This is a genomic window from Ruegeria sp. HKCCD4884, from assembly GCF_013110855.1.
Taxonomy (GTDB): Bacteria; Pseudomonadota; Alphaproteobacteria; order Rhodobacterales; family Rhodobacteraceae; genus Ruegeria.
Window position 1 is genome coordinate 341,134 of sequence record NZ_WVRJ01000002.1, and the last position, 114,225, is coordinate 455,358.

General features: G+C 57.4%; 112 protein-coding genes, 1 tRNA gene and 1 riboswitch (2 of these 114 cut by a window edge). Of the genes, 69 read left to right on the forward strand and 44 right to left on the reverse strand.

All coding sequences use genetic code 11. The features are described 5' to 3' along the window. From bchY to GS636_RS04110, 5 genes are all read right to left on the reverse strand, one after another. Positions 1-234: the 5' end (the start) of a chlorophyllide a reductase subunit Y gene (gene bchY, locus GS636_RS04090; protein ID WP_171668536.1), read on the reverse strand. Its footprint begins 1,323 nt before the window's first position; the window shows 234 of its 1,557 coding nt (coding positions 1-234); the start codon lies at positions 232-234; its stop codon lies beyond the left edge, outside the window. Beyond that, entirely contained in the window at positions 231-1,232 is a 1,002-nt protein-coding gene (locus GS636_RS04095) for a chlorophyllide a reductase iron protein subunit X (RefSeq protein ID WP_171668537.1), read from the reverse strand. The genes bchY and GS636_RS04095 overlap by 4 nt, the downstream gene beginning before the upstream one ends. After that, positions 1,229-2,167 (reverse strand): chlorophyll synthesis pathway protein BchC, encoded by a 939-nt coding sequence (bchC, locus tag GS636_RS04100; protein WP_171668538.1) that lies wholly within the window; start codon positions 2,165-2,167, stop codon positions 1,229-1,231. Before bchC ends, GS636_RS04095 begins: the two co-directional genes overlap by 4 nt. 121 nt (positions 2,168-2,288) lie before the next feature. Then, on the reverse strand, positions 2,289-3,410 hold the full coding sequence (locus GS636_RS04105) for a methyltransferase (protein WP_171668539.1): 1,122 nt from the start codon (positions 3,408-3,410) through the stop codon (positions 2,289-2,291). Positions 3,411-3,412: 2 nt separating this feature from the next. Next, positions 3,413-4,282, reverse strand: a complete 870-nt coding sequence (locus GS636_RS04110) for a polyprenyl synthetase family protein (RefSeq protein ID WP_171668540.1) — start codon at positions 4,280-4,282, stop codon at positions 3,413-3,415. Between the two features lie 99 nt (positions 4,283-4,381). On the opposite strand from GS636_RS04110, the gene crtD reads away from it, so the two are divergent. Together crtD and crtC are read left to right on the forward strand one after the other, a co-directional pair. Beyond that, positions 4,382-5,959, forward strand: a complete 1,578-nt coding sequence (gene crtD, locus GS636_RS04115) for a 1-hydroxycarotenoid 3,4-desaturase CrtD (protein ID WP_171668541.1) — start codon at positions 4,382-4,384, stop codon at positions 5,957-5,959. Beyond that, positions 5,926-6,795 carry a carotenoid 1,2-hydratase gene (crtC, locus tag GS636_RS04120; protein ID WP_371808692.1) on the forward strand — a complete coding sequence of 290 codons (870 nt, stop codon included), beginning with the start codon at positions 5,926-5,928 and terminating at the stop codon, positions 6,793-6,795. Before crtD ends, crtC begins: the two co-directional genes overlap by 34 nt. Here the strand turns inward: crtC and GS636_RS04125 are convergent. The 3 genes from GS636_RS04125 to GS636_RS04135 are packed head-to-tail and all read right to left on the reverse strand — an operon-like array spanning position 6,792 to position 9,864. Continuing rightward, positions 6,792-7,274 (reverse strand): TspO/MBR family protein, encoded by a 483-nt coding sequence (locus GS636_RS04125; RefSeq protein ID WP_171668542.1) that lies wholly within the window; start codon positions 7,272-7,274, stop codon positions 6,792-6,794. The two genes, crtC and GS636_RS04125, sit on opposite strands and share 4 nt — an antisense overlap. Further along, on the reverse strand, positions 7,274-8,317 hold the full coding sequence (gene crtB, locus GS636_RS04130) for a 15-cis-phytoene synthase (RefSeq protein WP_171668543.1): 1,044 nt from the start codon (positions 8,315-8,317) through the stop codon (positions 7,274-7,276). The genes GS636_RS04125 and crtB overlap by 1 nt, the downstream gene beginning before the upstream one ends. Further along, complete coding sequence (locus tag GS636_RS04135) at positions 8,314-9,864, reverse strand: phytoene desaturase (RefSeq protein ID WP_171668544.1); 1,551 nt, start codon at positions 9,862-9,864, stop codon at positions 8,314-8,316. Before GS636_RS04135 ends, crtB begins: the two co-directional genes overlap by 4 nt. 120 nt (positions 9,865-9,984) lie before the next feature. On the opposite strand from GS636_RS04135, the gene crtA reads away from it, so the two are divergent. Genes crtA through bchO form a run of 4 tightly spaced genes read left to right on the forward strand, consistent with a single transcriptional unit; the run spans position 9,985 to position 14,215 of the window. Beyond that, a complete protein-coding gene (gene crtA / locus GS636_RS04140) occupies positions 9,985-10,686 on the forward strand; it encodes a spheroidene monooxygenase (protein WP_216602826.1) in 702 nt (233 codons plus the stop codon). Then, complete coding sequence (gene bchI / locus GS636_RS04145) at positions 10,683-11,690, forward strand: magnesium chelatase ATPase subunit I (RefSeq protein WP_171668545.1); 1,008 nt, start codon at positions 10,683-10,685, stop codon at positions 11,688-11,690. The genes crtA and bchI overlap by 4 nt, the downstream gene beginning before the upstream one ends. Continuing rightward, positions 11,687-13,321: a magnesium chelatase subunit D gene (locus tag GS636_RS04150; protein ID WP_171668546.1), complete on the forward strand. Its 1,635-nt coding sequence runs from the start codon at positions 11,687-11,689 to the stop codon at positions 13,319-13,321. Before bchI ends, GS636_RS04150 begins: the two co-directional genes overlap by 4 nt. A gap of 3 nt (positions 13,322-13,324) precedes the next feature. Continuing rightward, the gene (bchO, locus tag GS636_RS04155) at positions 13,325-14,215 is read left to right on the forward strand and encodes an alpha/beta fold hydrolase BchO (protein ID WP_171668547.1); all 891 of its coding nucleotides are present in this window, start codon (positions 13,325-13,327) and stop codon (positions 14,213-14,215) included. Here the strand turns inward: bchO and GS636_RS04160 are convergent. Next, positions 14,194-15,549 (reverse strand): PAS domain-containing protein, encoded by a 1,356-nt coding sequence (locus GS636_RS04160; protein WP_171668548.1) that lies wholly within the window; start codon positions 15,547-15,549, stop codon positions 14,194-14,196. The two genes, bchO and GS636_RS04160, sit on opposite strands and share 22 nt — an antisense overlap. Positions 15,550-15,796: 247 nt before the next feature. On the opposite strand from GS636_RS04160, the gene GS636_RS04165 reads away from it, so the two are divergent. The 3 genes from GS636_RS04165 to GS636_RS04175 are packed head-to-tail and all read left to right on the forward strand — an operon-like array spanning position 15,797 to position 19,321. Continuing rightward, positions 15,797-16,438, forward strand: coding sequence for a biliverdin-producing heme oxygenase (locus GS636_RS04165; protein ID WP_171668549.1), 642 nt, complete (start codon positions 15,797-15,799; stop codon positions 16,436-16,438). Further along, positions 16,438-18,735, forward strand: a complete 2,298-nt coding sequence (locus GS636_RS04170; RefSeq protein ID WP_171668550.1) for an ATP-binding protein — start codon at positions 16,438-16,440, stop codon at positions 18,733-18,735. The genes GS636_RS04165 and GS636_RS04170 overlap by 1 nt, the downstream gene beginning before the upstream one ends. A gap of 1 nt (position 18,736) precedes the next feature. Continuing rightward, complete coding sequence (locus GS636_RS04175) at positions 18,737-19,321, forward strand: response regulator transcription factor (RefSeq protein ID WP_253762634.1); 585 nt, start codon at positions 18,737-18,739, stop codon at positions 19,319-19,321. A gap of 512 nt (positions 19,322-19,833) precedes the next feature. Here GS636_RS04175 and GS636_RS04180 read toward each other — a convergent pair. The 3 genes from GS636_RS04180 to GS636_RS04190 form a co-directional block, all read right to left on the reverse strand. Beyond that, positions 19,834-20,229, reverse strand: coding sequence for a phosphate-starvation-inducible PsiE family protein (locus GS636_RS04180; protein WP_216602815.1), 396 nt, complete (start codon positions 20,227-20,229; stop codon positions 19,834-19,836). A gap of 980 nt (positions 20,230-21,209) precedes the next feature. After that, positions 21,210-21,965 carry a sulfotransferase family protein gene (locus GS636_RS04185; RefSeq protein WP_171668553.1) on the reverse strand — a complete coding sequence of 252 codons (756 nt, stop codon included), beginning with the start codon at positions 21,963-21,965 and terminating at the stop codon, positions 21,210-21,212. Positions 21,966-21,970: 5 nt separating this feature from the next. Continuing rightward, entirely contained in the window at positions 21,971-22,807 is an 837-nt protein-coding gene (locus tag GS636_RS04190; RefSeq protein ID WP_171090845.1) for a hypothetical protein, read from the reverse strand. 111 nt (positions 22,808-22,918) lie between these two features. Here GS636_RS04190 and GS636_RS04195 point away from each other — a divergent pair, with 111 nt between their 5' ends. Beyond that, positions 22,919-23,797 (forward strand): LysR family transcriptional regulator, encoded by an 879-nt coding sequence (locus GS636_RS04195; protein ID WP_171668554.1) that lies wholly within the window; start codon positions 22,919-22,921, stop codon positions 23,795-23,797. Between the two features lie 144 nt (positions 23,798-23,941). Here GS636_RS04195 and GS636_RS04200 read toward each other — a convergent pair whose 3' ends face one another. Beyond that, entirely contained in the window at positions 23,942-24,565 is a 624-nt protein-coding gene (locus GS636_RS04200; RefSeq protein ID WP_171668555.1) for a TetR/AcrR family transcriptional regulator, read from the reverse strand. Positions 24,566-24,702: 137 nt separating this feature from the next. Between GS636_RS04200 and GS636_RS04205 the strand changes: the two genes are divergently transcribed. The 7 genes from GS636_RS04205 to GS636_RS04235 all read left to right on the forward strand — a co-directional run bounded on the left by GS636_RS04205 (position 24,703) and on the right by GS636_RS04235 (position 33,550). Then, a complete protein-coding gene (locus GS636_RS04205) occupies positions 24,703-25,167 on the forward strand; it encodes a (2Fe-2S)-binding protein (protein ID WP_171668556.1) in 465 nt (154 codons plus the stop codon). A 3-nt stretch (positions 25,168-25,170) separates the two neighbouring features. After that, complete coding sequence (locus tag GS636_RS04210) at positions 25,171-27,357, forward strand: xanthine dehydrogenase family protein molybdopterin-binding subunit (protein WP_171668557.1); 2,187 nt, start codon at positions 25,171-25,173, stop codon at positions 27,355-27,357. A 135-nt stretch (positions 27,358-27,492) separates the two neighbouring features. After that, positions 27,493-28,812: a glutamine synthetase family protein gene (locus GS636_RS04215; RefSeq protein ID WP_171668558.1), complete on the forward strand. Its 1,320-nt coding sequence runs from the start codon at positions 27,493-27,495 to the stop codon at positions 28,810-28,812. A gap of 58 nt (positions 28,813-28,870) precedes the next feature. Next, the gene (locus tag GS636_RS04220) at positions 28,871-29,551 is read left to right on the forward strand and encodes a type 1 glutamine amidotransferase (RefSeq protein ID WP_171090856.1); all 681 of its coding nucleotides are present in this window, start codon (positions 28,871-28,873) and stop codon (positions 29,549-29,551) included. Beyond that, positions 29,551-30,909: a glutamine synthetase family protein gene (locus GS636_RS04225; RefSeq protein WP_171090858.1), complete on the forward strand. Its 1,359-nt coding sequence runs from the start codon at positions 29,551-29,553 to the stop codon at positions 30,907-30,909. Before GS636_RS04220 ends, GS636_RS04225 begins: the two co-directional genes overlap by 1 nt. Positions 30,910-30,917: 8 nt before the next feature. Beyond that, positions 30,918-32,222: an FAD-dependent oxidoreductase gene (locus tag GS636_RS04230; RefSeq protein ID WP_171668559.1), complete on the forward strand. Its 1,305-nt coding sequence runs from the start codon at positions 30,918-30,920 to the stop codon at positions 32,220-32,222. A gap of 113 nt (positions 32,223-32,335) precedes the next feature. Continuing rightward, complete coding sequence (locus tag GS636_RS04235) at positions 32,336-33,550, forward strand: DegT/DnrJ/EryC1/StrS aminotransferase family protein (RefSeq protein WP_171668560.1); 1,215 nt, start codon at positions 32,336-32,338, stop codon at positions 33,548-33,550. Between the two features lie 41 nt (positions 33,551-33,591). Here the strand turns inward: GS636_RS04235 and phaR are convergent, their stop codons facing one another. The 3 genes from phaR to GS636_RS04250 form a co-directional block, all read right to left on the reverse strand. After that, positions 33,592-34,143, reverse strand: coding sequence for a polyhydroxyalkanoate synthesis repressor PhaR (gene phaR, locus GS636_RS04240; RefSeq protein WP_171185965.1), 552 nt, complete (start codon positions 34,141-34,143; stop codon positions 33,592-33,594). Between the two features lie 134 nt (positions 34,144-34,277). Then, the gene (locus tag GS636_RS04245; protein ID WP_171090867.1) at positions 34,278-34,724 is read right to left on the reverse strand and encodes a phasin family protein; all 447 of its coding nucleotides are present in this window, start codon (positions 34,722-34,724) and stop codon (positions 34,278-34,280) included. A 131-nt stretch (positions 34,725-34,855) separates the two neighbouring features. Next, on the reverse strand, positions 34,856-36,658 hold the full coding sequence (locus GS636_RS04250; RefSeq protein WP_171668561.1) for an alpha/beta hydrolase: 1,803 nt from the start codon (positions 36,656-36,658) through the stop codon (positions 34,856-34,858). 111 nt (positions 36,659-36,769) lie between these two features. Between GS636_RS04250 and phaZ the strand changes: the two genes are divergently transcribed. Together phaZ and GS636_RS04260 are read left to right on the forward strand one after the other, a co-directional pair. Further along, positions 36,770-38,041 carry a polyhydroxyalkanoate depolymerase gene (gene phaZ / locus GS636_RS04255; RefSeq protein ID WP_171668562.1) on the forward strand — a complete coding sequence of 424 codons (1,272 nt, stop codon included), beginning with the start codon at positions 36,770-36,772 and terminating at the stop codon, positions 38,039-38,041. A 6-nt stretch (positions 38,042-38,047) separates the two neighbouring features. Then, positions 38,048-38,635, forward strand: coding sequence for a DUF6151 family protein (locus tag GS636_RS04260; RefSeq protein WP_171668563.1), 588 nt, complete (start codon positions 38,048-38,050; stop codon positions 38,633-38,635). On the opposite strand, the gene GS636_RS04265 is transcribed toward GS636_RS04260, so the two are convergent. From GS636_RS04265 to GS636_RS04280, 4 genes are all read right to left on the reverse strand, one after another. Next, positions 38,626-39,342 carry an alpha/beta fold hydrolase gene (locus tag GS636_RS04265; RefSeq protein ID WP_171668564.1) on the reverse strand — a complete coding sequence of 239 codons (717 nt, stop codon included), beginning with the start codon at positions 39,340-39,342 and terminating at the stop codon, positions 38,626-38,628. The two genes, GS636_RS04260 and GS636_RS04265, sit on opposite strands and share 10 nt — an antisense overlap. Before the next feature lie 84 nt (positions 39,343-39,426). Continuing rightward, positions 39,427-40,041 (reverse strand): hypothetical protein, encoded by a 615-nt coding sequence (locus GS636_RS04270; RefSeq protein ID WP_171668642.1) that lies wholly within the window; start codon positions 40,039-40,041, stop codon positions 39,427-39,429. A gap of 44 nt (positions 40,042-40,085) precedes the next feature. Then, on the reverse strand, positions 40,086-41,078 hold the full coding sequence (locus tag GS636_RS04275; protein ID WP_171668565.1) for a carboxylesterase: 993 nt from the start codon (positions 41,076-41,078) through the stop codon (positions 40,086-40,088). Continuing rightward, complete coding sequence (locus tag GS636_RS04280) at positions 41,078-41,827, reverse strand: alpha/beta fold hydrolase (RefSeq protein ID WP_171668566.1); 750 nt, start codon at positions 41,825-41,827, stop codon at positions 41,078-41,080. Before GS636_RS04280 ends, GS636_RS04275 begins: the two co-directional genes overlap by 1 nt. A gap of 215 nt (positions 41,828-42,042) precedes the next feature. Here GS636_RS04280 and thrS point away from each other — a divergent pair, with 215 nt between their 5' ends. The 5 genes from thrS (at position 42,043) to GS636_RS04305 (ending at position 46,738) form a co-directional block, all read left to right on the forward strand. Further along, the gene (thrS, locus tag GS636_RS04285) at positions 42,043-44,001 is read left to right on the forward strand and encodes a threonine--tRNA ligase (protein ID WP_171668567.1); all 1,959 of its coding nucleotides are present in this window, start codon (positions 42,043-42,045) and stop codon (positions 43,999-44,001) included. A gap of 221 nt (positions 44,002-44,222) precedes the next feature. Beyond that, entirely contained in the window at positions 44,223-44,525 is a 303-nt protein-coding gene (locus GS636_RS04290; RefSeq protein WP_171090883.1) for a DUF2282 domain-containing protein, read from the forward strand. A 73-nt stretch (positions 44,526-44,598) separates the two neighbouring features. Further along, positions 44,599-45,456 (forward strand): DUF692 family multinuclear iron-containing protein, encoded by an 858-nt coding sequence (locus GS636_RS04295; protein WP_171185982.1) that lies wholly within the window; start codon positions 44,599-44,601, stop codon positions 45,454-45,456. Next, on the forward strand, positions 45,453-46,214 hold the full coding sequence (locus GS636_RS04300; RefSeq protein ID WP_171185984.1) for a DNA-binding domain-containing protein: 762 nt from the start codon (positions 45,453-45,455) through the stop codon (positions 46,212-46,214). The genes GS636_RS04295 and GS636_RS04300 overlap by 4 nt, the downstream gene beginning before the upstream one ends. Further along, positions 46,211-46,738, forward strand: a complete 528-nt coding sequence (locus GS636_RS04305) for a DoxX family protein (RefSeq protein WP_171185986.1) — start codon at positions 46,211-46,213, stop codon at positions 46,736-46,738. Before GS636_RS04300 ends, GS636_RS04305 begins: the two co-directional genes overlap by 4 nt. 1 nt (position 46,739) lies before the next feature. On the opposite strand, the gene GS636_RS04310 is transcribed toward GS636_RS04305, so the two are convergent. Together GS636_RS04310 and GS636_RS04315 are read right to left on the reverse strand one after the other, a co-directional pair. Continuing rightward, the gene (locus tag GS636_RS04310; protein ID WP_171090895.1) at positions 46,740-47,108 is read right to left on the reverse strand and encodes a hypothetical protein; all 369 of its coding nucleotides are present in this window, start codon (positions 47,106-47,108) and stop codon (positions 46,740-46,742) included. A gap of 41 nt (positions 47,109-47,149) precedes the next feature. Further along, positions 47,150-47,467, reverse strand: a complete 318-nt coding sequence (locus tag GS636_RS04315; protein ID WP_171668568.1) for an ArsC/Spx/MgsR family protein — start codon at positions 47,465-47,467, stop codon at positions 47,150-47,152. A 214-nt stretch (positions 47,468-47,681) separates the two neighbouring features. Between GS636_RS04315 and GS636_RS04320 the strand changes: the two genes are divergently transcribed. Then, complete coding sequence (locus GS636_RS04320) at positions 47,682-47,888, forward strand: cold-shock protein (protein ID WP_008758035.1); 207 nt, start codon at positions 47,682-47,684, stop codon at positions 47,886-47,888. Positions 47,889-47,975: 87 nt separating this feature from the next. On the opposite strand, the gene GS636_RS04325 is transcribed toward GS636_RS04320, so the two are convergent. Together GS636_RS04325 and thyX are read right to left on the reverse strand one after the other, a co-directional pair. Beyond that, positions 47,976-48,272 carry a hypothetical protein gene (locus GS636_RS04325; protein WP_371732034.1) on the reverse strand — a complete coding sequence of 99 codons (297 nt, stop codon included), beginning with the start codon at positions 48,270-48,272 and terminating at the stop codon, positions 47,976-47,978. A 72-nt stretch (positions 48,273-48,344) separates the two neighbouring features. Further along, the gene (gene thyX / locus GS636_RS04330; protein WP_171090900.1) at positions 48,345-49,253 is read right to left on the reverse strand and encodes an FAD-dependent thymidylate synthase; all 909 of its coding nucleotides are present in this window, start codon (positions 49,251-49,253) and stop codon (positions 48,345-48,347) included. Between the two features lie 176 nt (positions 49,254-49,429). On the opposite strand from thyX, the gene GS636_RS04335 reads away from it, so the two are divergent. Genes GS636_RS04335 through GS636_RS04345 form a run of 3 tightly spaced genes read left to right on the forward strand, consistent with a single transcriptional unit; the run spans position 49,430 to position 51,266 of the window. Further along, positions 49,430-49,858 carry a VOC family protein gene (locus GS636_RS04335; protein ID WP_171090902.1) on the forward strand — a complete coding sequence of 143 codons (429 nt, stop codon included), beginning with the start codon at positions 49,430-49,432 and terminating at the stop codon, positions 49,856-49,858. Further along, entirely contained in the window at positions 49,855-50,556 is a 702-nt protein-coding gene (locus GS636_RS04340) for a DUF1194 domain-containing protein (protein WP_171668569.1), read from the forward strand. The genes GS636_RS04335 and GS636_RS04340 overlap by 4 nt, the downstream gene beginning before the upstream one ends. After that, positions 50,553-51,266: a DUF1194 domain-containing protein gene (locus GS636_RS04345; protein ID WP_171668570.1), complete on the forward strand. Its 714-nt coding sequence runs from the start codon at positions 50,553-50,555 to the stop codon at positions 51,264-51,266. The genes GS636_RS04340 and GS636_RS04345 overlap by 4 nt, the downstream gene beginning before the upstream one ends. Here the strand turns inward: GS636_RS04345 and GS636_RS04350 are convergent, their stop codons facing one another. From GS636_RS04350 to GS636_RS04360, 3 genes are all read right to left on the reverse strand, one after another. Beyond that, on the reverse strand, positions 51,267-51,764 hold the full coding sequence (locus tag GS636_RS04350) for a MarR family winged helix-turn-helix transcriptional regulator (RefSeq protein WP_371732477.1): 498 nt from the start codon (positions 51,762-51,764) through the stop codon (positions 51,267-51,269). 78 nt (positions 51,765-51,842) lie between these two features. Then, positions 51,843-52,067: a succinate dehydrogenase assembly factor 2 gene (locus tag GS636_RS04355; RefSeq protein ID WP_171668643.1), complete on the reverse strand. Its 225-nt coding sequence runs from the start codon at positions 52,065-52,067 to the stop codon at positions 51,843-51,845. 29 nt (positions 52,068-52,096) lie between these two features. Then, positions 52,097-52,489, reverse strand: coding sequence for a helix-turn-helix domain-containing protein (locus GS636_RS04360; protein ID WP_171090907.1), 393 nt, complete (start codon positions 52,487-52,489; stop codon positions 52,097-52,099). A gap of 92 nt (positions 52,490-52,581) precedes the next feature. On the opposite strand from GS636_RS04360, the gene GS636_RS04365 reads away from it, so the two are divergent. Further along, a complete protein-coding gene (locus tag GS636_RS04365; protein ID WP_171668571.1) occupies positions 52,582-53,784 on the forward strand; it encodes a pyridoxal phosphate-dependent aminotransferase in 1,203 nt (400 codons plus the stop codon). 2 nt (positions 53,785-53,786) lie between these two features. Next, on the forward strand, positions 53,787-54,188 hold the full coding sequence (locus GS636_RS04370) for a hypothetical protein (protein ID WP_171668572.1): 402 nt from the start codon (positions 53,787-53,789) through the stop codon (positions 54,186-54,188). Here the strand turns inward: GS636_RS04370 and GS636_RS04375 are convergent. Both GS636_RS04375 and ppk2 read right to left on the reverse strand, forming a co-directional pair. Then, positions 54,185-55,543 carry an MATE family efflux transporter gene (locus GS636_RS04375; protein WP_253762638.1) on the reverse strand — a complete coding sequence of 453 codons (1,359 nt, stop codon included), beginning with the start codon at positions 55,541-55,543 and terminating at the stop codon, positions 54,185-54,187. The genes GS636_RS04370 and GS636_RS04375 overlap by 4 nt on opposite strands. A gap of 119 nt (positions 55,544-55,662) precedes the next feature. Continuing rightward, complete coding sequence (gene ppk2 / locus GS636_RS04380) at positions 55,663-56,586, reverse strand: polyphosphate kinase 2 (RefSeq protein WP_171090914.1); 924 nt, start codon at positions 56,584-56,586, stop codon at positions 55,663-55,665. Positions 56,587-56,708: 122 nt separating this feature from the next. Between ppk2 and GS636_RS04385 the strand changes: the two genes are divergently transcribed. Continuing rightward, positions 56,709-57,587 (forward strand): alpha/beta fold hydrolase, encoded by an 879-nt coding sequence (locus GS636_RS04385; RefSeq protein ID WP_171668574.1) that lies wholly within the window; start codon positions 56,709-56,711, stop codon positions 57,585-57,587. A gap of 13 nt (positions 57,588-57,600) precedes the next feature. Here GS636_RS04385 and GS636_RS04390 read toward each other — a convergent pair whose 3' ends face one another. Next, a complete protein-coding gene (locus GS636_RS04390) occupies positions 57,601-58,209 on the reverse strand; it encodes a carboxymuconolactone decarboxylase family protein (protein WP_171668575.1) in 609 nt (202 codons plus the stop codon). 197 nt (positions 58,210-58,406) lie between these two features. On the opposite strand from GS636_RS04390, the gene GS636_RS04395 reads away from it, so the two are divergent. The 5 genes from GS636_RS04395 (at position 58,407) to GS636_RS04415 (ending at position 64,074) form a co-directional block, all read left to right on the forward strand. Beyond that, entirely contained in the window at positions 58,407-59,177 is a 771-nt protein-coding gene (locus tag GS636_RS04395; RefSeq protein ID WP_171186003.1) for an SH3 domain-containing protein, read from the forward strand. 433 nt (positions 59,178-59,610) lie between these two features. Next, positions 59,611-61,569 (forward strand): DNA topoisomerase IV subunit B, encoded by a 1,959-nt coding sequence (parE, locus tag GS636_RS04400; protein ID WP_171668576.1) that lies wholly within the window; start codon positions 59,611-59,613, stop codon positions 61,567-61,569. After that, positions 61,562-62,317: a hypothetical protein gene (locus GS636_RS04405; RefSeq protein WP_171668577.1), complete on the forward strand. Its 756-nt coding sequence runs from the start codon at positions 61,562-61,564 to the stop codon at positions 62,315-62,317. Before parE ends, GS636_RS04405 begins: the two co-directional genes overlap by 8 nt. Positions 62,318-62,618: 301 nt before the next feature. After that, positions 62,619-63,590 carry a UDP-glucuronic acid decarboxylase family protein gene (locus tag GS636_RS04410; protein WP_171668578.1) on the forward strand — a complete coding sequence of 324 codons (972 nt, stop codon included), beginning with the start codon at positions 62,619-62,621 and terminating at the stop codon, positions 63,588-63,590. Positions 63,591-63,792: 202 nt separating this feature from the next. Beyond that, on the forward strand, positions 63,793-64,074 hold the full coding sequence (locus tag GS636_RS04415; RefSeq protein ID WP_171668579.1) for a hypothetical protein: 282 nt from the start codon (positions 63,793-63,795) through the stop codon (positions 64,072-64,074). A gap of 15 nt (positions 64,075-64,089) precedes the next feature. Here GS636_RS04415 and GS636_RS04420 read toward each other — a convergent pair whose 3' ends face one another. The 3 genes from GS636_RS04420 to GS636_RS04435 all read right to left on the reverse strand — a co-directional run bounded on the left by GS636_RS04420 (position 64,090) and on the right by GS636_RS04435 (position 67,341). Beyond that, on the reverse strand, positions 64,090-64,929 hold the full coding sequence (locus GS636_RS04420; protein ID WP_171668580.1) for a DMT family transporter: 840 nt from the start codon (positions 64,927-64,929) through the stop codon (positions 64,090-64,092). Positions 64,930-65,028: 99 nt separating this feature from the next. After that, positions 65,029-65,799, reverse strand: coding sequence for an alpha/beta hydrolase (locus GS636_RS04425; RefSeq protein WP_171668581.1), 771 nt, complete (start codon positions 65,797-65,799; stop codon positions 65,029-65,031). A gap of 867 nt (positions 65,800-66,666) precedes the next feature. After that, positions 66,667-67,341 (reverse strand): TIGR04283 family arsenosugar biosynthesis glycosyltransferase, encoded by a 675-nt coding sequence (locus tag GS636_RS04435; protein WP_171668582.1) that lies wholly within the window; start codon positions 67,339-67,341, stop codon positions 66,667-66,669. 73 nt (positions 67,342-67,414) lie between these two features. Here GS636_RS04435 and GS636_RS04440 point away from each other — a divergent pair, with 73 nt between their 5' ends. Beyond that, a complete protein-coding gene (locus GS636_RS04440) occupies positions 67,415-68,152 on the forward strand; it encodes a folate-binding protein YgfZ (protein ID WP_171668583.1) in 738 nt (245 codons plus the stop codon). A gap of 112 nt (positions 68,153-68,264) precedes the next feature. Then, complete coding sequence (locus tag GS636_RS04445; protein ID WP_171668584.1) at positions 68,265-69,206, forward strand: ABC transporter transmembrane domain-containing protein; 942 nt, start codon at positions 68,265-68,267, stop codon at positions 69,204-69,206. A gap of 52 nt (positions 69,207-69,258) precedes the next feature. Here the strand turns inward: GS636_RS04445 and efp are convergent, their stop codons facing one another. Next, positions 69,259-69,822, reverse strand: a complete 564-nt coding sequence (gene efp / locus GS636_RS04450; protein WP_170459112.1) for an elongation factor P — start codon at positions 69,820-69,822, stop codon at positions 69,259-69,261. A 218-nt stretch (positions 69,823-70,040) separates the two neighbouring features. Here efp and GS636_RS04455 point away from each other — a divergent pair, with 218 nt between their 5' ends. After that, positions 70,041-70,361: a DUF6280 family protein gene (locus GS636_RS04455; RefSeq protein WP_171090939.1), complete on the forward strand. Its 321-nt coding sequence runs from the start codon at positions 70,041-70,043 to the stop codon at positions 70,359-70,361. 81 nt (positions 70,362-70,442) lie between these two features. Here GS636_RS04455 and GS636_RS04460 read toward each other — a convergent pair whose 3' ends face one another. Continuing rightward, positions 70,443-71,012 carry a cobalamin biosynthesis protein CobQ gene (locus tag GS636_RS04460; protein WP_171668585.1) on the reverse strand — a complete coding sequence of 190 codons (570 nt, stop codon included), beginning with the start codon at positions 71,010-71,012 and terminating at the stop codon, positions 70,443-70,445. Positions 71,013-71,074: 62 nt separating this feature from the next. Here GS636_RS04460 and GS636_RS04465 point away from each other — a divergent pair, with 62 nt between their 5' ends. Continuing rightward, the gene (locus GS636_RS04465; RefSeq protein WP_171668586.1) at positions 71,075-72,532 is read left to right on the forward strand and encodes a cobyric acid synthase; all 1,458 of its coding nucleotides are present in this window, start codon (positions 71,075-71,077) and stop codon (positions 72,530-72,532) included. Between the two features lie 3 nt (positions 72,533-72,535). Here GS636_RS04465 and GS636_RS04470 read toward each other — a convergent pair whose 3' ends face one another. The 3 genes from GS636_RS04470 to GS636_RS04480 form a co-directional block, all read right to left on the reverse strand. Next, the gene (locus tag GS636_RS04470) at positions 72,536-73,306 is read right to left on the reverse strand and encodes a hypothetical protein (protein WP_171668587.1); all 771 of its coding nucleotides are present in this window, start codon (positions 73,304-73,306) and stop codon (positions 72,536-72,538) included. Between the two features lie 73 nt (positions 73,307-73,379). Further along, positions 73,380-74,798, reverse strand: a complete 1,419-nt coding sequence (locus GS636_RS04475) for a TolC family outer membrane protein (protein WP_171668588.1) — start codon at positions 74,796-74,798, stop codon at positions 73,380-73,382. Positions 74,799-74,893: 95 nt separating this feature from the next. Continuing rightward, on the reverse strand, positions 74,894-75,547 hold the full coding sequence (locus GS636_RS04480; RefSeq protein ID WP_171668589.1) for a protein-L-isoaspartate O-methyltransferase: 654 nt from the start codon (positions 75,545-75,547) through the stop codon (positions 74,894-74,896). A gap of 226 nt (positions 75,548-75,773) precedes the next feature. Between GS636_RS04480 and GS636_RS04485 the strand changes: the two genes are divergently transcribed. Both GS636_RS04485 and GS636_RS04490 read left to right on the forward strand, forming a co-directional pair. Continuing rightward, a tRNA-Cys gene (locus GS636_RS04485) sits at positions 75,774-75,847 on the forward strand. Positions 75,848-76,181: 334 nt separating this feature from the next. Then, a complete protein-coding gene (locus GS636_RS04490; RefSeq protein WP_171186249.1) occupies positions 76,182-78,038 on the forward strand; it encodes an SLC13 family permease in 1,857 nt (618 codons plus the stop codon). An 80-nt stretch (positions 78,039-78,118) separates the two neighbouring features. Here GS636_RS04490 and GS636_RS04495 read toward each other — a convergent pair whose 3' ends face one another. Continuing rightward, positions 78,119-79,075, reverse strand: a complete 957-nt coding sequence (locus GS636_RS04495; protein ID WP_171668590.1) for an NAD(P)-dependent oxidoreductase — start codon at positions 79,073-79,075, stop codon at positions 78,119-78,121. 146 nt (positions 79,076-79,221) lie between these two features. Continuing rightward, a riboswitch (cobalamin riboswitch) is annotated at positions 79,222-79,439 on the forward strand. Positions 79,440-79,532: 93 nt separating this feature from the next. Here GS636_RS04495 and GS636_RS04500 point away from each other — a divergent pair. Genes GS636_RS04500 through cobJ form a run of 7 tightly spaced genes read left to right on the forward strand, consistent with a single transcriptional unit; the run spans position 79,533 to position 87,494 of the window. After that, a complete protein-coding gene (locus tag GS636_RS04500) occupies positions 79,533-79,907 on the forward strand; it encodes a DUF1636 domain-containing protein (RefSeq protein WP_171090997.1) in 375 nt (124 codons plus the stop codon). A 1-nt stretch (position 79,908) separates the two neighbouring features. Then, positions 79,909-80,964, forward strand: coding sequence for a cobalamin biosynthesis protein CobW (cobW, locus tag GS636_RS04505; protein ID WP_171668591.1), 1,056 nt, complete (start codon positions 79,909-79,911; stop codon positions 80,962-80,964). 3 nt (positions 80,965-80,967) lie between these two features. Further along, positions 80,968-84,261, forward strand: coding sequence for a cobaltochelatase subunit CobN (gene cobN, locus GS636_RS04510; protein ID WP_171668592.1), 3,294 nt, complete (start codon positions 80,968-80,970; stop codon positions 84,259-84,261). After that, a complete protein-coding gene (locus tag GS636_RS04515) occupies positions 84,258-85,379 on the forward strand; it encodes a cobalamin biosynthesis protein CobG (RefSeq protein ID WP_171668593.1) in 1,122 nt (373 codons plus the stop codon). Before cobN ends, GS636_RS04515 begins: the two co-directional genes overlap by 4 nt. Then, complete coding sequence (locus GS636_RS04520; protein ID WP_171186135.1) at positions 85,379-86,008, forward strand: precorrin-8X methylmutase; 630 nt, start codon at positions 85,379-85,381, stop codon at positions 86,006-86,008. The genes GS636_RS04515 and GS636_RS04520 overlap by 1 nt, the downstream gene beginning before the upstream one ends. After that, positions 86,005-86,733: a precorrin-2 C(20)-methyltransferase gene (locus GS636_RS04525; protein ID WP_171091007.1), complete on the forward strand. Its 729-nt coding sequence runs from the start codon at positions 86,005-86,007 to the stop codon at positions 86,731-86,733. The genes GS636_RS04520 and GS636_RS04525 overlap by 4 nt, the downstream gene beginning before the upstream one ends. Beyond that, positions 86,730-87,494, forward strand: a complete 765-nt coding sequence (gene cobJ / locus GS636_RS04530; protein WP_171668594.1) for a precorrin-3B C(17)-methyltransferase — start codon at positions 86,730-86,732, stop codon at positions 87,492-87,494. Before GS636_RS04525 ends, cobJ begins: the two co-directional genes overlap by 4 nt. On the opposite strand, the gene GS636_RS04535 is transcribed toward cobJ, so the two are convergent. Beyond that, positions 87,485-88,231: a cobalt-precorrin-6A reductase gene (locus tag GS636_RS04535; RefSeq protein WP_171668595.1), complete on the reverse strand. Its 747-nt coding sequence runs from the start codon at positions 88,229-88,231 to the stop codon at positions 87,485-87,487. The genes cobJ and GS636_RS04535 overlap by 10 nt on opposite strands. Here GS636_RS04535 and cbiE point away from each other — a divergent pair. The 13 genes from cbiE (at position 88,230) to mdoH (ending at position 102,941) form a co-directional block, all read left to right on the forward strand. Continuing rightward, positions 88,230-89,429: a precorrin-6y C5,15-methyltransferase (decarboxylating) subunit CbiE gene (gene cbiE / locus GS636_RS04540; protein WP_171668596.1), complete on the forward strand. Its 1,200-nt coding sequence runs from the start codon at positions 88,230-88,232 to the stop codon at positions 89,427-89,429. The genes GS636_RS04535 and cbiE overlap by 2 nt on opposite strands. Then, the gene (locus GS636_RS04545; RefSeq protein WP_171668597.1) at positions 89,426-89,806 is read left to right on the forward strand and encodes a cobalamin biosynthesis protein; all 381 of its coding nucleotides are present in this window, start codon (positions 89,426-89,428) and stop codon (positions 89,804-89,806) included. Before cbiE ends, GS636_RS04545 begins: the two co-directional genes overlap by 4 nt. Continuing rightward, positions 89,803-90,597, forward strand: a complete 795-nt coding sequence (cobM, locus tag GS636_RS04550) for a precorrin-4 C(11)-methyltransferase (RefSeq protein ID WP_171668598.1) — start codon at positions 89,803-89,805, stop codon at positions 90,595-90,597. The genes GS636_RS04545 and cobM overlap by 4 nt, the downstream gene beginning before the upstream one ends. Beyond that, positions 90,584-91,906: a cobyrinate a,c-diamide synthase gene (locus GS636_RS04555; RefSeq protein WP_171668599.1), complete on the forward strand. Its 1,323-nt coding sequence runs from the start codon at positions 90,584-90,586 to the stop codon at positions 91,904-91,906. Before cobM ends, GS636_RS04555 begins: the two co-directional genes overlap by 14 nt. Continuing rightward, entirely contained in the window at positions 91,903-92,631 is a 729-nt protein-coding gene (gene cobA, locus GS636_RS04560; protein ID WP_171668600.1) for a uroporphyrinogen-III C-methyltransferase, read from the forward strand. The genes GS636_RS04555 and cobA overlap by 4 nt, the downstream gene beginning before the upstream one ends. After that, positions 92,624-93,361 carry a precorrin-6A synthase (deacetylating) gene (gene cobF / locus GS636_RS04565; protein ID WP_171668601.1) on the forward strand — a complete coding sequence of 246 codons (738 nt, stop codon included), beginning with the start codon at positions 92,624-92,626 and terminating at the stop codon, positions 93,359-93,361. Before cobA ends, cobF begins: the two co-directional genes overlap by 8 nt. Positions 93,362-93,452: 91 nt before the next feature. Further along, entirely contained in the window at positions 93,453-93,911 is a 459-nt protein-coding gene (locus GS636_RS04570) for a DUF302 domain-containing protein (protein WP_171668602.1), read from the forward strand. A gap of 79 nt (positions 93,912-93,990) precedes the next feature. Further along, positions 93,991-95,610, forward strand: a complete 1,620-nt coding sequence (locus tag GS636_RS04575; RefSeq protein WP_171668603.1) for a thiamine pyrophosphate-binding protein — start codon at positions 93,991-93,993, stop codon at positions 95,608-95,610. Beyond that, a complete protein-coding gene (locus tag GS636_RS04580; RefSeq protein ID WP_171668604.1) occupies positions 95,597-96,781 on the forward strand; it encodes a CaiB/BaiF CoA-transferase family protein in 1,185 nt (394 codons plus the stop codon). Before GS636_RS04575 ends, GS636_RS04580 begins: the two co-directional genes overlap by 14 nt. 179 nt (positions 96,782-96,960) lie before the next feature. Continuing rightward, positions 96,961-98,331 (forward strand): tetratricopeptide repeat protein, encoded by a 1,371-nt coding sequence (locus tag GS636_RS04585; protein ID WP_171668605.1) that lies wholly within the window; start codon positions 96,961-96,963, stop codon positions 98,329-98,331. 28 nt (positions 98,332-98,359) lie between these two features. Further along, a complete protein-coding gene (locus GS636_RS04590) occupies positions 98,360-99,577 on the forward strand; it encodes an OpgC family protein (RefSeq protein WP_171668606.1) in 1,218 nt (405 codons plus the stop codon). Next, positions 99,574-101,073: a glucan biosynthesis protein gene (locus tag GS636_RS04595; protein WP_171668607.1), complete on the forward strand. Its 1,500-nt coding sequence runs from the start codon at positions 99,574-99,576 to the stop codon at positions 101,071-101,073. The genes GS636_RS04590 and GS636_RS04595 overlap by 4 nt, the downstream gene beginning before the upstream one ends. Continuing rightward, a complete protein-coding gene (gene mdoH / locus GS636_RS04600; RefSeq protein WP_171668608.1) occupies positions 101,070-102,941 on the forward strand; it encodes a glucans biosynthesis glucosyltransferase MdoH in 1,872 nt (623 codons plus the stop codon). Before GS636_RS04595 ends, mdoH begins: the two co-directional genes overlap by 4 nt. Here mdoH and GS636_RS04605 read toward each other — a convergent pair whose 3' ends face one another. Both GS636_RS04605 and GS636_RS04610 read right to left on the reverse strand, forming a co-directional pair. Further along, positions 102,942-103,766 carry a PHB depolymerase family esterase gene (locus GS636_RS04605; RefSeq protein ID WP_171668609.1) on the reverse strand — a complete coding sequence of 275 codons (825 nt, stop codon included), beginning with the start codon at positions 103,764-103,766 and terminating at the stop codon, positions 102,942-102,944. Beyond that, positions 103,763-104,236, reverse strand: coding sequence for a rhodanese-like domain-containing protein (locus GS636_RS04610; RefSeq protein ID WP_171668610.1), 474 nt, complete (start codon positions 104,234-104,236; stop codon positions 103,763-103,765). The genes GS636_RS04605 and GS636_RS04610 overlap by 4 nt, the downstream gene beginning before the upstream one ends. Before the next feature lie 222 nt (positions 104,237-104,458). On the opposite strand from GS636_RS04610, the gene GS636_RS04615 reads away from it, so the two are divergent. Genes GS636_RS04615 through selD form a run of 7 tightly spaced genes read left to right on the forward strand, consistent with a single transcriptional unit; the run spans position 104,459 to position 112,553 of the window. Further along, positions 104,459-107,329: a monovalent cation/H+ antiporter subunit A gene (locus tag GS636_RS04615; protein ID WP_171668611.1), complete on the forward strand. Its 2,871-nt coding sequence runs from the start codon at positions 104,459-104,461 to the stop codon at positions 107,327-107,329. Continuing rightward, positions 107,329-107,688 (forward strand): Na+/H+ antiporter subunit C, encoded by a 360-nt coding sequence (locus tag GS636_RS04620; protein ID WP_170751150.1) that lies wholly within the window; start codon positions 107,329-107,331, stop codon positions 107,686-107,688. The genes GS636_RS04615 and GS636_RS04620 overlap by 1 nt, the downstream gene beginning before the upstream one ends. Next, a complete protein-coding gene (locus tag GS636_RS04625; protein ID WP_171668612.1) occupies positions 107,685-109,229 on the forward strand; it encodes a monovalent cation/H+ antiporter subunit D in 1,545 nt (514 codons plus the stop codon). Before GS636_RS04620 ends, GS636_RS04625 begins: the two co-directional genes overlap by 4 nt. Continuing rightward, a complete protein-coding gene (locus GS636_RS04630; RefSeq protein WP_171091225.1) occupies positions 109,229-109,726 on the forward strand; it encodes a Na+/H+ antiporter subunit E in 498 nt (165 codons plus the stop codon). Before GS636_RS04625 ends, GS636_RS04630 begins: the two co-directional genes overlap by 1 nt. Further along, on the forward strand, positions 109,723-109,995 hold the full coding sequence (locus tag GS636_RS04635) for a K+/H+ antiporter subunit F (protein WP_174825372.1): 273 nt from the start codon (positions 109,723-109,725) through the stop codon (positions 109,993-109,995). The genes GS636_RS04630 and GS636_RS04635 overlap by 4 nt, the downstream gene beginning before the upstream one ends. A gap of 7 nt (positions 109,996-110,002) precedes the next feature. Continuing rightward, positions 110,003-110,389: a Na+/H+ antiporter subunit G gene (locus GS636_RS04640; RefSeq protein WP_171091048.1), complete on the forward strand. Its 387-nt coding sequence runs from the start codon at positions 110,003-110,005 to the stop codon at positions 110,387-110,389. Positions 110,390-110,393: 4 nt separating this feature from the next. Further along, complete coding sequence (selD, locus tag GS636_RS04645; protein ID WP_171668613.1) at positions 110,394-112,553, forward strand: selenide, water dikinase SelD; 2,160 nt, start codon at positions 110,394-110,396, stop codon at positions 112,551-112,553. On the opposite strand, the gene mnmH is transcribed toward selD, so the two are convergent. Further along, positions 112,544-113,596 carry a tRNA 2-selenouridine(34) synthase MnmH gene (gene mnmH, locus GS636_RS04650; protein ID WP_171668614.1) on the reverse strand — a complete coding sequence of 351 codons (1,053 nt, stop codon included), beginning with the start codon at positions 113,594-113,596 and terminating at the stop codon, positions 112,544-112,546. The two genes, selD and mnmH, sit on opposite strands and share 10 nt — an antisense overlap. A 47-nt stretch (positions 113,597-113,643) precedes the next feature. After that, a protein-coding gene (locus GS636_RS04655; protein ID WP_171668644.1) for an SOS response-associated peptidase crosses the window boundary here: on the reverse strand, positions 113,644-114,225 show its 3' portion. It continues 84 nt past the right edge of the window; the window shows 582 of its 666 coding nt (coding positions 85-666); its start codon lies off the right edge, out of view; its stop codon occupies positions 113,644-113,646.

The window sequence follows — 114,225 nt, forward strand, 5'->3', positions numbered from 1 at the left end:
ACGCAGCGAGCCAAAAGCGGGACACATGCTTTGCGGCTTGTCATGGGGGCCCTGCGGGTAATCGCGCGCATATTGGTCCAGCAACTCGGACTGGCCTGCGATGCGCGCGGCGTCTTCCATCTCGGACCCAGAATGACAGCCCAAGGCAGGCGGCTCACCGACGGTTTCCACGCGAGGTTCGCCCTTGATCACCTGCGCCTCGGCGGACGCGTCATATGTGACTTCTTTGTTCATGCGTCGTCGTAGATCACTTCCAGAGACTTCTTAGGCGCTGCGTTCTTTCCGCGCATGTCTTCGTCGGTGGCTGGAACCAACTCGATGCCCGCCCCGGTTTCCTTACCGTCGAACAGCGCCAGCAGACCGTCCTGATCCAAAGGCGCAGGCCGGACCGGCGGCGCGTCGGCCACGTTCACACCGAGGGCGGCGAAAAGAGGGCCCCACTGGCCGGATTCCGTGCCAACAATCTGATAGTTCGCTGATTTCTTACGCAGATCATCATCCTGTGGGATCGACGCGAGAACCGGGATATTTACCGCCTCGGCAAAAGCTTGCGCCTCGCCCGTTCCGTCATCCTTGTTCACGACCAGGCCGGCGACGCCAACGTTACCGCCGAGCTTGCGGAAGTACTCCACCGCCGAGCAGACATTGTTCGCCACATACAGCGATTGCAGGTCGTTCGAGCCAACCAGAATGACCTTCTGTGCCATGTCTCGCGCAATCGGCAAGCCAAAGCCGCCGCAAACCACGTCGCCCAGGAAATCCAGCAGAACGAAGTCAAAATCCCAATCGTGGAAGCCCAGCTTCTCGAGCAGTTCGAACCCATGGATAATACCGCGACCACCGCAGCCGCGCCCGACCTCGGGGCCGCCCAGCTCCATCGCGTAAACACCGCCACGCTTGAAGCAAACATCGCCGATCTTCACCTCTTCACCCGCCAGTTTCTTTTGGGTCGAGGTCTCGATGATCGTCGGGCATGCCTTGCCGCCAAATAGCAGCGAGGTGGTGTCGGATTTTGGGTCGCAGCCGATCAGCAGCACGCGTTTGCCTTGCTCGGCCATCATGTGGCTGAGATTGGCCAGCGTGAAGCTTTTGCCGATCCCGCCTTTGCCATAGATCGCGATGATCTGGGTTTTCTTGACCGCCTCGGTCGGCAACACGTCGGCCAAATCCTCATGGGCCTCGGCCTTGAGCCGGGCGTCGAACTCTTTCAGGTTGGGGGCGTCGTCTTTCATGTGATCTCCCAATCAAGAACAAGTTTCAGGCAGTCGGGATCTTCAAAGGCTGTGGCATAGGCCGTTGCGGCATCCGACGCGGGCGCGATATGGCTGATCAGATTGTCCAGCGACAAAGCCCCGCTTTCGACCAGCGAGCGGGTGGCGCGCATATCCTCGGGCGTCCATTCCGCCGCGATGCGCATCCGGGCTTCTTTCATGAAGGCGGGCGGGAAAGCAAAGCTGAGCGGTTGGGTGTAGAACCCGGCCAGCACGATCTCGCCCGTGCGTCTCAGGCGCGAGACCAGAGAGTTCAGGATCGCGCTGTCGCCCGAGGCATCGTAGATACAGCCATAGTCGCGGCGCGGGTCTTCCTCGGGGGCGATAACCTGATAGCCTTCGGCCCCATCGCGTCGGGCGGGGTTGGTCTCCCACACCAGCGGCGCTGGTGCTCCGGCAGCGATGGTGAGGCGCGCGAGCAGGCGGCCAACCACACCGTGGCCGACGATCAGTTCAGGGACCTGATGGCCCAAACCGGCCATCGAATGACGCGCTGTGGCGGCCAGCGCCAGCAGTGTCATCTCACGTTGACAGCCCGAGTCGAGTGGCGTGACACGATCCGCATCCGTCACGATCAGGCGCGAGGAACCTCCGAACAACCCATGCGCATCCTCGTAACAGGTGGCTCCGGGTACAAACACCGCATCGCCCACACCGTACCGCGTATCGGACCCGGCCTCGACCACTTCGCCTACGGCCTCATAGCCGGGAACCAGTGGGTAACCCATGCCGGGAAAGGGCGGCATCTCCCCGGACCAAAACAGTTTTTCTGTTCCAGTCGAGACCCCGGAATGACGGATTTCAACCACCAGATCCGATGCGGATGGCGGGGATAATGTCACAGACTCAACAGACAGATGCCCGGGTCCATGCAGTACTACGGCTGAAGATCTCACGGTCTTCCCTCCCCTCGCCGACTTGGGACACCCGATGGGTGAGTCCCTGGCGAGCTATTATGTCAGTTTAACTTTACGTATGTATCTGTCAATTAAAACTGACACTTTGAGAGATTTCCCGCTATTGCGGCTTCACAGCTGTGATAACCCCTGTGATGTAACTTCGAAGCGGCTTTGGATGACTGACATCCACAAACCCTGCCTCAGCCAGCAATTCAGTTATATGTGCTGCCGAACGGGTTTTCCCGGTGCCCATCGCAAGAGTGTATATTGCAAAATAGACATCTGTGATCCGGTCCGGCCTTTCTCCACCGGACATCGGTTCAGAAATGACCAGACGTCCACCGGGCGGCAGTGCCTCGAACACCTTATTCAAAAGATCACGAACCGTCGCATCGTCGTGGTCATAAAGCACTCGGATCAGGCTGATTGCATCCGCTCCGGTTGGTAATGGGTCCGATCTAAAGCTGCCTGCAATGCAGTTGATGCGATCCGTCAGCGCGACGGACGCAAGATAAGCATTTGCGGCTGTGCGTGTTTCCGGCAGATCAAACAGTGTAAACTGCATCTGCGAATAGCGCCGCGCGACTTCGGCGAGAAAGGCACCGCTGCCACCTCCGATGTCCATAAGATGGTCTACACCGTGAAGTCGAATTTTGCGCAGGGTATCCTCGGCCACCAACCGCTGGCTGCGCGCCATCAAATGGGAATAGCGGTCTGCCTCTTCCCGGCCAACTTTGGATGCGTCGTGAACATAGGGCCAAAACTCGGCAAGCTCGGTGCTCGTGCTGTCGCGCAGGAATGCGCTTGGATCTTTAAGGTCGCGATACAAAGCGCGGTGATGAAGGATCATATCGGCAAGGCCGGGAACACCACGCAATGCCGCGCCCTTGCGTGCAAGGCCAAACTGACCCTTTCGCTGGCGTAGAAAACCCAAAGCCGCGCCAGCCTGCAAAAAAACCTGCAGACGTTCCGCATTCACCCCGATTTCATGGGCCAGTTGCCGTACCGATTTCGGGCCATCCGCCAAGCGGTCGAAAAGCTCAAACTCAACCAGTGCCATAAGCACCTGGCTTGAAACAAAGCCTTGAATAACCTCGAATATCTCGGCCCCGTCCCGCTTGGCATACCGGCGTGCAATCGGAAGGCGCATCGCAAAGGATTGCACATCACTCCGTCCCAAAAGACGTTCAAGCTTAGTGCTGATCGAAAAAGGGCCCGCAACAAGAGGCGACCGTTCCATTGTCAGGCCTTCGCAACTGCCGGCGTAACTGGTGTCAACGCTTCTGCCTGTTTGCGCACCAGTTGGGCCAAGATGGCTTCTCCCGGACAGGACGGAATCGAGGCGATTGCGCCGCTTAAGATATCATTCAACCGCTGTATTGCGCCCTTGATGCCAAACTGCTCGACCGCACTTGGACGACCGTGAAGATCATCCTGCCCGGCAGGCTTGCCAAGTGTCTTTTCATCGTAAAGCGCATCCCGAAGATCATCTGCGACCTGATAGGCTTCGCCAATCCGTGCACCCAATTCATACCAAGGTTCAGCATCGTGCCCGGCGGCAACGGCTCCCATTTGAGTCGCTGCAACAAACAACGCACCGGTCTTGGATCGGTGATAGGCGCTCAGATCAATGCTCTGTTCGCTCTCCCACCCTTGCCCAGCGCAGATGCCATTCGGCATACCCGTCTGCTGCGCTAACAAGGACAGCAGCCCCAGTGCGCGTTGCGGTTCATGCGTGGCGGCGCGTGTCAGAATGTCAAAGGCCAAGATGATCAAGCTGTCACCGGTCAAAACCGCCAAAGGTTCTGAAAACGCACGGTGAACAGATGGCTTGCCGCGCCGGATGTCCGCGTTGTCGAAACAGGGCAAATCATCGTGAACAAGACTTGCACAATGGATAATCTCAAGCGCAGCCGCGGCAGCATCTGCTACGGCGGGTCTATCGTCACCACAGGCCAGCGCGACGGACATCAAGATCGTCGGACGCACCCGCGCGCCGCCAGGAAAGCAAGCATAGTCCAAGGCCCTTGCAAGCTGATCCGGTGCTGGGGCAACCCTTGCGCGAGCAATGTTCTGCTGTATGGCACTATCGATCCTTGTCTTCAGTTCCATGCGCATCCCTTTGCTCTGACAACCCAGTGTGAAAGTTTAAATTGACACAATAGTGTAAATTACACTGGACAGTTATCCGTTCGGAGTCAACAATTCCTTATGAGCGCGAAACAAACGCATATGCGCCACGCGGTGGTCATCGGCGCGGGCATTGGCGGCCTGTGCAGCGCCGCGCGGATGTGCGCGTCCGGGTTCAGTGTGACTGTTCTCGAACGACAGGCCGATCCGGGCGGAAAGGTCAGGACTCTCCCCTCTGAAAGTGGTGCTGTTGATGCGGGCCCAACTGTTTTGACCCTCAGGCATATATTCGACGACGTCTTCGCCAATTTGGATGAGCGGCTGGACGATCACATTGAGCTCCACAAGCTGCCCATTATCGCTCGGCATTTCTGGCCCGATGGAACTAAGCTTGATCTGCACGACCGACTGGATGCAAACCGCAAAGCGATCAAAGAATTTGCCGGACCCGAGGCAGAGGCGGAATTCATGCGCTTTAACGCTGAAACCAAAGCCCTGTTTGTCGCTCTGAGCCCGACGATGATGGAGAAACCGCAGCCATCGCCAGTAGATCTTGCGACGACGTTTCTTCGGCACCCCGCATTGCTTGGGGCAATGGCGCCAATGCAAAGCCTTCGCGGGAAGCTGGCTCACAGGTTCAGTGACCCGCGTCTTGCTCAATTGTTCAACCGTTATGCAACCTACGTTGGTGGTCTGCCGCACCAGTCTCCTGCATTGCTCAGCCTCATTTGGCAAGCCGAAGCAGCAGGCGTTTGGTCGGTTAAGGGCGGTATGCAGTCCCTGCCAAAGGCGCTGGAGGCGTTGTGCAAGAGGCACGGTGCACGTTTTCAGTATGACACCGAGGTGACTTCGGTGTCTTGCGAAGACGGCCACGTTAAAGGTGTCGAATACAACGGCGGGACTACAATCGAGACAGATCTCGTGATCTTCAACGGGGATCCCCGAGCGCTGGCTAAAGGGGCGCTGGGGCCGGATGTGACTGGTGTCGCTCAGCAGACACTGAACACCCCACGCAGCCTGTCAGCGGTGGTGTGGAGTTTCGATGCAGTCCCGCGTGGTCTGGATCTGGAGCATCACAACGTTTTCTTCACCGATCCGAGCAGTCCGGAGTTTGAAGAATTGCAAGCCGGTCTCTTTCCCCGCCAGCAGTCGATTTATGTTTGCGCGCAAGACCGAGGACCGGTTATGCAAAAGTCCCCCGGGGTGCGCGAACGGTTCGAAATCATTCAGAACGCCCCGCCCCTTGGCACCGGCCCTGCACCCGATATGGAGTTCCAGATATGCCAAACGCGTACTTTCGACGTGCTTCGCCGCTTCGACCTGACCTTCGATCCGCTACCGGGGCAAGCCAACCTGACTCGCCCGGCGGATTTCGAGGCTCTGTTCCCCGAGAGCAGCGGATCACTCTACGGGCAGAGCCCGCATGGGCTGACGGCAGCGCTGAAGCGCCCGCGGGCGCGGACATCGATCAAGGGCTTATATCTGGTAGGCGGCGGCACACATCCGGGAGCGGGGCTGCCGATGGCTGCGCTCTCCGCCCGGCACGCGGTCGAGACGATCATGCAAGACCAAACTTCGCCCTCAACGTCCCGCCCAACGGCTATGCCTGGTGGTATGTCGACGGGATCAGCGACGATCAGAGCCGGGCAATCTCGATAATAGCCTTTATCGGTTCGGTTTTTTCGCCTTGGTATCGATGGTCGGGTCGCAAAGACCCGGAAAACCATGTCTGCATCAACGTGGCCACGTATGGACCCGGCGGACGGTTCACGATGACGGACAGGGGGCGTTCGGCCCTACGACTGACGCGCGATAGTATGACCGTTGGCCCCTCGTCGATGCGGTGGGACGGCGACAAGCTGATCATCGACATCAATGAGATGGGGGCTCCACCAATGATCTCGCCCGTTCGGGGACAGGTGGTTCTGGAACCGACAGCCCTGACCGATGTGGAACTGCCGCTGACTGCAGACAACACCCATGTCTGGCGACCGTTTGCCCCAACCGCGCGGATCGATGTCGATCTGACAGCCATGGGCTGGCAGTGGACTGGGCATGGGTATTTCGACGCGAATTTCGGAACCCGCGCACTGGAAGAGGACTTCTCGTATTGGTCATGGGGTCGCTTCCCGACCGCCGAGGGCGGCACCTGTTTTTATGACGCTCAACGACTGGACGGCTCAGCCTTGAGTCTGGCCGTGTCTTTCGATTCAAATGGCAGAGCCAAACCTGCCCCCCTGCCCCCCAAGGCACGGCTGAACCGTAGCCTTTGGGCCGTCCGGCGTGAGACGCGGGCAGACGAAGAGTATCGCCCCCGACAGGTGATGAACATGCTGGATGCACCATTCTACTCGCGTGCTATGGTCAGAACTCAACTGGGCGGAGTGGAAACAACCGGCGTGTATGAAGCGCTGGACTTACGCAGATTTCGGTCTCCGTTGTTGAAACCAATGTTGGCCTTGCGAGTCCCACGCCGCGCAAGCTGGACCTTTTAGGTTTCGATCGGAGGCGGGCTATTGGCAGTTTCGGGGTTTAGTTGGAGCACCGACCAATTCAACGCCGCCGCGACACTGACCCAAGCCAGATAGGGAACGAAGAGTACACCCGCCCAAGTATCGACGGACCAAAGCGCAAGCATGGTCGCCGCCACCGCAACCCAAAGCGCAGACAGCACCACCATTCCAGCCCGCAAACGCCGCAAGCCAAAGAAGACCGGCGTCCAAAGCGTGTTGATCGCGATCTGCAACCCCCAAAGTGCCAGCGCGAGGCTTGCATCACCAGCCACCGCAGCACGGGCCCCTGCCCAGCTCATACAAACGTAAAGTGTCGTCCAGGCCACCGGGAATAACCAGTTCGGCGGTGTCCACGATGGCTTTCGCAGGTCACGATACCACTGGCCCGGCGGAAACATACCGCCAGTCGCACCGGCTGCAGCACAAGCTGCAAAGAAGATCAGAAAATACAGAATAAACATTATCTTGCATGCGTCCGTACTGAGGCCATAGTGTGCCGTCGCCGGGCGTTTTCCGACGTCTGCAACTGCGCAAAGGCTGTGTACAACGTATCGCTCCAATCCGTTTGAGCGGGCCGGTTATGCGCCGCAGCGTCCACCAGAAATGCGGTTTCAGTCAAGGGCCGAGCGTATAGGCGAGGTGACCGAGGCGCAACCGCGCTCAACGCAGTACGGCACAGGGACCACATCAGCCAGCCGAGTTTTTGCCCCTGCCCCGTCCGCGCACGCTGCGACACGCTGTCAAAACCGGACTTGCGAATTTGCCCGCCGATACCGGCATAAACAAAACGCGCGGCATAAATTCCCGGGCGACATTGCAATGGCAGTTCCGCAATTCCCGTCTCTGACCGCACATACAGGTCTTGCGCGTGTTTCAATAACCGAGAGACACAGATGCGTATGCCCGGCTCGGTGCGTGGATCTGCCATGAAAGCATTCGCGTCGACGCCTTCCTGCTTAAGCCATTTCAACGGCAGGTAAAGACGGTTTTCACGCGCATCCTCGCCAACATCACGGGCGATGTTGGTTAATTGCATGGCGACACCGAGATCACAGGCCCGCGCCAGAGCGTCCGCGTCGCGCTCGCCCATAAGCACAGACATCATCACACCCACGGCACTCGCAACCCGTGCGGAATACGCGATCAGATCTGAGATATCATCGTAACGCCGCTCCATCGCGTCCCAAGCAAGACCTTCCAGCAAGGCTTCGGGCAAAGCGCGGGGCATCTCATACCCCTGCACCAGCGCTGCGAACGCCCGGTCTGGTGCCGCATTACGCGGACGTCCGGCATAGACCAGCTCCAATCGTTCTTTCAGCATCAGAACGGCGGCGGCCTTTTCGGTTTTCAGATCAACCTCGTCATCCGCCAGCCTACAGAACGCATAGAGCGCCAGCGCCGGATCGCGCACTGACTGTGGCAGCAGCTTGGAGGCCGCATGGAAAGACAAGGACCCGTGCCGGATCGCATCCCGGCAGAATTGCATATCCTGGGGGTCGATCATCGCACACCCACCGGATCAGGGACGAGTTTCGCCAACACTTCGGCACTGCTGACCACGCCCGGCAAGCCCGCGCCTGGATGTGTACCTGCACCAACCAGATACAGCCCTTTTGCTTCTTCGCTGATGTTGTGCGGCCGGAACCATGCGCTTTGAAGGATGCGGGGCTCAATTGAAAACCCGCAGCCCAAAGGTGACAAGTAGCGGTCGCGGAACGTGTCCGGCGTGAATACCTCGGACGCTGTCAGGTGCTGGCCCAATCCGGGCAAAAGCTGATCCTCCAGCACCGCTTGCACGCGCTGGCGGTAGGTCTCGGCATGCGTGACCCAATCAACGGAACTGTCATGCCCCAGATGCGGCACGGGGCTGAGGGCATAAAAGGTGTCATCCCCCTCAGGCGCTGCGGTCGGATCGGTCAGCGACGGGCGATGGACATAGAGGCTCATGTCCTCGGCCAGACGCCCCTTTTTGAAGATATCGTTGATCAGCCCGCGATAGCGCGGCCCGTTCAGGATCGTGTGGTGCCCAACATCGGGCCACAGATTGCGGGTGCGTTTGGTTCCAAAATACCAAACGAACAGACCCATGGACCAACGGGTGCGCTTTAGCCGGGCATCGGTCCAGCGTTTGCGCCCGGTTTTACGCAGAAGCTTGGTGTAGGTATGGCCCGGGTCGGCGTTGGAGACGATGATGTCTGCGTTGATCACCTCTCCAGAGGTTAGCTTCACACCTTGCGCCGCGCCACCAGAGATCAGAATCTCATCCACCTCGGCATTCTGACGCACAAGCCCGCCCTGATCGCGAACGACATTGCGCATGGCTTCGGCAATAGCCGCGACACCGCCAATGGCGTAATGCACGCCAAACGCCTTTTCCAGATGGCTGACCAGAATATACATCGAGGTCACCTGCGTTGGGTCTCCGCCAATGAACAAAGGATGAAAGCTGAACGCCATCCTCAGGCGCGGGTCCTTGAACCGTCGCGCTGCGTGGGCATAGACCGAGCGATCCGCGCGCATCCGGGCGAAGGTCGGCAGGACCTTGATCAGGTCCCAAAGACGGTTCATCGGACGACGTCCGAGATCTTCGAAGCCAAATAGATAGCGCGCTTCGCTGTCCTTCAGGAACTTGCGCAAGCCCTTCACGTCGCCGGGCGACAGGCGTGCGACTTCGGTCTCCATTTCATCAGCGCCCTGCCGCGCTGCAAACTTCGAGCCATCCGGCCAGCGGATTTCGTAGAACGGGTCCAGCGAGACCAGCTTCACGTCCTCGTCAAAGTCGCGCTCGCAATCGGCCCAAAGGTCGCGAAAAACCTCGGGCACAGTTACAATCGTAGGACCCAGATCAAACCGATGTCCCTCGCGCCAGATAGCCGAACCGCGTCCACCGGGCATATCCAGCCGGTCCAGAACGCTGACACGGTAGCCTTTCGCCCCCAGCCGCATCGCAGCGGCCAAACCACCCAGTCCCGCACCGATCACCACGGCATGAGACCGGTCATCCCCAACAGGGATCGCGTCTTGGGTCAGTTGCGCGTCAAGGCGAGTCATACGTTAGCGGCCCAATCTGTTCACTTAAATTGACACACTCCATCAAAAGTCTTCCGGTTTTGACGTTAATATGTCAATCTAAATTGACACTATGGAGGTTCGATCATTCAAGTCGCAACCCTGAGCCTGTTTCGTTTCGACGGCGTTTTCAGCCGTCTCGGTGCCTTTGCTATGATGGGCTTGGCACGCTGGCCGTTGTCGCGACTCAACGGGCTGGAATTCTGGAAACTCTGCGGCTCTGGCACCGGCGAAGGGTTTACGCCGCGCCCCAATACCGCCGTTTGGGCTGTCTTATGTGTCTGGTCAGATGAAAAAACGGCGCAGAGCCTCCTGAAATCCGCCAGCCCGTTCAGATGGTATCGAAACCATGCTTGCGAACATTGGACTGTGTTCCTACGCCCGATCTCATCCCGCGGCGCTTGGTCGGGGCAGAACCCGTTCCATATCGACAGTCCGACGCCCACTGGGTCGCTTACGGCAGCACTCACCCGCGCGACGCTGAAGCCGAAGATCCTGATGCGGTTCTGGCGCAGGGTACCGGATATCAGTCAGATGATCGGCTCGAACTCGGATGTGCTGATGAAGGTCGGGTTGGGAGAGGTACCGTTCCTTAATCAAATTACGTTCTCGATCTGGCCAGATACCGGATCGATGGCCGCCTTCGCCCGTCACCCCGGCCCGCATTCCGAGGCCGTGAAAGCGGTGCGTGAAGGCAATTGGTTCCGCGAAGAGCTTTACGCAAGGTTCGACGTCATAAACGAAGCCGGCCACTGGGAAGGGAAGCACCCGGTGGTTTTGAAGGAGGGTCAGGACAACACATGACGCACGCGTTTCCATTCTCCGCAATTGTAGGTCAGGACCAGATGAAGCTCGCCATGATCCTGACAGCGATTGATCCGAAACTTGGTGGGGTCCTTGTCTTTGGCGACAGGGGCACCGGCAAATCCACCGCCGTCCGCGCGTTGGCCGCTTTGCTGCCACCGATCTCGGCGGTTGAGGGCTGCCCGGTGCAATCCGCAACACAGTCCGCTTGCCCGGATTGGGCCGAGGTGGCTGAAGATGCGCAGGTTCTCGACTACCCCACCCCTGTCGTCGATTTGCCTTTGGGCGCGACCGAAGATCGGGTGACCGGCGCTTTGGACATCGAGCGCGCCTTGGTGAATGGCGAGAAGGCCTTTCAACCTGGGCTGCTGGCACAAGCGAACCGGGGATACCTTTACATTGATGAGGTCAACCTGCTGGAAGATCACCTCGTCGATCTACTCTTGGATGTGGCCCAAACCGGAGAAAATGTGGTCGAGCGCGAGGGGCTTTCGATCCGTCATCCGGCTCGGTTCGTGTTGGTCGGGTCTGGCAACCCCGAAGAAGGCGAACTGCGTCCGCAATTGCTGGACCGGTTTGGCCTGTCGGTCGAAGTACGGTCACCTGATGATATCGATCAAAGGGTCGAAGTGGTACAACGCAGGGATGCGTTTGAGTTGCAACCCGACAAGTTCCTGAAGAAATGGCACCGCGAGGACACCCGTGTACGCAAAGCCATACTAACTGCGCGTGAAACCCTGCCAGACATCAAAATCCGCAAGCGCGAACTACGCGACTGCGCGGAACTGTGCATTGCGCTCGGCTCGGACGGGTTGCGTGGAGAACTGACCCTTGTTCGCGCCTGCCGTGCATTGGCGGCTTACGAAGGCGCGGCCTCGGTCACGCGTCGGCACATCCGTCGTATTGCGCCGATCGCGCTGGCCCACCGCCTGCGCCGCGACCCGATGGACGAGGCCGGATCTGTTGCCCGCGTCCGCCGAGCATTGGATGAGGTCTTGGGATGACACCCTCGCCCGATCCATGGGCGCATGTGTGGCGCAGCCTGCGCCTGTTCGCCGTCGACCCGGTTGGATTGGGCGGCATTGGGTTGCGTGCCCGCGCTGGACCCGCCCGCGATGTTTGTGTGGCGACACTGCCTGATCTGGGCTTACCACACCAGCGGCTGCATCCTTCTCTGACGGATGCCGAGCTATTTGCCTCGATGGATTTCGCGGCAACCCTTGCAAAAGGACAGCAAATCTATCGCCAAGGTCTTTTGCACCGACCAGCGGCTTATCACCTGTGCATGGCGGAACGCTGTCATTATCAACTGGCCGCCAAACTGGCGCGCAGGTTGGATGAAGGTCATTCCTGCCTGATTGCCTTCGATGAAGGCGCCGAGCCTGAGGAAACACTGGCCCCAGCCTTGGCCGACCGCCTTGCCTTGCGCATTGATCTGACTGATTTGCGCGCGTGCGATCCGCCTGCCATAGACACCGAAGATTTGAATTACGCGCGTGCTCTGCTACCAGCCGTTCAGACAAAGGCAACGGATATTTCCACCCTTGTGCATCTTTCTGCACGGCTGGGCATCCCCAGCCTGCGCGCGCCATCTTTTGCATTGAAAGCCGCTCGATGTAATGCAGCGCTGAGTGGGCGAATGCTTGTGGAAACCGAAGACCTCGAAATCGCAGCCACGTTGGTTCTGGCGCATCGTGCGACCTGCCTGCCTGCCCCAGAACCCGAGGCCGAAGCGCTCACCCCCGAACAGCCAGCGCCCTCCTCGCCATCAGATAGTAACCCCGATCAGGACGTGCTGGTTGAAGCCGTGCGGATAGCCTTACCCGAAGGGCTTCTGCCACACGCATGCTCCCGCCGCGCCGGAGCCACAGGAACTGGCGCCGGAGACGCGCGCATTGCTAAACAACGCGGACGGCCCATCGCGTCGCGTCGCCGCAGGCCGGACGGACGCAGCCGGGTTGATCTGATCGCCACGCTGCGCATGGCCGCGCCCTGGCAGAAACTGCGGCGCGCCGCCGAGGGCCATGTCAGCGTGCTACCCAGCGATATCTGCCTGAAACGGTTTGAGACCCAGACCGAACGGTTGCTGATCTTCCTTGTCGATGCCTCAGGATCAGCCGCACGTGCCCGCTTGAACGAAGCCAAGGGCGCGGTCGAACACCTGCTGGCCCGCGCCTATTCCCATCGAGATCAAGTGGCCCTGATCGGGTTCCGCAATGACTCGGCTGATGTCCTTCTGCCCCCGAATCGGTCTTTGGTCTTGGCAAAGAGACGACTGGCCGCCCTGCCAGGAGGTGGCGCGACGCCATTGGCTGACGGGCTGCAATGCGCAGGGATAATGGCGGGTAGCGCTCATAAGCGGGGCATGACCCCAACCGTGATCCTGCTAACAGATGGCCGTGCGAACGTGGCGCTGGATGGCCAGAGAAACCGACAAAAGGCCACCGAAGATGCAGAACACACCGCCGATTGGCTGCGCGCCTCTAAAATCCGCAGCGTTGTTCTGGATACCGCCATCCGCCCCCAGAAGGCGCTTCAAAGTCTCGCACATCGAATGGGCGCCGACCATGTCGCCCTGCCCCGCGCGACCACTGCGGGGCTGACGCAGGCGATTGAAACCGCAGTTCACACCTGAGCGATGGACTGGCAGCGCGACTTACCAACCTGGCCGCACAATGCATGGTCTCGACGCGTAGTCTGCGCACCACATCGCTGGCATGTACAAGAACATGGCAAAGGACCAACGTTGCTTTTCCTGCATGGTGCGGGCGCTTCAACTCATAGCTGGAACGCAATGATGACAGAGCTTTCGCGGGATCATCATGTCGTTGCAATCGATCTGCCCGGACATGGTTTCACGACTCTGGGTGCCTCGAACCGCAGCGGATTGACCCAGATGACCGAAGATGTCGCCGCTCTTTGCAAACAGGAAGGGTGGCAGCCGCAGAAGGTTATTGCCCATTCCGCCGGGGCCGCAATCGCTCTGCAACTCTGTGAACATCACCTGACGCTGGACACTCGGCCTCAATCCGTTTTGGCGATAAACCCGGCCTTCACTGACTTTGATGGTTTAGCGGGAGTGCTCTTCCCGCTCATAGCCAAGTCTTTGGCCGTGAACCCGCTGACACCGTGGCTCTTCACACTTGGTCCTGACGCCATGTCTCGTGCAAAACGGTTGATCGCTTCAACCGGGTCAACGATCCCTGCCGAGCAACTGTCGCTGTATGCAAGGCTGTTGAAGGACCGCAAACATGTTCAGGGGGCTTTGTTCATGATGGCGCAATGGTCGTTGAGGGGCTTCAAAACAACCCTTTCCCAATCGCAGACCCCGATGGAAATCGTCGTTGGCCTGAATGATCAGGCAGTGCCGCCGGACCGTACTGCTGAGGTGCAAAAATCGCTTCCAAACTCGACGCTGACCGAACTGCCCAATCTTGGGCATCTTGCGCATGAAGAAGCGCCAGAGCTGTTCGTTTCGCTTGTCCGCTCAGCGATTGAAGACTCCCGTCAATCGGACCCAAGACCGTAACGGTCCAACTTGCTGTAGAGACCTTGCCTGCTGAGGCCCAACACCTTGGCCGTCGCGGCTCGGTTATTGCCAGTCAGTTTCAGCGCAGCAAGTATCAGGTTTTTCTCCAGACCCGACGTTTCTTCCTGAACCAATTCGCGTAGCGGAGCCTTTCCGATCCGACTGAGCATCGCCTCAATCGACGCGTCAGCGACGAAATTTGCGCTATCGTTGGTCAACCGGGTTGAAAGGTTCCGAAAAACGAACCCGATCCTGCGAGGATCAGAGTCAGGGATTACAGTCCCGGAAAGCTCGACTTCAAGGGTTTGACCGTTGGGCCGTCTAACGCTGGCAGGTAGGGAGCGAATGCGGGGGTTATCCCTTAGAATTTTCAGTACGGAAGCGAAATCCAAGTCCGCAGGATCAAAGAACTCACCTAAACCCCGCTCGGAAGTCGACGGGGCGAGATGGACCAGTTCCTCAAACGCCGTGTTGTGCCAAATGACTTTACCCGCATCGTCAGTGACGACAATGGCTTCAACTGCCGCTCGAACCCATTCGACGAGAACGTCTTCGGTCACCATCTGCCCACCCTCAGACCCTGCCGGGCGCAACCGCACAACGGCCGTTTCGGTACCGCCGAAACTCGGCGAAACGTCCAAAATAAGCGGCTGCCCGTTTGAAAAGCGCGCTTGCATCGATGCCGGAGCCTGCGTACGCGCGACGGCATCAAGGAGCGCTTTCAGCTCTTTGTGATCCGATTTTCGAAACAGGGAAACAACTGGCCGGTTCGATAGCGATTCCAGTTCTTCCCCCAGAGTTTTGGCAACCGCCGGATTGGCGTCAATAATCTGCCCGGAGGCCACGTTCACAATCAAAAACGGCTCTGACCCAATGCTGAACAGGGTTCTGTATTCAGCCTCGATCCGTTTCTGAGCATCGAGCTTTTCTCCCATCATCCGATGCAATTCGACGACACGGTTTTGCAATTCCGAAAACGCGCTGATGTCCCTACCCAATACGATACCCGGGTGCGCCTCTTCCATAGGCGCGATCGAGTAGGCGATCGTTTTCGTACGGTCGTCGCCCGTCTCGTGCTGAACCACACATTCCCGCCGGAGTTGGTCATTTGCAGCGTCTGACAGGAACTCCCGGAACTGGGCACAAGCGTCGCCGGGTAGAGCATCACTGATGTATTGTCCTCCCCAACTGGAGGCCCCAAGGCTGTCGAGCAACTTTGAATCTCCGATGATATCGTTGATCAGGCCATCCTCACTAACGAAAAGAAGGACATCCGCCGCGTGTGTCAGCAAAGACTTCAGTGTCCCAGCATCAAGTTCGGAAAATTGGGTCAACAAACCCGTGTCTTGACTACTCACAACGCCGTCTCACCTTTTCCAGTGTAAAAAAGCAATACCGCAGAACTACCAGATTTTCAAATCGCTCACCCAGTGTCTCATTGATTTTGCACCAGATTTTTTTCACGATAGACCTAAGTTATGAGCGCACGGTCGTTTCGAAATGATCCTGCCAAGCTTGTGGAGGTCTCGTTCATCGCCTTGGTCCGTAGACTTGCCAATTGCGCAGATCGGAGGAAAACATTTGAAAGCTCTGTCAAAAATGGACGGCCAGTCCTTGCGGGCGGTATTGCGGAACGAAACGGACGTCTTGCACAACAAACTGCACGCGCAATTCAGTTTCGCGGCGCTGCTCGACGGTACGCTACAACGGTCTGAATATCAGGCGTTAATTAAACGCTTGCATGGGTTTTATGCGCCATTGGATGATGCGGTCTTAGCGGCGCTGGCCGACGATGACGTTTCGACACCACCTTTCTGGTACGAGAAAAGATCGCGCCTGATTGCGCAGGATATCCGCGATCTGGAAGTTGACCACGACAACGTTTCGACCGGTCCAACCTGCAGAGAAATTGCCGAGGTTGTGACACCGAAAACGGTAGGTGGTGTGCTTTACGTCGTTGAGGGTGCAACAATGGGCGGGGCGCTCATCAACAAGGCCGCGGAAAGGCTTCTGAGCACAGACAATACACTTGGCAGAAAATATTGGGACTGGTGCCGAGTCGAAGGCCGAAACCGGTGGCGCTTGACCCTGCAATATCTGGACCACCTGCAGTTTTCCGCAAGTTCGCTTGATGATCTTGTGTCTGGCGCAAAGGACACGTTTCGTTTGCTGGACGACTGGCTTGCGCCACTGGATCCGAGACCCAAACAGGGAGCGGTTTGATGTCCAATGGCGTCGATCTCAGCACGTGCGACCGCGAACCGATCCATCTGATCGGGGCTGTTCAGCCTCATGGCGCGCTGGTTGCCCTATCGGAAAAAACCCTCGAAATCGAATACGCCAGCCAGAACACGTACATGTTCGTCGGTGCTGCGGCTGAAGCCATTCTGGGCAGGCACATCTCCGAACTGATTGGCGATGAAAATACTTGGCGATTGCTTGAATTGCCTTTGGAGCCGTCCAACCCGGAACTCCTGAAACCCTGGTTCTTCAGCATTAAAAGCAGATCCGGCGATGTGCTTCGCGTCGAGTGCTTTCCGCACAAATATGGCGGCCATATTATTCTGGAATTCGTCGAACCCGAACCCAACCCCACTGCCGTTTGGGAAGACGAAATTCTGCGGCAGGGCATCATTTCCGAGCTCGTCAAACCCGGTGTTCTGGTCGAGATTGCCGAAGCCAGTGCCAAGATGATCCGGGACGTGACCGGTTTTGACCGCGTCATGATCTACAAATTCGCCGAAGACAAACACGGTGAAGTCATCGCCGAGAGTACAAACCGACCGGACAGCTTTCTGGGTCTGCACTACCCTGCGTCTGACATACCCGATCCAGCGCGCCGCCATTTTACGTTGAATGTCATCCGCACCATCCCCGACATAAACGGGACACGAATCCCGATCGTCTCCCGGTCAGGCGAGGTGGCCAGCGAAACGTCCTCTCGTCCACTTGATCTGACGTACTCGAAACTGCGCGCGGTGGCTCAGGTTCATGTCGAGTACCTGAACAATATGGGTGTTAGTGCAAGCCTTTCGATCTCGCTGGTGACAAACAATGAACTTTGGGGGCTGGTCGCCTGCCATCATTACAGCAAACGCCTCGTGTCCTCCAGCAGGCTGCGATTTGCAGAGCTTCTGGCCAGCACGACCTCAGCCCTGCTTCAAAGCATCGAAAACACAAACCAACTGAAAAAATGCATTACCGCGGAAAAGACCGCATTCCAAATCGAACAGCGCGCGCGAAGCGGAGCTGCTTTGAGTGATCTGGTCAGAGATCAGGCCGAAGCCTTGATGGAGATGATAGACGCCCAAGGCTTGGTTCTGGTTCTGGGTCGCACAGTCACCACAGTCGGTTCGGTACCATCGCATCCAATCGAATTTCAGCCTTTACGCGCACATTCCAATGACGGTGTCGCAACGTCCTCGCATCTGTCCTCAATGACGCAACTGAATGATGAGCAAATCGAACTGGCAGCCGGCGCAGCGTTTCTGGAACTTTCGGATGATGGGAAAGACTATTTGGTTCTCCTGCGTTCGGAATATGTCCAGACGATCAGCTGGGCCGGGAAACCCGAGAAGATTGAAACGCAAACAGATAAAGGTGCAACCCGCCTTTCGCCACGCGGCTCATTCGCGCTTTGGAGCGAGGAGCGACGCGGACAAAGCAAACCTTTTGACGCCATGGACCGGGATGCCTTGCGCATCCTACGGCGTGCGCTTTTTGCATTGAACAGTCTGGAACATGAACAGGCCGCGTTAGAGGCGCAGAAGAAAGCAGAAGCTGAGAAAATCAAGTTGCGCCATGCTCTGCTTGACGCAGCTCGGGCAAGTTCGATGGGGGAATTGGCCTCGGCCATCGCACATGAACTCAATCAACCCCTTACGGCGGTATCGAACTATGTAAACGCGTGCCGTCAAGAGTTGGTTCGGTCCGGCGTCGAAATTCCAGAGCCCGCCCAAAACCATATTGATATGGCCGTCAACGAGACAGCGCGCGCAGGCGAATTGGTTCAACGCATCAGAAATTTCATTTCCAGCGGTGATCTTAACACTGACCTCATTGACATCAACAAAGTGATACAACAGGGGCTGGATCTGGCATTGGTCGCAAGCGAGCTTCCTGACCTGCAAGTGACCACCCATCTTGATCACGGTTTGCCTAAGGTCGTGGGAGACCCGGTTCAACTATCGCAGGTAGTCCTCAATCTGGTGCGCAACAGTCTTCAGGCCATGGAAAACCGTGAAGACCACCGGCTGACCATAGAAAGCAAGAGGCTGGGAAACCATGTTCAGGTCGTGGTTCGGGATTCCGGGCCCGGGATTCCTGATGAGATACAGGACTTTCTTTTCGAGCCACTACGCGCAACGACAACAATGGGCATGGGTATTGGCTTATCTTTGTGCCGTTCTATCCTTGAAGCACATGGCGGAAAAATCTGGGTTGAACCCGCGCCCACCGGTGCGACTATGGTCTTCAACCTACCGCTGAATGAGGAAGCAAATGTCTACCAAGCTCAATGACATGCTGATCTACGTTGTAGAAGACGATACGGCAGTCTTGAACTCACTCTGCGCTGTCCTCGAAGCCTATGGATATCAAACAGAGCCTTTGACATCAGCTGAAGCTTTTCTTGATCAGTTCGACAGGCATGCAAATTCCTGTCTCATTATGGATCTTCGACTGCCGGGCATGAGCGGGATGGAACTACTTAAGCATCTGAGCGAAACGGATGCGCGCTGCCCAGTTATCGTAATCACAGCGCATGGCGACGTACCTGCCGCTGTTCAGGCCATGCGGCTGGGCGCCGTTGACTTTATCGAAAAGCCACCGCCCGTTGAACAAATTCTTGAGGCAATCAAATCGGCTGAAACCAGTATTGCCAACAAGCCGATTTCAACTGTGCCAAAGAAAATCGTAGAAGAGCGCCTGTCGAAACTGACGGATCGCGAACATCAGGTTTTGCAGTTGCTTCTTGAAGGCAAGCTCAACAAAGAGATTGCCGGTGAACTCGGGCTTAGCCGTCGCACGGTTGAAGTTCACCGATCCCGCATCCGCGAAAAAATGCAGGCACGCGGAATCGCAGACCTCATCAGGATGACGGAATAGAGCGACGGCTACACTTATACGTATTACTACGTAGTGGATCACCACAACTACCGGGCGACCCGAAACCTACCTACCCTAATGCTCACCGCAACTTAGGGGAAAGAACGTGCCAACTGACGCAAGTCAGCCTTTTGACGGCAGCACGCAGCATGGTCCTGCACCCAACGGAGCATCAGGTGCTACGACTTACCTGATTGAGTTGGATGCTGAGCTCGCCGCCGCGGCCGAAGGATGGCGAAAAGCAAACAGGATTAAATCAACGAATGAAGCTCTGTCCGAGCTCGTTCGCCTTGGGTTGCTCAGCGAAATTTCTCAGTTGCACGATCTGGTCGCCTCAATCAGAAACTCGATAAAGAAATGACCTTTCTTCCAATGCTTGGAAGCAGTTCCCAAGTTATTGTCAGTCGTTGATAGTACGACGCCTTTGCAGTGATTTTTGCCCACTCCCGGATTTCATTCTGAGTTGAACCTCATTTTGTAGATTTCGGATGGTTGCTGTGAAACAGACCAGCTTAGGTTTTCTCTTTCAAGGCCGTTGTCCGATCGACCCAGAGCAGCAACGCAAAAGCACCACCCAATGCCAACACAGCCGCGGCCAAACCAAAAATCAGAATGCCCGAAACCTGATCCATTTCCATGACGATCAGTTTTCTGACTACGGCCAAAATACCGATCATCAACACGATCCTGACCTGCTCATAGCCCTTGCTGCCCATTACCATAAGATGCACCGAATGCGCCAACTCCAGCGCAATAATAGCCCCGAGAAGTAGTGCAAAAAGCTGTTGTAGGTCCTCATATGACACCTCCGCACCTGATGAGGTCACAGCATTTGCGATCTCCCTCAGGAAACTGCCGGTCGCAAGCAGGATAACAACCATGGTGCCAAGTAGCAGGACAACGGCCACTGCTGACGAAAAAATTCCATACGCTTGGTTAACAATATTGCGCATACCGAAGAAGTAATTCGGAATGCTTAAAAGTCATCCAAGGGCCGGAATTCCCCTGACCTATTCCCGTGCCAAGAGAGACGGGAGTCCGATGAGGTCAAAAAGTCGACGGAAGACCCAGATTCTGCTCGCGAACTCCTATTGAAAATCATAAGAATTGAAATCGGGCGCGACTTGCGGTCTCAAGTATTTCTCCGGGAGTTTGTCATGATCCCCGAAGAAAAACCCGACCCCGCCGTGACGCGAAAGGCAACGGCCTTCGGCTGAACAGCCAGAGCGTTTCAGCAAGGTACTACATTCACAGAGTTCCCGACAAAGGTCAGGCTCGGCGTTCCTCTGCACGTTCGCTTGCTGCAAAGCCGAGAATGCTGCATCATCAAACAAGTGAAGCATGGCTTCACCATCAGGTAGAGACGATTGCTACATATGTGCTACGCGCCAATATCACCCTTAAAAAACAAATATAAAACAACACTCTACGATCAGTCGCACAAATCCATCATAGGTGCCACGCTTAAACGCGCTGCTTTTTGTGCGTTATTTTTCAAAGCGCTAGCTCCACACAGCTTTGAACTTCTTTGTGTACAAGCTCCTTGGGTATTGCTGTGTTTCCGCAAATTGTCCAAGGATCTCGATTCGAGTGTCCTTGGGGTGTAGCACATCCAGAAGGCGCGAACAGCAGACGGATAGCTGCTAAGCACCGGGCCCAAGGATTGACCCTGTTTCTGACACGGTTTTTGCAACTCTCGCCAATGCCGTCCGGACATCGGTGGGCCCCGGACATCCTAGACCGTGATAATGCAGCGCCGTTACATGATACCGGTCAATCCCTTTGTCACACAAGTACCTAAAGCTCAGGGATCGGACCACAGGGCAGGATTCTTGCCGTGTGCGGAACCGCCTCAGTTTTCACTTGCTTGATTCTTTTCCAAAGACTTTCAGACGGTTTCCGACACGCGGATGCGGTGCTTGTACAGGTGATCGTAGTGAGGCTTCATCCGACGATGGACGCGACGCACACGTTCCGGAGCATCAGCCACTTCGATATATTTACGCTTTTGTGGTGTCAGGCCGGTGGATTGCGCCAGATTGGCATGGAAAGAGCCGCCATCCCACCAACTGTGCTCGGACGGGTCGCCGCCCGCTTCCCAGGTCAGCGCCTCTGGGATGAAGGGGATGCCAACGGAGTCGCAGAACGCCTTGGTCATGTCATGGGGATTTTCCAGCAAGTCGTCACTGTCAACGACCGGAGGTGTCTTGCCACCGTTCAGCGCCGTCAGCAGGTCGAACAGCGCGTGCTGCTCGGGGAAGCCAACCTCCAGCTCATCGAAATCCGGCCATTTGTTGTACATGGACGAGATCGTCTTGGCCGGGTCGCGGATCAGGAACGCATGGGTGAAATGCGACAGAAACTCAGGATCCCACATGTGGTTGATATAATGCGGGAAGTCTTTGATGAAGACCGGGCCTTTTTCGGCACGGGCTTTGATATCGTCCCACACGCTTTCCAGGGTGAGGCCGGGGGTCGTGACCTCACCCTCTTTGTAGCGCGGCCACATTGGGTCTTCACCTTGGTACCAGGCTTCGCCGAAAGGTTCGTGCAGGCAATCCAGATCGCCACGCTGGCGCATCATCCATTCAAACGCGGTCGAGGTAGAGCGGGGTATCGCCCAAAGAGCTACAATCTTGTGCATTCGCTTCAGTCTTTCAGTGAGGAGAGCAGGCTGCCCTGCTGGGTTTCCGGGGCCAGGCCCAGGGTTTTGAAGATGCGCCAGTAGAGCGCAGTGTCATGGCCGATGACCGGCTTGCCGAGGCGTTCTTCCAACTCGACCTCATAGTGAACCGGACGTTGCGCAATTCCGTCAGACGGTCGGCGGTAATTGCTCATCCCGTTGATCAGATAGGCATCCACATTGGGGGCTTTGTCGGCGGTATAATCGAAGGACTTGTAAATCAGCTCTTCGTCAAAACACCAAATGCAATCATCGACCGCCTCTTGGCTGTCGAACCAACCCTGATCAAAGAAGTTGCCGGCCCAAACCACGTCGAACCCGGCTTCTTTCAGAAATCCTACAGTTCCTTGATACCATGTATCCCTGTGATAGCAGGCGTTGAGCGCAACCTTTTCGACATTCTGATCCCGCAGCGCCTCGACCATCGAATAGCCAGACATGTGAAACGGCGTTTCGTACTTGTCGCTCAGCATTTCGATATGTTGGCGGATGCCCTCAACACCCAGACCACTAGCGTGCACCCAGTTCGACCCGACCTGCCCGCAGACGTCAGCGCCGTTGTTGGCCATACATTCCATGTATTCTTCCAGCAGGCCAAAGTTCTTTTTGCGCTGGTCAAGACGATGGGCGTAATCCGGCACGTGCAGCATACGCCCGTGAACACCAACACTGCGCGGAGCCATACGCAGGAAGTCCGACGGGGCTGCGTCAAAGTCATGCGGCGGGCAAGTGAAGCCCACCTGATGCGGGAACAGTTTAACCTTAGGGTTTTCCCACTTGGGCGGCTTGACGTAAGTGTTCATCGCTTTTCTTTTCCGATGGAGTCATCTCGTCGCGAATTAGACCTGTTCCGTTTAAATTTCCTATTGCTTTTTGGTGCTTCGCTTCATATCGAATTTGATATGGCGTCCCGTATGTATAACCTGCCATCAACAAGCTCTCTGATTGCGTTTGAGGCGGTGGCGCGGCTGCAGGGTTTTGCCCGTGCGGCCGAAGAGCTTAATACCTCACAGCCCGCAATCAGCCGTCATATCCGCAATCTGGAAATTCGTTTTGGGGCAGATCTTTTTCACCGGGACAGAACACCGATTTGCCTGACGGCTAAAGGAAGCTTGTTCTATGCCGGGGTCGTTCAGGGATTTGACGCCCTACAAAATGCGGTTCGGGACCTTGAGCGCGTGGAGAACCGGGTGACATTGGTGTGTTCACATTCGGTATCGCACCTGTTGCTCATGCCCCGCTTCGGAAAACTCCGTCAGGCGCTGGGTCGCGATGTCGAGCTGCGATTCATGACGTCGGCTTACAATCTGGTTCAGGCTGCTGTTGAGACAGGTGGTGATATCGTTTTTGAATACTCCTCTTCACCGCCCGAGCACGAACATGTCGTGGTCTGTAAGGAAGAAATTAAGCCCGTTGGAACGCCCGAGAACGTTGCCAGAGCGATAGACGCTTTGCAGGGCAAATGCGACCCGCCACCGCTTTTGAAGCTTCAAAAGGAAAACTATGGCTGGATGGACTGGCCCGACTGGCAAAGCGCGCATCCCGGCTATGCCAACTGGCCGATTTCAGAAGAGTTCGATAGCTATGTCTACTTATTGGAAGCCGCCGCTTCCGGTGAAGGGCTCGGCCTTGGGTGGCGTAGTTTTGTCGATGCCTATCTGGACCGTGGCGATCTGGTTGAAATGCCCGATGACTGGTTTTCAAGAGAGACCATCATTTACGCTAGGCTGACCCGCTACGGCCAACAAAACCCTACTGCCCGGAAGTGCCTTAAACTGCTGGAAAACCTGTAGCTGCATCGCTGCTGGCGCAGGACTTTATGGCAGGTACATTGGGTTGAAACTCCGTATCGCAACACAAGCCTTCATGATGGGTAGTGTTATGCGGAAAACAGAATTGCGAGCAGATTCCCCTGCCCTCGTAAAAAAAGCGTCAGATCAATCACCGCTTGAAGCAGAAGAAACGCCGTATCTGCTGATCATCATCTCCACACTGTTTTCGATCGTTTGCGCCATTTCCGATTCGCTAAGCGTTCCACCCGTGAACATCAGCGGCCAAAAAGCACGCGCCTTTATCAGACCGACAAACTCTATTCCCGCGCGTTCGGGATCATCGACCTGCAACTGTCCGTCCTCGGCTGCATCTTTCAACATCGCAATAAAGGTCTGGGTCTTGTCCAGTTTCCCTTGGACCTTCGCCGCAAGTTCGGGGTTGCGCAAAGTTTCGCTGACCACCATCCGCGCCATGGCGATCACGTCGGGATGCATCAGAATCCGCCCCTCAGCCCAGGCCAGTTCAGTCAATTGCTCGCGAATATCGCGGCCTTTTTCATACCGGATTTCCAGAACTTCGGCAAAACGGCTGGACAGCTCAACAACGATAGAGCGAAAAAGATTGTCCTTACTTTCGAAATACTTATACAGCGTACGCTTGGACACTTCTGCCCGAGCTGAAATTCGATCCATACTGGCCGCAGCAAAACCCTTTTCCTGGAATTCGGCCACAGCAGCTTCGATGATCTGTGCGTACTTGGACGCATTCGGTGTGCTGCATTCGTTCATATCAGAGCTATAGACCCATTGACGGGGAGCGGTCAAACCCTAGGTAAACGCAAGAGTTTACAAGGGCGCATATCTGTGCCACTAGTAAACCCGCCAGTTTACCACTCTGGGAACCAGCGCTAACAGGAGAGTCCCCAATGTCCTTAACTTTGAAACTAAACGGCAAGACCCATGAGGTTGATGCCGAACCCGGCACGCCCTTGCTGTGGGTGATCCGGGACGAGTTGAAGCTGACCGGAACCAAATTCGGGTGTGGCGTTGCGTCGTGCGGCGCGTGCACCGTGCATTTGAATGGCGAGCCTGTCCGCTCGTGCCAGACTTATATCGAAGACGTCGAAGACGCCGAAATAACCACAATCGAAGCGGTTGGCGACGACAAGATCGGTGCTGCTGTTCAACAGGCATGGGTCGAGCTGGATGTGGTTCAATGCGGCTATTGCCAATCGGGTCAGGTGATGTCGGCGGTGGGGCTGCTTTCGGAAAACCCTAAACCGTCGGTCGAAGAGATCGACGATTACATGGCTGGCAACGCGTGCCGCTGCGCCACCTATCAACGCATCCGCGCCGGTATCCAGCGCGCGTCTGAAATCCTGGAGGCCTGATTCATGACCATCAACACTTCCCGCCGTGGATTTCTGAAAGGTGCTGCCGCTGCTGGTGCCGTCCTGCTGGTTGGCGCTCGTCCTGATGGCTCGCTTGCTGCCACAACAACGGAAAGCGCTCAGTTCAATCCGTTCGTGAAAATTGACGCCGATGGCACAGTGACCGCAATTGTAAAGCACTTTGAGATGGGTCAAGGGCCAGCGACCGGCCTGCCCACTTTGATTGCCGAGGAAATCGGCCTGCGCATGGACCAGATCGCGTATGAATTTGCGCCGTCCAATGCACAGGTTTACGCCAACATGGCGTTCGGTCAGGCGCAAGGCACCGGCGGGTCGACCGCCATGGCAAACTCTTGGCAACAATACCGTCAGGCCGGAGCCGCAGCGCGCGAAATGCTGATCAACGCCGCCGCTCAGGCTTGGGGCGTGGATGCATCGGGTGTGACCATAGAAGAGGGCATCGTCAAAGCAGGCGACAAGTCGGCACCGATTGCTGAATTTGTTGCTGCTGCTGCACAACTCGAAGCGCCAGCCGAACCGCAGCTTAAAGACCCGTCAGAGTTTCGCCTGATCGGCAACGAAGCCGTGCGCCGTAAGGATTCGGCGATCAAAGGCAATGGCCAGGCCATTTACGGCATGGACCTGCACCTGCCCAACCAAATGGTTGCGATGATCAAACGCCCAGACGCTCGCGGTGGAACGGTCAAGAGTTTTGACGACAGCGGTTCACAGCAAGTCAAAGGTTTCATCAACGCAGCGACTCTGCCGAACCAGGCCGGTGTGGCTGTCTATGCCGAAAACACATGGGCGGCTATCCAGGCGCGTGAAGCGCTTGAGGTTGAATGGGATGTTTCCGCTGCCGAAACCCGCAGTTCTCAGCAAATTGAGGAAGAGATCCGCGCCGCCTTGGACGCTGCGCCTCAGTACAACGTCAACGGGGCGGACGCGACTGAAGTTGCAGCAAAGATCGACGGTGCCGACACAGTTCTGGAGAAAACGTTCTACTTCCCGCTGCTAGCACATGCACCGATGGAACCGATGAACTGCACCATCGAACAGGCAGAGGACGGTACGATTGTGCTGCACGACGCGGCGCAGATTCCTACCATCGTACATTTCGCCCTGGCCGCAGTCTTTGAATTGCCGCCTGAGAAAATCCAGATCAACACCCTGTTGGCCGGTGGTTCTTTTGGACGCCGCGCAACACCGGACGCAGACTATCAGGTCGAGGCGGCGTTGGCCTTTGTGCTCACAGATCGCACCCGCCCGGTGAAGCTGGTTTGGACACGTGAAGATGATATCCGCAGCGGCTATTACCGCCCTGCGTTCGGCCACAAGGTTCGGATTGGGCTGGACGGTCAAGGCAACATCGTCGGGTGGCAGCACCAGGTCGCAGGCCAGTCCATCATGAAAGGTACACCTTTCGAAGCGGTATTGGTTCATGACGGCGTTGATCACAGCTCGATCGAAGGTATCGCGGACAGCCCCTATGCAATTCCCGGTATGGCATTAGGGTTGACGGACACACCAAAAGCAACCTCGCTTCTGTGGTGGCGGTCTGTGGGTCACACCCACACGGCCTATGTCATGGAAACCATGATGGATCTTGCCGCTCAGAGCGCGGGACGTGATCCGGTAGAGTTCCGCTTGGCTCATTTGTCCGACAGCAGCAATCCTGACCAGCAGCGCAAGGCAGCTGTGTTGAAGCTGGCTGCGGAAAAGGCTGGCTGGGGAACCCCTCGTGAGGGCCGGGCATTAGGTGTTGCGGTTCACAAGTCTTTTGGGTCTTACGCGGCTGAAGTGGTCGAGGTTTCGGGCGATCCGGAAAGTGGCATCAAGATCGAAAAGGTCACCTGCGCCGTGGATTGTGGTATTGCCGTGAACCCCGATACTGTGCGCGCCCAGATGGAAGGTGGCATTGGATACGGCATTGGCCATGTGATGCGCGACCAGATCACACTGACCAGCGGAGCGGTAGATCAGTATAATTTCCCTGACTATGAACCGCTTCGCATTGGCGATATTGCCGCGATCGACGTGCATATCATGCCGTCCGCCGAGGCACCGACCGGTGTTGGAGAACCCGGCACTCCGCCTTCGGCGCCGGCGCTGGCCAACGCGATCCACGCCATGTCGGGTCTTCTTGTTGCGCAACTGCCGATGGAAGAGAACGGCATTAGTTTTGCATAAATAGCTTTGCCCCGCGCCGGGTCACACCAGCGCGGGGCTTGGCCTTGGTCTCCTGATCTAAAATTTGATCAAATTTGGTGACAAAACAGGTTCATTGAAGTACATCACGGGGGAATAGCACCGACGGAGCCCCCAATGGACCTGAGCGCCCTGCACAATTTTCGCGTTGCCGCATGTGACTTGAATGGCCAGATGCGTGGCAAGCGCGTTCCCCCTGCCTATGCGGACAAATTGGACAAAGGCGCAGTTCGAATGCCGTTTTCAGCATTGAACGTCGATCTATGGGGCGCCGACATCGACGGCAGCCCGCTTGTCTTTGAAACCGGTGATGCTGATGGCGTGTTGCGTCCGACCGAACGCGGCGCGGTCCCTGTACCATGGCTTGAGAGTGAAACAGCCCTGGTGCCAATGAGCCTTTATGATGATGAAGGTGTTCCATTTGCCGGAGATCCACGCCACGCGTTGTCAGCCACGCTGGACCGTTATGCGCAACGCGGCTGGTCTGTCATGGCGGCAACCGAGTTGGAGTTTACTCTGGTGGATGCCTCAGGCCCGCAACCGCAACCTCCGATAAACCCGATTACCGGACGTCGCATGTCGGACGAAGCCGTTCTGTCGGTTGCTGAAATGGACGCGTTCGAGGAATTTTTTACTGACCTGTACGACGGCTGTGCCGATATGGGGATCCCTGCGCAGACGGCTATCTCAGAAAGCGGTATCGGCCAGTTTGAGATCAACCTGAACCACCAAGGCGCTATGCGATGCGCTGACGATACGTGGCTTTTCAAGACCTTGACGCGTGGGCTGGCCCGCAAACATGGATTTGCCGGCACCTTCATGTCGAAACCCTATGCCGATGATGCAGGTAACGGGATGCATGTGCATTTCTCGGTTCTGGATCAGGACGGGCGCAACGTGTTCGACAACGGTGGATCAGAAGGCACTCAGGCTCTGAAGTCTGCCGTTGCAGGCTGTGTTGCGGCCATGCCGGGAAGTACACTGATCTTTGCGCCGCACGGCAACTCTTACACCCGGCTTGTGCCGGGCGCTCATGCGCCGACGGGGGCGTGCTGGGCCTATGAGAACAGAACAGCCGCCATTCGTATTCCGGGTGGAAACCCATCCGCGCGCCGTATCGAGCACCGCGTCGCAGGAGGGGACATCAACCCCTACCTCATGCTGACTGCGGTTCTGGGGGCGGCACTGGTTGGTATAGAAGACGGGCTGCAACCGCCTGCTCCGATTTCCGGAAATGCGTATGATCTGACAGACTTGCCGCAGCTGATGCCCGACTGGTCAACGGCAATAGACCGATTTGAAGCAGACCCCATGATCGCTCGCCTGTTCCCTACCGATCTGATCCGGTATCTGGCCATGACCAAACGACAGGAAGTCAAACGGTTTTCGGGCATCCCACCAGAGGCGCACTGGCTGAGCTACCTTGAGGCGGTTTGACCCTCTTGCCGCCTTGTATGGACTCGGCTAGTATGAATTTGATCAAATTTGGTGACGTATGAAAATCGGCATATTACAAACCGGCCACACCCCCGATGTGCTGCAGGGTGAATTCGGGGATTACGATGCTCTGTTTCCCAAACTTCTTGATGGGCACGGGTTTGATTTCGAAACCTTCGCCGTGGTGGACGGCATTTTCCCGAAGGATGCTGATGACGCAGACGGTTGGGTCATCACCGGTTCGCGCCATGGCGCTTATGAAGACCTGCCTTGGATTGCACCGCTGGAAGCACTGGTCCGAGAGATCCACCAAAGCGGCAAACCCCTTATTGGTGTGTGTTTTGGTCACCAGATCATCGCGCAGGCCCTTGGCGGCAAGGTCGAAAAATTCTCGGGCGGATGGGCCGTAGGGCGCACCGAATACGACTATAACGGGGATAAAGTCTGGCTGAATGCCTGGCATCAGGATCAGGTTGTAGACCTTCCTGAACAGGCGCGTGTTCTGGGACGGAATGCATTCTGTGAAAACGCGATGCTGGCTTATGGGGACACAATCTGGACCGTTCAGGCGCATCCAGAGTTTTCCAACGGCTTCGTTTCGGGCCTGATGCGAACACGAGGCAAAGGCGTGGTTCCAGACACCCTTATGCAAGCCGCAGCAAACCGTGAAACTGCACCTGATGACAATGCCAGAATCGCGCGCCAGATGGCCGAGTTTCTAAAGAAAGAGAGAGCCTGATGGCTGATTGGACCGATAAACTGCCGGACGCCGCCAAAGCGTATTTCCATGGGCAAAGGCTGGACGAGGTTGAGTGCATCATCTCGGACCTGCCGGGTATTGCGCGGGGCAAGGCGGTGCCTGCCTCAAAGTTTGCAAAGCAGTCGTATTTCCACCTGCCCGACAGCATATTCTACCAGACCATCACTGGTGGCTGGGGTGAAGCTGCGGGTGAAGATGGCTTTATCGAGCGGGACATGATCCTCAAGCCCGATTTCTCGACCACCTCCGCCGCGCCCTGGACCGGAGACTGGACGCTGCAGGTGATCCACGACGCCTATGACCGAGAGGACAACCCTATCCCGTACAGCCCGCGTAACGTCCTGAAGCGTGTTGTACAGCTTTATCACGACAAGGGCTGGAAACCTGTTGTCGCGCCCGAGATGGAGTTTTTCTTGGTCGCCCCCAATGTCGACCCGGCACAGGGCATTAAGCCGATGATGGGGCGCTCTGGTCGCCCAGCCGCGGCGCGACAGGCCTATTCCATGACTGCGGTGGACGAGTTCGGCCCGGTGATCGACGACATCTATGATTTCGCCGAACATCAGGGGTTCGAGATCGACGGCATCACGCAGGAAGGCGGAGCCGGACAGTTGGAGATTAACTTGCGTCACGGCAATCCGATCAAGCTGGCGGATGAGGTGTTCTATTTCAAACGCCTGATCCGCGAAGCCGCGCTGCGCCACAACTGTTTTGCGACGTTTATGGCCAAACCGATCGAGGAGGAGCCCGGATCGGCCATGCACATCCACCATTCGATCATCGACATGGAAACGGGTGAGAATATCTTCTCCGGTCCGCAGGGCGGTGAGACAGACGCGTTTTACCACTTCATCGCAGGCTTGCAGAACCACTTGCCTGCTGGTCTGGCGGTGATGGCACCATATGTGAATTCGTACCGTCGCTATGTGAAAGACCACGCCGCGCCGATCAATCTGGAATGGGCCCGCGACAACCGTACAACCGGTATCCGCGTGCCCCTATCCAGCCCGGCGGCGCGCCGTGTCGAAAACCGCATCGCCGGAATGGACTGCAACCCGTATCTGGGCATCGCGTTGTCACTGGCCTGCGGCTATCTGGGACTGGTCGAACAGGAACGCCCCCGCCGCCAATTCTATGGCGACGCTTATGAAGGCGAAGGGGATATTCCTCAGATCATGGGGGAAGCGCTGGATCTGTTTGACGGGGCCACTGCCCTGCACGAGGTCCTTGGACCTGAATTCGCCCGCGTCTACGGCATTGTAAAACGGGCCGAGTACGAGGAATTCCTGCAGGTCATCTCTCCGTGGGAACGCGAACATCTTTTGGTCAACGTCTGAGACGCGCCGTGAACCTGCTTTATTCTAATGACCGCAAGGGCGAATACCCTGCCAGTTGGTACGCTGCGACGTCAAACCCGACGGATCGTTTCCCCGCACTGTCAGAAGACGTCAAAGCAGATGTGTGTGTTGTTGGTGGTGGCTATACCGGCCTGTCCGCAGCATTGCATCTGGCCGAAGCCGGGTTCGACGTCGTATTGCTTGAGGCCCACCGCGTCGGCTTTGGCGCATCCGGCCGCAACGGTGGTCAGTTGGGCAGCGCACAACGGATGGATCAAGAGGATCTCGAAAGCCTTGTTGGCGATGCAGATGCCGCCAAACTGTGGGGCCTGGCCGAAGACGCCAAGGATTTGGTCAAGTCTCTGATCACCAAACACCAGATCGCTTGTGACCTGAAACCCGGCGTCGCGGTTTTGGGGCTAAGCACCTCAGAGCAGAAAGAACTGCACGACCATGCCGGTCACCTGTCTGACCGGTACGGCTATGATCAGATTGAGCTGTTGGACGAAAACGCAGGCCGCGCGCTCTGCCCGTCCCCAGCTTACAAAGGCGGCTATCTGGATATGGGCGCGGCGCATCTGCATCCCTTGAACTATGCCTTGGGGTTGGCGCACGCGGCGGCGAAAGCGGGTGTGCGGACCTACGAAAACACCGAGGTCACTGGGATTGATGAATCACGGCCTGCGGTGATCCGTACCTCTGACGGTACTGTTCGGGCCGAGCATGTGATCCTGGCTTGCAACGGCTATCTGGGCGACCTCAATCGCTCTGTTGCCTCTCGGGTCATGCCTATCAACAACTTCATTGCCGCCACCGAACCATTGGGCAGCGATGCGGCGCGGGTTTTGACACAGGATGTCGCGGTTGCGGACACCAAGTTTGTGGTAAATTACTTCCGCCTAAGTGCGGATGGTCGACTGTTGTTTGGGGGCGGCGAAAGCTATGGCTACCGTTTCCCTTCGGACATTGCCGCCAAGGTTCGCAAACCCATGGCCGAGATTTTCCCCAACCTGCGTGACGTCAAAATCGACTATGCTTGGGGGGGAACGCTGGCTATCACCATGCGGCGGATGCCCTATTTGGCCCGCGTCGCGCCGAACATCCTGTCCGCTTCGGGCTATTCCGGTCATGGTGTCGGCACCGCGACCCACGCCGGGCAGCTCATGGCATTGGCCATTCAAGGACAGGCTGAAGGGTTCGACACAATGGCGCGCGTGCCTGCCCTGCCCTTCCCCGGCGGACCTGCGCTGCGCAACCCGCTGTTGGTGCTTGCGATGACCTGGTTCGCGCTGCGCGACCGGCTTGGGATCTGATCCACGTAAATTACGACAGATTGGTGAATTTTTGCCAACCCTGTGATTGAGGGCTTGGATTGCCATGTGATTACCTTTATCTTTCCCAAAGATAGAATTCGGGAAATCCAAATATGACGCTTCCACCAAACGTCCATGACGCCGAACCCATCCCCGCAGCAGCCCGCGAAGCCATCGACGCCTTGATGCAATCAGGCGATCTGTTCCGCTATACCGCACCGCAAGACGCCCCGGTGGCCTTGCTGGAAGCTGAGTTCGCGGAATTGCTGGGCTCGAAATACGCGCTTGCTGTATCGTCCTGCTCGGCTGCGCTGTTCCTGTCGCTCAAGGCGCTGGATTTACCCCGCGACTCGCGCGTTCTGATCCCAGGCTTTACCTTCGCAGCAGTGCCGTCATCCGTCGTTCATGCAGATTGCATCCCCGTACTTTGCGAAGTGGGCGAAAACTATCGCATCGACATGGCCGATTTCGAAGTCAAGCTGAACGGCGTACAGGCCGTGATCATCAGCCATATGCGCGGACATACATCCGACATGGACGCAATAATGGACCTGTGCGACGCGCGCGGCATTCCAGTGATCGAAGACGCTGCGCATTCGCTGGGCACCACGTGGCATGGCCGCAATATTGGTACGATCGGCAAGGTCGGTTGTTTCTCGTTCCAATCCTACAAGATGATCAACGCAGGCGAAGGCGGCATTCTGGTCACAGACGATGCCGATCTGGTGGCCCGCGCTGTCATCATGTCCGGCGCGTATGAGCATAACTGGAAGAAGCACAAAACTCCGCACGGCGATAACTCGCCTGAACTGGAACAGGCGTTTGCCCGTTGGCAGAACAAACTGCCCCTGTATAACCTACGCCTTAGTAATCTGAGCGCGGCGGTGATCCGTCCTCAGATCCCTGAACTTGCGCGCCGTGTGCGCGACGGTCTGGCGAACCACGACTATGTGGCTGAACGCCTGAACACCTCACCCTATATCGATGTTCCCGCACCGCTGGCACCTGAGCGGCGTGCACCCGACTCGATCCAGTTCAATCTTGTTGGGATGGACGAGGCCGAGATTCACGCGTTTGCCGCCGCATCCGAGGCACGCGGCGTAAAAGTTCAGGTCTTTGGTCTGAGCGAGGACAATGCCCGCGCCTTCTGGAACTGGCAGTTCCTTCCTGAAACATTCGAATTGCCGCAGACGCGCGCTATGCTGATGAAAGCCTGTGACGTCCGCCTGCCTGTGCGACTGACGCGCGAGGAGCTGGATGTGATCGCGGATATTATTTTGGCCTCGGTGGGTGAAGTGACCGGCCCGATGCCGGTCTATGGCACCTAAAAAAACAGGCCCACTTGACTGCGGGCCTTTTCTTTTCGATATCAGTTCAGCTTGGATAGTTTCTGCTGAAGCTCTGCCAGCTGTTTCTTGATATCATCCAGATCCTCTTTCGGCTCGGCCTTTTCCTCTTCCGCGTCAGGCGCAGACCATCCGCCGGACAAGCCCCCGGTCATGGCTTTCAAGAACGCTTGTTGCTGCGCTTGCAGCGCGTCGAAACCCGGCATCTGAGACATCGGGTTCATGGCGCTCATGTTCTCCATCATCTTGCTTTGGCTTTCGCGCAGCATCTCGAACGAGCTCTGCAGGAATTGCGGCATCATGCCCCCGCCCGGCACCATATAGCTGCGGACCAGATCGTTGAGTACGTTCACCGGCAGCACATTCTCACCCCGGCTTTCATGTTCAGCAATGATTTGCAGTAGATACTGCCGCGTCAGGTCATCCCCGGTTTTCAGGTCAATAATCTGCACCTCACGCCCGTCGCGGATAAAGCCCGCAATATCTTCGAGCGTCACGTAATCGCTGGTCTCGGTGTTATACAGCCGACGGCTGGCATAGCGCTTGATCAGCAGCGGTTTTTCTTGGTCCGACACCGGGTACCCTCCCCAAGGATGATGCGTTGCAGCACAGGTTATGCGACTGCAGCACAAAAAGAAAGGGCAGGTCAATCGACCTGCCCAACGCGATTGCACCTCATGGGAGGATTGGGTGCGCTTCGCGGACGTTCTTACTTGGCCGCTGCGGCTTTCTTAGCAGCAGTGGTCACGTCGTTGGTTGCTTTTTTGACAGCAGCAGTTGCTTCTTCTGCAGCGTCTTTACCAGCAGCCATCAGCAGCTCGACGGTTTCGGTCTGAACTTTTTTCGCGATTTCAGCGAAAGCAGCCAGGTTTTCAGCTGCAACTTCAGCCGACGCGCTTGCAAAATCGGTTGCCGCTTTTGCGTAATCAGCAGGTTCTGCCTTTGCTTTCGACATCTCGGTCAGTTTGGCCAGAGTTTCTTTGGTCCATTTGTTCGAGATCTCAGCCGATTTCTCAGCAGCTTCCAGAGCAACACCCGACAGCTTTTCGTTCAGCGAAGCGGTCGATTTGAATGCGTCTTCCATTGCGGTGGTGTCCACCGGGAATGCGCCCATCATGTCTTTCATGATCGCGCTAAAGTCTTGGGTCTTTGCCATTGTCCTAATCCTTTTAGCCGGTCCGGGCCCACCCCGGGCTTCATCAGCTTGAGGACAATATGATTGCTGCGCCGCAGCATTGCAAGTTTTTTCTTGCTGCAGCGCAGAAAAATTTAAGTTTCAAAATGAAATCAGGCGTTTGGATTCGCCAAAACATAGGTCCCCGGAGCGGGTGCAAGGCTTGGATGGCCCGAATCGCCTGCATCGCGTGCTGGCACCTGTTTCCCCGACCGTTTCTTCAGCCAAGCGTCCCACATGGGCCACCACGATCCTTGGTGAAAATCTGCTTCTTTCAGCCAAGTATCAGAGTCCGCTTTCAAGTCCGGATTGGTGTAGTGCCCATATTTCTTCTTGCTCGGCGGGTTCACAATACCGGCGATATGGCCCGACTCTGAAACCACGAAAGTCTTCGACCGCGAGCCCATCTTTTGGACACCGCGATAACAGTCTTTCCAGGCAGCGATATGATCGGTCTCGCAGGTAATGGCCATCAAGGGCACATCCACGTCGCTTAACGTCAGCTTGTGGCCCATCAAGTCAAAACCGTCCGTTGCGAACTCATTGCGCTGACACAGGCCACGCAAATATTGCACAGCCATTTTGGCGGGAAGGTTCGCACCATCGCCGTTCCAGTACAGCAGATCAAACGCCGGAGGCACCTCTCCCATCATATAGCTGCGAATGGCCGGCCCATAGACCAGGTCGCGCGACCGAAGGAACGACATGGTACGCGCCATGATCCACGAGCGAAGGACACCTTCGTTGTTCACTTCTTCCTCAATACCGTCGATGAAGTCGTTCTGCAGGAAAGGTGTGAACTCACCCTGATCAGAGAAATCCGTCAACGCCGTAAACAGCGTGGCCGATTTGACCGACTTGTCATCGCGCTGTTTCAACAACGACAAGGTGAGGCTGAGCGTCGTGCCCGCGATGCAATAGCCGACCGCGTTGACTTGCTTGACCTTGCAGATCTTCTTGGCGACGTCGATTGCCGTCAAAAAGCCGTCCTGAATGTAATCTTCCATGCCGGTTTCGGCATAACTTTCGTCTGGATTAACCCAACTGACGACGAACAAGGTGTAGCCTTGATCGGTGATCCATTTGATCAGGCTGTTTTGCGCTTTCAGGTCCAGAATATAGAACTTGTTGATCCAGGGCGGAAACAGGACGATCGGCGTCTCGTACACGGATTCCGTTGCAGGCTTGTACTGGATCAGCTCCATCATCCGGTTGCGGAACACCACGTCTCCCGGTGTGGTCGCCAGGTTTCCGCCAACCTCGAACGCATTTTCATCCGCAAGCTTTACAACCAATTCGCCATCATTGGCCTCCAAGTCGGAAACAAGGTTTTCCAATCCCTGAATCAAGGACTGGCCTTCGGTCTCAACCGCCTTTTGCAGGGCATCAGGGTTTGTTGCCAGAAAATTGGTGGGGGCCATCATGTCGATGATCTGCTGCGAAAAGTACTGCAAGCGCTGTTTGTCCTTGGCATCCAGATCGTCGACCGAGGCGACAGCTTGTGCAATGGCCTGCGCGTTGGTTTGGTATTGCTGTCGGATCAGACGGAAATAGGGGTTGGTTTCCCATAGGGGGTTCGAGAAACGCTTGTCTCCGGGGGTGGAGTTTTCATCTTCCACTTCACCTTGGGTCAATGCCTGCTGCGCTTCAGCAAAGTTCAGAACAGACTTTCCCCAGAATTCTATTTGCTGTTCCAACAGTTTGGCGGGATTTTGCCAAGCTTCGGCCCAATATGCCGTTGCTGCTCGTGCGAAAAGCTCTTGATTCGGGCCATCCAGCGCGGGGGTATGCGGCTTTTTAGTAGCCATGACCTCAATCAATCGCTTCGAGAGCTGCTCGACCTTGTCCATATTTTCTTTAAGGCGTTCAATGTGTTCGTCTGATACGTCTGGCATTTGGTCTTCGCTAGTTGTCATTTTAACAATTCCCCCCTAACCTCGCTGCTATGCAGAATAACGTCGTGGGTGCTGGGGGGCAAAGCGACGAATGGTCCGAACTTTCAGACTGACACTCAGGAGGCCCCATTTATGCGCTACATGATGACCTACGACCTTATGGAAACCATGCGCAACACCAACCAATGGCTTGGTGCGACGGCCAGCGCGATGGCCTCTTACCCAATGTTTTCGATGGTGCCCAACCCGGCTTTCAACTGGATGGCCGCCTGGGGTGAGGTGACTGAGCGTACGTTCCAGCGCATGGTTGTGAAACCTGACTGGGGTATCCGCACCTTCACTTGCGAAGACGGCAAGGACCACCTGGTTGAGATTGCAACAGTTCTGGAACGCCCATTCGGCGATCTGGTCCATTTCCGCGTCAACGGCCGCGAAGAACAACCGCGCAAGGTGCTGCTGGTTGCGCCCATGTCGGGCCACTACGCAACGCTTCTGCGTTCGACCGTCAAAAGCCTTCTGGTCAATTGCGAAGTCTACATTACCGACTGGCATAATGCGCGCGATATCCCTGTGTCTGCGGGCAAGTTCGATGTCGAGGATTACACCCTCTATCTTGTCGATTTTATGAAAGAGTTGGGCCCAGAAACGCATGTTGTTGCAGTCTGTCAACCGGCCCCTCTGACCCTTGCGGCCACAGCCTATTTGGCCGAAGTGGAACCGAAAGCACAACCCAGCACCTTGACCTTGATCGGCGGCCCGGTCGACCCTGATGCGACCCCCACCGACGTGACTGATTTCGGACGGCGCGTGACCATGGGTCAGTTGGAAGAAACGATGATCCAGCGTGTCGGCTTCAAATACAAAGGCGTCGGTCGCATGGTCTATCCCGGCCTGTTGCAGCTTGCATCTTTCATGTCGATGAACGCCGAACGCCATTCCAAGGCTTTTTCGGATCAGATTCAACGCGTTATCCGGGACGAAGCCTCGGACATGGACGCCCACAACCGGTTCTATGATGAATATCTGGCCGTCATGGACATGACCGCCGAGTTTTATCTTTCGACTGTCGAGCGTGTCTTCAAGAACCGCGAGATTGCGCGGAATGAGTTTGTCGTCGCCGGTCACAAGGTGGACATGTCCAAGATCACGGATGTGGCGGTGAAAACTGTCGAAGGGGCAAATGACGATATTTCAGCACCCGGTCAGTGTATCGCCGCGCTTGATCTGTGCACCGGCCTGCCTGACAGCAAGAAGGCAAGCCATGTGGAACCCGGCGCAGGTCATTACGGCATCTTCGCAGGCCGCAGCTGGCGTGACAACATCCGCCCGCTTGTGATTGATTTCATGAATGAAAACAGCCGCAAGCCACGTCGCCGCGCTGCCAACACCAATAAAGTCGCGTAAAACGGAATGAGCGAGCCTGCGCATAGCGGCCTCGCCTTTTCCTGCCAGTGCGGAAAGTTGCAGGGGCACATTTCCGCAAGGGGTGTTCGGCAAGGGACTCATGTCTCCTGTTTTTGCCACGATTGCCGCGCCGCACAGCTGTATTTCAAACAACCGGACCCAGCCCCCGGACCTGTCGACATATTGCAGATGGCACCGGAAGAGATCGAAATCTCCTCCGGCAGTCAATTTTTGGCCGCAATGAAGCTTGGCCCCAACGGGATGCTGCGATGGTACGCCAGTTGCTGCAATGCCCCGCTGGCAACAACGCCACCACGCGCAAGTTTTCCCTTTGCCGGATTTCTGGTTTGCAGGATCACCGATGACATTTCGGTCCTGGGTCCCGTCACAACCCGCGGATTTGTGCCTCAACCCGATGGAAAACAGAAACACGAGAAAATCAGGTTTGCGGCCTTCGGCCTGATACGCCGTGTTGCAGCTTCGCGCCTTTCCGGGCGCTGGAAGAAGACAACGTTTTTCGACCCGAAATCCCGCGAACCCGTTGCGACGCCCTTGCTGATAACTAAAGACGAACGCGCAGCGCTCTATCCATAGTCGAACCGCAGTTGAGCATTTAGCCAAGTTTGCAGGGCTTCGTTCACGTGGTCAGGCGCTTCAAGGGTCAAAAGATGACCTGCGTTTTGAAGAACAAGCATTTCGGCCTCCGGTATCAAATCAGCCATAAACGAATGTCGTCTGACCGGTGCAAGAGTGTCATGTGCGCCGCACAGCACCAGTGTAGGCACCTTGATTTTCCGCAAAGCCGCTTGCTGATCAGGGCGGCGTTGCAAGGCTCGCATCTGGCGCACGAACACTTCGGCACCCAACCCCTGTGCCATCGCTAAAAAATCGTTAAGAATGGGGATGCGCCGAGGCCCCGGCGCCAAGGCATCGGATCCTACAAGTTTGCGCATCATCTCTTCCAGACGACCGCCTTGCGCACCAATGATCAAATCTTCCCGACTGGCCGCCATTTGCGGTGTATCGGCCTGCGCATCAGTGGCCATCAGACACAGCCGAGAAATCCGTTCCGGCGCCCTGCGCACCAGTTCCAAGGCCACCACGCCGCCCATACTGTGCCCGGCAAGCGCAAAACGATGTGGTAGTTGGTCAAGCAACCCCGAGGCGATTTCTTCAATGCGCTCGCCGCCAGACACAGGTGCGACAGTCACAGACCGCGCACGCGACAACAGCTCGATCTGAGGGCGAAACAGTCGGGCATCACACATCAACCCAGGCAAGAACACCAGCGGCTCGATCACGCGGGGCCTCCATTTACTCGGTTTTCCGAGCCCTTCCCTTTTCTGTCAGGATGAAAGGTTTGCCACAATCGAGCAAGGGAAACCTTATGGATAGGCAATTCCGCGAAACGCAGGGAAATCCGCGTACCGGAGCTGACGTTTGGCCCTGTCTTCATCGGGTTCGGCCCCCGGCTTCAACAGGCAGCCCCGCGGGTCGATATAACTGTCAATCCTGCGCAGCGGCTCGGGCCGCCACACCAAATTGAATGCACAAAGCTTGGGAAAAAACCAGATCTCGGAATAGATCAGATGATCGTGCATCCACCACGCCAGATCCCGCCAATCCCGCCCTTGCGCGTAGTGATCTGCAAACCAAGGGATCACGATAGAAGCTCCTGCAATTCGCGCATCGCCTTCGCCTCGATCCCAGATATGGCATTCCAGCGGGTTGTCATTGCGGGCGCAGTTCAGCCGGTTTTCGTTGCCGAAACGGTTCAACGACGGCGACCTGTACCCCGATCGCACGGCGACACGGCCAAAGGTTTCCTCCAACGGGTCCAGCAGTGTTTCGCAAAACGCGCGCCCCGTCTCGAGCGCCAGGTCCGGATTGTCGGGAATATTCTGCTTTTGGTGGAAATTGCCGATCTCCGAATACAGAAAATCGCGCATGAAGAAATGCCGGGACAAGCGAACGCGACCCAAGGTCTCTAGACTCCACATGCTGCCCGGCTTTCGCATTTTGCCTCCTCAATTTCGGTTGGGCTTTACTCTATCCCCAGTTCTTTCAACCAAGTCAGGATACCCGCAACGGCGGCATCGGTCTGCCCCGGCGACATCAGCCGCCCGGCAATGACATGTGATGCGGGATCGTCTCCTGGCCCCATTGTGACCAACTCGACCGTTGCTGATGCGCCCCAGGCCTCGGCGACTTTATGTGTCTTGTCGGGACGCACAACCTGATCATCGTCCGAAAACCAAAACAAGGCTGGCACCAGAGCATCGGAAAAATCCAGCGCATAAACGACATCAACCAGAACGGACATCGGAACGACGGCTTCCCAAGGATAGACGGCGGACCAATACGTGTTCTTCTCTGGATCCGGCCCGGACACATCACGCTCTGGCCCCATAAGGATCGGTAACCAATCCCGGGCCCAAGGCAGCGTCGGCACCCACGCCGCGGCAGTATTCACACCGAAATTCGGCGACACAAAGACCATTGCGGCAACATCTTTGCTAAGATCCGCGTCAAGCGCTGCAGCCGCTGCCAAAGTACCACCGGTAGAGGTTGAGATAACGATCACCTTGTCGCCAACCGCCCGTGCCGCAGCCAACCCTTCGGCAGTGTCCTGCATCCAACCTGACGCCGTGCCTTCCGCCATGGCAGATCCATCTCGGCCATGACCCTGCAGGCGCGTGTAGACAAGGTTTGCCCCAAGCGCATCGGCGACCAGATCAGGCACCGGACGGATTTCTTCGGAACTTGCGGAAAACCCATGGATATAGAGCACAGAGTAAGGTGTGCGCTGCTCCTTGAAACCTTTCTGCCAGTCCACACGCTTCTCAACGCCCGGAACAATATCGCCAAAGGCTGATTCAGTGCTTTCGAAATAGACCTGAACACCTTCACCAAACTTGCGAGAGTCGAATGTTGGGTGCAAATCCACCTCCTCACGCGGCCCAAACCAATAGATTAGGCCGCCGAAGACAATCAGCGCCAACAGAAACCGCCCAAGCAACCAGCCCAAACGCTGCATCAGACGCCTCCCACCACATCCAGCACCGCGTCTTCAATCAGCCCAAGACAGGGGCCGTCCGAAAAGCGATGATCCGCATCTTTGACCAGCAAAAGGCGCATATTCGGCCCGGTCGCGTGATCCAATAGCCGCACTGCGGTTTCCGTCGACACCGCCGTATCCGCCGTTCCCTGAAGAAAACGCACCGGGAAGGGCAGATGAAGCGGATCCCGAAGAACCAACCGCTGCCGCCCGTCTTCGATCATTTGTTTGGTGATGATGTAGGGTTCCATATAGTCAGAAGGCAGTTCCACGTGACCAACTTTATCCAGCATCGCCTTTTGTTCATCGCTGAATGCCGCCCAGTAGCCGTCTTCTGTGAAGTCCGGCGCAGCAGCAATTGTGACCATGCCCGCAATCCGGTCCGGCATCGCTTTAGCCAACAACAACGCCTGCCACCCACCCATGGAGGATCCCACAACAATCAACGGCCCATCAGTCAACGCCGTCACGGTCGCTACAGTATCTTCGTGCCAATCGCCGATGCACCCATCGGTAAATGCTTCCGAGCTTTCTCCGTGCCCCGAATAGTCAAACCGCAAGAATGCCTGCCCTCGCGCCTGTGCCCAGGCCTCCAGATGAACCGCCTTGGTGCCTTCCATATCCGACATCAGCCCGCCCAGGAAAACGATGGTCGGGCCCGCACCCTCACTTTTGTGATAGGCCAACCGGCGGCTTTGCGCCGTCTCCAGAAAATTTGTTGCTGCCATGAAATCCTCTTTCCTTTCGCAGCATCATGCACGCCACGTACCCAAGTGCAATTCCCGGATCCCTCTTCATCTGGCTCAAAATACCTCGGGGTGCGCGAGGGGCTGGCCCCTCGCTCCTGCCCTTGACACAGGATCAACCACCTGCCAAACGAGCCGAACGCAAATAACCCGCAACCGGGCGTTCAGTGGGCGCCAAACCGACGAGGAGAGCCGATATGGCCCTGGATTCAAAATCCGTCTCTCTCACCTTTCCCGATGGCAATGCACGCAACTATGACGCAGGCGTTACACCTGCGCAGGTGGCTGCCGATATTTCAACTTCATTGGCCAAAAAGGCCATCTCGGCCACGGTAAACGGCCAGCATTGGGATCTGCAATGGCCCATTGACGCTGACGCCCAGATCGCCATCCACACCATGAAGGATGAAGTACAGGCCAATGAGCTGATCCGCCACGATCTGGCGCACATCATGGCGCGTGCCGTTCAGGAAATCTGGCCCGCCACAAAGGTCACCATCGGTCCCGTGATCGAAAACGGCTGGTACTATGACTTTGACCGAGCCGAGCCGTTCACGCCCGAAGATCTCGGCCTGATCGAGAAAAAGATGAAAGAGATCATCAACAAGCGCGACCCCGTGACCACCGAGGTTTGGGACCGTGACCGCGCGATCGAATTCTATAAGGCCAACAACGAACCCTATAAGGTCGAATTGATCGAATCCATTCCAGGCGACGAACCGCTGCGCATGTACTGGCACGGCCATTGGCAGGACCTATGCCGTGGCCCGCACCTGCAACACACCGGCCAGGTGCCGGGCGACGCCTTCAAGCTGATGTCAATCGCTGGCGCCTATTGGCGTGGCGACAGTGACCGCGCGATGCTGCAGCGCATCTACGGCGTGGCCTTCACAGGTAAGGAAAAGCTGAAAGCCCACCTGCACATGTTGGAAGAGGCTGCCAAACGCGACCACCGCAAGCTTGGTCGTGAAATGGACCTGTTCCACATGCAGGAAGAGGCCCCCGGCCAGATCTTCTGGCATCCCAACGGTTGGACCGTCTACACGCAATTGCAGGACTACATGCGCCGCCAGCAACGCAAAGGCGGCTATGTCGAAGTCAACACCCCTCAGGTCGTTGACCGCAAACTGTGGGAAGCCTCGGGTCACTGGGACAAATATCAGGAAAACATGTTTATCGTCGAAGTGGACGAGGAACATGCGCGTGAAAAGGCGATCAACGCTCTGAAACCGATGAACTGTCCGTGCCACGTGCAGATTTTCAATCAGGGTTTGAAGTCCTATCGTGACCTGCCATTGCGGATGGCGGAATTCGGATCGTGCAACCGTTATGAGCCGTCAGGTGCCCTACACGGTATCATGCGCGTGCGCGGCTTTACGCAGGATGATGGGCACATCTTCTGCACCGAGGATCAGATTGAATCCGAAACTGCCGAATTCATTCGCTTCCTGTCCGAAATCTACAAAGACCTCGGGTTCGAAAACTTCTCGGTCAAATTTTCGGATAGGCCCGAAAAGCGCTCTGGATCGGATGAGGTTTGGGACAAGGCCGAAGCCGCCCTGCTCAGCGCGACCCGTGCGGCGGGGATCGAACCGGAACTCAACCCCGGTGAAGGCGCGTTCTACGGCCCGAAGCTTGAATTTGTTCTGACCGATGCAATCGGCCGTGACTGGCAATGCGGAACGCATCAGGTGGACTTTGTTCTGCCTGAACGTCTGGATGCGACTTATATCGGCGCCGACGGCGGCAAACACCGCCCTGTGATGTTGCACCGGGCAACTTTGGGTTCGTTCGAACGTTTCATCGGCATTCTGATCGAGGAACACGCAGGCAAGCTGCCCTTCTGGCTGGCCCCGCGGCAGGTCGTTGTCGCCTCGATCACGTCCGAGGCCGACGCCTATGTTGCCGAAGTTGTTGAAACCCTGCGCGCCGTCGGTGTGCGGGCCGAAGCAGATATTCGCAACGAAAAGATCAACTACAAGGTCCGCGAGCACTCGGTTGGCAAAGTGCCGGTGATTCTGGCTGTTGGTCACCGCGAAGTTGAAGAACGCACCGTCAGCGTCCGGCGTCTGGGTGAAAAACAGACGCAGGTTCAACCGCTTGATGTTGTAACAAATGAGCTTTCGCACGCCGCAACACCACCAGATCTGCTGTAACAATCAGCGGCATATCGCTGTAAATCCGGCCCTTGAAACGGGGCCGGATTGTAACATTTCACTCTTTATTCATCAAAAACAATGTATTAGGCTTCAAGAGGGCGTGCCGCCCCCTGACGCGCTTGTGAGACACGGGCTCGTGAATTCAACTCTGGCCGACAAGCCACTAGTTTTGTCAGTGTCACAAGCAGACATACCCTGTCATCAAGAGGATTACCGAGATGTCGAACACAGCTAAGTCCCTGGTTATCGCAACCGCAGTCGCAGCCGCCGTATCGGGCGCTGCAACCACAGCAACCGCGCAAGCCAAAGAAAAATGCTATGGCGTATCGCTGGCCGGTCAGAACGACTGCGCCGCAGGCCCCGGCACCACATGCGCGGGCACCTCGACCGTTGACTATCAGGGCAACGCATGGACCCTGGTTGACGCCGGAACATGTGCGGACATCGAACTGCCAGCCGAAGCAGACGGCACCCCGCGGAAAGGTTCGCTGGAAGCACTGGATCGCGACCTGCCGGCATAAGGTCGACCAAACGAATTCAGAGGGGCGGGCCAGATCGCCCGCCCCTTCCCTTTCGTGATCAAGGAACTGACCCATGTTGGATGATGCGCTCCGCTCGAATCGCCTGCCCACAGCGCCGGGTGTGGGGTACAAGCCGCAACACTTCGCTCAGATACTTGAACACGCGCAGCCTGTTGCATGGCTGGAAATTCACGCCGAGAACTATATGGGCGATGGTGGGCGCCCCTTGGCACAGCTGCGCCACCTGTCCGAACATTTTCCGATTTCAGTCCATGGCGTTGGACTGTCCATAGGTGGCGAAGGCCCCTTGGACCCAGACCACCTTGCCCGGCTGAAACACTTGATCGGCTGGTTGAAACCCGCGAGCTTTTCCGAACATCTGGCCTGGTCTACTCATGACAGCCATTTTTACAACGACCTGCTGCCGCTTCCTTACACGGACAAGACGCTGACGCGAGTCTGCGAGCACATAGATCAGGTGCAGGACACCGTTGGACAGCAGATGCTGCTTGAAAACCCATCCAGCTATTTGGCCTTTGAGGAAAGCACCTGGTCGGAACCCGATTTCCTGCAAGAGATTGCCAAACGTACTGGCTGTGGCTTGCTGCTGGACGTGAACAACGTCTTTGTTTCGGCCACCAACCTCGACTTCTCGCCCCAAGGCTATATCGACGCCTATCCACTTGAAAAGGTGGGTGAAATCCATCTTGGAGGCCATGATGAGGACGAAGATGATCACGGCCATCCGTTGCTGATCGACAGCCATGGGCGCGAAGTGGTCGATCCGGTCTGGGCCCTGCTCGACTATGTTCTGGAACGGTCGGGCCCCAAGCCGCTGCTGGTCGAGTGGGACACCGATGTACCCGACTGGCCGGTGTTACGCGAAGAAGCAGTTCGCGCTCAGACCGCACTGGACCGGGTACCGGCATGAGCGTATCTCAGTCCGAGTTTCGCGCCGCCATGATGGATGCTTCCGCGCCGGTTCCATCCGGTTTGCTGGACGCCGACGCGCAACCGGCTGGTCGCAGGTTCAGTGTCTATCGCAACAACGTTGCCGTTTCTCTGACCGAAGCGATGCATCAGGCGTTCCCTGTGATCGCTAAACTGTTGGGTACTCAGAATATGGACGGGCTGGCCGGGATTTTCTTGCGCCAGCATCCGCCATCCTCACCGCTTATGATGTTCTACGGTGAGGCGTTTCCCGATTTTCTGGCGGGGATGCAGCAACTTTCGCATCTTGGCTACCTGCCCGACATAGCCCGGTTGGAACTGGCGCTGCGCCGGTCTTATCACGCAGCCGACAGCCAACCTGCACCGGCCGAGGCATTGGCCGTAGACCCCGAACAGGTCATGCAAGCCCGGTTGCAGTTTGCCCCGTCCATGCAAGTGATCCGGTCGAAATGGCCCATTCATGCGATCTGGCGTTTTAACTCTGTGGCTGACGCCCCGAAACCTCAACCGCAAGCTGAGGATGTGTTGATCACGCGCGCCGAATACGACCCTGAGCCTCACTTGCTGCCAGTGGGCGGGGCGAACTGGATCACGCATATGCAAAATGGGGACACGATCGGATCGGCGTTTGAGAAAACCGCCGCTGAAACCCCCGAATTTGACCTCGGAACCACTCTGGCACTGCTTTTACAAGGCAGTGCAATAACCTCTGTGACTATCGAAAGGCCGAAGACATGACTGCGCTGATCTCATTGCACAACAACACCCTGGGACGGTTGGGCGTGACCTCCGGCTGGCTCACACCAAGCTTGGCCCGGCTGGTTTTTGCCGCGACGTTGCTTGTGTACTACTGGAACTCGGCAACAACCAAGCTGGGCAGCGGGATCTTTGGGTTTCTGCGCCCATCAGATGGGGCCTACGTGCAAATTTTCCCCAAGGCGATGGAAGCCGTCAGCTATGACAGCTCGCAACTGGGCATCTTCCATTGGGCTGTGGCCGTCGCAGGCACATGGGCCGAATTTCTGCTGCCAGCCTTGATCGTCATCGGTCTGCTGTCGCGATTTGCCGCCTTGGGTATGATTGGGTTTGTCTGGGTCCAGACCATTGTGGACGTGACTGGTCACGGTGCTGAACTGGGCAGCTATTTCACCAACGCCCCAACCTTGCTGGACGACCGAACAATCTGGACATTCCTGCTGGCGGTGATTGTCATTCATGGTTCAGGCCCGCTCTCGGTTGACCGGATCCTGCACCTAAAGTGATCTAGAAATGCGCCTTGGGCTGATCCGGTTTTCCTGCCGCCAGCCCAAGCACGCCCGCCACACCGGCGAAGGCAATCGGGAACATGGTAAAGACACCAAACCCAAACGCGTAATACATTGCCCCTGCTGAGATCAGCAACAAAACCCCACCGATCAGAGCCCGCGCAGGCGCCATAGCGCCACCGGCAATCGCCAACAAAGGCGCGACGATCGAAAGGGCCTGGATCAGGCCGGGGTTGTCGACTTGGCTCAGAACGCCATCTATCTCGCCAACATGGTCAACCACAACCACCCTGGCATACCCGAAGAACCCGACGATCATGCCGATCAGTCCGGCAATAACGCCCAAAATCATTGCGGCATTGCGCATAGATAATCCTCATTCTTGACCATTGGCAGATAAGCACCCGTTTAGAAAATGCCAAGCTGACCCCGCGTTTCAGCGGTCCACCCCAACAGCAACTTACCGTCAGCTTCGATCAACGGGCGCTTCATCAGGGTTGGGTGTTCTTTCAAAAGCTCCAGCGGTGCTTTAGCGCGCTGGCTCTCATCCAAACCGCGCCAGGTGGTTGATCTTGTGTTGAGCAGAGCATTGCCGAACTCAGCAAAAGCCTGCGACAGCACCGGCTCGGGTACGCCATCAATTCGAACGTCGAGAAAGACCGCATCTGGCAAAGATTTCAGCGCCTTACGACAGGTGTCACAGGTCTTTAGCCCATAAAGTTTCATTTCTTGGATACTCCTGCTCGTGCTTCGATTTTGTGCAATCACGCCAGTTTTTGGCAGTTATTCTTGATTTTTTACTTCACCGTGCAATGTTGAAAAAGGCGAAACATGTAAATTGGACTGTTCTGCAAACGCGAAACAGTGGGGTTTACGATGACGCTCACCACAGCCCCCACCAATTTGTGGGACAATGCGTAAGTAGAAGGAGACACGGGACATGCCAACCGGCACCGTGAAATGGTTCAATACCACTAAAGGCTATGGATTTATTGCCCCTGATGAAGGGGGCAAAGATGTGTTTGTTCATATCTCGGCCGTAGAACGGTCCGGCCTCACCGGACTCGCAGACAACCAAAAAGTCTCGTACGAGTTGCAGGACGGACGCGATGGCCGCCAAATGGCAGCTGATTTAAAGCCGTTGTAACGACACCCCCGCACTGCGCGGGGTTGAAACATCTTAGGATGGCGGCCAATTTCCGGCCGTCACCCGCCCCCCACCGGATTTGTTCCATTACCCTCGCGCGGGCTTCGGCTTGTCATGAGCAGTCCAGTTGTCTCCCATGGCAACGATGCAGGACGTCCCGGTTGCGTAGGTCACGACCATCGTCCAGTCGCCGCGTGGGTTAGACCAGACCTCCATGATTTGCTCAGGTCCACGAATACCGGTGGCCACGCGCTCGGAGCGGAACTGTCCCTTGAGCTTTTGGTGCAACCTGGGTGTGGGTTCACACAGGATTTCAGCGATAGGTGACTGCGCCTGCACGGGCAAAGCCATGCCTGATACCAGACAGAGTAAAGCGGGTTTCAAAATACGCATCATGGAACCAATGTAACGGTTCCATGACAATATGTATAGACAATCGCTATGCGTCGGCAGCCGTTACTTGCGGATGATCTCTTCAAACTCGCGCCATTCGCGGGCGGTCATGCCCGAGTTTTCCTGCGTGACCGTCTCGCCCGCCAGCATGTTCCGAAGGCTCTCTACCATCTGAGCAGACAGGTTGACTGCGCCCAACCGGTAATCCTCGAACGCTTTGTAAGCAAACGGCACCCAGTCGGCGACAATCTTGCACATCGCATCGGCATATACGCGGATTTCATATTGCGCATGAGGGTCCGCGCGCAAGCGCAGGAAATGGAACAGGTTGTGCAGGTCAACCTTCCAGTACCATTGCGTATAGATATTGGCGGGAAGGTTCATCCGGGCCAACTCACGCGCCAAACCCTGTTGCCCGTCCTGGCTAATCAGGGCTTCGTAGTTGTCATAGCAGCGGGTGCTGTCGGCCTTCAGTATCTCCAACACACGCGCGGCTTCTTCACCTTCCAGCGTTGATCCACGGCCCTGATTGTTCACCTCTGACTGCGCCGCCACATGTTCGGGCGCGGGGATGTAAAACTCACGATCCAGAATAGAGTACCGGGCGGAGTATTCGTTCACATTTGCCGTCCGGTGCCGAATCCATTGGCGGGCCACGAAAACCGGCAGTTTCACATGCAGTTTGACTTCGCACATCTCAAACGGGGTCGAGTGCCAGTGCCGCATCAGATACCGGATCAACCCTTCATCGTTCTGAACCGACTTTGTGCCTTTGCCATAAGACACACGGGCCGCCTGACAGATCGCGGCGTCATCGCCCATATAGTCGATCACGCGGACAAAACCGTGATCCAGAACCTGATGCGCGGTGTACAAATGGTCTTCCATTCCTGCTGAAACGACGCGACGTGTGGGATGCGATTGCGCGCGTTGCGCCTCGATCTCGGCCTGTTGGTCAGCGGACAGCGGCATCAAATCTTCCTTTCTGGCAATGAGTCGCCCCCTACTATATATCGCTAACCCCGCCATCGGAACCGCGATATATGCCGCAACCTGCTCTAATTTCGATTTGGGCTGCTCGGTGCTCTCGACAGGCCAAACCAGTGCGCTAAGTTGCTGGCAAACCAAATCAATGAAGGATGGCCAAAATGGCGCTGACATATCTCCACACTATGATCCGTGTGAAAGACCTGGAAAAGTCCATGGCGTTTTATGAACTTCTGGGTCTAAAGGAAACACGTCGATATGACAGCGAAGCCGGGCGATTCTCGCTGATCTTCATGGCGCCTCCGGGGCAGGAAGACGCCCCAATCGAACTGACGTACAACTGGGATGGCGATGACAAGTTACCCAGCGACAGCCGGCATTTTGGCCATCTGGCATACGGTGTCGACAACATCTACGAGGTTTGCCAGCATTTGCAGGACAACGGCGTGACCATCAATCGCCCACCACGCGACGGTCGCATGGCCTTTGTCCGTTCTCCGGACAACATCTCGGTCGAGCTGCTTCAAAATGGTGACGCGCTGGAACCAGCCGAGCCCTGGGCCAGCATGGAGAGCACCGGCCACTGGTGATCCGTTGGATCATAAAGTTGGGGCTGGCCCTGTTGGCCAGCCCTTTGCGGGCTGAACAATGCCGTTTGGCCCTTGCGCTTGCGATGGACATTTCGGTTTCGGTCGACGACGCGGAAGACATTTTGCAGCGACAGGGACTGGCCGCAGCGCTTCTGGCACCTGAAGTGCAAGAAGCATTCTTCTCATCTCCGCTACCTGTTGCGTTGGCCGTTTATGAATGGAGCGGGCAAAGTACCCAGCACGTTATCCTGAACTGGCGCTTGATCGAAAATCACGGAGATCTGGTGGCTGCAGCGACCCGGATAAGTCAGTCGATCCGGTCCAATGAAGGCTCTGCCACGGCTATGGGCCACGCCTTACGGTTTGGGGCCGAACTGTTCCAAACCGCGCCTTCGTGTCTGTTTCGCACCATCGATCTTTCAGGAGACGGGTCCAACAACGACGGTTATGGACCACAGATCGCATATCAGCGGTTCTTTAGTCATGACATCGTCGTTAATGGTCTGGTGATAAACGCCGCTGATTTTGAAGGAGAACTTTTTCTCATCCCCTTTTTCGAAAACAACGTCCTGCATGGCCCGGGCGCTTTTCTGGAAGTCGCACAAGGTTTTGAAGACTTCGAACGCGCGATGCGCAGAAAACTTGAACGGGAACTGAGCGGGCTGCAAATTGGTGCAGTACAAGTGTACGACCAATGAAGACGCGCTTGTTGGTCATGCTGCTCTTCCTGCTGTCAGGGCCTGCCCTTGCGCAATGTCGCCATGCCTTGGCTTTGGGTCTGGATGTGTCGGCATCTGTCGATAGCGGTGAATACAGATTGCAGCTGGAGGGCCTGGCCGCTGCTCTGCGCGATCCTGAGGTCAGCCAACTGATGGTGGCGAATGGCTCAACATCCATGAGGTTGGCCGTCTATGAATGGACAGAACCAGGGCACGAGAGGGTTCTGCTCAACTGGACTGATATCCAAACCACGGCCGATCTGAACGACATCAGTACGCGTCTCATCCAGACATCGAGGCGGTCAACCGCTGAAGGAACGGCTGTGGGGGCGGCGATGGCTTTTGGTGCTGAGTTGTTGAATCAGCAAAAGACGTGTTGGCGGCGAACTTTGGATCTATCAGGTGATGGCAAACACAACCTTGGGCCCCATCCCAGAGATGTCAGAACAGCGTTGCGCGGCAGTGGCATTACAATCAACGGGCTTGTTATCGGTGCGGATGATCCAAGTTCAGGTGACCGGCGCTATGTGCAAGTTGGGGAACTGTCGGCGTATTACAATGCCTGGGTTATTTCCGGCCCAAACGCGTTCGTTGAAGTCGCGCTGGGGTTTGAGGCCTACGCAGAGGCCATGACCCGCAAATTGATCCGAGAGTTGGACAGCCTCGTTCTGTCAGATGCGCGCCCTTGATCAATAGATATACCGTATCTGATCGGTCCAGTACCGTTCCACGCGGCGCAGAGAGGTTGTGATATCCTCGATGCCATCCAGTTCCAGCACGCCCCGTCCCTGCAAGCCTTCAGCGTGGCGGGCAAACAAATCCGAGACGATATCCCGGATCTCTCGGCCTTGCGGCGTCAGGCGCACGCGCACTGATCGGCGATCGATCTCACAGCGTTGGTGGTGCATGTATCCCATCTCAACCAGTTTTTTGAGGTTGTAGCTGACATTGCTGCCCTGATAGTAGCCACGGCTTTTCAGTTCACCGGCTGTGACCTCATGATCACCGATGTTGAACAGCAAAAGCGCCTGCACAGCGTTGATTTCCAAAACACCAACGCGTTCAAACTCATCCTTGATGACGTCCAGCAGCAACCGGTGCAACCGTTCCACAAGGGCCAGCGCCTCAAGGTAGCTGGTCATAAACCCCTTGGTTTCCGGTCCGGAGACCTTCATTTCCATACTCATCCGACCCTCCGATTCAGTCGTGCTGTTTGAGACACGATGAACCGAAAATCCGAAAAATCGGTTAAGCTTGAATTGTCTTTATTTTTGAAACGTTTGTGCGATGTCCGAAACGAGATCGGCAAACTGGCTGGGGGGCTGAACCTGTCCGGTCACCCATTGATAGAGATCCTGATCATCTTCATGAAGCAGCGCGTCATAGATATCCAATCCGGCGTCATCCATATCCGCGAGATTACGATCCGCATAAGCGGAAAGAATAATATCCATCTCTTTGATCCCACGCCGCATCGAACGCATTTTCATACGCTTGATACGCACATCCCGCTGTTCGCTCAATGTCGTTGCTCCAACATCAGACGCATTTTCTTTTCAAGCCGCGCCGCGCGTTCGGCGCAGGCGCGCATTTCACCGCGAATGGCGCGCAATTCAGCCACGGCGGTTGATAACTCCATTCCGCCTTCGCCCTCGTCCACCGGTGCGTCCATTCCTTCGCCTTCGCCAGTCAAAAGCCACATGATCGAAACGTTGACCATCCCGGCCATCATCGACAGGCGGTTTGCGCGTGGCTCGGACAGGTCGTTTTCCCAATCAGCAACGGTCGCCTTTTTGACACCAAGGCGGCGCGCCAATTGCGCCTGAGTCATTCCGGCAGCTTCGCGCGCGCCGGCCAGACGGTCCCCAAATGTTGCAGAATCCGGACCATACCAGTCGTTTTCATCAGTCATTCGGATCTCCAACTCAGAGTTTCTATACGGCTTGAACGTCTTTCGGGCGCACCCTATGACAGTCAGGTTGAACATACAAACCGAGGCCGACCATGAGTTTCCTGTCTGCGACACTGTCACGCGTTAAACCTTCGCCCACCATCGCCATGACAGCCAAGGCAGCCGAACTGCAGGCCGCCGGTCGCGATGTCATCCGCCTGAGCGCGGGAGAACCGGATTTCGACACGCCTCAGAACATCAAAGATGCCGCTGTTGCAGCTATTGCGGCAGGAAAAACCAAGTACACCGCGCCAGACGGCATTCCCGAGCTCAAACAAGCGGCCTGCGCCAAGATGAAGCGCGATCATGGCCTGGACTACACCCCTGCTCAGATTTCGGTCGGAACCGGCGGCAAACAAACGCTGTACAACGCCCTGATGGCGACAATGAACCACGGCGACGAGGTCATCATCCCAGCGCCCTATTGGGTGAGCTACCCGGACATGGTGACGCTTGCGGGCGGTACGCCGATTATGGTTGCGACAACGCTGGAGAACAATTTCAAGCTTACCGCAGAACAGCTTGAAGCTGCGATTACCCCAAAGACAAAATGGTTCATCTTCAACTCACCCTCAAACCCGACGGGTGCCGGTTATAGCCGGGACGAGTTGAAAGCGCTGACCGACGTCCTGATGCGCCATCCGCATGTCTGGATCATGTCGGACGACATGTACGAGCACCTCGCCTATGACGGATTCGAGTTTTGCACGCCTGCCGAAGTGGAACCAGGCTTGTATGACCGTACACTCACCTGCAATGGGGTTTCCAAAGCGTACGCCATGACCGGCTGGCGCATTGGCTATGCAGCGGGTCCGGTCGAGATCATCGCGGCAATGCGCAAAATCCAGTCTCAATCCACCTCAAACCCGTGTACGGTCAGCCAGTGGGCCGCAGTTGAGGCGTTGAACGGCACGCAGGAATTTCTGGCCCCGAATAACGAGATGTTCAAACGCCGCCGCGATCTGGTTGTGCGCATGCTGAACGAGATCGACGGCATCACCTGCCCGACGCCGGAGGGTGCGTTTTATGTTTACCCTTCAATCGCCGGGCTGATTGGTAAAACAACTCCTGCCGGAACGGTCATCGACACGGACGAAGCTTTTGCTAATGCCCTGTTGGAAGAGGCAGATGTTGCCGTTGTCTTCGGCGCTGCCTTTGGACTTTCGCCGAATTTCCGGGTCAGCTACGCTACGTCCGATGCAGCGCTGACCGAGGCCTGCAGCCGCATTCAGCGTTTCTGTGCATCACTGAGGTGACCATGTCTGCCGATCTTCCCGAATATTACTTTCGCATCCGTGAAAACGGGGCTGCAGTGTTTCGGGTCGATACGGAAAATCGCCAACGCCGGATTGAGATGGACCAGATCGCGGTCATCAACATTCGCAACGGTGACGTCAAACCGCAAGGACAGCGAACCCTTTCAGAGCGGGATCAGGCAGAAATCGCACAATGGATGGAGGAGCGCCGAGCCTTGCTGGCGAAGCGTGACATTGACGATATACACCGTGCCGTCGATCATCTGAACCTGACTACTCAATGGGTTCAGTCCAAGGCAACCGACGCCCAGCTTGAGGATGTGACTGACAGGCTGCTGATGGCGATGCATGACCTGCGCACAGTTCTGGTTCGGAAAAAAGCAGATCGGCTGAGTAAAGACTAAGCAGGCTCAGCCGCTGCTGGCATTTGCCGCACCGAATGCATCCAGAACCGGGCCATGAGCAGCACGGCAGCAAATGCCAAGCCAAGCACGAGCCCCAGCCAGATTCCAATGCCATCCATCTGCCGAACGAAACCGAAATAGTACGACGACGGGATACCCACGACCCAATAGCTGAGCGCTGCCATGACCATGGGAATCTTGGCATCCTGCAACCCGCGCAACAGGCCCAGCGCAATGACCTGCGCGCCGTCCACCAACTGAAACAACGCCGCCATGGCAAGCAATCCGGTTCCAATGGCCAGGATTTGTCCGCGCTGCGGATCGTCTACCTCCATGAACAGGGAAATCAGTGGCTCTGCACAGGTCAGAAACAGGATGACTGTGAACACAGACATAACCAGAGACATGCCTGTCACCGCAATTGCGCCTTTCTCCAGATGCGCGCGATCCCGACGTCCCAGCGCATTACCAGCTCGGATAGTGGCCGCATTTGACAGCCCCAAATGCACCATGAACGTGGCCGAAGCGAGGTTCAGCGCGATCCCATGTGCCGCCAGTGGAACCTGTCCCAACCAGCCCATCATCACAGCTGATGTCGCAAACAAAGACACCTCGGCCAACGTGGTCAGGCCAATGGGAACCCCGAGCTTCCAAACACTGACGAACATCTCCCAATCCGGTCGCCAGAAACGCTGAAAAAGGCTGTGCTCCGGCAGCGTTCGAACCACGTAGATGACGACAGCGATCAGCGAAACGACCTGCGTCGCGATTGAGGCGATTGCTGCACCCATCACACCCAATTCCGGTGCGCCCCAATTGCCGAAGATCAGCGCATAGTTGGTCACCGCGTTCACAAATGCCGCCGCGACTGTAATCCACAGAACGATTTGCGTGCGCTCCAAGGCCGCAAGGTAGGATTTGAGCACCATCACGATAAGGGCCGGAAACAACCCCCAACCAGCTACGCGCAAATACTCGGATGCTGTTTCAGCAACCTGCGGCTCCTGCTTCATGGCGATCAGGATTGGATAAGACCACCACAACAACGGCATGACCACTATTGCGTAGAGCAACGACAGCCAAAGCCCCATGCGGGTCGAGCGTCGAATACTGGTTTCATCCCCTTCCGCCGCAGCTGTGGCAACCATTGGCATGACCGCCCAGCCGAACCCGGCCCCAAACAAAAACAGCACAAAGTAATAGCTGCTGGCCAACGTGACCGCAGCAAGTGCCTCGACCCCGTACCAACCCAGCATGATGGTATCGGTCAAACCGATGGCAAACTGCGCCAGATGGCCACCGACCAGCGGCAAGCCAAGCACGGCAATCGCCCGAAAATGGGCGGGGTATGTCATCACTTTTGTCATTGCACCAGCCATATGCGCGGGCTTGGCGCGGGACAAGTGCGGATCAGTAAAATTTCACTATGAGACTATGGCGCCCGCCTCACCATTAAAAACGGGCGCGTTGAGGATTAGCGGGCATCCGGATGCAATGTTGCGCCCAGAATATGCTCGGACCGGTGGATGACGTGGTGGGCCTGTCCAACGATCAATGGATCAGGGTCCCCTACGACGTTCAAGTCCTTGCCCGGGTAATCCAGCGTCGACAGGAAATGGCGCATACAATTCAGGCGCGCACGTTTCTTGTCATTCGACTTGATGATCGTCCATGGCGCGTCTGCGGTGTCAGTATAGAAGAACATCGCCTCTTTCGCCTCGGTATAGTCGTCCCATTTGCTAAGGCTGGCCTTGTCGATCGGCGACAGCTTCCACTGCTTCAGAGGATCGGTCTCGCGGCTTTTGAAACGGCGTTGTTGTTCTTCCTGCGTGACCGAGAACCAGTACTTGTACAGCTGAATACCCGAGCGCACCAGCATCCGCTCCAGTTCCGGCGTCTGACGCATGAATTCCAGATACTCGTTGGGCGAGCAGAACCCCATCACACGTTCGACACCCGCGCGGTTGTACCAGGACCGGTCATAGAACACCATTTCGCCGACGGTCGGCAGTTCCTGAACATAGCGCTGGTAATACCATTGCCCCTTCTCTTCCCAGGTCGGTTTGTTCAGTGCAACCACGCGGGCCTGACGCGGGTTCAGATGCTCCATGAACCGTTTGATCGTGCCACCCTTGCCGGCGGCATCGCGGCCTTCGAACAGCAGAACGAACCGTTGCCCCGTATCCTGCGCCCACAGCTGAACCTTCAAAAGCTCAGCCTGTAGGCTTGCCTTCTGCGCCTCATAGGTCGACCGCGCCATCTTGCGGCCATAGGGGTATTTTCCGCTTTCGAACGCCTGCCGGATCTTCTCGGGGCTTGGCTCTGCCGCGTTTGCCGCCTTGGCCTCTACGACTTTGATCTGAGGGGATTTTGCTTCGACCGGAGCAATGGCTTCCATACATCTTATCCTTTTTCTACTGTCCTGAATGAGGGCTAGCAGAAACGCCGAAAATCCGCTTTGATTGGTGTCAAATTGATGCCTCAAAAACCCATAAATTCCACTCTGGATCAGAGGTTCCGATGCGCACGTCATTTGCCGATCTGAATGGTCAGTCCTTTTGCCTCCGAACCTGGGGCGAACCTGATGCGCCACCGCTTTTGATGCTGCATGGTTTCCCGGAATACGGCGGTGCGTGGGCAGATCTCGCCCCTTATCTGGCGGATCGCTTTTACTGCATTGCTCCGGACCAACGTGGATATGGCCAAAGCTGGTGCCCTGAAGGGGTACAGGACTATACCCTGTCCCAACTGGTGTCCGACATGGCCGCTTTGATTGAGACCCACGGTGCGCCTTTTGCTGTACTGGGCCATGATTGGGGTGCATCGGTGGCTTATGGCCTTGCCATGTTCCGCCCTGATCTTGTTGACCGGCTTATAATTGCAAACGGCGTCCACCCAGTTCCGTTTCAACGCGCCATGGCCGCAGGAGCCGCGCAATCAGAAGCCTCGCTATACATCAACCAACTGCGGGCACCCGATGCGGCACAAAAACTGTCCGAGAACAACTTTGCATTGCTCGAAAAGTTCTTTCGCCACGGCATGGGACTGGATTGGCTGACCGAGAGCCGCATGGCCGAATACCGAGCGGAATGGGCGCGATCAGGACGGTTAGAGGCGATGTTGAACTGGTATCGCGCCTCTCCACTGGTTGTCGCGCAGCCGGGGCTTCCCGCAACAGACCTGCCGGATCTGCCGCTGGATCGGCTGCACGTCCGATGCCCGCATTTGTTGCTTTGGGGACCGGATGACAAAGCCCTTTTGCCCGAGGCAACTGAAGGCTTGGAAACCTTCGCGCCCAATCTGACCCGCATCACGATCCCTAGCACTGACCACTGGCTGCATCACCAAAAACCGCAGGACGTTGCACATGCCATTCAGGTATGGATTCAAACGGCCTGACCTGTCAGGTCCATTAACGATGGCCCCAATCGTCGGGGTTGTCAGAATTGTTCGGCGACAAACCCAATTCGTCGCCATCGGTTGAACATCCCAACCCCAAAACTGTCCGGTTTGCATAAGAGAAGTACGAACAGACCTGGTTGATCTCCAGGATCTCTCCGTCGTCCCAACCTGCATCGCGCAGGGCGATCACATCCGCCTCAACCATATCCCCCGGCGTTTCGGTCAGTTTACGGGCATAGATCATGGCAGCCAACTGCGCTGCATCCAACGGAGCATCGGCCAGATCGCGTGCCTCAATCGCTGCACGGATCGCATTGCCCCGCGCCTCGTCTCCAAGCAAACGCTGCAAGCCCGCGAAATGATGTTCAACGCAATACCCGCACCGGTTCAGAGAACTGACCCACACGCCCAACACCTCAAGGAACCATTTCGGGATCTTGTTGCCCGAATGATGCAGGACTGCCTTGTAGATCGCCATGTGGCCTTCCATCGAATGCGGCCGCAGGCTGTGCGCCATCATGATGTTATCCACATTGTTGTCTGGCCCGGTGACTCGGTCATAGAGTTTCTTCAGCTTGCCCGTGGCCTCAGCGAAGGGGATGGTTTTGATCCAGCTCATTTGGGGTCCTGTTATGGTGTTTGCTTATTATCGAGAGACTAAGAGCGCTTTGGGCAGGTTGCGAGATGAAATCTCTCTGAATCAACTGCGAAGTAAGAAGTACTAACCCCGCTTGCGCCCGATTTGGGAATTGGCCGTCTTTTTGATAAGATCAAATGATATTCAAACATAAGTTTTTTAAAAAAAGGAGAACTCAAATGCCGAGAGTTGTTCCAACTTCATGGATGCCAAATGTAAAAATGGAGAGAATACATCTGCATTGGACTGGTGGCGGGAATTCAGCGAACTCAACAGACAAAAAAGCCTACCACATTCTGATCGAGGGAAACGGTGATCTTGTGCGCGGTAAATCGATTGTCAAAAACGCGCGCCCCTTACCCAGCGACTATGCGCGTCACACTGCGGGCGCCAACAGTGCCTCCATAGGTGTCTCGTTATGCTGCATGGCAGGCGTCAACCGAGAAAGAGACTACAAAGAATCCACGGCTCCAATGACCACAACACAGTGGAACAAAAGTTTCGAAGTCATCGCCGATCTTGCTGAGAAATACGACATTCTCATCACGCCCACCAAGGTGTTGACGCACGCGGAAGTGGAACCAAACCTGAATATCCCACAGAACGGAAAATGGGATATTACGCGTTTATCGTTTAACTCTGACCTTCGAGGATATCGCGATATTGGCAATGAAATGCGCGCCAATGTTGCCTCACTCCTCGGGGACGGCGGGGTTCCAGCTTCGGACGACATGTCAGAAGCCGAAAAACTACCCAAGTTTCGCGTTTCCGGTGTTCATCCGGACGTTCTGAATTTTAGGGCATCACCGGGGGGCAAGAAAACAGGAACCCTTCCAGAACGAACAGTCGTTGAGCGATTGGGTGTTGATGGTGAATGGTGGCGGGTCAGAACCCGGCTTGGGTATGTTGGCTACGTACATTCGGGTTATCTCAAGCCAGTTGATCCTTGATGCTTCGCACCATGGCACAACTAGCCAGTCCCGGTGGACCGCTGATGCCGCTCGCTGAGCCTCAACCAAAATGATTGAAAAGCGCTGCGCTGCGAAGGCAAGACGAAACTCAGGTTGATTTTGACGCGCATTAAGTCAGGTCTTGAGAGCAGATATTGATGCAAGGCGCAGCGTCAAGCACTTTGGACTCAGCGCGCCCATCCTTTGCAGATCGCGTTGAACGTGGTCAGAAAGCCCTTCTGAGATCCTCATACCTGGTCTGAGCTTCGCCAGAACAACGCGTTACGAACATGATAGGCGGCCATTAGCGGCATTCGGTACGGCAACGAGGGCTTGCGTGAGGCCCAAACCTTCCACAACACCTCGCGCCCCTCTTCCCCCGGACCACATCACCTGCCATAATGGGGGAAACTCAAAAACAAGAGCAGCCCATATGCCCGACGATCTGTTGACGCCCGAAGCGACCAATACCTATGACGCCTCCTCGATCGAGGTGCTCGAAGGTCTGGAACCGGTCCGCAAACGCCCCGGCATGTATATCGGCGGCACGGATGAACGCGCGCTGCACCATATGGTGGCTGAAATCCTCGACAACTCGATGGACGAGGCAGTCGCGGGCCATGCCAACCGGATCGAGGTGGAACTGCACGCCGATTATGCCCTGACCGTGCGCGACAACGGGCGCGGCATTCCGATTGATCCGCACCCCAAGTTTCCCGACAAATCCGCGCTTGAGGTTATCCTGTGCACCCTGCACGCGGGTGGTAAGTTCTCGGGCAAGGCGTATCAGACCTCGGGCGGTCTGCACGGTGTGGGTGCCTCGGTGGTGAACGCGCTGTCGGATTCAATGGTCGTGCAGGTGGCGCGCGACAAGACGCTGTTCGAACAGCGGTTCTCGCGCGGTGTTCCGCTGGGACCGGTTGAAAAGATCGGCGCGGCCCCCAACCGGCGCGGCACGACCGTCACCTTTCACGCGGATGCGGACATCTTCGGCCACCACAAGTTCAAACCCGCACGCCTGTTCAAATCGATCCGTTCCAAAGCCTACCTGTTCTCGGGCGTTGAAATCCGCTGGAAATCCGCCATCGACGACGGTGAAACACCGACCGAGGCCACCTTTCACTTCCCCGGCGGCCTGTCTGACTATCTGAAAGAGACGATGAACGGCTCGTCCACATATGCCGAGCAACCCTTTGCGGGCACCGTGGACTTCAACGAAAAATTCGGCACCCCCGGCAAGGTCGAGTGGGCGATCAACTGGACGCCCTCGCGCGACGGGTTCATCCAGTCCTACTGCAACACCGTCCCCACACCCGAAGGCGGCACCCATGTGGCGGGGTTCTGGGCCGCTGTTCTCAAAGGGATCAAAGCCTATGGAGAGCTGATCAACAACAAGAAGGCCGCTCAGATCACCCGCGATGACTTGATCACCGGCGGCTGCGCACTGGTGTCCTGCTTTATCCGTGAACCGGAATTCGTGGGCCAGACCAAAGACCGTCTCGCCACGGTCGAGGCGCAACGGCTGGTCGAAAACTCGGTCCGTGACCATTTCGACAACTGGTTGGCTGCGGATACGAAATCTGCGGGGGCGATCCTCGACTTCCTCATATTGAGGGCCGAAGAACGCCTGCGCAGACGGGCCGAGAAGGAAACACAACGCAAGTCCGCCACTAAGAAACTTCGTCTCCCCGGCAAGCTGGTGGACTGTAGTAGTTCAACACGCGACGGCACGGAATTATTCATCGTCGAGGGCGATTCTGCGGGCGGGTCTGCGAAAATGGGCCGGGACCGCAAAACGCAGGCCCTGTTGCCCCTGCGCGGCAAGATTCTGAACGTGCTGGGCGCGGCCAGTTCGAAACTGGGCACCAATGCCGAAATCAACGATCTGACCCAGGCGCTGGGTGTCGGCCTTGGCACCAAGTTCAACGTCGACGACCTGCGCTATGACAAGGTCATCATCATGACCGACGCGGATGTGGACGGGGCGCATATCGCCTCGCTGCTGATGACGTTCTTCTTCACCCAGATGCGGCCGATGATCGACGCGGGCCACCTGTACCTAGCCTGCCCGCCTCTGTATCGCCTGACCCAAGGCGCCAAACGCGTCTATTGTCTGGACGAGGCCGAGCGCGACGAGTGGCTTGAGAAAGGTCTGGGCGGCAAGGGCAAGATCGACGTGTCGCGCTTCAAAGGTCTGGGTGAAATGGACGCCAAAGACCTGAAAGAGACCACAATGGACCCCAAATCCAGGAAATTGATCCGGGTCACCATCGACGAAGACGAACCCGGCGAGACCGGCGATCTGGTCGAGCGCCTGATGGGTAAAAAGCCCGAACTGCGGTTCCAATACATTCAGGAGAACGCGCGGTTTGTGGAGGAGTTAGATGTTTGAGGAGACTGCCATTAAGAAAATTCAGTTTCACGAGGGTTTAGCACTTGGTCTTTTTCTTACCTCATTATTCTCCGCACTTACTTTTGCCGCCGCTAAGGACTGGAACTTAAGTCAGGAAACTTTTGTAGACTTAATAGTCCCAATCGCCGCGCTGGGTGCTGCAGCATTTACAGTGGCCTCTATCCAAAAGCAGATGCAACAAGAGCGGGAACTTGTTGCCGAACAATTGTCGCGCAAGCTACAGGCAGATCGTGCACTCCTTGGCTTAGCTTTGCATGAGTTGTACGACTTCTTTTTGCAAGCAACTAGGCAAGTAGTTCACCCCAAAAGCGGCTACGCCTTTGACTGGGATAGAATCGTATCTGTATGCAAAACAATCGCTCGATGTGTAGAAAACGCTGATCCCGAAACTTCGCAAAACCTGGCAAAACTTGTCTCAAACGCGCAGATACTAGCAGCAAGGCATAGGAACCTATTAGAAAGCGTCGAACTTAGTTCCGTTCGCGCGCCCCAAGATGTAGTTAGTCGCCACCATCACTTGCACTCTAGATCACAAATCGCAACCCAGCTTGTTGATTTCGTTTTGCTTTGCGCTGCCGGCTTTAAATATTCGAGATTTGAAGAGGAAACATATTCAACCCCTGTAATAGATGGCTCACGGATAGAAAACCACTTTAAGTTCGCGGTGGACATTGACATCGAAAGTCACCCACTTTGGCCTGAAATACAAAAATGGTGCTATCGCTGACTACTTAAAGACGGATAGCGTGCGTAAGTTGGATGCTTCCACCCATTGCTCGGGAAATCCACTGTTCTGAGACTGGATGTAAAAACCTACCGTACAAGCTCACGCCCAACCATCGGAGTGAGGTGTGAAAGTGTTTTATGCAGTTTATCAAGCATTGACTGGGCGGAATACACCCCAACACCACACGCGCCCTCAAAAAACCAAAATCTACTGCAATTCAAACATCTTCGGTTTACTAATCAAAGCAAGACCCGGCTTCCCTGTGACAAGCTGGCTTGGATTTAACGATTAAGGATTTGCAATGGCCCGCCTTTATGACAGTCGAAAACGTGTTCTCGTAACCGGTGGGGCCGGGTTTCTGGGCTCGCATCTGTGCGACCGGCTTCTGGATCAGGGGCACGAGGTTTTGTGCGTCGACAACCTGTTCACCGGCACCAAGCGCAACATTGACCATCTGCACAACAACCCGCGGTTCGAATTCATGCGCCACGATGTGACCTTCCCTCTGTTTGTGGAAGTGGACGAGATCTATAACCTCGCCTGCCCCGCCTCACCCGTGCATTATCAACACGACCCGGTGCAGACGACCAAGACCAGCGTGCACGGCGCGATCAACATGCTGGGGCTGGCGAAGCGGCTGAAATGCAAGATCTTTCAGGCCTCAACTTCTGAGGTCTATGGCGATCCTACTATTCATCCGCAGACCGAAGATTATTGGGGCAACGTCAACCCGGTTGGTCCGCGCTCGTGCTATGACGAGGGCAAGCGCTGCGCCGAGACGTTGTTCTTCGACTATCACCGGCAGATGGGGTTGGAGATCAAGGTGGCCCGTATCTTCAACACGTACGGCCCCAGAATGCACCCCGCAGACGGGCGCGTCGTGTCGAACTTCATCATGCAGGCCCTGACCGGTCAGCCGATCACGATCTTTGGCGACGGCACGCAGACCCGGTCTTTCTGTTATGTGGATGATCTGATCGAAGGATTCATCCGCCTGATGGAGACCGACAAAGACGTCACCGGCCCCGTCAATCTGGGCAACCCCAACGAATTCTCGATGAACGAACTGGCCAGTGAGGTGCAGGCGCTTGTGGGCACCGACACACCGATCAGTTTCAAGGACCTGCCACAGGATGACCCCAAGCAACGCCAGCCCGACATCACTCTGGCGCGGAGCGTGCTGAACTGGGAACCCAAGGTGCAGTTGAAAGAAGGGTTGGCGTCCACAATCAGCTATTTCAGAGAGCTACAGTCAGAAGCCGTGTACCACTGAACAAGGGGCTGCTTTCCCCCAATTGGCCAGGATTGCTCAGGTCTGCATCTGGGCATCTACGGGCTGGCACACAGGGCGATGGCAATTTCTCGTTGCCTAAACCCTTGATCCCGTTCACACTTACCGCAACATAACAACAATGGCTTGAGGTCCGGGCGTCCAATTTCTTTTACCGACTACGATTTTAAGACGGGAGGACGACATGAAAGCTTTAACCTTCGGACTGGCTCTGACCCTGCTGGCCTCACAAGCCCCTGCGCAGCAGATGCTCAGCACTGCATCACCGATTCCGGACGGGGCCGAGACCCGGTTTTGCTATTATGATGGTATGGCTTATTCCGAGGACGCATTTGTCCTGATGGTCGGCGATAATACTGTGACTTCGACGATCACCACGGTTCAGGAACGCCTGCTGCGCTGCCACCGCGACAGCGACGGGACCCTGAAATGGAGACCGCAGAGCACGTTCTCGACCAACAACTAAGCCCTGCTAACGCGATCAGACGGCGAGCCCGATTAAGGCAACGCCTAAGGCCATAAGTACGGCGGCCCCCAGCCGTCGTATCCAGTTGCCTTCCTTCAGAAAGATGAACCCGATCAGCGCGGCAAAGATGACTGAGGTTTCCCGCAGCGCCGAGACCGCGCCGAGCGGTGCAAAGTTCTTGGCATACAGCACCAGCCCATAGGCGGTCATCGAGACCAGCCCGCCCAGAATGCCTGTTATCCAGACCTTGGTCGGCAAGTATTTGAGGGTATCGCGTTTCTTAATTCCGACAAAGCCTGCAATGAACAGATGCAGGAAAGCCCCCCAGGCCCAATAGCTGAGCGTATTGCCTGACAGCCGAACGCCGATCCCATCCACTACCGAGTAGATCGAAATGCAGAACCCGGTGCCCAGCGCAAAGCCAAGCGCACTGCGCCCCACGCCCGAGCGCAGCGCTTTCCAGCTGCTCAGCTGAATGCCAAATGCGATAAGAGCTATGCCGCCCCAAGCCTGCAATGGCAGCACCTCGCCCACCAGAACCATCGCCCAAAGCGAAACCAGCGCCGGAACGATTCCCCGCGCAATGGGGTAGACCACACTCAGATCGCCATGCTGATAGGCTTTGCCCAGCATGAAGTAATACCCGAAATGCACAACGGTCGAGATCAGGATGTAGATAAAGCTTTCAGCACTGGGCAGTGGCAGGACCATCACCATCACGGCTGCTGGCAACACGTGGCCCAAAGCAACAAGGCCCAACATCGTCGTGCGATCCGCCGCTGTCTTGACGATGGCGTTCCAAACCGCATGCAGAAGTGCCGCAGACAGAATGATAAGGATGACAAACAGGGTCATGCCCGGACCTTTCCCGCAGATATTATGCGCAAAAAGGGTCAGTGGCCCTATTCACTTGGCGCGATCTCGGCCAAAACGGCGATTTTTGTCAACCCGGATTCAAACCGGCTGCTGACCAAGCCAGCTTTCGATTTGCTCTGCCGGCCCCTGCCAGCCGGGCTCCATAAACAGAAAATGCGCGTGGTCCTGAACCAGCAAAAAGGTCCCACGTTCCCCGTACCGCTCTGCCAAGGCGCGGCAGGTATCGGGGTTAACCGCCCGGTCTTCTGCACCGGAAACGACTAGAACCGGGCAGTCGACCTTTTCGAAATCGACCTTTATCGCGTGATCGTCGTCGAACATCCAAAAGAACATTTCGAACATCACGCGCCCACTTTCGGCCCCCAGTTGATCGAACACAGCATGCTGTTGAGCCTCGTCCATTTTATTAAGCGCAAATGGCGCCATCAGGTCGAATTCGACACGCATGGGCTGTTTCCAGAAGGCCCCACCTTCCATCAACGCCCGCGGCACGGCGCGTTCGTCGTCGGTTTCCGGCAAAGTGCCCCAGGGTGCATTGGGGTTAATCAACACAATAGCACTGGCAAGACCGCGCGCGGCCACCTGTTGCGCAACCACACCCGCGATGGCGTGGCCCAGCAGAACCGGTTTGCTGTCTAGACCCTGCACAAATTCTGCAATGTCGTTGGTGTAATCCAAAACGCTGGTGTCGGTCAGCCCGGGGTCAGGGTCGGCTTTCGGATCACCGCCATGGTGACGCAAGGCTGGTGTATGTACGGTCCACCCCCGATCCCGAAAGAAAGTTGCGTAATCCTGCATGCACCAGGGTCCGGCAAACGCCCCATGAATCAGAACAATTTCTTTTGTCATCGAAATCTCCTGTGGCTCTGTGATCAGTATGAACATCCGGTAAGATGTTACAACAGCCCGTGATCCCTGTTGCAGGACGCAGGCCAGGTCCTAAGATCGGGACTATGAGCTTTGTAACCGACAACCAACTGCCGCTGCTGATCCTGTTTTTTGTGATAGGATCGATCGGTACGGCGTTTCTGTTCCGAAAACCAGCGGGACATCGGGCTTGGAAACTGGCCGACCTGGTTTGGGTCGTTCTGGGCGGCATCGGGGCGTTGGTTGCGGTTATGGCCGGGCTTTACACTTCCGACAGCTCTCGGCTGGATCGTCAGATCGACGTGGCCTATGCGGCCACTCTGGCCTTTGATCGCGACGCGGCACGGTTTCGCCTGCGCTTTTGTGATCCAGCCTTTGACCCGGATACTGCCGTTTTGTGCGACAAGGTCGAGTTCCTGTCGGCTTCAACCGCCAGCAATTCTGAACTGCCGTTGTTCATTGCCGTCACCAATGAGGTCGCCCCATTGCAGGGGCTGCATTTCCTGTTCGGACGTCAAGCCAATGATGACATGGATGAAATGCGCAGCGCTGCCGCGCAGGCTGACGCCTTCGATATCGACCAGTTTCTGGTCTTCACCTCGCTGGACGACGAAACGCAAACCGCCATCGAAAATATGCGCCGGAAAGTACCGGCCATTGCTGGGGACTACCTGATCCTGGCCCAAAGTTATGATGATCTGATCGATCAGGTCGGTAAATTGAAAGACGAGTGGGAATATTTGCAGGCCAACGCCCACATTCTGGTTCTGCAAATCGTAGCTTTGTGCCTTGTCAGCTTTGCAGCCCCGTTCCGGTTGGGGAAATCGCTGGTCGAGCTACGTACGACACTTATCGCCGATACGCCTGTGCCAACACCTGCGGATCCGTCCCCAGAAAGTAACGCAGCAGAGTCCACAGGTTCCGACTACCCCGCCGAATCCAGCCCGCCTGCTCATACCGCTCCGCGCTCGTAAAGGCCCGCGCATCCAGAAGTGTGATCCGGGGTAAACTACGCACCAGCGCCACGTCCTCCATCAAAGGTTGGTCGGGATAGCCGCCTGCAGCGTGATAGATTTCGCGTGGCACCAAAAGCCCCTGATCCCCATATGGAAGCCCGAAAACCCGGCTTCGCAGATTGGCCCAGCCCGAGACCCATCCCGGCGCAATACCCCGCGCTCGGAAAGCCAACCGAAAGGCCGCAGGTCCGTTGCTGGATAGATGGGCGCTCACCGCCTCGCTCCAGCCGCTTTCCAACACAGTGTCAGCATGCAGGATCAGCAACCAATCCCCACCAGCCTCTGCGCAGCCCTCGCGTAACTGTCCACCGCGCGACGGCATACCTGTCACAACCCTTGCTCCGGCCTCCTCCGCGATTTCCAGTGTTAGGTCGGCAGACCCGCCATCGCTGATGATCAGGTCCCGGATCAGCCCGGCATGCAGCCCTTCCATCAATGCTCCAAGGCATTCGGGCAAAGCATCGGCCGCGTTCAGGGTCGGAATAACAACAGAGATCGGGGCTGGCACGTCTGATACCCTCTGGTCTTGGCGGCGGATCTTCCTATATCACGAGGCCAAGGGAAATGACGAGGACCAAGCCATGCCCACCCGCCGCATCCTGCGCCTGACCGGCTCGGACACCGAAAGTTTTTTGCAGGACCTGATCACCAATGACATTCAGGGTTTGAATGACGGGCTGGTATATGCCGCGCTGTTGACGCCGCAAGGCAAGTATCTGGCGGACTTTTTCCTCAAGCGTGATGGCGATGGCATTCTGCTGGACGCGGCCGAGCACCTTGCCGATGATCTGATCAAACGTCTGAACATGTACAAACTGCGAGCAGACGTGGCCATCGAAAGCACCGATATGAACCTGCAGCGCGGAACCGGCTCCTCGCCCGAGAGTGCTCTGGCCGACCCGCGGCACCCTGACATGGGCTGGCGCATGTATTCTGCGGCACCCGAACAGGATGATGGCACAGATTTCGATGCACTGCGTGTGCAACACTGTATTCCTGAAGCGGGTACTGAGCTGACCCAGGACAGCTATATCCTCGAATCTGGGTTCGAAGCGCTGAATGGCGTGGATTTCAGAAAGGGTTGTTATGTAGGTCAGGAAGTGACCGCGCGCATGAAACACAAGACCGAATTGCGTAAGGGTCTGCGTAGGGTCTCTGTCGACGGCACCGCGCCCGTGGGGACCGAGATCACAGCTAATGGCAAACCGGCAGGCACCCTGTTCACTCAATCCGGGGGCCACGCGATTGCCTATCTGCGTTTTGACCGCGCAAGCGGTGAAATGCAGGCGGGCGAGGCCACGGTGAGACTGACCGACTAAGTACCGCTTGTTGCCTAATCAGCACGAACTCCACGTCGGCACATATCGCCAAGTTTGAACCTGTTCCTCAGCCCTGCCAAACTGAGGGAAACAGGTCAAACCGGATACACCCATGTTTCGACTATATTCCGCGATTTGGCGCGCCAGTGCCGGACGGCAGATCATCCTCATCGTGCTGTCCATCGCCATTGCGGCGCTTGCCGCCGTTCCGCTGGAGTTTCAGCGCGACATCGTCAACCACCTGACGGCAGATGATGTCGGCACTGAAAAGCTGATCCAATTGGGTATTGGTATGATGGCCGTTATCCTGCTGAGCCTTGGGCTGAAATGGATCCTTGGATACCGTGCTGGCACTTTGGGTGAAGACATGATCCGACTGATCCGGCAGCGCCTGCTATGGCGTTCAACCGATCTGAAGGAAACGGGCGAGGACCTACGCAAAGGCACCATGACCACGGCCATTTCCGCCGAGGCTGAAGAGTTGGGAAAGTTCGCGGGCGGCGCTTTCTCGGATCCGGTGGTTCAGATTGGAACGTTGATCAGCGTGATCGGCTATATTTCATCCACGCAACCGGGGCTTGGGCTGATCGCTTTTTCGATGATTGTGCCGCAGATCATCATCGTTCTGGTGTCGCAACGCAAAGTGAACACTTTCGTGGCAGAGCGCGTCCGCATCCTGCGCGGTGCCACAGACCGGCTGACGACCGAGGATATCGAAGCGGTCGAGCGGGACATCAACACCATGTTTGACGAAATTTACCACACACGGCGACGTATGTTCCTGTGGAAACTGTCGGCCAAATTCCTGCTGAGCGTGATCAATGGGGCCGGTACCGTCGGTATTCTGATGCTGGGCGGTTATCTGGTGTTACAGGGGAAAACGGATGTGGGCACCGTTGTGGCCGCCACCAGTGGCCTTAGCCGAATTCAGGGGCCGACCGCATTTCTGATCGCTTTTTATCGCCAGGTCAGCGCCAATCGCATCAAGTATGAACTAATGCTGGAACTGTTTGGCCCCGACCCAACACGGTATCGTTACCGCCCTAAGGCGTAAAAAAACCGCGCGGCGGGTGCCTGCGCGGTCTCTTTCACAAAGTGACGGAACGTCACGCACGTTCGGAATATTCCATCGTTTCGGTGTTCACGACGATCATTTCGTCCTGACCGATGAAAGGAGGCACCATGACTTTCACGCCATTGTCCAGCACCGCAGGCTTGAACGAGTTTGCAGCGGTCTGGCCTTTGACGACCGGCTCGGTCTCGACAATTTGGCAGGTCACTTTCTGCGGCAGCGTAGCGTTCAGCGCCTCGCTTTCGTAGAATTCAACGACAATGGTCATGCCATCCTGAAGGAACGGGCGACGTTCGCCCAGCAAATCTGCCGGCAATTCAATCTGTTCGTAGGTTTCTGCATCCATGAACACCAGCATCCCGTCGGATTCATACAGGAATTGCTGATCTTTCTGCTCAAGGCGAACACGCTCGACCTTGTCTGCTGAGCGGAAGCGTTCATTGAGTTTTGAGCCATTGCGCAGGTTGCGCAGTTCGACCTGAGCAAACGCCCCACCCTTGCCCGGTTTTACGTGGTCAACCTTGACCGCTGCCCACAGGCCGTCGTTATGCTCAAGCACATTGCCGGGGCGAATTTCGTTCCCATTTATCTTGGGCATTACATAAATCCTTCACAAACGGTTGATGCATCAGTTGCGGTCCCTATATCTGGCGGGATCACACCTGACAAGACAACGACACCTAGTGCTGCACTTGCAGCAAGCCATGCAAGTGACGCAACGCAACTATGCATTTTAGCTGTATCCGAATCGCACCTAATAGGTCATAAGGACCCTCACGCCGAAAATGCAAGAGCAAGAACAACAAGGAAGACGAGATGAGAGATTTCGTTGACGGCACTGCCTTTAACAACGAGCAAGGCAATCGTGCGCGCAAACTTTTCGCGGCCGTTGTGTTGGCTGCACTCGATGACGCTATCGCCGATGACAAGAAATACGGCAATGGCCCCGAACAAATCGCCCGCTGGGCCCGTTCGCGCGATGGGCGCGAAGTTCTGTCCTGCGCGGGTATTGACCCGAACGAGCGGGTTGTCAGCGGACTGATGGAGTTCGTTGGTCGCGGTGTACGGACCTCGGTCGCACTGTCCCGTGAAGAAAGCGAGCGCCGCAACGCCGCTCAGCACGCAGAAGCCGCCTGAACTAAAGCGAGTTCGCACAGAAAAAACGCGCTCTGTCCGACAGAGCGCGTTTTTCTATGCTCTACCTCGATGTCCAAAAGGCTAGAAAAACAACAGCCACTGCCGTGCCACCCAAACTTCGGCCAACAGCATGACGCCAAACATGGACTTGCCCCACACGGACAGACCGCGCTGCCACAGTGCGACATACGCAGCAAGACAAACTGCGGCAGAAACTGGAGCCACCCATAATGCGTGATGGCTGCTGTCCCAATAGCTGACCGGGCTGTGAAACACCCAATCGCTTAGCGGCCAGAATTGAGGTCGCCCGTCGCCTGCATGCAGCACAAAATCTGTCGCTAGGTGCAACAAACCTGCCGCTGCTCCGACAGCCACGGCGTGCCAGCCACGCCAAACTGCCAGCAACAATGCAATCCCCCAAAGGATAAAGGAGTTGTCGATCGCAAAGACGGTTTGCCAGGCCTGCGAATAGTACAGTTGCCCGAAGACCACCTGTTCCGGAATGCCCAATACAAACAACGACACTCCCACCATGAGATACAGGGACAAATCCGGCAGCACTGCCCCCAGCATTGCAGCCAACAAGATACGGCCCTGCGGCGGTCGGGCAAAAGCGGCAGCCCCGATCAAAAGATGCGCTGGTGTGTTCATCCAGGTCTTTCCCTTCCCGCTCAAATCAAGTCATCTGCGCCTCGACATATAGGAGACAACCCATGGTTCGCGCCATCATGATTCAAGGCACTGGCAGCAATGTCGGAAAATCGGTTCTTTTGGCCGGGCTTGCGCGCGCCTTTACACGGCGGGGGATGCGGGTTGCTCCGTTCAAGCCACAAAACATGTCAAACAATGCGGCCGTCACCGAAAACGGGGGCGAGATCGGTCGCGCGCAGGCGCTTCAGGCCCGTGCAGCCAAGCGGGCGACCCATACAGATATGAACCCCATATTGCTGAAGCCCGAGACGGACACCGGTGCTCAGATCATCGTTCAAGGGCAGCGTGCGGGTACGATGAAGGCCGGGGATTACCGAAAGGACAAGTCCAAGCTGCTGGGGGCCGCGCTGGAAAGCTTTGACCGGCTTTGTACGGATGCGGATCTGGTTCTGATCGAAGGTGCGGGCAGCCCGGCCGAGACCAATCTACGCAAGGGTGACATCGCCAATATGGGGTTTGCCTGCGCCGCAGGTATTCCCGTGGTTCTGGTCGGTGATATTCATCGTGGCGGCGTGATCGCGCAGATCGTTGGCACACAGGCTGTGCTGGACGGTGGCGACCTGGCGCAGATCCAGGGTTTTGCTGTCAACCGGTTCAAAGGGGACGTGTCTTTGTTTGACGAAGGGCGTGACGACATCGCCGCCCGTACTGGTTGGCCCTGCTTGGGCGTCGTGCCCTGGTTCCATGACGCGTGGAAATTGCCTGCTGAGGATATGATGGACATTCGCTCTCATACCGGCGGCACGTGTAAGGTGGTTGTGCCTCAGCTGGAGCGGATGGCCAATTTTGACGACCTCGACCCGCTGTCCGCTGAACCAGACGTGAGTGTCGAGATCATCCCAGCCGGACGCCCCCTGCCCGGTGATGCCGATCTGGTTCTGCTGCCGGGCAGCAAATCCACCATCGGGGATCTGGCCTATTTTCGAGCGCAGGGTTGGGACATCGACCTTTACGGCCACGTGCGCCGCGGCGGGCATGTTCTGGGCCTGTGCGGCGGTTATCAAATGCTGGGTAAAACCATTTCCGACCCGGATGGGGTCGACGGCAGACCCGGCAAGGTCGAAGGCTTGGGGTTGCTGGATGTCGACACTGTGATGGGCGGACAAAAGCAAGTCATTCTACGCTCGGCCCATGCCCTGCCCGACCGCGATCCGGTCAGCGGGTATGAAATCCATATGGGACACACTGAAGGACCTGATTGTGACCGTGCATGGCTGGAGGTCGAAGACAAACCAGAAGGTGCCGCCAGCGCCAACGGACGGATCAAGGGCAGCTATTTGCACGGTATCTTTTCGTCTGACACGTTCCGCGCGCGTTACCTTTCAACGCTGGGCGTGACCTCGGACGTCGCTTATGAGGATGGCGTCGAACAGGTTCTGGATGACTTGGCAGACCATTTGGAACGCCACATGGATCTTGATCTGCTGCTGAGCCTCTCCCAATCCCCTAGGCGCAGCTAGGCGTTACTCCAGATCTTTTGCGGCTAGGGCACGTGCAATCTCGCGCCGGACCATCTTGCGCACATTCCGCGTGATCCGCTCGCCCATCGTGCCCTGCAGCTCTTGCCGGACAACTTCGGCGATCAGGGCGCGCAGATCCTCTTCATCCATGTCGATACTTCTGTCATCGACGGCAGGCTCTGCGATCACCTCGGTCTCGGCCCTCGGCGAACGGATGAACTCAGCTTGAACGTGTGCTTCGCCCTCATCGTCGGACGCGTCAGCTTGCTCAATGTCAATGGAACCGACGGCCTCGGCTGCGGCAAATTCTGCTTCTACGTTCCACGGCAAAGATTGCGACGGTGTGCCCGAGTAAGCATCTTCGCTGTCGCCATCCGGTTCCCATTGATCTTCTGTTTGTGCAATGGCCGCTTCCAGCGCTTCGATCTTAGCGCTTAAGCTGGTGGCAGCATCCGCAGACTGAGCAGGTTTAGGCGCATCGGCCGCGTCCTCTGCGGCGTTGGCCGGCTTGCCAGCCTGCACAATATCGCAGGCCCGCAGCAACATGGGTTTCGCCGAGTCGGATATCTTGAGGTCCGAGTCGGTCTGGGTGGGAACCCCATTGGTCTGCTTGGGCGCGCTGACACGCAAAGCATCCGTCAAAACCAGCCGCCCCGGCTTTCTCGATACAGGCTGTTGATCCGAGACGGATTTATCGCGGTTATCTTCGCTTACCAGACGTTTGACCGAAGACAGAACGTCTTCGATCCCTGCTTTTACGACATTATCAGTCATTGTTCTCTACCGCTCTATCCTTGGATCGAGTGTAGCCAAACAATCTCAACCTCACAACAAATAGTATGACCGATCAGTCCCGACGCAATGCTTTGAGGACGCGATCCAGATCTTTGCTCTGTTTGCTGACCTGTGCCGGTGCCTTTTTGACCAGGTTGTAATACAAGGTAGGATCGTAAATCTGCACCGCCAAACCCAGACGTTCAGCCGTCAGCAGACCCTGAGCCTGCAACAACTGGTAAGCCGCGCGCGAGCGTTCAGTGCGTGAAGCAACTTCGGCCAATTGCGCATCCAGCAAGTCCTGCTGAGCGTTCAGCACGTCCAGAGTTGTCCGCGCGCCCAATGTTGCCTCTTCGCGAATCCCGTCAAACGCCACTTGCGAGGCACGAACCCGTTCAGTCGATGCCCTCAGGCTGGCGGTGGCCGCCTGGAACGCCGCATAACGGTCAGTGACACCTTGAGTGATGTTCTTCTGCACGTTTAGTAGGTTCGCGCGGTCGGCATCACGTACCGCCATCGCACGCCGTACACTTGCTGCCAAGCGACCACCGGCATAGATCGGCTGCCGGAAAGTCAGCGAGATGCTCGCATCGTTGACATAATCGCTGTTATCATAGCGTTCAGTAACACCTGCATCGGCGTCAAGCGACACATTCGGACCCAAGTTAGCCCTTTGTTGCTCCACGATTAGATCCCTCGCGCGAACCTGATGCTGCGCTGAGAGAATCGCGGGATGGTTGCGTTGCGCCAAACTAACGGCTTCCGCCTCCGAACGCGGCAGGTTGGGCAAACTCGGCTGTCCCGCTGTACGCCCCGGTGCCTTGCCAACCGCGTTCACATATTCAGCCTGCGCGATGCTCAGCTCACCACGCGCGACCGCCAAATCCGCCTGCGAGTTCGCCAACTGCGCTTCGGACAAGGCAACGTCCGTACGCGTGACTTCTCCGACTTCAAAGCGATCATTCGATGCTCTGAGTTCTTCAGCCGAAACCTCAACGTTGTTTTGGCGGATCGCTACGGTTTCTTCCTGCAGCAACACGCCCAGGTAGGCATTTGCCGCACGGATCAGAACCTGTTGTTCGATGTCAATCAGGGTTTGCCGGGTCGCCAAAACAGTTTCCTGCGCTGATTGCTTGCCCAGAATCGAAGCCCCACCATCATATACTAATTGGCTAAGCGTTAATCCGGTAAAAAACCTAGACGGCTCGTTCGTCGTGACTACGTTATTGACCCGCGACCGGGTGTAGTCTTGACTTACCTGCACGGCCCAGTTGACGATTGGCCGCAACGCTGAAAGCGCAATAGCCACATCTTCATCCGCAGCCCGCAAAAGCGCCCGATTCTGCTCCAGCAAACCGCTTGTATTATACGCACCGATGAAGGCGTCTGTTATGTTATCAGCCCACGCTGCGCGCCCTGGCATTACGCTCATGGCAAGCCCTGCGGTCACTGCGAATACCTTGACCAGCCTGCCTGTCGCTGAACCACGCATACCGAAATCCTCTCAAAACGAAATTACACTGCCCTGCAGGCAGTTTGCGGCCTTGTTTTCAACTAATCAAGGCGGAAGAAAAATCTATCGGCGGACTATAGCGAAAATGCACACTCAGCCGAAAAACTCTCCAAGACCGGCGCGCTGGCGTTGAATGCGTCGCGCCAGCTGACCTGACCGCCAGACTTCCGACCAACCCGCACCGTCCCCAAGTTGCCGTCGACAAACAAGCACGCGATTCGGCCATGTTCCTTGAGTTGATCCAGCAAACCTTCGGGGATTTGCTCGACACCGCCCTGCACCATGATCACATCGTAGGGGCCATGTTCGGCAACACCCTGCTCCAGCGGACCCACATGAATGATGGCATTATCAACATCTGCTTCGGCCAGAAGGTTTTGCGCCTCAGCCGCCAGTGCCTCGTTACTTTCCACACCTACGACCAACTGCGCCATGCGCGCGGCCACCGCCGTGGAATACCCCATGGCCGGCGCGATATCGAGAACCATCTCATCATTCGAGATGTTCAACGCATCCAGCATCTTGGCCAGTGTCCGCGGCTCAATCATAGCGCGCCCCTCGCCCATATCGATCAGACCGTCGACATAGGCAGCTTCACGCTGAGCATCAGGAACAAAATTTTCGCGTGGCACGCTCAACATTGCTTCGATGATCGGGAATTTGGTGACATCAGAGGGTCGGACCTGTGTATCAACCATTGTGCGGCGCCGGGCTGCGAAATCTGTCATTGGATATCTCGTCTCATTCCCATGGATGTCCGGCTTGTGCCACATCCTGACCCGACCAGCAACGGCCCTGTTGCCGCAACCCAGCCAAGGTGTCGAAATAATCCGGCGCCAGCTCATGCGAAATTCATTCTTGTCGCCAAATTTGCACGCAATCCACTGGACGCCCTCCAGGAAAGCTGCTAAAAACCCTCGCACACCACGGCAAGTATTTGATTTTACTTGAAAAGGCGAGTTGGCGGAGTGGTGACGCAGCGGATTGCAAATCCGTGTACACCGGTTCGATTCCGGTACTCGCCTCCACAACATCTTGTTTCCACGTTAGCATTGAGTTTTCGAAGCTTGTGAACGTAGCATTTTGCGTGATTGTCCTGGCATATGGGTTTCATTAAAACCGCAACCCAAACAAACAAGAATTGATGCCCTGAGGCATGCGATGAGGCAACGACCCAAGTATTTGAAGTGAGATGCAATGGGCGGGGGCCTAAATGCACATAGTCGCATGAGTAACATTATGTCAAAATTTGGGGCTCAAGCGAAATTTCATGACAATGAATGCGGGATGAACTAAAGGTTTATTTCAGAATAAGTAATAAGTTCTGGACGTCTAGTGGAACACATAGCCTTTACCTTCGAGATGGGGGTCGTTTGCGCCCTTCTCGCCTTCACAGTTTTCCTATTTGTGTCCGAGGTCGTCAGAATCGACCTTTCCGCCATACTGGTTTTGGTTCTTGTCGGCTTGCTAAGCTACGCACCCGGCCTAGAAAATCTGGCGGATGTGCCGCGTCTGTTTGATGGGTTTGCGTCAAACGCGGTCATTTCGATCATTGCGGTCATGATCGTTGGTGCTGGCTTGGACAAAACCGGCATCATGAACAAGGTTGCGGCCGTTATTCTGAAGTACGGCGGCAAATCGGAAAGCCGCGTGCTGCCGATCATCTCGGGAACTGTTGGCGTCATTTCTTCCTTCATGCAAAACGTCGGCGCCGCCGCCTTGTTCCTGCCAGTTGTCAGCCGGATATCCACGAGATCCGGAATACCGCTGTCGCGACTGCTTATGCCGATGGGGTTCTGTGCGATCCTGGGGGGGACGATGACGATGGTGGGGTCCTCACCGCTGATCTTGCTCAACGACCTGATCCAAACGGCCAATGACGGCTTGCCGGATAATCAGAAAATGCAGCCGTTCGGGCTGTTCTCGGTAACACCGATCGGGGCGGTACTGATCCTGACAGGCATCGGGTACTTTCTGCTGCTGGGACGCTGGGTTCTTCCTGTGCAGGAAGGGGCAGACAACACGGGCACCGGTCAGGGCACACAAGAGTATTTGCAGCGGGTGTATGGGCTAAAGGCAGATGTGTTCGAAGTTGTTGTGCCTGCAGACAGCCCGCTGGTCGGGCAGATCCTGGCCGATATCAACCATGAGAACCACCTGTACATCATTTCAACCTTCTATCGCGGCAAAACGTCAATGGTTCAGGTTCTGACCGCTGAAATCGCAGCCCCTTGTCGGCTGGCGATTGTTGGACGGCGTGGCGAGGTAGAGGTTTTTGCGAAGAAATTCGGCTTAACAGTTCTTCCCGATCTGGATGTTTTTGTTGAGGAGTTCGCACCCACCAACGCCGGTGTCGCCGAAGTTGTCGTTACCCCCGACAGTAAATTGATCGGCAAATGCCCGCGCGAGCTTTTGTTCCGCAAGACATACGGTATGTCGCTTCTGGCTATTCACAGAGGGGAAGAAACGCTCAGCCACGTAGAGACCGATGATCATCAGTCCACTCAGATCGGGCTGGAAAAGTTTCATGCTGGTGACATGCTGGTCGCACACACGCGGTGGGACAATCTGATGCGGATCACCCGCGATCCGGATTTCGTTGTGGTCACAAGCGATTTCCCACAGGAGGAATTGAGACCTCAGAAAGTCGGGTGGGCGCTTGCTTTTTTTGCTATTTCAATATGCCTGATCCTGTTCACCGACGTACGCCTTTCTCTTTGTCTACTCACCGGCGCAGCTGGCATGATGCTGAGCCGTGTTCTCAGCGTGGATGAGGCTTACCGTGCCGTTGGATGGAACACTGTTTTCCTGCTTGCCTGCCTCATACCTTTGGGACAGGCCGTGCAGAACACCGGCACGGCCGCATGGATCGCGCAGCAGATCATGGTCATTCTTGACGGTTGGCCGCTTTGGTCGCTTCAAGCGGGCATCGCTGTTCTGGCAACGGCGTTTTCATTGGTCATGTCGAATGTTGGCGCCACCGTTCTGCTCGTACCGCTGGCTGTGTCCATTGCAGTGGCTGCCGGAGGCAACCCTGCAGTCTTTGCGCTGACCGTTGCCATTTCCACTTCGAACAGCTTCATCATCCCGACCCATCAGGTCAATGCACTGATCATGGGTCCGGCGGGGTACAAGGTCATGGATTTTGTCCGTTCAGGCGGCATCATGACCGCGCTGTTCCTTGTCGTTTCGTTGGTGATGATCAACGTTATGTACTAGCGCGGCAATCGGGGCCGGATTTCTGGACTGCCCCACCCCAATTGCCGATGACATGTCGTTGGAAAGATTAGGCTGAACCTCTACGCCAAACCCCGGCCTTGCGGGACAACCTCATACCCCGGCTCTTCCGGTTCATCATCTTCCATCTCCGGCGGGAAACCGGGGGCTGTGATGTCCAAACCAGTCGCCTCTTCCAGACGTTTGATGATATTCGGCGACAGCTCGCGATCGCCATACCGGGCAATGCCATCTTCAAAAATCTTGATCATGACCGGATTCATTTCCAGAGGCACCCCGGCGCGGTCCGCTACCTCTTGAAACAGACCAATGTCCTTTTTCACCAAGTCCATAGTGAAGGAGATGTCGCGCGAACCATTCAGTATGACCTGACTTTCCGTTTCATGCACAAAGGACGTACCGGACGAGATTTTTATCGCCTCATATGTCGTGTTGAGATCCATGCCCGCCGCCTTTGCCGTGACCAGCGCTTCGGCGCAGGTGATCAGGTTGGCTGTGGCCAGATAGTTGGTCAGCACCTTCAAAACCGAGGCAGAGCCCAATTCACCCGTGTGCAAAACACGCCGTCCCATGGTGGTCAGAAACGGCAGAATCCGCTCAAAAGTCGCACGGTCACATCCCGCGAAGATCGAGATATTGCCGGTGGCCGCCCGATGGCACCCGCCCGAAACCGGGCAGTCCACTGCCGCGCCTCCGCGTTCGATCACCTCGGCCCCCAAACGCTTGACCTCGGCCTCATCGGTTGTCGACATCTCCATCCAGATTTTGCCGGGGCCCACTTCGGGCAGCATCTTTTGCATGACCGCATCTGACGCCGCAGGCGATGGCAAGCAGGTGATGACCGCATCGCAATCGCGCATCAACTGTGCCGGGCCTTCGGCTGCCTTTGCGCCAAGGGCGACAAACGCGGCCACCAGATCCGCGTTCAGATCATGCACCGTCAGATCAATACCGTTCCGCAGCAAGGATCCCGAAAGCTTGCCGCCAACGTTTCCCAACCCGATGAATCCTACTTTCATATGTCGCCTCTCCCTGCTGGCTTGTACCTGTCATGCGATCACGGATTTATCTGACCAATCATGCCGCCCAACGACAACCACAGGTCGCTTTTCACACCCGCCTCCTGATGTTACGCGCAACGCGCTTGACAAGCGGGCCAGCGGTGCCGCATGACCCATTCGTTGGTGTCGGCAAGAGCCGATGAAAAGGGAATGCGTCAACGGATCTTCCGCCAAACGCAGCCGCCCCCGCGACCGTGACCGGAGAGGGTGCCCAATGCCACTGGCCTAGGCCGGGAAGGCGGGACATCCGACAGAGGACCCTGACGTACCGGGCCTCTGACATCCGCAAGCCGGGAGACCTGCCAGCACCCGAAGTTGAAACCGGGCGGGGTGTTCCGGTATCGGGTCCATGTTGCAACACGTGGCCCGCTTGAAACCCCGTCCCCCGCGAAGAGGATTTGGGGGGATGAGAGACATGACTGAGACCACACCGGTCGAACTGCTGGTCTGCACGACCTGCCGCCGCGGGCTGCCCATCGAAGACGATGCGCAACGCCCCGGTACATTGCTGCACCAGGCATTGGAACAAGCAGAGCTGCCCGAAGGCATCACCCTGAAACCTGTCGAATGCCTTTCGAACTGCGATCAGGGCTGTTCTATCGTGTTGCGCGGCGGTCCCGATCGCTGGACCTTCGTTTACGAAAACCTGAACGAAGTGGACCATGTCGATGTAATCGTCGACGGCGCAACCAAGTATCTGGCCACCGAAGATGGCCTGGTGAAATGGCGCGAGCGCCCTGAACATTTCCGCAAAAACTGCGCTTCGCGCATTCCCCCGATTGGAGCCTGACATGTCGAATCTCGAAAAACTTCCCGTCACCGTGATCACCGGCTTTCTGGGCTCGGGCAAAACAACGCTGGTCAAACACCTGATGCAGAACCCGCAGGGCAAACGTCTGGCTGTTGTCGTCAACGAGTTTGGCGATGTGGGCGTGGATGGCGATATCCTGAAATCCTGCGCCATCCCGGATTGCCCTGCGGAAAACATCATGGAGCTGGCAAACGGTTGTATCTGCTGCACCGTGGCCGACGACTTCATCCCAACCATCGAAGCCCTGATGGCGCTGGAGCCGCGCCCCGAGCACATCCTGATCGAAACCTCTGGCCTCGCCCTGCCCAAGCCGCTGCTGAAAGCGTTCGACTGGCCGGATATCCGCTCAAAGATCACTGTCGATGGCGTGATCGCTCTGGCCGATGCCGAGGCCGTCGCCGCCGGTCGCTTTGCCCCGAATGTCGAAGCTGTCGATGCCCAGCGCCTCGCCGACGACTCGATCGATCACGAAACGCCCCTGTCCGAGGTGTTTGAGGATCAGATCTCGTGCGCCGACATCATCCTGTTGACCAAGCCTGATCTTGCAGGGCCCGAAGGTGTGGCCAAGGCCAAAGAAGTGATCGCCGCCGAAGCACCGCGCCCCCTGCCTGTTGTCGAAGTTGCCGAGGGCGTTGTGGATGTCCGCGTTGTACTTGGCCTGGAAGCGGCTGCCGAAGACGACATGGATGCGCGTCCGTCGCACCACGACGGTCACCACGATCATGAACATGACGATTTCGAAAGCATCATCGTCGAGTTGCCGGAACAATCCGATCCAGCCGATCTGGTCGCCAAGATCGAACGTCTGGCGACCGAGCTGAACATCCTGCGGGTCAAAGGTTATGCGGCAGTACAGGGCAAACCCATGCGCCTGCTGGTTCAGGCTGTGGGCGCACGCGTCCGTCACCAATATGACCGCCCATGGGGACCAGAGGAAGAGCGCCGTTCGCGTCTGGTTGTTATCGCCGAGCATGACGACATCAAAGAGGCCGAGATCCACGCGATCCTCGCGGGCGTCACCGAGGCTGCCGAGTAAACCATGCACGTCGTCTTCCGCGAAAGCCACGGGCTCGAGGAAACCGAGACCCCAACCGATCTGGGCCAAAGCCCGGCGGATCTGGTTGTTTTGTCCTTCTCGGACAGCGACCTCGGCGCTTTCGCGGCGGGCTGGCATCGTGGCGGCGGAACCGAGGGTCGAATGCCAACGCTTCGACTGGCCAATTTGACCGCCCTCAAACACCCTCTGTCCGTCGACACCTATGTCGAGCAGACGTTGGACGGCGCCAAGGGCATTCTGATCCGCCTGATCGGCGGCGTGCCTTACTGGTCCTACGGCTTGCAACAGGTTCTGGCGCTGGCGCAGGCCAAGGGTATCGCGCTTGCCGTTCTGCCCGCGGATGGGCGCGAAGATACGCGGCTGGATGACTACTCTACCCTGCCCGTTTCAACGCTGCGCCGTTTGGCCCATCTGTGCGACACCGGTGGCGAGGTCGCAGCACAAGCCGCATTGGCCCAGATGGCCTTGGCAGCAGGGCTTTATGCCGGGCCGGTGATGGGCGCAAAGACCCTGCCTGAATGCGGCGCATGGTGCCCGGATCGTGGTGTAATCCCAACGGATACCGCGTTCGAAGGCGACGCAAAACGTATCGTCGTCACGTTTTACCGCGCATATCTGACGTCGGCCGACACCGCCCCAGTCGCAGCTCTGATCCGCAGTTTGCGTGCGCGCGGATTTGCGGCAGTGGGCCTGTTCGCGCCTTCTCTCAAAGCGCCAACTGCTGCCGATTGGTTGCGCGAGACGCTTAGGACGTTGACCCCCGCTGCCATTATCAACGCCACGTCCTTTTCGGGCAAAGGCGCGTCGGGCACGTCTCCGCTGGATACCGCCAATGTGCCAGTGTTTCAGGTCGCTCTGGCCACCTCGCGCCGCAAAGCCTGGGCTGAGGCGGAACGCGGTCTCTCACCTGCCGACCTTGCCATGCATGTTGTCTTGCCCGAGGTAGACGGGCGGATTTCGGCGGGCATCGCTTCATTCAAGGAACCGGGTAAACGCGATCCTCATCTGGAATACTCCCGCTTTGCCCACCGGGCCGAGGCCGAACGGATCGAAGCCATTATCGACCGGGTATCAGGCTGGCTGCGCCTGAACGACAAACCGAAGGCGGATCAGATCCCGGCGTTGGTGCTGTCGACCTATCCCGGCAAAGACTGGCAGATGGCCCATGCGGTGGGCCTGGACGCGCTGGCATCTGCCGAGGCGATGCTGTCCGATCTCCAGAACGAAGGCTATGACACCGCGTCAGCAGAACCGATTGCTGAAACACTGTTGGACGCCCGCATTTCTTGGCCGCTGGACGAGTACTTGCAAGCGCTGACCGATCTGCCCGAGCAGTTGCGAACCGATCTTCAAACGGTTTGGGGCAAATGCGAAGACGACCCCGCCTTTGCAGGAGGCGCGTTCCACTTCACAGCTCTGCGCCGTGGCCAAGCTCTGGTCGCGCTGCAACCCGAACGCGGAACACCGGAACTGCGCGATGACGATTATCACGACCTGTCGCGCACGCCGCGTCACAGCTATGTCGCCTTTTATCTGTGGTTGCGCAAAGGTCTGGGAGCGGATGCGCTGATCCATATCGGTGCGCATGGCACTCTGGAATGGTTGCCGGGTAAATCTGTGGCCCTGTCTGCCGATTGCTGGCCCGAAGCGCTGATCCGCGACCTGCCAGTGATCTACCCCTTTATCGTCAACGACCCCGGAGAAGCCGCGCAGGCCAAGCGTCGGATCGGGGCCGTCACGCTGGGCCACATCCCACCGCCGATGAAGGAAAGCGGAACGCCAGACCGGATGGTGCGGTTGGAGTCGCTGCTGGATGAGTTCTCGAACGCAGACGGGTTAGACCCCAAGCGCCGCGACCGTTTGCAAGAAGATATCCGTGACGAAGCGCAGGCCATCGGGCTGGAAAACGATCTTGGCCTCGATCAAGCCACCTGCACAGCCGAGGCGATCACCCGGATCGACCGCTTTGTCTGTGACATCAAGGAAAGCCAATTCGGCGACGGGCTACATATCTTTGGTCGCGTGCCCGAAGTGACAGGCAATTTCGACCCAACGGCTTCGGCCCATGCCGAACGAAGTGCTCTGATCGACGCGCTCGCGGGCAAACGGATCGAGGCTGGCCCATCCGGCTCCCCGTATCGTGGGCGGTCGGACGTGCTGCCGACCGGGCGAAACCTTTATACAACCGACCCACGCTCGGTCCCAACCCGCGCAGCCTATGCGCAGGGCGTCAAACTGGCTGAAGAACTGGTACGCCGCCATCTGCAGGAAGAAGGCGATTACCCCAGGGGGCTGATTGTAGACCTGTGGGGCTCGGCCACCATGCGCACCGCGGGTGAAGAATTTGCCATGGCGCTGCATCTACTGGGCGTCAAACCCGTTTGGGACAAGGGTTCCGAACGGGTGTCGGGCGTCGAAGTCCTGCCGATTACCGATCTCAGCCGCCCGCGTCTGGACGTCACTCTGCGCGTGTCGGGCTTGTTCCGGGATGTGTTCCCGACCCTTTCGGCGCTATACGGCCAAGCCGTTCGTGCTCTGTCTGCGCGTGACGAAGCACCGGACTGGAACCCCTATGCAGGCTTGGCCCCTACGGCCCGCGTCTACGGCCCGGCGCCCGGGAGTTATGGCGTCAACATGACCCAATTGTCCGAAGTCTACACCGACGAAGCGCGCGCCCAGGCGGGTGAGGCTTGGCTGGAAGCCAGTTCTTTCGCGCTGGAAGGCGAACACATCGCACAGGACAAAGACGGTATCACCCAGCGCGTGGCCGATGCTGACAGCTTTGTTCACCTGCAGGATCTGACCGAGACCGATCTGCTGCTGGCCAATGACTACGCTACGCATGAGGCCGGATTTGCGGCAGCCAAGAAAATCACCGGAGGTAGCGTGCAGCTTTACCATCTGGACAACACAAACCCCGAAAACCCCCGCGCCCGAACCCTGCCGGAAGAGATCAGCCGTGTCGTTCACGCCCGCGCCGCAAATCCCAACTGGATCGCAGGGATGCAGCGGCATGGTTTCCGGGGCGCGGCTGAAATCGCGGCGACGCTTGATCACATGGCATCCTTCGCCCATCTGTCCGGGACGGTCGCACCACATCTGTTCGATCTTTACCACGATGCCACTTTGGGCAACGAAGAAGTGGACGCCTTCCTGCAAGAGGCTAATCCCCTGGCCCATCAAGCAATGCAGGACCGGTTCCGCGCGTTGCTGGAGGCCGGGCTTTGGAACACCCGTCGAAACTCGATCCGGGCGGATCTGGAGGGCCTGACATGAGCGCTCCTATCGTGCAGGGTTGGTGCCCCGGTGCCCATCGTCCGATGATGTCCGGCGACGGGTTGGTCGTGCGGGTCCGGCCCCGGCTGGCGCGTCTGACAGCTGATCAGGCATTGGGTCTGTGCGACCTTGCAGATCGGTTTGGCAACGGGTCGATCGACTTGACCAACCGTGCCAATCTTCAATTGCGGGGCGTGGAGGACTATGACCATCAGCCGCTGCTTAAGGAGCTTGCAGCGCTGAACCTTCTGGATGCGGAACCCGGCATCGAGGTTCGACGCAATATTCTGGTCACACCGCTGTATCAGGCCGGTGATTTGACTGCGCGGCTGACTCAGGAACTGATCGACCGGTTGGCGGAGTTGCCTGCCCTGCCCGCCAAGTTCGGTTTTGCCATCGACACCGGACCCGCGCGGCTTTTGAACGCGGATTCGGCGGATATTCGTCTGGAAACAGGCGTTGACGGCCTAATCCTGCGCGCCGATGGCTGCGAAACCGGGCGGCCCATGACCGAGGCCGACGCCATTGATCATGCGATCGCGTTAGCCATGTGGTTTTCAAAGACATACACGTCCGAAACTCGCCGCATGGCGCGGGTCATCGACGCGTTGCCGCAGGAATGGCAAGGGCATGCGCCGGGTCCCGTCGGCTCAAAACTGCAACCTGGCCCATGTGATCTGGGCGCGCTGTACGGCGCAGCTTTTGGATCGCTGCCTGCGCGCAAACTTTATGATCTGATTGACGACAGCGGCGCGGCTGCCCTGCGTGTCACGCCGTGGCGGCTGATCCTGCTGGAAGGCGTGGCGGCGATACCCGCAACAGAGTTTGTCACGGACGCCTCTGACCCGCTGATGACCACCGACGCCTGCCCCGGCGCACCGTTTTGCCCGCAGGCGCAGGTGGAAACCCGCGACATCGCCCGTGCCTTGGCTGCGCGCATACCCGGACGCCTGCATGTCTCGGGCTGTGCCAAGGGCTGTGCCCGGATGGGGCTTGCCGACATCACATTGGTGGGCGCAAACGGACGATTTGATCTTGTAAAACAGGGCCGCGCAGGGGATGAGCCCTGCCAGCGCGGGCTCGACCCCGAAACACTCATGACTATGGACTTCACCTGATGCCCTACACATACGAAACCGATGGCGCGGCGATCTACAAGGAAAGCTTTGCCACCATCCGGTCCGAGGCTGATCTGGCCCGTTTTGATGCCGATGAAGAGCAGGTCGCCGTCCGGATGATCCACGCCGCGGGCATGGTCGGGCTGGAAGAGTTCGTCCATTTCTCGCCTGGTTTTGTGACGGCTGCCCGCACGGCCTTGGAAAACGGTGCACCGATCCTGTGTGATGCGCGTATGGTCAGCGAAGGTGTGACCCGCTTCCGGCTGCCCGCCGATAACGAAGTGATCTGCACCCTGCACGATGAACGCGTGCGCCCTTTGGCCGCCGAGATGAGCAACACCCGCTCTGCTGCTGCGCTGGAACTGTGGCGTCCGCATCTGGAAGGCGCGCTGGTCGCCATCGGCAACGCACCGACGGCCCTGTTTCACCTTCTGAACATGTTGGAAGACCCTGATTGCCCGCGCCCCGCCGCGATCATTGGCTGCCCCGTGGGCTTTGTCGGCGCTGTAGAATCCAAAGATGCACTGTGGGAAGCACAACCCGTGCCATCCTGCATTGTCAAAGGTCGTCTGGGCGGCAGTGCCATCACCGTGGCAGCCGTCAACGCCATCGCAAGTCGGGCAGAATGAGCATGGGCACCATATACGGCGTGGGCCTTGGCCCAGGCGACCCGGACCTGATGAGCGTCCGGGCGGATCGCCTGTTGCGCAACGCAAAGCATGTGGCCTTTTTCCGCAAGCCAGGCCGCAGCGGTCAGGCCCGCAAGATCGTCAATGGCATGATCCCTGAAGGTGCGGTGGAATTTCCGATGGAATACCCCGTAACCACCGAGATCCCCGTCACGGACCCGCGTTACAATGAATTGCTGGCCGCGTTCTACGAGGATTGCACTGCCCATCTGAAAACACTGTCCGAACAGGGCGAAGACGTTGTGGTTCTGTGCGAGGGCGATCCGTTCTTCTATGGCTCGTTCATGCATCTTTATAACCGGTTGCGCAACGAAGCTCCGGTGGAGGTTGTGCCCGCAATCACCGGCATGTCTGGTGCGTGGACCGCGACAGGTGACCCGATCACATGGGGTGATGACGTGTTGACCGTGCTGGTTGGCACTTTGCCCGAAGACACTCTGGCCGAGCGTATGGCGCAAACCGATGCGCTGGTTGTGATGAAGATCGGGCGGAACATCGACAAGGTGAAGCGGGCTTTGAAAACCTCAGGTCTTTATGACCGGGCGTGGATCGTCGAATACGCGCAAATGCCGAACCAGACGGTGACAAAACTGTCGGAGGCTTGCGAAAAGATCACCCCGTATTTCTCAATCATCGTGGTGCATGGCCAGGGACGGCGGCCATGAACGGTTGGGTCAAAATTGCAGGGTTGGGACCGGGTGATGAGGCACTGGTGACACCAGAAGTCACTGCGGCGCTGGCAGAGGCCACCGATGTGGTAGGTTACATCCCGTACGTGGCCCGTGTGGCCGAACGCCCCGGCCTGACCTTGCACGCAAGTGATAACCGGGTCGAAATCGACCGCTCGCAACATGCGTTGCAAATGGCAGCTGAGGGCAAGAAAGTTGTTGTCGTATCCTCGGGCGACCCCGGTGTGTTTGCCATGGCCGCAGCCGTCTTTGAGGCGCTGGAAAGCGGCCCTTCTGAATGGCGCGATCTTCAGATCGATGTACTGCCGGGTATCACCGCGATGCTGGCCGCATCTGCGCGAGCAGGCGCGCCCATGGGGCATGATTTCTGCGCCATCAACCTCAGCGACAACTTGAAACCCTGGTCATTAATCGAAAAGCGGTTGCGTCTGGCGGCACAGGCCGATTTTTCGATGGCCTTCTACAACCCACGCTCAAAGTCTCGCCCGGAAGGGTTTGTAAAAACACTCGAAATCCTGCGCGACGAATGTGAGCCCGAGCGCCTGATTATGTTCGCTCGCGCGGTTTCGCGGTCAGACGAGGCGATCCGAATTTCGACGCTTGCCGAAGCCACACCCGAGATGGCGGATATGCAGACAGTGGTCATTGTGGGTTCGTCCCGCACCCGCGTGATCGAGCGCAAAGGCGCACCAATCGTCTACACCCCTCGCTTCACCCCTGATGAGGATCAGGGATGAGACAGCCAGTCCAAAACCTGAGCGACAGTCGTAAGCTCGGTCCGTTGTGGCAGAACCGGGCGGTCGATCATCAGCACAGGCAGGCCCAATACGCGCGCCGCGTCCAGCTTGGCCCGCGCACCGGAACCGCCCGCGTTCTTGGAGACAACAAGCTGCGTCCCATGGCGCTGCATCAGAGCGCAGTCGTCAGCTTCGGTAAAGGGCCCTCTGGCAACGACAACTTCGGCATTCGGCAGGGGCAAGCTGTCGGGGTCATCCACCAGACGCAGCAGATAAATGTGCTGGGGCTGGGCGGCAAAATCCTCAAGATGCATACGGCCAACGGCCAGGAAAACCCGCCGTGCGTCGCAGGACAGTGCTTCGACAGCGGCAGCGATGTCAGGAACGTGATTCCAGTTATCGCCGGATTGCGGCGCCCACGCCGCGCGGGTCAGCGCGGCCAGGGGCGTCTGCGTTGCGCGACACGCCTCAATCGCGTTCCGGCTCATCTGGGCCGCAAACGGATGGGTTGCGTCCACAACATGAGTGATGGCGTTGTCGCGGATGTAATCCGCCAGACCTTCCGAGCCTCCGTAACCGCCAACACGTACGGGCAAAGGCTGCGGGCGTGGGTTATCCACCCGTCCTGCGTAAGAATAGACAGCCGCAATCCCCTGTTCCGCAAAGGTTTTAGCCAAGGCGTTGGCCTCGGTCGTACCGCCCAGAATCAACACATTGGGGATCAGGATATTAGTCATGTCTGATGCTCCATGGTTAACCGTTCTGGGATTGGGCGAAGATGGGCTTGATGGCCTGTCGCCAACAAGCCGTCAAGTGTTGGACCGGGCCGAAGTGATCATGGGGCCACCACGCCACCTGTCACTGCTGCCCGAAACCGGGGCAGAACGCGTTGAATGGCCGGTGCCCTTCTCGGATGGTTTGCCGATCCTGCAAGGGCTGCGCGGAAAGCAAACTGTAGTTCTGGCCTCGGGCGATCCGTTCTGGTTTGGCGCGGGGTCTGTCATTGCGCGCAACTTCGATGCCGGTGAATGGACCGCCCTGCCCGGCCAATCTACCTTTTCGCTGGCCGCTGCCCGGCTCGGCTGGCCCTTGGAAAGCACTTTGACCTTTGGCCTGCACGCCGCGCCGCTGACCCGTTTGCGGCCCCATCTCGCCCCGGGTCTGCGCGCGATTCTGTTGCTGCGCGACGGAAAGGCTGTTGCGGAACTGGCGACATATCTGACTGAAACCGGTTTTGCGGATTCTTCCCTGCACGTGATGCAGGCTTTGGGCGGCCCGCGCGAAAACTCTCAAACCGTCACTCTGACCGAGGCCCTTCTTGGCACGTTCGACCACCCCGTCTGCGTTGGCCTGGACGTCACCGGCGCAGGTCCTGCGCTGTCCAAAGCGTCTGGCAAACCCGATGACATCTTTGACACCGACGGGCAGATCACCAAACGTCCCATCCGAGCGCTGACCCTCTCAGCGCTTGCCCCGCAACGGGGCGAACATCTGTGGGATATCGGTGGAGGCACAGGTTCAATAAGTATCGAATGGCTGATGTGTGATCCGACCCTTTCAGCGACGTGTGTTGAGCCCCGTGCCGACCGGGCTGAGCGAATCCGCCGAAATGCAGATACGTTGGGGCAGGATCGATTGAATATAGTACACGGAACCGCACCAGAAGCGCTGTCAGGTGTCGACCTGCCGGATGTCGTTTTCATCGGCGGAGGATTGAGCGCCAATCTGCTGGCGTGGCTGCGCTATGCGCTTCCCAAAGGCACACGCCTTGTCGCCAACGCTGTCACATTGGAAAGCGAGGCCCTGCTGGCACGTTGGCACGAAGACTTGGGCGGTGACCTGCTTCGGATAGAACTGGCACATTCCGCCCCGCTGGGACCGAGGCGCGGCTGGAAATCCGCCTATCCGGTGGTGCAGTGGAGCGTAACGCTATGATCGTTGCTGGCCTCGGTTTCTCCTCTGCTGCAACAGAAGATAGCTTGCGTGAAGCATTTAACGCGGCGACTGCGAACCATGATGTGGCAGCCTTGGCGACTGTCGCCGACAAGGAAGGCCATTCAGCGCTGACATCCTTTGCAAAAGAGGTGTCTCTGCCCGTGCATTTCATTGCTGCAGCCGATTTGGCCGGGCAACGCACACTTACTTGCTCGACCCGCAGCCGTGCCACCTATGGCACCGGAAGCGTGGCCGAAGCATCCGCATTGGCTGCCGCCGGAAAGCTATTTGGCTCGGGCGCGCGGTTGCTCTCACCCAGACAGATTTCAGACGACCGGCTGGCCACATGCGCCATAGCCATCGGAGGACAAACATGACCGTTCATTTCATCGGCGCCGGACCGGGCGCTGCCGACCTGTTGACGCTGCGCGGGCGCGATATCATCGCATCCTGCCCCGTGTGCCTTTATGCTGGGTCACTGGTGCCCGAAGAGATCCTGAGCCACTGCCCCGAGGGCGCAAAGATCATCAACACCGCGCCCCTGGATCTGGATCAAATCATGGCCGAGATCGACGCGGCCCATAAAGCGGGTCAGGATGTGGCACGCCTGCATTCCGGTGATCTGTCGGTCTGGTCGGCTATGGGAGAGCAAATCCGCCGTTTGAAGGAGATGGGCATCCCGGTCAGCGTCACACCGGGCGTGCCTTCGTTTGCCGCTGCTGCTGCTGCGCTTGGTACGGAACTGACGTTGCCGGGTCTGGCGCAATCCGTGGTGCTGACCCGGACGCCGGGACGAGCATCCTCGATGCCCGAAGGCGAGACGCTGGAAAACTTCGCGCGCGCAGGGGCGACGCTGGCCATTCACCTGTCGATCGGCAATCTGGACAAAGTGATTGCCGATCTGACGCCAGCCTATGGTGCAGATTGCCCGGTAGCCGTAGTCTACCGCGCCAGCTGGCCGGACGAGCAGATCATTCGAGCAACGCTGGAGACGCTGAAAGAAGCGCTGGACGAGAAAATCTCGCGCACTGCACTGATCATGGTTGGTCCGGCGCTGGCGGGTGAAGGCTTCGACGAAAGCTGCCTTTATTCTAAAGAATACGACCGCCGCTATCGCCCGCAAAGCGCGGATAGCCCATGGTCCAGCTGGAGCCATGGCGATGACTAACCCCCCAGGCGTTCTGATTTCAGCGCCGTCCTCCGGCACCGGCAAGACAACGGTGATGCTGGGCCTGTTGCGGGCTTTGGCCGAGGATGGTCTGACCGTTCAACCGTTCAAAAGCGGGCCGGATTACATTGATCCTGCGTTCCATCGGGCGGCAGCGGGCCGTGCGTCGTTCAACCTGGACAGCTGGGCGATGGGTGATCCTTTGCTGAGCGCGATTTCAGCGCAGGCCGAGGGCGCGGATATCGTTGTGGCCGAAGGTTCGATGGGGCTGTTCGATGGTGTCGCTAAACCCGGAGAGCTGGGCCACGGGTCAAGTGCTGAAACCGCTGCGCGGATGGGATGGCCGGTGGTGCTGGTTCTTGACGTCGGTGGTCAGGCGCAATCGGCGGCAGCGACGGCGTTGGGGTTCAAGATGTACAACCCCGATCTGCCCTTTGCCGGAGTGATCCTGAACCGCTGCGCCAGCCCCCGGCACGAGCGTTTGACCCGACTGGGGATGGAACGCGCAGGATTACCGGTGCTGGGCGTGTTGCCGCGCCGAGGCGACCTGACCCTACCCGAACGGCATTTGGGTCTGATTCAAGCGGTTGAGCATCCGGATCTGGAAAGCGCAATCGTTGGCTATGCGGCGTTTCTGCGCGAACATGTTGATCTTGAGGCGATTAAGCGGGCGGCTTCCTCAGGCCCCGGCGGGCCATCGTCAGCCGCGCTGCCGCGCCCTCCGGCTCAGCGGATTGCGCTGGCTCGGGATGCGGCCTTTTCGTTCACCTATCCGCACCTGTTGGAAGGCTGGCGCGCGGCAGGGGCCGAGATCCTGCCCTTTTCGCCACTGGCCGATGAAGCGCCCGCGACAGATGCTGATCTGATCTGGCTGCCTGGTGGATACCCAGAGTTGCACGCAGGGACACTGTCCGCTGCGAACACGTTCCTGACGGGTCTGCGCAAGCATGCTGAGACCAAGCCGGTTCATGGGGAATGCGGGGGTTATATGGCGCTTGGGACAGCGCTGATCGACAAGGATGGCGGGCAGCATGAAATGGCAGGTTTGCTGGGACTGGTGACATCTTATCAAAAGCGCAAGTTCAACCTTGGATATCGCAAGGCCGAGCTTCTTGCGCCCATGCCCGGTTTTGCTGAAGGCGCTGCACTGCGCGGGCACGAATTTCACTATTCTTCGATTGTGGACCAACCTGATGCCCCGCTTGCACGTGTGTTTGATGCCGAAGGCGCAGAAGGCCCGCAGACGGGCTCGGTGCGCGGCAATGTCACCGGCACGTTCTTTCACCTGATCGCAGAGGCCTCGGCATGAGCGGCTTTGTCTCTTTCATCGGCTCGGGCCCCGGTGATCCGGAATTGCTGACACTGAAGGCCGTGGACCGGATGCAAAAAGCGGATGCCATTCTGTTCGACGATCTAAGCAGCGGGCCAATCTTGAGCCACGCGCGCGAGGATGCGGATCTTGTGGGTGTCGGCAAGCGGGCTGGTCGCCCCTCGCCCAAACAGGACCATGTCAGCCGGTTGTTGGTAGATTATGCCCAGACCGGCCAGCACGTTGTGCGGCTGAAGTCTGGCGATGGCGGCATGTTCGGACGTCTGGAAGAAGAGCTTGTGGCCCTGCGTGAAGCTGGAATTGAGTATGAAATCATTCCCGGCATCCCCTCTGCCATCGCAGCAGCAGCGGCGGCAGGCATTCCGCTCACCCGTCGTCTGACCGCACGACGGGTGCAGTTTGTCACCGGCCATGACGTCAGCGGTGAACTGCCGGACGATCTGAACCTGACTGCTTTGGCAGATTCTCAAGCGACCACCGTTGTGTTCATGGGCAAGCGCACCTTCCCGCTGCTGGTTGAAGCGTTAAATGCTCATGGCCTGCCACTGGACACTCCGGCGTTGATGGCTGAATCCGTGTCGACCCCGGATCAAAAGCTGCAGCGCGCCACCATCGGCGCGTTGGCGGATCAGTTGAAGTCCGAGATTGGCAAAGCTCCGGCGTTGATCCTGTATGGCCCGTTGGCGGAGTTCGAAGATGATTGACCTGAGCCTGATCGGCATTGGCACGGGAAACCCCGATCATGTAACCTTTCAAGGGGCGAATGCGATCCGGGCGGCGGACCTGATTCTGATCCCGCGAAAAGGAGAGAGCAAAGCCGATCTGGCCGGGCTGCGCGAAGAGATCATTGCAGAAGTCACCGATACCGCGCCTCAGATCGCTTACTTCGATATCCCCAAACGCCGCGCGGACGATGGCTATTTGCGCGGAGTTGACGAATGGCACGATGCCATTGCCCTGCGCTGGCAAGAGGCTATTGATACCCACCCAACGGCACAACATGTGGCCTTGCTGATTTGGGGCGACCCGTCGCTCTACGACAGCTCGCTGCGCATCGCTGCACGGCTGGACCCCAAACCCAACACGAAAGTGATCCCCGGCATTACTGCCTTGCAAGCGCTGACCGCGGCCCATGCGATCCCGATTAATGATCTGGGTGCGCCATATGTCGTCACAACAGGCCGCCGCATTCGAGATGAAGGGTGGCCCGCAACCGGCTCAAAAGTAGCGGTTATGTTAGATGGAGAATGCTCGTTTCAATCCCTTGAGATGGCGGAGTTCGACATCTGGTGGGGCGCGTATGTGGGTATGAAAGAAGAGCTGCTGATCAACGGTCCGCTGGATCAGGTCGCCCAACAGATCCTGGATACGCGTGCCAAAGCACGAGCAGATCATGGCTGGATCATGGACATCTATGTGCTTAAGAAGCGCTGAGGTTAGTTGCTCGCGATGAACACGCGTTTGTGACCGCGCAGCGCGCCTAAGTCTGGCACAAAAGTCTCAGCATTCTATCGGAGACGTGATCATGAAAGCCTTTGTTCCCCTGCTCTGCCTGATCGCTTCGCCCGTCTGGTCGCAGGATGCGCCGGAAGGCTGGGCCGTCTACCCGACAGACAAACCCTATTCAGAATTGGTTGACGACACCAAAGCCGCCATCAAGGAAAACGGGTTGATCGTCGTGACGCAGGCTGGCCCCACCAAGGCAGCTGCCGCGCGCGGGATCACCATTCCGGGCAACCGGGTGATCGGAGCTTTCAACAACGACTACGCCGTGCGGGTGCTTGAAACCTCAACCCATGCGATGATCGAAGCGCCCATCCGCTTTTATGTCACGGAAAACGAGGACGGCTCTGCCACACTGTCCTACAAAACCCCCAGCTTTGTCTTTGCCCCTTACGCATCGGAAGGGGGGCAAGCATTGGCGGACATCGCCACAGAACTTGACACAAAGTTTCAATCTGTCGCCCAAGACGCAGTCAAATAGTCACACTGGCGTGAACCGCCTTGCGTCCGGGGGCGTCCTCCGCAATCTGCTTTGAAACGGTTTTTTCGGAGCATGACTTATGCAGGACCCCTCGCCCCGCGCCGCGGATCTTCTGGCCCAACGCCTGTACGAAGCAGGGTGCCGCCACGCCTTTGGGATGCCGGGGGGCGAAGTTCTGACATTGGTCGACGCGCTGGAAAAGGCAGGTATCACCTTTCACCTGACCAAACACGAGAACTCCGCCGGGTTCATGGCGGAGGCGGTGCATCACCGCGACGGCGCGCCTGCGATATTGGTGGCCACGCTTGGCCCCGGCGCGATGAATGGCATCAACGTGGTGGCCAACGCACTGCAGGACCGTGTGCCGATGATCGTGCTGACAGGGTGTGTCGATGCGGATGAAGCGTTGACCTACACACATCAGGTCATGGATCACGCGCAGGTCTATCGCTCGATCACCAAGGGCACCTTAACACTGACGGCCAAAGGCGCGGATATCGTCGCGGACAAGGCGGTGTCGCTGGCCAATCAACCGCGCCCCGGCCCGGTTCATATCGATGTTCCGATTTCGGTCGCCGACACGCCAGTGACCGGGGTGAAACGCCGCCGCTTGGCCAAGATCGCGCCTGTCAGCCCCGGGGGCGAGTGTTTGGAAAAGGCCCGCCGCTGGGTGGCAGAGGCCGAACGTCCCGTTGCCATCGTCGGTGTAGATGTTCTGTACGACGACTCGCGCAGCGTGGTGCAGGCGTTTTTGGAACATTTCGGTATCCCGTTTGTAACCACCTACAAAGCCAAAGGCGTGGTCCCTGAAGATCACCCCTTGTGTCTGGGCGGTGCCGGTCTGTCGCCGCTGGCGGACAAGCATCTGGTGCCTCTGATCGAACAGTCGGATCTGGTGCTGTGTTTGGGCTATGACCCAATCGAAATGCGCCCCGGCTGGCGCGAGATTTGGGACCCCGCAGACAAACGCGTTATCGATATATCGGCAGTGGTCAATGATCACTACATGCATCAGGCGGGGCTGAATCTGGTGGCCGACACAGGCGAGACATTGGAAGCCATCGCCAAGGGCAATCCGGCGCGGGCCACGTGGCCGGCGGGTGAGCCTTCGAAGGTCAAAGCCGCTTTGGCAAAGGCCTTCCCAAATGACGAAGATTGGGGACCGGCGGCGGTTATTGCTGAAACGCGGGCAGTATTGCCCCCTGAAACTTTGGCAACTGCAGATAGTGGAGCACATCGTATTTTGCTGAGTCAGATGTGGAATTGCAGCGAGGAGCGAGGACTGATCCAGTCTTCGGCGCTATGCACCATGGGATGTGCGGTTCCAATGGCCATTGGCCTGAAACTGGCGGAACCCCAACGCCCGGTCATCAGCTTTTCAGGCGATGCCGGTTTTCTGATGGTGGCCGGGGAATTGTCGACCGCAGCCGAGATGGGCGGCAATCCGATCTTTTTGGTTTTTGTCGACGCAAGTCTTGCACTGATCGAACTGAAACAGCGTCAAAGACAAATGGGAAACAAGGGCGTCGATTTTGGCCACCACGACTTCGCTGCCATGGGTCGGGCCTTTGGTGGACATGGCCATACCGTTCGCAACCGGGCAGAATTGCGCTCAGCGTTGGAAGCTGCTGTAAAGGCAGACACTTTTACTGTCATCGCGGCAGAGATTGAACGTGGAGGCTATGATGGCCGCATCTGAAGGCCCCTTGAAGGGCGTTAAGGTTCTGGATCTTAGCCGCATTTTGGCAGGACCCACATGCACGCAATTGCTGGGCGATCTGGGCGCAAGCGTTATCAAGATCGAAAACCCCGGCACAGGCGGCGACGACACAAGGCAATGGGGTCCGCCCTATGTAACGGATGCCGAAGGCAACCGCTCGGACCTGAGCGCCTATTTCATGTCCGCCAACCGCAACAAGAAATCCGTAGCACTGGATATCGCTACCGCTGAGGGTCAGGCCGAAATCCGTCGCCTGGCCTCACACGCGGATATCCTGATCGAGAACTTCAAACCCGGCGGGTTGGCCAAATACGGCCTGGACTACGCCACATTGTCGAAAGAGTTTCCCGGATTGGTCTACTGCTCGATCTCGGGCTATGGACAAACCGGACCGAACGCCAGCAAACCCGGTTACGACCTGATGGCACAAGGCTACGGCGGTATCATGTCGCTGACTGGCGATCCAGAGGGCGCACCGATGAAGGTGGGCGTTGGTATCGCAGATGTAATGTGTGGCATGTATGCGAGTGTCGGGATTCTGGCCGCGCTGCGCCACCGAGACCTGACCGGTGAAGGTCAGCAGATCGATCTGGCGCTCGTCGACGCGCAGATTGCGTGGCTGATCAACGAAGGTGTTAACTACCTGACCTCGGGCAGTGTCCCCCAGCGGCGCGGCAACGGACATCCAAATATCGTGCCCTATGAGGTTTATGAAACCGCAGACGGCCATGTGATTCTGGCCGTTGGGAATGACGGACAATTCAAAAGGTTCTGCAGCTTTTTAGGAAGATCCGAACTGGCCGAAGACCCTCGCTTTGCGACCAACCCATCACGCCTTGAACATAGGGACGCGTTGAACGCCATCTTGCGACCCTCGATGCAGGCCCTGGACACAAAAGAGGTCATCTCGGGTCTTGAGGCTCTGAAAGTTCCGGTCGGCCCGGTGCAGACGCTTGATCAGGTTTTCGACACCGAACAAGTCGCCGCACGGCACATGAAGATCGACATGCAAGCCCAGCCGGGCCCTGTCAGTCTGATCGGAAATCCGCTCAATCTGTCACGCACGCCTGTAACATATCGCAGTGCGCCCCCGGTGTGTGGAGCGGATACTGAAGCAGTTCTGAACGCCGAAAACCCGTTCGAGGATTGAAATACTTGCACATTTAGGCGGCAACTCGCTGAAACATGCTCTTGAATCGGCGGTTTTTTTCGCCTTTTTCGCACACGGCATTTCACCAATTCGAGAGCAGGGTCGATACTATTACGTCCCTCTCTCACACTCTGTTACATCGAACAAAGTGAAATACCGCAATCAGATTGGACCCAAGTATGAAACAAGATGTTTTTGGACAGATGAACACCCTGACCCAGCCGGCCGCGGTCGACGCCTGGAATGGTGTTCTGCTTGGGTTCATGGCGCATGCTGCCGTCACGCCCCAACATCTGGGCAAAGCGCTTGAGCTTGAACCTGATTTTGCGCTGGGTCACGCAGTCAAAGGTCTGTTCATGGCGCTGCTGGGCAGACGCGAAATGATGGCCGTAGCGGTTGAAGCCCTGGCAGCGGCCAATACCGCGATGGAACGTCAACCGATCTCGGCCCGCGAGCGCTTGTACGTGGACGCTTTGGCGCTGTTTTTAGCGGGACAACAAACGCGAGCGGTGCAGAAATTCGAAGCGGTCCTGCGTGATCATCCGCAGGACACACTGGCGATGAAACTGAGCCATGCAACACGATTTGTTCTGGGCGATGCCGAAGGTATGCGCCGGTCGATCGAACGTGTGATGCCGGCCTACGAACCCGACCATCCGGGCCGTGGCTATCTGCTGGGCTGTCATTCTTTCGCGCTGGAGGAAACCGGCGCCTATGAAAAGGCCGAAATCGCAGGCCGTCAGGCGCTGTGGATGGTGTCGGACGACGCCTGGGGCCTGCACGCGGTGGCCCATGTTCATGAGATGACCGGCAACGCGCAGCTGGGTTTGGATTGGCTTGCAGGGCGCGAAGATGCCTGGGCGCACTGTAACAATTTCCGCTATCACGTCTGGTGGCACAAAGCCCTGATGCATCTGGATCTGGGTCAGGTTGATCAGGTGATGGAGCTGTATGACGCCCATATTCGCAAGGACAAGACCGACGATTACCGCGACATTTCGAACGCAACCTCGCTTCTGTCCCGGCTTGAGCTTGAGGGCGTGAATGTTGGCAACCGCTGGGAAGAACTGGCCGATCTGAGTGCTGCGCGCACCGAAGATGGCTGCCTGATCTTCGCGGACCTGCATTACCTGCTGGCTCTGACCGGCGACAATCGTGCCGACGCAACCTCCAAGATGCTGAGCCGCATGAACCGTGACGCAGCCCACGCCAAAGACGACACCACCAGCCGTATGGCTGATCCCGGTGTTGCCGCAGCCATGGGGTTGGAAGCCTTCGGAGACGGCCATTATGGCACCGCGTTCGATCACCTACTGACGGCGCGTGGATCGATGCAATTGGCCGGTGGCAGCCACGCGCAACGTGATGTATTTGAACGCATTACCATCGATTCCGGTCTGCGCGCCGGACGTCTGGACGCGGTCGAGCGTATTCTGGACGACCGTCGTGCCAAGCGAGCCGGAGGCGAAGACAATTATGCCATCGCACGCCGCGCCCTGATCGATGCGGCCCGCGATAGCGGCGACGTGCAAAGCGTCCCCGCCGAATAACAAGACGATCTAGAAGGACAGAAAACGTATGGCGACCATATCGCCCGCTTCTGATTTTGCACCAGCTGCGGCCCCTGCCGCGGCCCCAGCCCGCACGCGCGATCCACGGTTGGACTTCTACCGCGGTATTGCGATGTTCATCATTCTCATCGCCCATATCCCAAACGATCCCTGGGCCAGATGGATTCCAGCGCGGTTCGGCTATTCCGATGCCACAGAAATTTTTGTGTTCTGTTCTGGCATGGCCTCTGCCATTGCTTTTGGCGGCGCGTTTTTGCGCAAGGGCTGGTGGATGGGATCAGCACGTGTGGCGTTCCGCATCTGGCAGGTTTACTGGGCGCATATCTGTCTGTTCTTCTTTGTGGCCATGACCATGGCTGCACTGGACCAGACCGGTGCGTTCGAGAAGACTTATATCTCATCTCTGAACCTGCAGCATTTTTTCAACGATCCGGCCTCGCAGATGGTTGGGATTTTCACACTGACCTACGTGCCGAACTACTTTGACATCCTGCCGATGTATCTTGTGGTACTGGCGCTGATGCCGCTTTACATGGCGCTGTATCGTGTCAGCTTCTGGCTGATGGCAGCAGTATCGGTCAGCATCTGGTTTATTGCTCAGACCGGCGCATTGGCATTGCCGGCCGAGCCATGGTCGGATCGTCAATGGTTCTTTAACCCGTTCGGTTGGCAATTGTTGTTCTTTACGGGTTTTGCCTTCATGCGCGGCTGGATTCCCGCCCCGCCCGTTTCGAAATCCCTGATCTGGGCGGCAATTGCCTTTGTTGTCCTTTCGGCTCCGTTCGGGTCGTGGAAGGTCTTCACCTGGATCAACACCGCCGCGCCCGATTTTGGTGCAGTAATTCGCAAGGGCTGGCCTCTGACTGAAGACCTGCGTGGAAAAACCGAATTTGGTCTGCTGCGTTACGTCCACTTCTTGTCGCTGGCTTATCTGGGTTGGGTTGCTGCGGGCGAGCATGGCCACCGCCTGATTGCAACGGGGCACAGTGTGGGCGCGCGCGTCTGGCAACTTCTGCTGGCGGTTATCACGAAGGTCGGCCAGCAATCCCTTGCAGTCTTTGTGTTCTCCATGGCTGCAGCCCGCCTGATCGGTGTCGCGCTGGACCAATCTGGGCGGGATGTCGCCAGTGTCTTTGTCGCCAACATGATTGGCTTTGCGATGATCATCGGCGTTGCCTATTTGGCAGCTTGGTTCAAGTCACAACCCTGGAAGACCAAGAAATGAACTTTACCCGACGCGCATTCCTCGTTTCGACGACCGCTTTGGCTCTTGCCCCGTCCGCCTATGCGACGGGCGGCGAAGTACCTTTTGATCGTAACTATGTGATCGAGATGGCGCGTGATCTGGCCAGCCGTCCCTACGCGGAACGCGATATGGTCCCCCAGGAATGGCAGGACCTGACCTATCAGCAATACCGCTCGATCCGGTTCCGCTTGGACCGCGCGCTTTGGTACGAGACCGAGACCCCGTTCAACGTGGATTTCTTCACTCCTGGCTTGTACTTCCCCCGTACCGTAAAGGTCGAAACGGTTGAAAACGGCATGACCACGCCTGTCGCTTTCGACCTTGCGATGTTCGACAAGTCCGAAGATGTCCCGCAATTGCCCATCGACGATACGCTGGGTTTTTCTGGACTGCGCCTGCGGACCGAAATGCACCGCCCCGGCAAGACGGATGAATTCTGCGTCTGGCAAGGCGCAAGCTATTTCCGCGCCATTGGCTTGCACGAGGTATACGGCCTGTCCGCCCGAGGTCTGGCCCTGAAGACCGGCGATCCCGATGGCGAGGAATTCCCCGAGTTTATCCGCTTTTGGCTGGAGCGCCCCGAACCCGGCCAGCGCAATATGGTTGTGCATGCCTTGATGGACAGCCCCAGCGTGACCGGGGCCTATCGGTTCAACGTCACAGCAGGTGCAGACTGCGTCATGGATGTTGAGGCCACGCTGTTCCCGCGCGAAGAGCTGCCCCATGTCGGAATTGCGCCGGGCACGTCGATGTTCCTGTTCGACCAAACCAACCACAGCCGGTTCGATGATTTCCGCCCCGCCGTGCATGACAGTGACGGGCTGCTGATCCGCAATGGCGCGGGTGAGGTTTTGTGGCGGCCGCTGGCCAACCCGACCCGCCTGCAGATCTCGTCTTTTGTTGATACGAACCCGCGCGGTTTTGGCCTGATGCAGCGCAAGCGCGAGTTTTCGGACTATGCCGATCTGGAAGCGAATTATCACAAGCGCCCCGGTTTATGGGTCGAACCCAATCAGGATTGGGGCAAAGGCACTGTGACGCTGGTGGAAATCCCCGCTGATCAGGAAATCTATGACAATATCGTCGCCTATTGGCGCCCGGCTGAGCCTTATGCGGCGGGCAGTCAGGTCGATATGTCCTATCGTCTGATCTGGGGTGAAGAACCTCAGCGCACGCCGATGCCGCGGGTCATCAACACCGCGATGGGGGACAACACGTTCGGCGAGGGCCGTCTGGCTGTCATTGACTTTGAAGGCAGTGAACTGTTCGAGGACATCGACGCGATCTCGATCTTTGTTGACTCGCCTCATGCCGAAACTTCTGAAGGTGTTCTGCAACGTAATCCCGATACCGGTGGCCTGCGTCTGGCCTTTTCGTTCCAGCCCGGAGACCGCAACCATGTCGAGCTGCGCGCGCAGCTTCTGAAAGACAAACAGCCCGCCTCTGAAGTCTGGCTTTACCGTTGGACCACATGAGCCGCGATCTGCATATCATGCCGCCAGAAGCCCCTCTGGCGATGCCCGCGCAGAACTTCGGCGCGCAGTTCCGCGATGCGGAAGCGCCTTCTGGCAAGCGCGGCTCATCGGCTGGGTTCTGGCGTGCGTTGGCGTTTTCCCCGGCTATGGCGGCAACGCTGGGCCTGCTCTGGGTGATGAGCGATTGGTTCAGCGCTGAAGGGATCAACCTGATCGAAGCCATCCTGTTGGCGCTGATCTCGTTCAATTTCTTCTGGATCTCGTTTACGGTTTGCACGGTTCTTTTGGGTATGGTGTCCCTGTCGCGGCAGGATCGCCCTCAGAAAAGCCACAGCGCGCAGCCATTGCGCGTGGCCTTGCTGACCCCGGTTTACAACGAGGTGCCGTGGAACGTGCTGGGCAATGCCCGCACCATGCTGGAAGATTTGCAGACCCGTGGCGGACAGCACCACTATGCCATGTTCATCCTTTCCGATACACGGGACCCCGAAATAGCGGCGCAGGAACAGGCCAGTGTCGAGGCCCTGCGTACCACTTTGGCACCGGGGCTGGAATTGTACTATCGCCGCCGCGATCAAAACACCGATCGCAAGGTGGGAAATATCGCCGACTGGGTCAGCCGCTGGGGCGCGGATTGGGATGCGATGTTGGTGCTGGATGCCGACAGTTTGATGACTGGGCGCGCGATCTATCGACTGACCGATGCGCTCGCGCGTGATCCCAGCGCGGGTCTGATCCAAAGCTATCCGCAACTCATAGGCGCACAGTCTGTCTTTGCCCGGATGCAGCAATTCGCAAACGGCGTCTATGGCATCGCCTTTGCTGAAGGTCTGGCGCGTTGGTGCGGGCAAGAAGGCAATTATTGGGGCCATAACGCAATTATCCGCACCAAGGCTTTTGCCACCAGCGCCGGTCTGCCCAAGCTGCGGTCATTCAGCGGTCAGGACAAGCTGATCATGAGCCACGATTTTGTCGAGGCTGGATTGCTGCGCCGCGCCGGTTGGGCGGTGCGCTTTTTGCCACGCATTCGCGGATCATACGAAGAAACACCACCCACCCTCATCGATCATGCCATGCGGGACCGCCGCTGGTGTCAGGGCAATTTGCAACACCTGAAGCTGCTTGGATCGACCGGATTCCGCGCCGTATCACGTTTTCACATGTTCCACGGTGCGATTGGATACCTGATGTCTCCGCTATGGTTCGCACTGCTTTTGATGTGGGCGCTGATTGGTCAGGGTCAGGACGCATCCGTCCTGCATTACTTCAGCCCCGACAATCCGCTGTTCCCGCAATGGCCCGAAATGTCCGAAACCCGACATGTGCTGATCATTCTGGTCATGTATGCCATGTTGCTGGCCCCCAAGGTGCTTGGTGTTCTTGCCCTGCCACTGAGCGGTGTGCGCTATTCCGACTTTGGCGGAGCGCGCAAGTTTCTGACGTCGTTCCTGGCCGAGGTTCTGCTGTCTATTCTGTACGCGCCTATTCTGATGGTGCAGCAGATGATTGCGGTCTTCCGCACCGCTTTTGGCATCCAACGCGGCTGGTCTCCGCAAGCCCGTGATGGCGGCAGCTATGGGTTAGGCACTCTGGTTTTGTGCCATGCGCTGGAAACGATCAGTGGCATCGCGCTGAGCGTGGGTATTCTGTCCGGTCTGGTTTCGATCTGGCTGGCTCCGATTGCCATCAGCCTGGCACTTGCAATTCCTTTGTCGGCCCTCAGCGGTGTGTCTGCAGGCACTGCACGCAGAATGGTCGGAATGCGTGAGGATTTCAGCGAGCCTGCAATCACACGCTCGGCCCGCCGCTATCGTGATGAGCTCAAGCGGCTGGTCGAAGGCAAAGGCAACATGACCCCGGCGGAATAATCAACTGCCGGGTAACCCTTCGTACCAATCGACGATCATGTCTGCCCAACCGGCAGGTACATTGTGCCCCCCGGGGAACAGCGCAAACTCCAACGCGCTGCCTTCGGCGCACCCTGTCCAGCGACGGCGCATGAAGTCATCCGTCACCGTGAAACTGCTTGGTTTGTGATCGACGCAACCATTTGCTTCGCGCCAGATTTCAAGCCCGGCGAAAATGTCACCCTGCTGGAAACGCCCGCCACCCAACAAGCGACCTTCCAAGGGCACCACATTATCCGTCCAGCCATGGGTGTGGAACATGCGGATCGGACCCTCGCAAACCTCGGGATGCGGACGCCAGAACCCGCCCGAGACGGGAACGTAGGCAGAAAACGTATCAGGGGCCTCACAGGCCAAATAGTTGACCATGAAGCCCCCTGCCGAAAATCCACCCAGCAGGACGCGGTCGGGATCGACGCCGAACCGGTCGGCGGCATCTTGCACAACCTCAGTCAGAAAGGCGGTTTCGTCCCGTTCGCCAAACCCGGGATAGAAATTCCAGCTTTTGGTGCCGCCCCGATCAGGTCGTTCCAGACCCTCAGGTGCCATAACCGCATAGCCACGTTCCAGCAAAGGTTCGACCATCGCGCGATTGCGCATCGTGCCCGATCCGCTGCCACCGTAGCCGTGCAGGAATAGAACCATCGGAGGATTATCCGCATCAGGCAATTCGAGGTGATAGGTGCCCATTGGCGTTTCGCATACAGCATCCTGACCGGCGCACCCGGCCAATGCCGCCTGCCCGGTTGCGGCAAGAAATGCCGTTAGACTGAGTGTTCGGATCATCCTGCATCCTCATTATATCGACGAACCGGCAGTCCGGCCCGAACCCAACCCGGCCCAGCCGCCGAGCCCAGCATGCCCTCGGGCACATCAATGATATTGGCGAAACCGGCCGCGATGAGCTGATTGCTCAATCGTGCCGAGCGTACACCACGCGCACAAATCAGCGCGACGGGTGCCGATTTGTTACCGTCAGTCAGTTGCGAGAGCACTTCGATGAAATCTTCACGCCGCATATCAAGCGGAGTAGCACCCTCACCAACGCCCGAAGCGCGCCATTCGCGCGGCGTTCGAATATCGACAAGCAGGATGTGCCCTTCGCGGGCTTGTTCATGAGCTGCAGCTACACTGATCCGGCCACCGCCATGATCTTCCGGGATCAAGCGATATTCCCGGATCGCAAACCCGGCAGCGACCGCGGCACCACCGCCGATCAACACCCATCTGCGGGTTCGGTTCACTTGTTCGGCCACGCGATGCCTCCTGTTTGCTACCCGTTGATCTAGCACAGATGGAGGAAAACGGAGCCCACTAAACCCCTGAACAAGATCAAGATCGCGTCATTTTTTCGCAGAGCTGCAGTATAGTTGAGTGTTTCAGTAGAATTTTGTGAAGAAGTTACAATATCTGGACAGTCAAGAAAATATCCTTACAAAATTGGCTTCATCCTGACCGCTCAGACCGGAGTATCGCACTTGTCCCTATTCCTTATCGCGGCCCTTCCTTTCCTTGGTGCTGTGTTCCCTGCTCTTCTGATCCGTGCAGGCAGAAACGCGGCTGCATCCGCAGCGGCATTGACGACGTTTCTCGCCCTGATGGGGCTTTTGATCCACATCCCTTCGGTCATGCGCGGCGAAGTTGTTACTGCACGGTTCGATTGGATTCCGGGACTTGGTTTAAACGCGAACTTTATGCTGGACGGACTAGGGTTTTTGTTTGCCCTGCTGATTTTGGGCATCGGTCTGCTGATCATCCTGTACGCGCGGTTCTACCTCTCGCGCGAAGATCCGATGGGGCAGTTCTATACCTATCTGCTGCTGTTTCAGGGCGCGATGGTCGGGATCGTTCTGTCAGACAACATCCTGCTTTTGCTTATTTTCTGGGAGCTTACGTCACTCAGCTCATTCCTGCTGATCGGCTATTGGAAACACCTGCCCGAAGGTCGCCAAGGCGCGCGTATGGCGCTGGCCGTTACGGGTGGCGGCGGGTTGGCGATGATTGCCGGGATGCTGATCCTGGGAAACATCGTGGGGTCATATGATCTGAGCGTCATTCTGCAAAACAAAGAACTGATCCAGGCTTCGCCCTACTACCTGCCCGCGCTGATCCTGATCCTGTTGGGCGCCTTCACAAAATCGGCCCAGTTCCCGTTCCATTTCTGGTTGCCGCACGCGATGGCGGCACCCACGCCGGTTTCGGCCTATCTGCACTCAGCCACAATGGTTAAAGCCGGTCTGTTTCTGATGGCGCGGATGTGGCCGGTTTTGGCCGGGACGGATGCATGGTTCTATATTGTCGCCACCACTGGTCTGGTGACCATGCTGTTGGGCGCGGTGATTGCTCTGTTCAAGGATGACTTAAAGGCGCTGCTTGCGTTTTCGACCGTTTCTCATCTGGGCCTGATCACCATGCTGCTGGGTTTTGGCACCAAGTTTGCAGCTGTCGCCGCCGTGTTTCACATCATCAACCACGCGACCTTCAAAGCCGCCCTATTCATGACCGCCGGGATCGTTGACCATGAAACCGGCACCCGTGACGTCAAGCGATTGGGCGGATTGCGGCATCTGATGCCGATCACCTTTACAATCGGCACCATCGCGGCCCTGTCGATGGCGGGCCTGCCGCCGCTAAATGGGTTCCTGTCGAAAGAGATGATGCTGGAGGAGACCGTCCACACGACATGGCTGAACTCGCATTATCTGGTGCCGGGATTGGCCTTGCTGGCATCGCTGTTTTCTGCAGCCTATTCCTTCCGTTTCGTGAGCCACGTGTTCCTCGGCCCGCAGCGCGACGACTACCCTGCGCATCCGCATGATCCACCCGTCGGTCTGTGGATTGCACCAGCCTTCCTGGTCGTGCTGGTCATTCTGATCGGCCTCTATTCGGCTGCGATCGTCGGCCCCTTGGTCGCCGTGGTGTCCAGCGCGGTGATCGGCGGAGAAAAGCTGCCCTACTACTCGCTGAAGCTGTGGCACGGTTTTGTGCCGGCACTGTACATGTCGATTGTCGCGACGCTGGGTGGCCTGTTCCTGCTGCCGATGCACAAACTCGGTGAGCAGCTATGGAACGCCCTGCCCCGCCCTGAGGCGAAGGTCATTTTCGAAGCGATCATCAACGCCTTCACCCGCCTCAGCCAATGGATCACGGATGAGCTGCACAACGGTGTCCTCAGCCGCTACGCGATCATCTTCGTCGCCTTTACCGTCGGTCTGGGCTACTACGCCTATTCGACAGGAACGATTGGCGTTGAAACACGTGTTCCGCTGCCTGCGCAGATCATCCCGATCATCGGCTGGATTTGTCTGGTTGGCGCGACCTTGGGGATCATGTGGTTCCACCGCAACCGTTTGTTGTCGCTTGTCCTGATCGGCGTCGTCGGCCTGATCGTGTCGGTCGCCTTCAACTATCTGTCTGCACCGGATCTGGCTCTGACCCAGATCTCGGTCGAGGTGGTGACAATGATCCTGCTGCTTCTGTCGCTGAACTTCCTGCCCACGGAAACGCCGTGGGACAGTTCAGCCGCACGACGGTGGCGAGATGCTGCGATTTCTGTTGTCGCGGGTATCGGGACCGGGGCGCTGATTTACGCGATCATGCTGCGGGACTTTGCCTTCCCGACAATCTCGGACTTCCATCTGGCGAATTCGTACAAGGGCGGTGGTGGCACCAACGTGGTGAACGTTATTCTGGTCGACTTCCGGGGCTTTGATACCTTTGGCGAGATCATCGTTCTGGGCATCGCGGCTCTGATCATCTTTGCCTTGACCGAAGCGGTTCTGAGCACGAATGTGCGCGGCTATCTTCTGAACCGAAAACCGCATTGGCCGCAATCGGGGGATTCTCATCCGCTGATGATGGTGGTTGCGACGCGTGTGATGATGCCCATCGCCCTGATGGTTGGCGCCTACATTTTCTTCCGGGGTCACAACCAACCCGGCGGCGGTTTCATCGCTGGTCTTGTCGTCGCAATTGCCTTTCTGATGCAATACATGGCCAGCGGATATACGTGGGCCATCGAACGACAAAGGTTCTACTATCACGGCACCATCGGCTGGGGTGTTCTGATTGCAGCCGCGACCGGCCTGGGGGCCTGGTTCAACGAACGTCCCTTCCTGACCAGCGATTTCGGTTACATCAACTGGCCACCGCTGGAAGAGTTCGAATGGGCCACGGCCATGCTGTTTGACGTGGGCGTTTTCCTCGCCGTTCTTGGGGCGGTGATGCTCGCGCTGGACAGCCTGTCGCGCTTTGCGTGGCGGCCGGGTATGGCGCAGGAATTCCCAATGGATATCAACCCACTGCGGGATGCCCCTCAAGACGAAGATAAAGAGAAGGAGCAGGCCTGATGGAAGCGCTCGTAGCCTCTGCCGTAGGCATTATGACCGCCGCCGGGATTTTCCTGATCCTGCGTCGCCGGACATTCCCAGTCATTCTTGGCCTGTCCCTGATCACCTACGCGGTGAACGTCTTCTTGTTTGCCACCGGGCGCCTCGCGCTGAATGCGCCAGCCGTTCTGAACAAATACGAAGACGTGCCCTATACCGACCCGCTGCCACAGGCGCTGGTGCTGACAGCCATCGTGATCTCGTTCGGGATGACGGCCGTGATCGTGATGATTGCCCTTTCGGCCTACCTGTCTTCAAAGGATGACCATATAGACATGAGCCCGCAGGACAGCGTGGACGCCCCGGGAGAAGACGCATGAACCACTGGATCGTTGCGCCGATCGTCCTTCCCGCGATCCTGGCCCCGTTCATCATCATGGTCCTGCGGTATCATCTGGACCTGCAGCGCATCTTCTCGGTCGCCGGTGTCATTGCCCTGCTGGGCATTGCCCTGACCATCACCGCGCAAGCGTCGGGTGGTGAAATTCTGGTCTACGAGTTGGGCAATTGGCCTGCACCTTTCGGTATTGTCATGGTGTTGGATCGGCTCTCAGCCATGATGGTTCTGCTGACCGCGCTGCTGGCCTTACCCATTGTGCTTTATGCCATAGCGTCGGGCTGGGACGAGCGCGGGAAACATTTCCACGCACTGCTCCATTTCCAGCTTATGGGCGTTTGCGGCGCCTTCCTGACCGGCGACGCGTTCAACCTGTTTGTGTTCTTCGAGGTTCTGCTGATCGCCTCATACGGTCTGATGACCCATGGCGGCGGTTCGGTTCGATTGAAATCGGGCGTGCAGTATGTGGCTTACAACCTCTTGGGCTCGACCCTGTTTCTGTTTGCCCTGGGCACGATTTATGGCGTCACCGGTACGCTGAACATGGCCGATATTGCGCTGCGTGTGGCGGAGCTTCCGGCTGAAGACACGGCTTTGCTACGGGTCGGCGCTGTGCTTTTGCTGTTGGTTTTCTGTATCAAAGCCGCAGTGTTGCCCCTGCATTTCTGGCTTCCCGCCAGTTATGCCAACGCCCCCCTACCGGTTGCCGCCCTTTTTGCGATCATGACCAAGGTCGGTGCTTACTCGATCATTCGGATGTACACGCTGGCCTTTGGACCAGAGGTTGAAGCGACCCAGGGATTGGTCGGCGATTGGCTGCAACCTGCCGCGCTTTTGACCTTGGCCGTTGGGGCCGTCGGCATATTGGGATCTCAGCACATAGCCCGCATGGTGGCATTTTGCGCCATCGCTTCGATGGGTACCCTGCTGATCGCAATCTCGCAATTCACGCCGGATGCGACGGCGGCGGCACTTTACTACGTGTTCCACTCGACGCTTGCGACTGCGCTGTTATTCCTGGTGGCGGATCTGGTGATGGAACGTCGCGGCGGTGCCATCGCACCCACAGCGCCGATGCCCCAAAGTGGCCTGATCTCGGCCCTGTTCTTTGTCGGAGCCATCGCAATGGCAGGGATGCCACCGCTTTCGGGCTTCATCGGCAAACTGCTGGTTCTGGACGCGTCCCGCGATGCATCGGATGCAACGGCGGTGTGGGCTGTTATTCTGATCGGGTCTTTTGTCACCATCGTTGGGCTGGCGCGCGCGGGAACGTTGATCTTCTGGAAAAGCCACGACACGCAGGTGGTCACCATCGAAGAGCCTGTCGAAGGCGAAGAGGTCCCAGCACCGGTCGCCCCAGAACCGCAACTCGGCCTTGCGATCACAGCCGTGTTTGGACTGGTGGCGGGTTTGATCCTGCTGACCCTGTTTGCAGGTCCGGCCCTTGAATACACAAGCAAGACCGCAGCTCAGCTGTTTGCGCCCGAAAACTACATCTCTGCCGTATTGGGAAGGGAAGAATGATGAAACTGCTCCACCGGATCTTTCCGCACCCTCATCTGACTTTCTTGCTGACGCTCGTCTGGGTGCTGCTGGCCAATAACGGGTCTTTGAACTCTTTGGTGTTTGGTCTGATTTTGGGGATCATCATCCCCTTTATTACGCAGCCCTACTGGCCGGATCGTCCCAAGCTGCGCAATTGGCCGATGGTGGCAGAGTACATGCTGGTCGTGCTTTGGGACATTGTGATTGCAAACATCACCGTTGCCCGAATTATCCTGTTCAAACGCGATGCCGACCGCCAACCCAACTGGGTCTGTGTCCCGTTGGAACTGCGCACGCCAGAGGCGATCACCGTTCTGGCGGGCACCATAACCATGACCCCAGGCACCGTAAGCTGCGATCTGTCGGCGCAAGGGCATAACCTTTTGGTGCATTGTCTTGACGCCCCCAACCCCGAAGAGGTGCGCGATCAGATCAAGCAGCGTTACGAGCGCAGGTTGAAGGAGATTTTCGAATGATTTTGGAATATGCCATCTTGTTTGCCTTTGCCTGTTTCGGAGCTGCCATCATGATGTGCCTTTGGCGGATCATCACCGCAGACGGCGTTGGCACCCGCGTTCTTGCGCTGGATACGATGGTGATCAACACCATCGCCCTGATGATCCTCTATGGTCTGGATCAGGGCACCGAAATCTTTTTCGAAGCTGCCATGATCATTGCCATGCTCGGCTTCGTCTCAACCGTGGCTTACGCGCGCTTCATGTTGCGCGGCAACATTATCGAGTGAGGGCGGCATGACATTACTTGTCGAAATTCTGATCGCCGTTTTCCTGATCATGTCGGGCATTTTCGGTTTTGTCGGTTCCTTCGGCATGATCAAGCTAAAGGACCCTATGTCCCGGCTGCACGCGCCGACAAAGGCGACGACGTTGGGCGTGGGCGGTGTGCTTCTGGCCTCGATCACGCATTCCGTCCTGCTGGAAGGCAAACTGTCATTGCATGAGCTTCTGATCACGCTTTTCTTGTTTCTGACAGCACCGATCACGGCCCTGTTCATTGCCAAATGGCACATTCATCGTCATGAAAAGCCCAGCGATTTGCCGGATGCGGGTGAGGATGAGCTTTGGGCCACCCACGCGGTCGAGCAGGTCGAAGACGTCCCGGACCATAGCGCGAATTAACCCAATGCACTCACCTCCGCTGCCTTTAACCCGCGATCTGGTTCTTGTTGGCGGAGGTCACACCCACGCGTTGCTTTTGCGGAAATGGGGGATGAACCCCCTGCCCGGGGCACGGGTGACAGTGATCAACCCCGGCCCAACTGCGCCATATTCCGGGATGCTACCCGGATTTGTCGCCGGACATTACGATCGCCGGGAATTGGACATTGACCTGGTGAAACTCGCGCGCTTCGCAGGCGCTCGTGTTATTCTGGGTGCGGTTGAGGGGATCGATACCGACGCACATCAGGTGCATGTTCCCGGACACCCGCCGGTCGGGTTTGATGTGGCGTCAGTCAATGTCGGGATCACTTCGGACATGCCCGCTCTACCGGGCTTTGCCGAACATGCCATTCCAGCCAAACCTCTGGGCGGATTTGCTGCGCGGTGGGCTGACTATCTTGATCACGATGGCCCTGCGTCAGTCGCGGTGATCGGCGGGGGCGTTGCCGGGGCCGAATTGGTCATGGCCATGGCCCATGCTCTCAAAGCAAAGGGGCGCGCGGCGCGGATAACGCTGATCGATAATGCCTCGATCCTGACGGCCACCAAACCCAAGGCGGCGGCCACGATCCGCCGCGCCATGCAGGATCTGGGTGTGGACGTCATCGAAAACGCAGTGATCACCCGGATCGACGCGGATCACGTGGAACTGAAGGACGGCCGCGCAATACCTGCAGATTTCGTCACCGGAGCCGCCGGGGCGCGCCCTTATGACTGGATCGCACATACCGGGCTGGATCTGCAGGACGGGTACATCCGGGTGAACGGCCATCTTCAATCCAGCGACCCCGCTGTTTTTGCAGCCGGAGATTGCGCCCACCTGTCGGATAATCCGCGCCCCAAGGCAGGCGTTTACGCGGTGCGCGAAGCGCCCGTTCTTTTTGATAATCTGCGTGCCGCGCTGGGGGCGGGACGGATTCGCAGGTATGTCCCGCAGAAGGATTACCTCAAACTGATTTCTTTGGGCGGCAAATCCGCGCTTGGTGAACGTTTGGGGACATCCTTCAGCGGTCCGATCATGTGGAAATGGAAGAACCACATCGACCAAACCTTCATGAACAGGTTTCGAAACCTGCCGCAGATGAAGCCTCCAACATTACCACGCGACCGGGCCTTTGGGCTGGATGAGTCGCTGGGGGAAAAACCCATGTGCGGAGGGTGCGGCGCAAAGGTCGGGCGCGACGCGTTGCAGACCGCTCTGAAATCGCAACCCGCCCCGACCCGCTCGGACATTACCCCCCTGCCCGGCGATGATGCGGCTTTGTTACAGACGGGTGGCGTTCAGCAGGTCATGACCTCGGATCACCTGCGGGCTTTCACCAATGATCCCGCCCTTATGGCACGCATTGCTGCTGTGCACGCGTTGGGGGATATCTGGGCCATGGGAGCTACGCCTCAGGCCGCAACGGCAACGATCATCCTGCCTCGTATGTCCGCCAGTCTTCAAGGCCGCACCATGGCAGAAATCATGGCAGTCGCGGGCAAGGTGATGAAAGAGGCCGGGGCCGAAATTGTGGGTGGGCACAGTTCCATGGGCGACGAGATGACCATCGGCTTTACGATAACCGGCCTTTGTGAAACGCCTCCTGTAACATTGGCGGGTGGGCAACCGGGGGACCGTCTGATCCTGACCAAGCCCTTGGGCAGCGGCGTTATGATGGCTGCGGAAATGGCCGGTCTAGCCAACGGAGCCTGGGTCGCAGCGGCCTATCAGCAGATGACCCAACCGCAGGGAGAGGCGGCACGTATTCTGGCCAAAGCCCATGCGATGACGGATGTGACCGGGTTTGGATTAGCCGGACACCTGCAAGGTATCTGCGACGCCTCAGGCTGCGGTGCCGTGCTTGATCTGGACGCGATTGAGGTGATGGATGGTGCGCTGGAGCTGTCTGAACAAGGTATGCGGTCAACGATCTTTGCCGACAACCGGGCTATTGCCATTGGCCTGCCCGCCGAAGGCAAAGCCGCTTTGTTGTTCGATCCGCAAACGGCTGGTGGTTTGCTGGCGGCTGTCGATGCGGCAGCGGCCGATGCACTGATTCAGGACTTGAAGGCCGCAGGGTACCCCGCCGTAATCATTGGTGAATTGACTGATACTCCGGGCATGCGCCTTCAAAGCTGATCCAACAGGCTTTCGATTTGAGACGCTGCCGTTGCAAGGCCGTCATCGTCCAATGTCGCAATGTTGATGTTGGCCAGCACCTCTGCGGACCGCGACCGCCGTGATTTGGTGTAGGCCGGATCATAGTGCTGTTCCATCAACGCCTGTGTCAGCGCGTGTTTTTCATCCGCATCGATCAGGTGCATCCACCCATCGACAACGTCATGTCCGCGATGAAAACGCAGCGGAGAAAGCCGATCCCGCAAACGATCACTGTCAGACAGGATGTCGTCATAGGCCCTCACCAAATAGGCGGCGCGCGCTTCCATCGGTGCTGTGATTTGCACCCTGGGGGCCGCGCATAGCGCGGTCCAAAGGCTGGGCGGCAGGATTAGACTGCCGATTTTCGAAGATTCCGCTTCGACCACAACAGGGCGCGCTGGATTCATTGCGCACAGCGCGCTGGACAATGCCGATTCAAACGCCTTTTGCGCGGGCTGTCCGCCTGGCCTTTCCCCCAGTAAAGATCCCCGGTGATTGGCCAATGCCTCAAGGTCCAGAACCTGAACGCCACGCCTTTGTAACAGAGCCAACAGATCCGTCTTGGCCGTTCCAGTATAGCCATCCAGGGCGATCAATCGATGCGGTAGAGGATCGTCGTACAAATACGCATTCACCAACCGGCGGTACGTGCGATAGCCGCCTTCGACCACGTCAGCGCGCCAACCGATTTGCTGCAACATCCAGGTGAACGATCCCGAACGCTGGCCACCACGCCAGCAATAGACCAATGGTCTCCAACTACCCTCGTGATGGCTGAGATGCTGCTCGATGTGGTTGGCCGCATTGCGGAACACAAGCGCGGCCCCCAGTTTGCGCGCCAAAAACGGGCTTTCCTGAACATAGATGGTTCCGACGCGCGCCCGTTCCTCATTATTCAGAACCGGCAAGTTGATCGCACCCGGCAAATGATCCTCGGCATACTCGGCCGGGCTGCGCACGTCGATAACCGTATCAAAGTTATGCGCGTAAAGCTTGGTCAGATCAGGGAAATTCAAAGCCATACCAGTGGTCTAGCTTGCCGAGTTTCGAAAGAAAAGGTCATGCGCCCTTAGCCGTCGAAAGGTTCAATCAGTTCGGGTCCGCTGGCCCGGTTGGAATTCACCGCCGGGTCGACGCGGTGGTAGGCCAGCACGCCCTCGTCACCCGGCTGCATCAACCGTGCGGCCCCTTTTCCCGACTCGCCCAGCCACAATGGCCAGTCTTCCGGCTCAAGGATCAAGGGCATCCGGTGGTGTATTGTCTTAAGGTTTTCATTTGCACCTGTGGTCACGATAGCGCAGGTGCCTTGTCGGCTTTCCTGTGGTCCCCAATCCTGCCAGACGCCCGCGAAGGCAATCGGGGCTCCATCCTTGCGATGGATGTACCACGGCAGTCGGGTGCCCTGATCGGTTTTCGTCCATTCGTAGAACCCGGTGGCCGCGATCAGGCAGCGGCGCGACCGGCAGGCTTCACGAAAGGCTGGTTTTTCCGCCAAAGTCTCGGACCGCGCATTGATCAACAGCGGGCCAGCCGTTTCAGATTTGTACCAGTGTGGCAGAAATCCCCAACGCAACCCGTCCAGATGGCGGCCTGTTTCACCGCTGCGCACCACATGTACCTGATTTGTCGGACAAACATTAAAGTTTGGAAC

Bases quoted from the DNA above. Each gene is read 5' to 3' on its own strand.
- GS636_RS04095 (WP_171668537.1), bottom strand. From the start codon at position 1,232: ATGAAAGACGACGCCCCCAACCTGAAAGAGTTCGACGCCCGGCTCAAG.
- GS636_RS04105 (WP_171668539.1), bottom strand. From the start codon at position 3,410: ATGGAACGGTCGCCTCTTGTTGCGGGCCCTTTTTCGATCAGCACTAAG.
- GS636_RS04110 (WP_171668540.1), bottom strand. From the start codon at position 4,282: ATGGAACTGAAGACAAGGATCGATAGTGCCATACAGCAGAACATTGCT.
- crtD (WP_171668541.1), top strand. From the start codon at position 4,382: ATGAGCGCGAAACAAACGCATATGCGCCACGCGGTGGTCATCGGCGCG.
- GS636_RS04125 (WP_171668542.1), bottom strand. From the start codon at position 7,274: ATGTTTATTCTGTATTTTCTGATCTTCTTTGCAGCTTGTGCTGCAGCC.
- crtB (WP_171668543.1), bottom strand. From the start codon at position 8,317: ATGATCGACCCCCAGGATATGCAATTCTGCCGGGATGCGATCCGGCAC.
- GS636_RS04135 (WP_171668544.1), bottom strand. From the start codon at position 9,864: ATGACTCGCCTTGACGCGCAACTGACCCAAGACGCGATCCCTGTTGGG.
- bchI (WP_171668545.1), top strand. From the start codon at position 10,683: ATGACGCACGCGTTTCCATTCTCCGCAATTGTAGGTCAGGACCAGATG.
- GS636_RS04150 (WP_171668546.1), top strand. From the start codon at position 11,687: ATGACACCCTCGCCCGATCCATGGGCGCATGTGTGGCGCAGCCTGCGC.
- bchO (WP_171668547.1), top strand. From the start codon at position 13,325: ATGGACTGGCAGCGCGACTTACCAACCTGGCCGCACAATGCATGGTCT.
- GS636_RS04170 (WP_171668550.1), top strand. From the start codon at position 16,438: ATGTCCAATGGCGTCGATCTCAGCACGTGCGACCGCGAACCGATCCAT.
- GS636_RS04175 (WP_253762634.1), top strand. From the start codon at position 18,737: ATGCTGATCTACGTTGTAGAAGACGATACGGCAGTCTTGAACTCACTC.
- GS636_RS04185 (WP_171668553.1), bottom strand. From the start codon at position 21,965: ATGCACAAGATTGTAGCTCTTTGGGCGATACCCCGCTCTACCTCGACC.
- GS636_RS04190 (WP_171090845.1), bottom strand. From the start codon at position 22,807: ATGAACACTTACGTCAAGCCGCCCAAGTGGGAAAACCCTAAGGTTAAA.
- GS636_RS04195 (WP_171668554.1), top strand. From the start codon at position 22,919: ATGTATAACCTGCCATCAACAAGCTCTCTGATTGCGTTTGAGGCGGTG.
- GS636_RS04200 (WP_171668555.1), bottom strand. From the start codon at position 24,565: ATGAACGAATGCAGCACACCGAATGCGTCCAAGTACGCACAGATCATC.
- GS636_RS04205 (WP_171668556.1), top strand. From the start codon at position 24,703: ATGTCCTTAACTTTGAAACTAAACGGCAAGACCCATGAGGTTGATGCC.
- GS636_RS04210 (WP_171668557.1), top strand. From the start codon at position 25,171: ATGACCATCAACACTTCCCGCCGTGGATTTCTGAAAGGTGCTGCCGCT.
- GS636_RS04215 (WP_171668558.1), top strand. From the start codon at position 27,493: ATGGACCTGAGCGCCCTGCACAATTTTCGCGTTGCCGCATGTGACTTG.
- GS636_RS04220 (WP_171090856.1), top strand. From the start codon at position 28,871: ATGAAAATCGGCATATTACAAACCGGCCACACCCCCGATGTGCTGCAG.
- GS636_RS04225 (WP_171090858.1), top strand. From the start codon at position 29,551: ATGGCTGATTGGACCGATAAACTGCCGGACGCCGCCAAAGCGTATTTC.
- GS636_RS04235 (WP_171668560.1), top strand. From the start codon at position 32,336: ATGACGCTTCCACCAAACGTCCATGACGCCGAACCCATCCCCGCAGCA.
- GS636_RS04245 (WP_171090867.1), bottom strand. From the start codon at position 34,724: ATGGCAAAGACCCAAGACTTTAGCGCGATCATGAAAGACATGATGGGC.
- GS636_RS04250 (WP_171668561.1), bottom strand. From the start codon at position 36,658: ATGACAACTAGCGAAGACCAAATGCCAGACGTATCAGACGAACACATT.
- phaZ (WP_171668562.1), top strand. From the start codon at position 36,770: ATGCGCTACATGATGACCTACGACCTTATGGAAACCATGCGCAACACC.
- GS636_RS04260 (WP_171668563.1), top strand. From the start codon at position 38,048: ATGAGCGAGCCTGCGCATAGCGGCCTCGCCTTTTCCTGCCAGTGCGGA.
- GS636_RS04270 (WP_171668642.1), bottom strand. From the start codon at position 40,041: ATGTGGAGTCTAGAGACCTTGGGTCGCGTTCGCTTGTCCCGGCATTTC.
- GS636_RS04275 (WP_171668565.1), bottom strand. From the start codon at position 41,078: ATGCAGCGTTTGGGCTGGTTGCTTGGGCGGTTTCTGTTGGCGCTGATT.
- GS636_RS04280 (WP_171668566.1), bottom strand. From the start codon at position 41,827: ATGGCAGCAACAAATTTTCTGGAGACGGCGCAAAGCCGCCGGTTGGCC.
- thrS (WP_171668567.1), top strand. From the start codon at position 42,043: ATGGCCCTGGATTCAAAATCCGTCTCTCTCACCTTTCCCGATGGCAAT.
- GS636_RS04290 (WP_171090883.1), top strand. From the start codon at position 44,223: ATGTCGAACACAGCTAAGTCCCTGGTTATCGCAACCGCAGTCGCAGCC.
- GS636_RS04295 (WP_171185982.1), top strand. From the start codon at position 44,599: ATGTTGGATGATGCGCTCCGCTCGAATCGCCTGCCCACAGCGCCGGGT.
- GS636_RS04300 (WP_171185984.1), top strand. From the start codon at position 45,453: ATGAGCGTATCTCAGTCCGAGTTTCGCGCCGCCATGATGGATGCTTCC.
- GS636_RS04305 (WP_171185986.1), top strand. From the start codon at position 46,211: ATGACTGCGCTGATCTCATTGCACAACAACACCCTGGGACGGTTGGGC.
- GS636_RS04310 (WP_171090895.1), bottom strand. From the start codon at position 47,108: ATGCGCAATGCCGCAATGATTTTGGGCGTTATTGCCGGACTGATCGGC.
- GS636_RS04315 (WP_171668568.1), bottom strand. From the start codon at position 47,467: ATGAAACTTTATGGGCTAAAGACCTGTGACACCTGTCGTAAGGCGCTG.
- GS636_RS04320 (WP_008758035.1), top strand. From the start codon at position 47,682: ATGCCAACCGGCACCGTGAAATGGTTCAATACCACTAAAGGCTATGGA.
- thyX (WP_171090900.1), bottom strand. From the start codon at position 49,253: ATGCCGCTGTCCGCTGACCAACAGGCCGAGATCGAGGCGCAACGCGCG.
- GS636_RS04335 (WP_171090902.1), top strand. From the start codon at position 49,430: ATGGCGCTGACATATCTCCACACTATGATCCGTGTGAAAGACCTGGAA.
- GS636_RS04345 (WP_171668570.1), top strand. From the start codon at position 50,553: ATGAAGACGCGCTTGTTGGTCATGCTGCTCTTCCTGCTGTCAGGGCCT.
- GS636_RS04350 (WP_371732477.1), bottom strand. From the start codon at position 51,764: ATGAGTATGGAAATGAAGGTCTCCGGACCGGAAACCAAGGGGTTTATG.
- GS636_RS04355 (WP_171668643.1), bottom strand. From the start codon at position 52,067: ATGAAAATGCGTTCGATGCGGCGTGGGATCAAAGAGATGGATATTATT.
- GS636_RS04360 (WP_171090907.1), bottom strand. From the start codon at position 52,489: ATGACTGATGAAAACGACTGGTATGGTCCGGATTCTGCAACATTTGGG.
- GS636_RS04365 (WP_171668571.1), top strand. From the start codon at position 52,582: ATGAGTTTCCTGTCTGCGACACTGTCACGCGTTAAACCTTCGCCCACC.
- GS636_RS04370 (WP_171668572.1), top strand. From the start codon at position 53,787: ATGTCTGCCGATCTTCCCGAATATTACTTTCGCATCCGTGAAAACGGG.
- GS636_RS04375 (WP_253762638.1), bottom strand. From the start codon at position 55,543: ATGACATACCCCGCCCATTTTCGGGCGATTGCCGTGCTTGGCTTGCCG.
- ppk2 (WP_171090914.1), bottom strand. From the start codon at position 56,586: ATGGAAGCCATTGCTCCGGTCGAAGCAAAATCCCCTCAGATCAAAGTC.
- GS636_RS04385 (WP_171668574.1), top strand. From the start codon at position 56,709: ATGCGCACGTCATTTGCCGATCTGAATGGTCAGTCCTTTTGCCTCCGA.
- GS636_RS04390 (WP_171668575.1), bottom strand. From the start codon at position 58,209: ATGAGCTGGATCAAAACCATCCCCTTCGCTGAGGCCACGGGCAAGCTG.
- GS636_RS04395 (WP_171186003.1), top strand. From the start codon at position 58,407: ATGCCGAGAGTTGTTCCAACTTCATGGATGCCAAATGTAAAAATGGAG.
- parE (WP_171668576.1), top strand. From the start codon at position 59,611: ATGCCCGACGATCTGTTGACGCCCGAAGCGACCAATACCTATGACGCC.
- GS636_RS04405 (WP_171668577.1), top strand. From the start codon at position 61,562: ATGTTTGAGGAGACTGCCATTAAGAAAATTCAGTTTCACGAGGGTTTA.
- GS636_RS04410 (WP_171668578.1), top strand. From the start codon at position 62,619: ATGGCCCGCCTTTATGACAGTCGAAAACGTGTTCTCGTAACCGGTGGG.
- GS636_RS04415 (WP_171668579.1), top strand. From the start codon at position 63,793: ATGAAAGCTTTAACCTTCGGACTGGCTCTGACCCTGCTGGCCTCACAA.
- GS636_RS04420 (WP_171668580.1), bottom strand. From the start codon at position 64,929: ATGACCCTGTTTGTCATCCTTATCATTCTGTCTGCGGCACTTCTGCAT.
- GS636_RS04425 (WP_171668581.1), bottom strand. From the start codon at position 65,799: ATGACAAAAGAAATTGTTCTGATTCATGGGGCGTTTGCCGGACCCTGG.
- GS636_RS04440 (WP_171668583.1), top strand. From the start codon at position 67,415: ATGCCCACCCGCCGCATCCTGCGCCTGACCGGCTCGGACACCGAAAGT.
- GS636_RS04445 (WP_171668584.1), top strand. From the start codon at position 68,265: ATGTTTCGACTATATTCCGCGATTTGGCGCGCCAGTGCCGGACGGCAG.
- efp (WP_170459112.1), bottom strand. From the start codon at position 69,822: ATGCCCAAGATAAATGGGAACGAAATTCGCCCCGGCAATGTGCTTGAG.
- GS636_RS04455 (WP_171090939.1), top strand. From the start codon at position 70,041: ATGAGAGATTTCGTTGACGGCACTGCCTTTAACAACGAGCAAGGCAAT.
- GS636_RS04460 (WP_171668585.1), bottom strand. From the start codon at position 71,012: ATGAACACACCAGCGCATCTTTTGATCGGGGCTGCCGCTTTTGCCCGA.
- GS636_RS04465 (WP_171668586.1), top strand. From the start codon at position 71,075: ATGGTTCGCGCCATCATGATTCAAGGCACTGGCAGCAATGTCGGAAAA.
- GS636_RS04470 (WP_171668587.1), bottom strand. From the start codon at position 73,306: ATGACTGATAATGTCGTAAAAGCAGGGATCGAAGACGTTCTGTCTTCG.
- GS636_RS04475 (WP_171668588.1), bottom strand. From the start codon at position 74,798: ATGCGTGGTTCAGCGACAGGCAGGCTGGTCAAGGTATTCGCAGTGACC.
- GS636_RS04480 (WP_171668589.1), bottom strand. From the start codon at position 75,547: ATGACAGATTTCGCAGCCCGGCGCCGCACAATGGTTGATACACAGGTC.
- GS636_RS04490 (WP_171186249.1), top strand. From the start codon at position 76,182: ATGGGGGTCGTTTGCGCCCTTCTCGCCTTCACAGTTTTCCTATTTGTG.
- GS636_RS04495 (WP_171668590.1), bottom strand. From the start codon at position 79,075: ATGAAAGTAGGATTCATCGGGTTGGGAAACGTTGGCGGCAAGCTTTCG.
- GS636_RS04500 (WP_171090997.1), top strand. From the start codon at position 79,533: ATGACTGAGACCACACCGGTCGAACTGCTGGTCTGCACGACCTGCCGC.
- cobW (WP_171668591.1), top strand. From the start codon at position 79,909: ATGTCGAATCTCGAAAAACTTCCCGTCACCGTGATCACCGGCTTTCTG.
- cobN (WP_171668592.1), top strand. From the start codon at position 80,968: ATGCACGTCGTCTTCCGCGAAAGCCACGGGCTCGAGGAAACCGAGACC.
- GS636_RS04515 (WP_171668593.1), top strand. From the start codon at position 84,258: ATGAGCGCTCCTATCGTGCAGGGTTGGTGCCCCGGTGCCCATCGTCCG.
- GS636_RS04520 (WP_171186135.1), top strand. From the start codon at position 85,379: ATGCCCTACACATACGAAACCGATGGCGCGGCGATCTACAAGGAAAGC.
- GS636_RS04525 (WP_171091007.1), top strand. From the start codon at position 86,005: ATGAGCATGGGCACCATATACGGCGTGGGCCTTGGCCCAGGCGACCCG.
- cobJ (WP_171668594.1), top strand. From the start codon at position 86,730: ATGAACGGTTGGGTCAAAATTGCAGGGTTGGGACCGGGTGATGAGGCA.
- cbiE (WP_171668596.1), top strand. From the start codon at position 88,230: ATGTCTGATGCTCCATGGTTAACCGTTCTGGGATTGGGCGAAGATGGG.
- GS636_RS04535 (WP_171668595.1), bottom strand. From the start codon at position 88,231: ATGACTAATATCCTGATCCCCAATGTGTTGATTCTGGGCGGTACGACC.
- GS636_RS04545 (WP_171668597.1), top strand. From the start codon at position 89,426: ATGATCGTTGCTGGCCTCGGTTTCTCCTCTGCTGCAACAGAAGATAGC.
- cobM (WP_171668598.1), top strand. From the start codon at position 89,803: ATGACCGTTCATTTCATCGGCGCCGGACCGGGCGCTGCCGACCTGTTG.
- GS636_RS04555 (WP_171668599.1), top strand. From the start codon at position 90,584: ATGGCGATGACTAACCCCCCAGGCGTTCTGATTTCAGCGCCGTCCTCC.
- cobA (WP_171668600.1), top strand. From the start codon at position 91,903: ATGAGCGGCTTTGTCTCTTTCATCGGCTCGGGCCCCGGTGATCCGGAA.
- cobF (WP_171668601.1), top strand. From the start codon at position 92,624: ATGATTGACCTGAGCCTGATCGGCATTGGCACGGGAAACCCCGATCAT.
- GS636_RS04570 (WP_171668602.1), top strand. From the start codon at position 93,453: ATGAAAGCCTTTGTTCCCCTGCTCTGCCTGATCGCTTCGCCCGTCTGG.
- GS636_RS04575 (WP_171668603.1), top strand. From the start codon at position 93,991: ATGCAGGACCCCTCGCCCCGCGCCGCGGATCTTCTGGCCCAACGCCTG.
- GS636_RS04580 (WP_171668604.1), top strand. From the start codon at position 95,597: ATGGCCGCATCTGAAGGCCCCTTGAAGGGCGTTAAGGTTCTGGATCTT.
- GS636_RS04585 (WP_171668605.1), top strand. From the start codon at position 96,961: ATGAAACAAGATGTTTTTGGACAGATGAACACCCTGACCCAGCCGGCC.
- GS636_RS04590 (WP_171668606.1), top strand. From the start codon at position 98,360: ATGGCGACCATATCGCCCGCTTCTGATTTTGCACCAGCTGCGGCCCCT.
- GS636_RS04595 (WP_171668607.1), top strand. From the start codon at position 99,574: ATGAACTTTACCCGACGCGCATTCCTCGTTTCGACGACCGCTTTGGCT.
- mdoH (WP_171668608.1), top strand. From the start codon at position 101,070: ATGAGCCGCGATCTGCATATCATGCCGCCAGAAGCCCCTCTGGCGATG.
- GS636_RS04605 (WP_171668609.1), bottom strand. From the start codon at position 103,766: ATGATCCGAACACTCAGTCTAACGGCATTTCTTGCCGCAACCGGGCAG.
- GS636_RS04620 (WP_170751150.1), top strand. From the start codon at position 107,329: ATGGAAGCGCTCGTAGCCTCTGCCGTAGGCATTATGACCGCCGCCGGG.
- GS636_RS04625 (WP_171668612.1), top strand. From the start codon at position 107,685: ATGAACCACTGGATCGTTGCGCCGATCGTCCTTCCCGCGATCCTGGCC.
- GS636_RS04630 (WP_171091225.1), top strand. From the start codon at position 109,229: ATGAAACTGCTCCACCGGATCTTTCCGCACCCTCATCTGACTTTCTTG.
- GS636_RS04635 (WP_174825372.1), top strand. From the start codon at position 109,723: ATGATTTTGGAATATGCCATCTTGTTTGCCTTTGCCTGTTTCGGAGCT.
- GS636_RS04640 (WP_171091048.1), top strand. From the start codon at position 110,003: ATGACATTACTTGTCGAAATTCTGATCGCCGTTTTCCTGATCATGTCG.
- selD (WP_171668613.1), top strand. From the start codon at position 110,394: ATGCACTCACCTCCGCTGCCTTTAACCCGCGATCTGGTTCTTGTTGGC.
- mnmH (WP_171668614.1), bottom strand. From the start codon at position 113,596: ATGGCTTTGAATTTCCCTGATCTGACCAAGCTTTACGCGCATAACTTT.